The sequence below is a fragment of the Vibrio splendidus genome (assembly GCF_024347615.1).
GTDB classification, from domain to species: Bacteria; Pseudomonadota; Gammaproteobacteria; order Enterobacterales; family Vibrionaceae; genus Vibrio; species Vibrio splendidus.
Window position 1 is genome coordinate 3,569,443 of sequence record NZ_AP025508.1, and the last position, 115,343, is coordinate 3,684,785.

General features: G+C 45.5%; 94 protein-coding genes, 8 tRNA genes and 3 rRNA genes (1 of these 105 running past the window's edge). 56 read left to right on the forward strand and 49 right to left on the reverse strand.

Annotation, left to right across the window (positions count from 1 at the left end; all coding sequences use genetic code 11):
- Nucleotides 1-7 precede the first annotated feature (7 nt).
- Nucleotides 8-901, reverse strand: coding sequence for a DNA-binding transcriptional regulator OxyR (oxyR, locus tag OCU90_RS16060; RefSeq protein WP_017080198.1), 894 nt, complete (start codon nt 899-901; stop codon nt 8-10).
- Between oxyR and OCU90_RS16065 the strand changes: the two genes are divergently transcribed.
- The 3 genes from OCU90_RS16065 to OCU90_RS16075 all read left to right on the forward strand — a co-directional run bounded on the left by OCU90_RS16065 (nt 900) and on the right by OCU90_RS16075 (nt 3,642).
- Nucleotides 900-1,079 (forward strand): hypothetical protein, encoded by a 180-nt coding sequence (locus OCU90_RS16065; RefSeq protein ID WP_017077611.1) that lies wholly within the window; start codon nt 900-902, stop codon nt 1,077-1,079. The two genes, oxyR and OCU90_RS16065, sit on opposite strands and share 2 nt — an antisense overlap.
- Nucleotides 1,080-1,122: 43 nt before the next feature.
- On the forward strand, nt 1,123-1,851 hold the full coding sequence (locus tag OCU90_RS16070; protein WP_017073712.1) for a glutathione peroxidase: 729 nt from the start codon (nt 1,123-1,125) through the stop codon (nt 1,849-1,851).
- A gap of 324 nt (nt 1,852-2,175) precedes the next feature.
- Complete coding sequence (locus tag OCU90_RS16075) at nt 2,176-3,642, forward strand: dihydrolipoyl dehydrogenase (RefSeq protein ID WP_061023580.1); 1,467 nt, start codon at nt 2,176-2,178, stop codon at nt 3,640-3,642.
- 272 nt (nt 3,643-3,914) lie between these two features.
- On the opposite strand, the gene OCU90_RS16080 is transcribed toward OCU90_RS16075, so the two are convergent.
- Entirely contained in the window at nt 3,915-4,262 is a 348-nt protein-coding gene (locus OCU90_RS16080) for a RidA family protein (protein ID WP_004729674.1), read from the reverse strand.
- 87 nt (nt 4,263-4,349) lie between these two features.
- Here OCU90_RS16080 and OCU90_RS16085 point away from each other — a divergent pair, with 87 nt between their 5' ends.
- The gene (locus OCU90_RS16085) at nt 4,350-4,598 is read left to right on the forward strand and encodes a DUF3624 domain-containing protein (RefSeq protein WP_026012359.1); all 249 of its coding nucleotides are present in this window, start codon (nt 4,350-4,352) and stop codon (nt 4,596-4,598) included.
- Nucleotides 4,599-4,859: 261 nt separating this feature from the next.
- Here OCU90_RS16085 and argH read toward each other — a convergent pair whose 3' ends face one another.
- From argH to argC, 4 genes are all read right to left on the reverse strand, one after another.
- Nucleotides 4,860-6,734, reverse strand: a complete 1,875-nt coding sequence (argH, locus tag OCU90_RS16090) for an argininosuccinate lyase (protein ID WP_004729676.1) — start codon at nt 6,732-6,734, stop codon at nt 4,860-4,862.
- Nucleotides 6,735-7,081: 347 nt separating this feature from the next.
- Nucleotides 7,082-8,293 carry an argininosuccinate synthase gene (locus OCU90_RS16095; RefSeq protein ID WP_061023584.1) on the reverse strand — a complete coding sequence of 404 codons (1,212 nt, stop codon included), beginning with the start codon at nt 8,291-8,293 and terminating at the stop codon, nt 7,082-7,084.
- Nucleotides 8,294-8,406: 113 nt separating this feature from the next.
- A complete protein-coding gene (gene argB, locus OCU90_RS16100) occupies nt 8,407-9,195 on the reverse strand; it encodes an acetylglutamate kinase (RefSeq protein WP_017083802.1) in 789 nt (262 codons plus the stop codon).
- 12 nt (nt 9,196-9,207) lie between these two features.
- Nucleotides 9,208-10,212 carry an N-acetyl-gamma-glutamyl-phosphate reductase gene (gene argC / locus OCU90_RS16105; protein WP_004729679.1) on the reverse strand — a complete coding sequence of 335 codons (1,005 nt, stop codon included), beginning with the start codon at nt 10,210-10,212 and terminating at the stop codon, nt 9,208-9,210.
- A 153-nt stretch (nt 10,213-10,365) separates the two neighbouring features.
- Between argC and argE the strand changes: the two genes are divergently transcribed.
- From argE to OCU90_RS16120, 3 genes are all read left to right on the forward strand, one after another.
- The gene (gene argE / locus OCU90_RS16110) at nt 10,366-11,502 is read left to right on the forward strand and encodes an acetylornithine deacetylase (RefSeq protein WP_004729680.1); all 1,137 of its coding nucleotides are present in this window, start codon (nt 10,366-10,368) and stop codon (nt 11,500-11,502) included.
- Between the two features lie 251 nt (nt 11,503-11,753).
- Nucleotides 11,754-14,390 (forward strand): phosphoenolpyruvate carboxylase, encoded by a 2,637-nt coding sequence (ppc, locus tag OCU90_RS16115; RefSeq protein WP_017077604.1) that lies wholly within the window; start codon nt 11,754-11,756, stop codon nt 14,388-14,390.
- Nucleotides 14,391-14,763: 373 nt separating this feature from the next.
- A complete protein-coding gene (locus tag OCU90_RS16120; protein WP_004729682.1) occupies nt 14,764-15,303 on the forward strand; it encodes a PadR family transcriptional regulator in 540 nt (179 codons plus the stop codon).
- Nucleotides 15,304-15,418: 115 nt separating this feature from the next.
- Here OCU90_RS16120 and metF read toward each other — a convergent pair whose 3' ends face one another.
- The 3 genes from metF to OCU90_RS16135 all read right to left on the reverse strand — a co-directional run bounded on the left by metF (nt 15,419) and on the right by OCU90_RS16135 (nt 20,189).
- Nucleotides 15,419-16,318, reverse strand: a complete 900-nt coding sequence (gene metF, locus OCU90_RS16125; protein WP_004729683.1) for a methylenetetrahydrofolate reductase — start codon at nt 16,316-16,318, stop codon at nt 15,419-15,421.
- Between the two features lie 275 nt (nt 16,319-16,593).
- On the reverse strand, nt 16,594-19,005 hold the full coding sequence (locus OCU90_RS16130) for a bifunctional aspartate kinase/homoserine dehydrogenase II (RefSeq protein ID WP_061023586.1): 2,412 nt from the start codon (nt 19,003-19,005) through the stop codon (nt 16,594-16,596).
- A 2-nt stretch (nt 19,006-19,007) separates the two neighbouring features.
- Nucleotides 19,008-20,189 carry an O-succinylhomoserine (thiol)-lyase gene (locus OCU90_RS16135; RefSeq protein WP_029224093.1) on the reverse strand — a complete coding sequence of 394 codons (1,182 nt, stop codon included), beginning with the start codon at nt 20,187-20,189 and terminating at the stop codon, nt 19,008-19,010.
- A 208-nt stretch (nt 20,190-20,397) separates the two neighbouring features.
- Here OCU90_RS16135 and metJ point away from each other — a divergent pair, with 208 nt between their 5' ends.
- Nucleotides 20,398-20,718, forward strand: a complete 321-nt coding sequence (metJ, locus tag OCU90_RS16140; protein ID WP_004729686.1) for a met regulon transcriptional regulator MetJ — start codon at nt 20,398-20,400, stop codon at nt 20,716-20,718.
- Between the two features lie 247 nt (nt 20,719-20,965).
- On the opposite strand, the gene OCU90_RS16145 is transcribed toward metJ, so the two are convergent.
- Together OCU90_RS16145 and rpmE are read right to left on the reverse strand one after the other, a co-directional pair.
- Nucleotides 20,966-22,255, reverse strand: coding sequence for a malic enzyme-like NAD(P)-binding protein (locus OCU90_RS16145; protein WP_017077602.1), 1,290 nt, complete (start codon nt 22,253-22,255; stop codon nt 20,966-20,968).
- Nucleotides 22,256-22,587: 332 nt separating this feature from the next.
- Entirely contained in the window at nt 22,588-22,806 is a 219-nt protein-coding gene (gene rpmE, locus OCU90_RS16150) for a 50S ribosomal protein L31 (RefSeq protein ID WP_004729688.1), read from the reverse strand.
- A gap of 331 nt (nt 22,807-23,137) precedes the next feature.
- Between rpmE and priA the strand changes: the two genes are divergently transcribed.
- The 7 genes from priA to rraA all read left to right on the forward strand — a co-directional run bounded on the left by priA (nt 23,138) and on the right by rraA (nt 31,081).
- The gene (priA, locus tag OCU90_RS16155; RefSeq protein WP_061023587.1) at nt 23,138-25,339 is read left to right on the forward strand and encodes a primosomal protein N'; all 2,202 of its coding nucleotides are present in this window, start codon (nt 23,138-23,140) and stop codon (nt 25,337-25,339) included.
- Between the two features lie 240 nt (nt 25,340-25,579).
- Nucleotides 25,580-26,584 carry a DNA-binding transcriptional regulator CytR gene (gene cytR / locus OCU90_RS16160; protein ID WP_017083807.1) on the forward strand — a complete coding sequence of 335 codons (1,005 nt, stop codon included), beginning with the start codon at nt 25,580-25,582 and terminating at the stop codon, nt 26,582-26,584.
- A 122-nt stretch (nt 26,585-26,706) separates the two neighbouring features.
- Nucleotides 26,707-27,246, forward strand: coding sequence for a cell division protein FtsN (ftsN, locus tag OCU90_RS16165; RefSeq protein ID WP_029222060.1), 540 nt, complete (start codon nt 26,707-26,709; stop codon nt 27,244-27,246).
- 222 nt (nt 27,247-27,468) lie between these two features.
- The gene (gene hslV / locus OCU90_RS16170; RefSeq protein ID WP_004729692.1) at nt 27,469-28,017 is read left to right on the forward strand and encodes an ATP-dependent protease subunit HslV; all 549 of its coding nucleotides are present in this window, start codon (nt 27,469-27,471) and stop codon (nt 28,015-28,017) included.
- 58 nt (nt 28,018-28,075) lie between these two features.
- On the forward strand, nt 28,076-29,416 hold the full coding sequence (gene hslU, locus OCU90_RS16175; protein WP_017077598.1) for an HslU--HslV peptidase ATPase subunit: 1,341 nt from the start codon (nt 28,076-28,078) through the stop codon (nt 29,414-29,416).
- Between the two features lie 155 nt (nt 29,417-29,571).
- A complete protein-coding gene (locus OCU90_RS16180; protein ID WP_017080187.1) occupies nt 29,572-30,489 on the forward strand; it encodes a 1,4-dihydroxy-2-naphthoate polyprenyltransferase in 918 nt (305 codons plus the stop codon).
- A 73-nt stretch (nt 30,490-30,562) separates the two neighbouring features.
- On the forward strand, nt 30,563-31,081 hold the full coding sequence (gene rraA, locus OCU90_RS16185) for a ribonuclease E activity regulator RraA (RefSeq protein ID WP_061023589.1): 519 nt from the start codon (nt 30,563-30,565) through the stop codon (nt 31,079-31,081).
- 111 nt (nt 31,082-31,192) lie between these two features.
- Here the strand turns inward: rraA and zapB are convergent, their stop codons facing one another.
- The gene (gene zapB, locus OCU90_RS16190; RefSeq protein WP_004729696.1) at nt 31,193-31,435 is read right to left on the reverse strand and encodes a cell division protein ZapB; all 243 of its coding nucleotides are present in this window, start codon (nt 31,433-31,435) and stop codon (nt 31,193-31,195) included.
- Between the two features lie 324 nt (nt 31,436-31,759).
- Here zapB and glpX point away from each other — a divergent pair, with 324 nt between their 5' ends.
- The 3 genes from glpX to OCU90_RS16205 all read left to right on the forward strand — a co-directional run bounded on the left by glpX (nt 31,760) and on the right by OCU90_RS16205 (nt 34,000).
- Nucleotides 31,760-32,767 (forward strand): class II fructose-bisphosphatase, encoded by a 1,008-nt coding sequence (gene glpX, locus OCU90_RS16195; protein ID WP_004729697.1) that lies wholly within the window; start codon nt 31,760-31,762, stop codon nt 32,765-32,767.
- Nucleotides 32,768-32,929: 162 nt separating this feature from the next.
- Nucleotides 32,930-33,550 (forward strand): helix-turn-helix transcriptional regulator, encoded by a 621-nt coding sequence (locus OCU90_RS16200; RefSeq protein WP_061023590.1) that lies wholly within the window; start codon nt 32,930-32,932, stop codon nt 33,548-33,550.
- A gap of 102 nt (nt 33,551-33,652) precedes the next feature.
- Nucleotides 33,653-34,000, forward strand: a complete 348-nt coding sequence (locus OCU90_RS16205; RefSeq protein ID WP_017077594.1) for a DUF3135 domain-containing protein — start codon at nt 33,653-33,655, stop codon at nt 33,998-34,000.
- A 101-nt stretch (nt 34,001-34,101) separates the two neighbouring features.
- Here OCU90_RS16205 and OCU90_RS16210 read toward each other — a convergent pair whose 3' ends face one another.
- Both OCU90_RS16210 and OCU90_RS16215 read right to left on the reverse strand, forming a co-directional pair.
- On the reverse strand, nt 34,102-34,524 hold the full coding sequence (locus tag OCU90_RS16210) for a DUF805 domain-containing protein (RefSeq protein ID WP_061023592.1): 423 nt from the start codon (nt 34,522-34,524) through the stop codon (nt 34,102-34,104).
- An 86-nt stretch (nt 34,525-34,610) separates the two neighbouring features.
- Nucleotides 34,611-34,958, reverse strand: coding sequence for a 5-carboxymethyl-2-hydroxymuconate Delta-isomerase (locus tag OCU90_RS16215; protein WP_004729703.1), 348 nt, complete (start codon nt 34,956-34,958; stop codon nt 34,611-34,613).
- A gap of 249 nt (nt 34,959-35,207) precedes the next feature.
- Here OCU90_RS16215 and tpiA point away from each other — a divergent pair, with 249 nt between their 5' ends.
- Complete coding sequence (gene tpiA, locus OCU90_RS16220) at nt 35,208-35,978, forward strand: triose-phosphate isomerase (protein WP_004729704.1); 771 nt, start codon at nt 35,208-35,210, stop codon at nt 35,976-35,978.
- A gap of 160 nt (nt 35,979-36,138) precedes the next feature.
- On the opposite strand, the gene pfkA is transcribed toward tpiA, so the two are convergent.
- The 3 genes from pfkA to OCU90_RS16235 form a co-directional block, all read right to left on the reverse strand.
- Nucleotides 36,139-37,101, reverse strand: a complete 963-nt coding sequence (gene pfkA, locus OCU90_RS16225) for a 6-phosphofructokinase (protein WP_029223212.1) — start codon at nt 37,099-37,101, stop codon at nt 36,139-36,141.
- Between the two features lie 315 nt (nt 37,102-37,416).
- A complete protein-coding gene (gene fieF / locus OCU90_RS16230) occupies nt 37,417-38,325 on the reverse strand; it encodes a CDF family cation-efflux transporter FieF (protein WP_061023593.1) in 909 nt (302 codons plus the stop codon).
- Nucleotides 38,326-38,488: 163 nt separating this feature from the next.
- On the reverse strand, nt 38,489-38,998 hold the full coding sequence (locus OCU90_RS16235; RefSeq protein ID WP_017077588.1) for a CpxP family protein: 510 nt from the start codon (nt 38,996-38,998) through the stop codon (nt 38,489-38,491).
- Nucleotides 38,999-39,185: 187 nt separating this feature from the next.
- Here OCU90_RS16235 and OCU90_RS16240 point away from each other — a divergent pair, with 187 nt between their 5' ends.
- The 4 genes from OCU90_RS16240 (at nt 39,186) to OCU90_RS16255 (ending at nt 42,505) form a co-directional block, all read left to right on the forward strand.
- Nucleotides 39,186-39,875 (forward strand): response regulator, encoded by a 690-nt coding sequence (locus OCU90_RS16240; protein ID WP_017077587.1) that lies wholly within the window; start codon nt 39,186-39,188, stop codon nt 39,873-39,875.
- Entirely contained in the window at nt 39,875-41,254 is a 1,380-nt protein-coding gene (gene cpxA, locus OCU90_RS16245) for an envelope stress sensor histidine kinase CpxA (protein WP_017077586.1), read from the forward strand. Before OCU90_RS16240 ends, cpxA begins: the two co-directional genes overlap by 1 nt.
- 76 nt (nt 41,255-41,330) lie before the next feature.
- The gene (locus tag OCU90_RS16250) at nt 41,331-41,948 is read left to right on the forward strand and encodes a superoxide dismutase (RefSeq protein WP_017077585.1); all 618 of its coding nucleotides are present in this window, start codon (nt 41,331-41,333) and stop codon (nt 41,946-41,948) included.
- 77 nt (nt 41,949-42,025) lie between these two features.
- The gene (locus tag OCU90_RS16255) at nt 42,026-42,505 is read left to right on the forward strand and encodes a tRNA (cytidine(34)-2'-O)-methyltransferase (RefSeq protein ID WP_061023596.1); all 480 of its coding nucleotides are present in this window, start codon (nt 42,026-42,028) and stop codon (nt 42,503-42,505) included.
- A 203-nt stretch (nt 42,506-42,708) separates the two neighbouring features.
- Here OCU90_RS16255 and OCU90_RS16260 read toward each other — a convergent pair whose 3' ends face one another.
- Nucleotides 42,709-43,233 carry an FxsA family protein gene (locus OCU90_RS16260; protein ID WP_061023598.1) on the reverse strand — a complete coding sequence of 175 codons (525 nt, stop codon included), beginning with the start codon at nt 43,231-43,233 and terminating at the stop codon, nt 42,709-42,711.
- A gap of 284 nt (nt 43,234-43,517) precedes the next feature.
- Here OCU90_RS16260 and aspA point away from each other — a divergent pair, with 284 nt between their 5' ends.
- From aspA to OCU90_RS16315, 11 genes are all read left to right on the forward strand, one after another.
- Nucleotides 43,518-44,969, forward strand: a complete 1,452-nt coding sequence (aspA, locus tag OCU90_RS16265; protein ID WP_004729713.1) for an aspartate ammonia-lyase — start codon at nt 43,518-43,520, stop codon at nt 44,967-44,969.
- Between the two features lie 181 nt (nt 44,970-45,150).
- On the forward strand, nt 45,151-46,458 hold the full coding sequence (locus OCU90_RS16270; protein ID WP_061023600.1) for an anaerobic C4-dicarboxylate transporter: 1,308 nt from the start codon (nt 45,151-45,153) through the stop codon (nt 46,456-46,458).
- Between the two features lie 542 nt (nt 46,459-47,000).
- A complete protein-coding gene (locus OCU90_RS16275) occupies nt 47,001-48,449 on the forward strand; it encodes a YfcC family protein (protein WP_061023602.1) in 1,449 nt (482 codons plus the stop codon).
- 814 nt (nt 48,450-49,263) lie between these two features.
- A complete protein-coding gene (gene arcA, locus OCU90_RS16280) occupies nt 49,264-50,487 on the forward strand; it encodes an arginine deiminase (RefSeq protein WP_017077581.1) in 1,224 nt (407 codons plus the stop codon).
- Between the two features lie 73 nt (nt 50,488-50,560).
- Nucleotides 50,561-51,472 (forward strand): carbamate kinase, encoded by a 912-nt coding sequence (gene arcC / locus OCU90_RS16285; protein ID WP_004729718.1) that lies wholly within the window; start codon nt 50,561-50,563, stop codon nt 51,470-51,472.
- A 196-nt stretch (nt 51,473-51,668) separates the two neighbouring features.
- Nucleotides 51,669-52,679 carry an ornithine carbamoyltransferase gene (locus OCU90_RS16290; RefSeq protein ID WP_017094773.1) on the forward strand — a complete coding sequence of 337 codons (1,011 nt, stop codon included), beginning with the start codon at nt 51,669-51,671 and terminating at the stop codon, nt 52,677-52,679.
- Nucleotides 52,680-53,178: 499 nt separating this feature from the next.
- Entirely contained in the window at nt 53,179-54,108 is a 930-nt protein-coding gene (gene pyrB, locus OCU90_RS16295; protein ID WP_004729720.1) for an aspartate carbamoyltransferase, read from the forward strand.
- A gap of 15 nt (nt 54,109-54,123) precedes the next feature.
- On the forward strand, nt 54,124-54,588 hold the full coding sequence (gene pyrI, locus OCU90_RS16300) for an aspartate carbamoyltransferase regulatory subunit (RefSeq protein ID WP_004729721.1): 465 nt from the start codon (nt 54,124-54,126) through the stop codon (nt 54,586-54,588).
- A 326-nt stretch (nt 54,589-54,914) separates the two neighbouring features.
- Entirely contained in the window at nt 54,915-55,403 is a 489-nt protein-coding gene (locus OCU90_RS16305; protein WP_004729722.1) for an arginine repressor, read from the forward strand.
- A 175-nt stretch (nt 55,404-55,578) separates the two neighbouring features.
- Nucleotides 55,579-57,462, forward strand: coding sequence for a protein-disulfide reductase DsbD (locus OCU90_RS16310; RefSeq protein WP_061023604.1), 1,884 nt, complete (start codon nt 55,579-55,581; stop codon nt 57,460-57,462).
- A gap of 212 nt (nt 57,463-57,674) precedes the next feature.
- Nucleotides 57,675-58,304, forward strand: a complete 630-nt coding sequence (locus OCU90_RS16315; protein WP_004729724.1) for a response regulator transcription factor — start codon at nt 57,675-57,677, stop codon at nt 58,302-58,304.
- On the opposite strand, the gene OCU90_RS16320 is transcribed toward OCU90_RS16315, so the two are convergent.
- The gene (locus OCU90_RS16320) at nt 58,301-60,052 is read right to left on the reverse strand and encodes a potassium/proton antiporter (protein WP_061023606.1); all 1,752 of its coding nucleotides are present in this window, start codon (nt 60,050-60,052) and stop codon (nt 58,301-58,303) included. The two genes, OCU90_RS16315 and OCU90_RS16320, sit on opposite strands and share 4 nt — an antisense overlap.
- A gap of 448 nt (nt 60,053-60,500) precedes the next feature.
- Here OCU90_RS16320 and OCU90_RS16325 point away from each other — a divergent pair, with 448 nt between their 5' ends.
- From OCU90_RS16325 to OCU90_RS16340, 4 genes are all read left to right on the forward strand, one after another.
- Nucleotides 60,501-60,767 carry a DUF4212 domain-containing protein gene (locus OCU90_RS16325; protein ID WP_004729726.1) on the forward strand — a complete coding sequence of 89 codons (267 nt, stop codon included), beginning with the start codon at nt 60,501-60,503 and terminating at the stop codon, nt 60,765-60,767.
- Nucleotides 60,768-60,777: 10 nt separating this feature from the next.
- A complete protein-coding gene (locus tag OCU90_RS16330) occupies nt 60,778-62,481 on the forward strand; it encodes a sodium:solute symporter family protein (protein WP_004729727.1) in 1,704 nt (567 codons plus the stop codon).
- 211 nt (nt 62,482-62,692) lie between these two features.
- Complete coding sequence (locus OCU90_RS16335; protein ID WP_004729728.1) at nt 62,693-63,079, forward strand: hypothetical protein; 387 nt, start codon at nt 62,693-62,695, stop codon at nt 63,077-63,079.
- Between the two features lie 12 nt (nt 63,080-63,091).
- Nucleotides 63,092-64,477, forward strand: coding sequence for a class II fumarate hydratase (locus OCU90_RS16340; protein WP_061023608.1), 1,386 nt, complete (start codon nt 63,092-63,094; stop codon nt 64,475-64,477).
- 144 nt (nt 64,478-64,621) lie between these two features.
- Here OCU90_RS16340 and OCU90_RS16345 read toward each other — a convergent pair whose 3' ends face one another.
- Entirely contained in the window at nt 64,622-68,053 is a 3,432-nt protein-coding gene (locus OCU90_RS16345; protein ID WP_167409364.1) for a hybrid sensor histidine kinase/response regulator, read from the reverse strand.
- A 110-nt stretch (nt 68,054-68,163) separates the two neighbouring features.
- Entirely contained in the window at nt 68,164-69,354 is a 1,191-nt protein-coding gene (locus OCU90_RS16350) for a 3-phenylpropionate MFS transporter (protein ID WP_061023609.1), read from the reverse strand.
- A 230-nt stretch (nt 69,355-69,584) separates the two neighbouring features.
- Here OCU90_RS16350 and OCU90_RS16355 point away from each other — a divergent pair, with 230 nt between their 5' ends.
- From OCU90_RS16355 to fis, 9 genes are all read left to right on the forward strand, one after another.
- The gene (locus OCU90_RS16355; protein WP_061023611.1) at nt 69,585-71,417 is read left to right on the forward strand and encodes a DUF294 nucleotidyltransferase-like domain-containing protein; all 1,833 of its coding nucleotides are present in this window, start codon (nt 69,585-69,587) and stop codon (nt 71,415-71,417) included.
- An 11-nt stretch (nt 71,418-71,428) separates the two neighbouring features.
- Nucleotides 71,429-72,061 (forward strand): 3'-5' exonuclease, encoded by a 633-nt coding sequence (locus OCU90_RS16360; protein WP_004729733.1) that lies wholly within the window; start codon nt 71,429-71,431, stop codon nt 72,059-72,061.
- 218 nt (nt 72,062-72,279) lie between these two features.
- Nucleotides 72,280-74,229 (forward strand): acetate--CoA ligase, encoded by a 1,950-nt coding sequence (acs, locus tag OCU90_RS16365; RefSeq protein ID WP_017108601.1) that lies wholly within the window; start codon nt 72,280-72,282, stop codon nt 74,227-74,229.
- A 322-nt stretch (nt 74,230-74,551) separates the two neighbouring features.
- Nucleotides 74,552-75,001, forward strand: coding sequence for a type II 3-dehydroquinate dehydratase (aroQ, locus tag OCU90_RS16370; RefSeq protein ID WP_004729735.1), 450 nt, complete (start codon nt 74,552-74,554; stop codon nt 74,999-75,001).
- 74 nt (nt 75,002-75,075) lie between these two features.
- The gene (accB, locus tag OCU90_RS16375; RefSeq protein ID WP_004729736.1) at nt 75,076-75,528 is read left to right on the forward strand and encodes an acetyl-CoA carboxylase biotin carboxyl carrier protein; all 453 of its coding nucleotides are present in this window, start codon (nt 75,076-75,078) and stop codon (nt 75,526-75,528) included.
- Between the two features lie 15 nt (nt 75,529-75,543).
- Nucleotides 75,544-76,887 carry an acetyl-CoA carboxylase biotin carboxylase subunit gene (gene accC, locus OCU90_RS16380; RefSeq protein WP_004729738.1) on the forward strand — a complete coding sequence of 448 codons (1,344 nt, stop codon included), beginning with the start codon at nt 75,544-75,546 and terminating at the stop codon, nt 76,885-76,887.
- 188 nt (nt 76,888-77,075) lie between these two features.
- A complete protein-coding gene (gene prmA / locus OCU90_RS16385) occupies nt 77,076-77,963 on the forward strand; it encodes a 50S ribosomal protein L11 methyltransferase (protein WP_017083825.1) in 888 nt (295 codons plus the stop codon).
- A 141-nt stretch (nt 77,964-78,104) separates the two neighbouring features.
- On the forward strand, nt 78,105-79,073 hold the full coding sequence (gene dusB / locus OCU90_RS16390) for a tRNA dihydrouridine synthase DusB (RefSeq protein ID WP_004729742.1): 969 nt from the start codon (nt 78,105-78,107) through the stop codon (nt 79,071-79,073).
- 23 nt (nt 79,074-79,096) lie between these two features.
- Nucleotides 79,097-79,393 carry a DNA-binding transcriptional regulator Fis gene (gene fis / locus OCU90_RS16395; RefSeq protein WP_004729744.1) on the forward strand — a complete coding sequence of 99 codons (297 nt, stop codon included), beginning with the start codon at nt 79,097-79,099 and terminating at the stop codon, nt 79,391-79,393.
- A 90-nt stretch (nt 79,394-79,483) separates the two neighbouring features.
- Here fis and zntR read toward each other — a convergent pair whose 3' ends face one another.
- Entirely contained in the window at nt 79,484-79,924 is a 441-nt protein-coding gene (zntR, locus tag OCU90_RS16400) for a Zn(2+)-responsive transcriptional regulator (protein WP_029222059.1), read from the reverse strand.
- Between the two features lie 325 nt (nt 79,925-80,249).
- Between zntR and purH the strand changes: the two genes are divergently transcribed.
- A complete protein-coding gene (gene purH, locus OCU90_RS16405; protein WP_061023613.1) occupies nt 80,250-81,860 on the forward strand; it encodes a bifunctional phosphoribosylaminoimidazolecarboxamide formyltransferase/IMP cyclohydrolase in 1,611 nt (536 codons plus the stop codon).
- A 282-nt stretch (nt 81,861-82,142) separates the two neighbouring features.
- Complete coding sequence (purD, locus tag OCU90_RS16410; protein WP_061023615.1) at nt 82,143-83,432, forward strand: phosphoribosylamine--glycine ligase; 1,290 nt, start codon at nt 82,143-82,145, stop codon at nt 83,430-83,432.
- A 182-nt stretch (nt 83,433-83,614) separates the two neighbouring features.
- Here purD and OCU90_RS16415 read toward each other — a convergent pair whose 3' ends face one another.
- On the reverse strand, nt 83,615-84,313 hold the full coding sequence (locus OCU90_RS16415; RefSeq protein WP_061023617.1) for a DUF1481 domain-containing protein: 699 nt from the start codon (nt 84,311-84,313) through the stop codon (nt 83,615-83,617).
- Nucleotides 84,314-84,360: 47 nt separating this feature from the next.
- Complete coding sequence (gene hupA, locus OCU90_RS16420) at nt 84,361-84,633, reverse strand: nucleoid-associated protein HU-alpha (protein WP_004729753.1); 273 nt, start codon at nt 84,631-84,633, stop codon at nt 84,361-84,363.
- 270 nt (nt 84,634-84,903) lie between these two features.
- On the opposite strand from hupA, the gene OCU90_RS16425 reads away from it, so the two are divergent.
- Nucleotides 84,904-86,055 (forward strand): CNNM domain-containing protein, encoded by a 1,152-nt coding sequence (locus OCU90_RS16425; protein WP_004729755.1) that lies wholly within the window; start codon nt 84,904-84,906, stop codon nt 86,053-86,055.
- Nucleotides 86,056-86,135: 80 nt separating this feature from the next.
- On the opposite strand, the gene OCU90_RS16430 is transcribed toward OCU90_RS16425, so the two are convergent.
- Nucleotides 86,136-86,723, reverse strand: coding sequence for a YjaG family protein (locus tag OCU90_RS16430; RefSeq protein ID WP_004729756.1), 588 nt, complete (start codon nt 86,721-86,723; stop codon nt 86,136-86,138).
- A 71-nt stretch (nt 86,724-86,794) separates the two neighbouring features.
- Between OCU90_RS16430 and OCU90_RS16435 the strand changes: the two genes are divergently transcribed.
- Complete coding sequence (locus OCU90_RS16435; protein WP_061023619.1) at nt 86,795-87,721, forward strand: D-2-hydroxyacid dehydrogenase; 927 nt, start codon at nt 86,795-86,797, stop codon at nt 87,719-87,721.
- Nucleotides 87,721-88,314 carry a uracil-DNA glycosylase family protein gene (locus OCU90_RS16440; RefSeq protein WP_061023620.1) on the forward strand — a complete coding sequence of 198 codons (594 nt, stop codon included), beginning with the start codon at nt 87,721-87,723 and terminating at the stop codon, nt 88,312-88,314. The genes OCU90_RS16435 and OCU90_RS16440 overlap by 1 nt, the downstream gene beginning before the upstream one ends.
- Nucleotides 88,315-88,422: 108 nt before the next feature.
- Here the strand turns inward: OCU90_RS16440 and hemE are convergent, their stop codons facing one another.
- Nucleotides 88,423-89,490: a uroporphyrinogen decarboxylase gene (gene hemE / locus OCU90_RS16445; protein WP_061023622.1), complete on the reverse strand. Its 1,068-nt coding sequence runs from the start codon at nt 89,488-89,490 to the stop codon at nt 88,423-88,425.
- Nucleotides 89,491-89,789: 299 nt separating this feature from the next.
- Nucleotides 89,790-90,599: an NAD(+) diphosphatase gene (gene nudC / locus OCU90_RS16450; protein ID WP_061023624.1), complete on the reverse strand. Its 810-nt coding sequence runs from the start codon at nt 90,597-90,599 to the stop codon at nt 89,790-89,792.
- A 164-nt stretch (nt 90,600-90,763) separates the two neighbouring features.
- Here nudC and OCU90_RS16455 point away from each other — a divergent pair, with 164 nt between their 5' ends.
- Complete coding sequence (locus tag OCU90_RS16455; RefSeq protein WP_017083833.1) at nt 90,764-91,261, forward strand: Rsd/AlgQ family anti-sigma factor; 498 nt, start codon at nt 90,764-90,766, stop codon at nt 91,259-91,261.
- Between the two features lie 359 nt (nt 91,262-91,620).
- On the opposite strand, the gene rpoC is transcribed toward OCU90_RS16455, so the two are convergent.
- From rpoC to OCU90_RS16520, 13 genes are all read right to left on the reverse strand, one after another.
- A complete protein-coding gene (gene rpoC / locus OCU90_RS16460) occupies nt 91,621-95,823 on the reverse strand; it encodes a DNA-directed RNA polymerase subunit beta' (RefSeq protein WP_004729767.1) in 4,203 nt (1,400 codons plus the stop codon).
- A 90-nt stretch (nt 95,824-95,913) separates the two neighbouring features.
- A complete protein-coding gene (gene rpoB, locus OCU90_RS16465) occupies nt 95,914-99,942 on the reverse strand; it encodes a DNA-directed RNA polymerase subunit beta (protein ID WP_029222057.1) in 4,029 nt (1,342 codons plus the stop codon).
- A 235-nt stretch (nt 99,943-100,177) separates the two neighbouring features.
- On the reverse strand, nt 100,178-100,543 hold the full coding sequence (gene rplL / locus OCU90_RS16470) for a 50S ribosomal protein L7/L12 (RefSeq protein ID WP_004729770.1): 366 nt from the start codon (nt 100,541-100,543) through the stop codon (nt 100,178-100,180).
- Between the two features lie 57 nt (nt 100,544-100,600).
- Nucleotides 100,601-101,095, reverse strand: coding sequence for a 50S ribosomal protein L10 (rplJ, locus tag OCU90_RS16475; RefSeq protein WP_017077558.1), 495 nt, complete (start codon nt 101,093-101,095; stop codon nt 100,601-100,603).
- Nucleotides 101,096-101,339: 244 nt separating this feature from the next.
- Entirely contained in the window at nt 101,340-102,044 is a 705-nt protein-coding gene (gene rplA / locus OCU90_RS16480) for a 50S ribosomal protein L1 (RefSeq protein ID WP_017077557.1), read from the reverse strand.
- 4 nt (nt 102,045-102,048) lie between these two features.
- Nucleotides 102,049-102,477, reverse strand: a complete 429-nt coding sequence (gene rplK, locus OCU90_RS16485; RefSeq protein WP_010435555.1) for a 50S ribosomal protein L11 — start codon at nt 102,475-102,477, stop codon at nt 102,049-102,051.
- Nucleotides 102,478-102,689: 212 nt separating this feature from the next.
- Nucleotides 102,690-103,238 (reverse strand): transcription termination/antitermination protein NusG, encoded by a 549-nt coding sequence (nusG, locus tag OCU90_RS16490; RefSeq protein ID WP_012605006.1) that lies wholly within the window; start codon nt 103,236-103,238, stop codon nt 102,690-102,692.
- A gap of 13 nt (nt 103,239-103,251) precedes the next feature.
- Entirely contained in the window at nt 103,252-103,629 is a 378-nt protein-coding gene (gene secE / locus OCU90_RS16495; protein WP_017073785.1) for a preprotein translocase subunit SecE, read from the reverse strand.
- 223 nt (nt 103,630-103,852) lie between these two features.
- Entirely contained in the window at nt 103,853-105,037 is a 1,185-nt protein-coding gene (tuf, locus tag OCU90_RS16500; RefSeq protein WP_012604914.1) for an elongation factor Tu, read from the reverse strand.
- A 95-nt stretch (nt 105,038-105,132) separates the two neighbouring features.
- A tRNA-Thr gene (locus tag OCU90_RS16505) sits at nt 105,133-105,208 on the reverse strand.
- 14 nt (nt 105,209-105,222) lie between these two features.
- Nucleotides 105,223-105,297 (reverse strand) — tRNA-Gly (locus OCU90_RS16510).
- Between the two features lie 38 nt (nt 105,298-105,335).
- A tRNA-Tyr gene (locus OCU90_RS16515) sits at nt 105,336-105,420 on the reverse strand.
- Between the two features lie 45 nt (nt 105,421-105,465).
- Nucleotides 105,466-105,541: transfer RNA gene (locus OCU90_RS16520), tRNA-Thr, on the reverse strand.
- Between the two features lie 210 nt (nt 105,542-105,751).
- Between OCU90_RS16520 and coaA the strand changes: the two genes are divergently transcribed.
- Nucleotides 105,752-106,675 carry a type I pantothenate kinase gene (coaA, locus tag OCU90_RS16525; RefSeq protein ID WP_017078366.1) on the forward strand — a complete coding sequence of 308 codons (924 nt, stop codon included), beginning with the start codon at nt 105,752-105,754 and terminating at the stop codon, nt 106,673-106,675.
- Between the two features lie 7 nt (nt 106,676-106,682).
- On the opposite strand, the gene birA is transcribed toward coaA, so the two are convergent.
- Complete coding sequence (gene birA / locus OCU90_RS16530; RefSeq protein ID WP_061023628.1) at nt 106,683-107,648, reverse strand: bifunctional biotin--[acetyl-CoA-carboxylase] ligase/biotin operon repressor BirA; 966 nt, start codon at nt 107,646-107,648, stop codon at nt 106,683-106,685.
- Nucleotides 107,645-108,691: a UDP-N-acetylmuramate dehydrogenase gene (gene murB / locus OCU90_RS16535; RefSeq protein ID WP_061023630.1), complete on the reverse strand. Its 1,047-nt coding sequence runs from the start codon at nt 108,689-108,691 to the stop codon at nt 107,645-107,647. The genes birA and murB overlap by 4 nt, the downstream gene beginning before the upstream one ends.
- 66 nt (nt 108,692-108,757) lie before the next feature.
- Between murB and OCU90_RS16540 the strand changes: the two genes are divergently transcribed.
- Nucleotides 108,758-109,189: a GNAT family N-acetyltransferase gene (locus OCU90_RS16540; protein WP_004736117.1), complete on the forward strand. Its 432-nt coding sequence runs from the start codon at nt 108,758-108,760 to the stop codon at nt 109,187-109,189.
- A gap of 91 nt (nt 109,190-109,280) precedes the next feature.
- Entirely contained in the window at nt 109,281-110,621 is a 1,341-nt protein-coding gene (pssA, locus tag OCU90_RS16545) for a CDP-diacylglycerol--serine O-phosphatidyltransferase (RefSeq protein ID WP_061023633.1), read from the forward strand.
- Nucleotides 110,622-111,258: 637 nt separating this feature from the next.
- Here the strand turns inward: pssA and OCU90_RS16550 are convergent.
- The 7 genes from OCU90_RS16550 to OCU90_RS16580 all read right to left on the reverse strand — a co-directional run.
- Nucleotides 111,259-111,335, reverse strand: a tRNA-Asp gene (locus OCU90_RS16550).
- A 67-nt stretch (nt 111,336-111,402) separates the two neighbouring features.
- Nucleotides 111,403-111,518, reverse strand: a 5S ribosomal RNA gene (gene rrf / locus OCU90_RS16555).
- Between the two features lie 115 nt (nt 111,519-111,633).
- Nucleotides 111,634-114,527: ribosomal RNA gene (locus OCU90_RS16560) — 23S ribosomal RNA — on the reverse strand.
- Nucleotides 114,528-114,911: 384 nt separating this feature from the next.
- Nucleotides 114,912-114,987, reverse strand: a tRNA-Val gene (locus OCU90_RS16565).
- Between the two features lie 32 nt (nt 114,988-115,019).
- Nucleotides 115,020-115,095, reverse strand: a tRNA-Lys gene (locus OCU90_RS16570).
- 2 nt (nt 115,096-115,097) lie between these two features.
- Nucleotides 115,098-115,173: transfer RNA gene (locus tag OCU90_RS16575), tRNA-Glu, on the reverse strand.
- Nucleotides 115,174-115,295: 122 nt separating this feature from the next.
- Nucleotides 115,296-115,343, reverse strand: a 16S ribosomal RNA gene (locus OCU90_RS16580) (it continues 1,507 nt past the right edge of the window).
- Together the 16S, 23S and 5S rRNA genes with 4 tRNA genes alongside form the textbook arrangement of a ribosomal RNA operon.

Sequence of the window (115,343 nt, forward strand, 5' to 3'; positions counted from 1 at the left end):
TCGAGTGCTAAGCCGTTTTTTCCAATTGAGTTCGGATAGCCTCAGCCAGTTGCTCAAAACGCCCCTTTAGCGGAGAGCCCGGTCGGTAGGCAACAACAATGCGACGTGAAGGTGTTGGATTCACCGCTGGCACGTAACACACGCCATCTTTCTGTTTTTCCTTTGGAACCGATAACTGAGGTAACAAGGTAATACCCGCCCCTGCCGCTACCATGTTACGCAGCGTTTCTAAGCTAGTCGCTTTAAAGCGTTCATCATCTTTTGCACCCGCAGCAAAGCAGAAGCCCAAGGCTTGGTCTCGTAAGCAGTGACCATCGCCCAGTGCAAGTACGGTTTGTCCATTTAATTGCAGCATATCGACAGCGTCCTGCTGTGCCCATTCGTGATCACACGGTACGGCAACGCTTAATGGCTCGTCATAGACATCAATCTCTTTGAACGCCGCCGTTTCATCTACCGCAGCCAACACCAAGCAATCAAGCTTGCCATCTTCTAACTGGCTCACTAACTGATGTGTCTGCGCTTCGTGCAGGTAAAGCTCAAGGTCTGGGAAACTCTCTTTTAGATAAGGAATGATCTTAGGCAAAATGTACGGGCCAACGGTCGGGATAAAACCAATATGCATCGGCCCCGTCATCGCTTCACCGTGTCCACTTGCCATATCTTTAAACGTCTTTACCTCGTTGAGAATGCGCTTGGCTTGCTCAACAAGTTGTAAACCTGATTCTGTAAATATTACCTTCCTTGGGCTACGCTCGGTTAACTGAAGTCCAATTTCATCTTCCAGTTTGCGTATTTGACCGCTCAATGTCGGCTGACTAACAAAGCACGCTTCTGCTGCTTTTCGAAAATGTTTGTGCTCAGCGAGCGCCACCAAGTATTCAAAGTCACGAATGTTCATGCTCAGTCTCTTACCTCAGGTTTTAATAAGAACAAGGGGTTTAATAGAAACATTTAAAAGAAAAATGCTCTTGATAGAATTTACCTATCAAAACCATAACATCAAACGATTAGAGCTATCAAAGGATTTATCTAATAATGGGCTCAACGAAACGAAACAGAGCAAAGAAAAACGTTAAGCTCTGATAGAACAAAATTAAAATACTATTTAAGGAAATCAATATGTTTGCATCTAAAGAAGGTCAATCAATCCCTCAAGTAACATTCCCAACTCGCCAAGGCGATGCATGGGTTAACGTAACGACGGAAGAGCTATTCAAAGACAAGACAGTTATCGTATTCAGCCTACCAGGTGCGTTTACACCAACATGTTCTTCAAGCCACCTACCTCGTTACAACGAGCTGCACTCTGTATTCAAAGAAAACGGCGTTGATGACATCCTTTGTGTTTCTGTAAACGACACGTTCGTAATGAACGCATGGAAAGCAGACCAAGAAGCTGAGAAAATCACATTCATCCCAGATGGCAACGGCGACTTCACAGACGGCATGGGTATGCTAGTTGAGAAAAACGACATCGGCTTTGGCAAACGTTCATGGCGCTACAGCATGCTGGTTAAAAACGGCGTGGTAGAAAAAATGTTCATCGAAGAAGACGTACCAGGCGACCCGTTCAAGGTTTCTGATGCTGATACTATGCTTAACTACCTTGCTCCTGAACACAAAGAGCAAGAGTCAATCACAGTATTCACTAAGCCAGGCTGTCCTTTCTGTATGAAAGCGAAGCAGAACCTAATCGACAAAGGTTTGAACTACGAAGAAGTGGTTCTAGGTAAAGACGCAACAACAGTAAGCCTACGTGCAATCTCTGGTCGCACTACCGTTCCTCAAGTCTTCATCGGTGGTAAGCACATCGGTGGTAGCGAAGAACTAGAAGCTTTCCTAGGTTAATCACTTAGTCGCTAATAAACGCCTAGCAATTAAATAACCTAAGTAATACCAGCTAACCCACCCTCTTGTGGGTTAGCGATTCCAAACCACTCTTATCTGAGCTTTGGAAAAAGAGACAGCTTCTGACTCGCTAACTTTTAACTAACCTATAGTTAATTAAAAGAAGAGTTAGTAACAAGAAGCAGTGAGTAACAAAAAGCTGAATCACAAGCTAAACCTAATAAAACAGAATAACAAAACTGACCCACAATCCTGACTCTCAAAAAATCACCAGAGTTGGAGGGGTTCGTTCACACTAAATTTAGCCATTGCGAGAAAATTATTATGAAACAAGTCAATGTAGATGTAGCAGTTATCGGGGGCGGTACGGCAGGTCTAGGTTCTTACCGCGCTGCAAAAGCACACACTGACAGTGTCGTGATGATTGAAGGCGGCCCTTACGGTACAACCTGTGCTCGTGTTGGTTGTATGCCATCTAAACTGCTTATTGCAGCTGCAGAAAGTGTACATCACATCGAGAAAGCTCCGGCTTTTGGCGTTCACCCACAAGGTGATATCGTGATTAACGGCCGTGAAGTGATGGACCGAGTGAAATTTGAACGTGACCGTTTTGTTGGTTTTGTTTTAGAAGGTGTTGATGAAATCCCAGAGCAAGACAAGATCTCTGGCTACGCAAAGTTCTTAGACGACAACACGCTACAAATCGATGACCACACGGTTGTCACCGCTAAGCGTATTGTTATCGCGACCGGCTCTCGCCCTGCATACCCTGCAGTTTGGAATGAACTTGGTGACCGCCTAATCATTAACGATGACGTGTTCAGCTGGGATGATTTACCAGAGTCGGTTGCGGTATTTGGCCCGGGCGTTATTGGCCTAGAGCTTGGTCAGTCACTGCATCGCTTAGGTGTGAAGACCAAACTGTTCGGTTTGGGTGGTCAGGTTGGCCCAGTAACCGACCCAGAAATCATGGCGTATGCAGATAAAGCCTTCAATGAAGAGTTCTACCTAGATGCTGACGTAAAAATCGAAAGCATGAAGCGCATTACCACTGAATCAGGTGAAGATCGCGTCGAAATCCAGTTCATCAATAAGCAAGGTGAACTAGAAACTAACATCGTTGAGTATGTGCTGGCAGCAACAGGCCGTCGTCCTAACACTGATAAGCTTGGCCTAGAGAATACCTCTCTAGAACTTGATAAACGTGGTGTGCCAATCGCCGACCACTACACGCTACAAACATCGTTACCATCGGTATTTATTGCCGGAGATGCAAGCAACCAACTGCCTCTGCTACATGAAGCAGCAGACCAAGCACGTATTGCGGGGGATAATGCAGGTCGCTTCCCTGAAATTCGCGCAGGCTTACGCCGCTCTAAAATCTCTGCGGTATTCTCTGACCCACAAATCGCGATGGTAGGTGAAACATACAAAGAGATCATAACCCGCTTAGGCACATGTGGTTGTTTCGCAACGGGTGAAGTGTCTTTCGAGAACCAAGGTCGTTCACGAGTTATGCTACGCAATAAAGGTATTCTGCACGTTTACGGTGAGCAAGGTACAGGCCGTTTCCTTGGTGCTGAGATGATGGGACCAAACGCAGAACATTTGGCTCACTTACTCGCATGGGCACACCAGAAAAAGATGACGGTTTCTGAAATGTTAGATATGCCGTTTTACCACCCAGTAATTGAAGAAGGTGTACGAACAGCGCTACGTGACCTCAACGCGAAACTGCACCTTGGTCCAGAGATGGTGAAACACTGTCTAGATTGTGGCCCTGGTTGTTAATCTCAGGCTATCGTTAGCAATGAGCAAACGCTAGATACTAAAAAGGAAAGCCATTGGCTTTCCTTTTTGTTTTTGGCCACGAGCAAATTATAGATTCCTGATTACGCTCCTTCGTCGCTTTCGGGAATGACGGTGATTTTCAAAACCCACCTAAGCTGAAGCAGACCAAAGTGACGCATCAGTTAAACCAAAACTTAACCGTCATTCCAGAACCAAGGGACGAGGTATCTGGAATCTCTTGAAGCCATTGCTTGTCGCTAAAGGCTTAGCTATTACTTCTCAGCAGCAATCACAGAGATCTCAACAAGTAGTGCTTCACGAGCCATGTCGCCAGTCACACATGCGCGAGCTGGAGCGTGACCTTCTGGAACCCATGCATCCCAAACTGCATTCATTTCTTGGAAATCTTTCATGTCTTTCAAGTAAATCGTTGCTGACAGCATATGTTCTTTGTCGCTACCCGCTTGCTCAAGTAGGGCTTCCACTTTATCCAGCATCGTTTGTGTTTGCTCAGTGATGTCTTTTGTTGCATCAGCACACACTTGGCCACATAGGTAGATAGTGCCGTTGTGTTTAACAATACGGCTCATGCGTTGTTTGGTTTCTTGGCGCTCAATCATCGACTTTCTCTCTCTGTGTCACCGTGATCCAATATCTTGTGACGTGTTATTATCAAGGCAACAAGCATAACGCGAATCAAACCCAAGATGACATGCATTCATTGCAATAAAAGTGAAAAAATCCGTAACAAACTCGGCCGCTGCCAGCGCTGCATGAATCAGCTGATGGTGTTGTCGATTTTAAGTTGGGGAGCATGGTGGTTGTTTTTCAAAGAAGACCCAAAAACCATCAATGCCATCGCTTTGATGATGGCCGCTTTCGCATTCAGTGGCTTGCTGTCGTTACATGGGATAATGAAATTTGTCGTGCTGCCTTTAAGGAACAAAAAGCGCTAACAGAGAGACGTTGCTAGATAAGTGATAAAGGCTAGATAAGCGATAAAGACTAGATGCCCAATTAAATGACCCGACTTAGCAAGCCATCATCATTTCCCAAACAGCAGATAGAAAAAAGCCCCAGAACCAATCGATTCTAGGGCTTTCTTAGAAAATTCTAAGAAAAAGCAGTGGTACTTTAATAGACCGGACTTTTCTTAATTTGTTCCCAAAAAAGATCAATTTTTTGATCTTTTTTTTAGGGACTATAAAATCAATGCTTTATGCAACATTAACCTTAGCGATGATCTGCTCTACCAAGTTCACTTCCAAGGCCACTTCATCACACGCGTGTTGACGAGGACACTGGTCACAATCTTTCAGCACCTTCTCTGGCAGCAGAGATTTTGATGTCGGTAAGAAGTCATGCTTCATAAAGAACTCTGGAGTACGAGTCAGTACAAACACCTTCTTAATGGCCATTTGTCGTGCTTTATCAACCAAGTGCTGCACAATCGCTGTACCCTGCCCTTGACCTTGCCACCCAGCCTCAACACCGAGCGAGCGAATTTCCGCTAAACCAGAGTCATACACATAGAGTGATGCACAACCTGTCACCTCACCATGATGTTCTGCGACAGCAAACGAGCCAATATCACGCACCAGTTCATTACGAGAACGAGGTAGGTTTTCACCCATGTTCGCCCAGTAGGCCACCATGCCTTCCAACGCTTCAATATCCGTCAGACGAGCAGGACGAACCTTGACGATGGAAGTGTCACGCTGTGATAAACGCTTCTCAGCTTGGTCAACCGCGTAAGCCACTTGCTGTGGTGATACACCGCCTAGCGCGCTACGTTTTTCGAGACACGATTCAATAGTCAGGATGTCATACACATCCTCTTCAATCACCTCAGAGAACTCTTTCATCTCTGCGATGGTTAACTCTTCTAATGCGCAACCTTTAGCAATCGCCGCCACTACCGTCACACCAACAATATGGTGAGCTTCACGGAAAGGAATGCCTTTCGCTACTAGGTAATCAGCCAGTTCTGTTGAGTTTGCATAACCTTGTTTCGCCGCTTCAAGTGTACGTTCGCCGTTCACTTTAATGCCGTCAAAACAAAGAGCAGCCATTTCCATACAATCATTCCAAGTGTCTAAAGCGTCGAACAGACCTTCTTTATCTTCTTGCATGTCTTTGTTGTACGCCAAAGGCAGGGCTTTCACTGTCATCATCATTGCGGCTAATGAACCATAAACACGGCCAGTTTTGCCACGGATAAGTTCGAGCGCATCCGGGTTTTTCTTTTGTGGCATCAGAGATGAACCTGACGTCACGGTATCCGCTAACTCGATGAAGTTCGATTCACCTGAGTTGTAGAAAATCATATCTTCTGCAAGACGTGAAAGGTGAAGCATTGAAATAGAAGCGATCGACATCAGCTCCATCACATGATCACGGTCAGAAACTGAATCTAGAGAGTTGCGCGTTGCACGACGGAAACCTAAGTTGTGAGCTAACTCTTCACGGTCCATCGGGTAAGCAGTTCCTGCAAGGGCACCAGAACCCAGCGGACATGTATCTAGACGCTTAATAGCATCATTCAAACGTGAGTAATCACGCTCAAGCATTTCTACGTAAGCCAAACACCAGTGAGCAAAAGTTACCGGCTGAGCACGTTGCAAGTGAGTGTAGCCAGGAAGCACGGTTTCTTGATGCTGAGAAGCAACATTCACCATTTGGCTTTGCAGACGATCAAGCGCGAGTAGCAGTTGGTTACCTTGTTGACGACACCATAGTTTAAGGTCGGTCGCCACTTGGTCATTACGAGAACGGCCAGTGTGCAGTTTTTTGCCCAAATCACCGACTTTACCGATAAGTTGTTGCTCAACCCAGCTGTGAATATCTTCTGCATCAGAACGTAAGATCTGTTCAGGATCTTCCATCACTTCAAGTTTTAGCTCGTTCAGTGCAAGCTCTAGTCTTTGCTGTTCTTCTTCTGTTAGAACGTTGACCGATTGTAGAGCCTTTGACCAGGCAATAGAGCCCACAATGTCTTGCTCAGCCAATCGGTAATCAAAACGAAGAGAATCGTTAAAATCTTTGAACCGGGTGTCTGCTGCTTGGGTAAATCTACCGCCCCATAATGCCATTGTGTATCTCCTAATTGCACAGTGCTCACTGTTTTTGCAAATGATAATTCTGATTAAGATTCAGTATTTTTCTGATGGTTTAAACTTACGGCAATTCAAAATGAAAATAAAGTATTAATTCATTATTTTCACATATTTATTCACCATAAGTTCATTCCATTGATTATTTTCAGCGTGGAGCGCGAATTATATGCCATTCGACAGTAAAAACCGAAGCTGATTTATTAAACAAACAGAAAGCAAAAAGCCCACTCACTAATCAATAGTAAATGGGCTTTGCATAATGATGTCTGTTTACTGGCCTTCAACCTTTCGCTAAAGGCTAACTCACTAACTCATTGTTCGGATTACTTTTGGCTATTCAGAGCACGGATACGGCTTGATAGCGAGTAAAGACGGATGAAGCCTTCAGCGTGGCTTTGGTCGTAAACTTCATCTTCGCCAAAGGTTGCAAACTCTTCTGAGTACAGGCTGTTGTCAGAACGCTTCTGAGTCACCGTTGCATGGCCTTTGTAAAGTTTGATAACCACTTCACCATTCACGTCTTGTGCTAGCTCATCTGTTGCTGCAAGAATTGACTTACATAGCGGAGTGAACCAACGGCCATCGTACACAAGGTGAGAAGCTTTAACACCCAGCTCTTCACGGAATTCGAATGCCGCTTTATCAAGAACCAATTGCTCTACTGCACGTAGTGCTTCCATCATGATTGTGCCACCTGGAGTTTCGTAACAACCACGAGACTTCATACCAACAAGACGGTTCTCTACGATATCGATACGACCAACACCGTGTTTAGCACCCTTCTTGTTTAGGTAAACCAGCGCGTTGTATGGCGTCATTGTTTCGCCATCAACCGCTACCACTTCACCTTTTTCAACTTTAAGCGTCACTGTTTCAGATTCGTTTGGCGCTTGCTCTGGGTCTACAGTCCAAGCCCAGCAATCTTCATCAGGTGCGTTCCATGTGTTTTCTAGAACACCACCTTCTGTAGAGATATGCCATGCGTTTGCATCACGCGAGTAAATCTTGGTAAGAGAAGCCGTACAAGGGATGTTACGCTCAGCTAGGTAGTCTAGACACTCTTCACGGCTTACTAGATCCCATTCACGCCAAGGTGCAATTACGTGTAGGTCTGGTGCTAGTGCAGCAAATGCACCTTCAAAACGAACTTGGTCATTACCCTTACCTGTACAACCGTGACATAGAGCGTCTGCACCTACTTTACGTGCAACTTCAACCTGAGCTTTCGCAATGATTGGACGAGCCATTGAAGTACCTAGTAGGTATTTACCTTCGTAGTAAGCGCCTGTTTTTAGCGTTGGGTAGATGTAGTCAGCAACCATCTCTTCTTTAAGGTCAGCGATGTAACACTCAGAAGCACCAGATGCTTTGGCTTTCTCTTCAATGCCAATCAGCTCTTCATCGCCTTGGCCTACATCAGCAACAAATGCGATAACTTCGCAGTCATAGTTCTCTTTCAACCATGGGATGATTACTGATGTATCTAGACCGCCAGAGTAGGCTACTACAACTTTCTTTACGTTAACTTTGCTCATTTTCTTTCTCCTAGTTTCCATACTGCACATGGCGGTCAGCGTTGGAAATCACTTTAATAATTATATGTTTAATCTGTTTATCTAAATTCTTTAGTAGTCACTCGTAGTGAGGTCTACTGAGGTAAAAACTGTGTTCCTATGCTCTTACCTGCAAAAAGTTGTGTCAGCTTGTCTGGGTATCGCCAGGTTGCAACTTCAATTGGTCGTCCTAGGTCATTAGCCGCTTCTAGTGCAGCTTGTACTTTCACGATCATGCCATCGGTAATCACTTTACCTTTAATAAGGTCATCGGCTTGTTGCTGATTAAGGCTTGGAATCAGGTGGCCTTTACCATCCAATACACCACTGACATCAGAAAGCAGTACCAGTTCAGCATCAAGCGCGCCAGCTACAGCTACAGCAGCTTGGTCTGCATTGACGTTCATCAGTTGGCCTTGCTCAGTCAAACCAATCGAGCTAATGATTGGCAGTGCGCCAGCATTAAGAATCGCTTGCAGGACGGTTGAGTCGCCCGGCTCCGCTTTACCTACTGCACCTAATTCAGGGTTCAGCTCGCTGACTTTACATAGACCACCATCAGCTAGGCTCAAACCAACGGCGTTGATGCCGTCTTTAATCGCCTGACCTTGAAGCAATTTGTTGGCCGTGCCCGCTAGTGCACCAGCGATCACAGGAATCTGATCATAAGGAGTAACACGTAGCCCTTCTTTCTTAATGGTTTCAAGGTTCAACTTATTCATCAAATCATCAACAAGGTAACCACCGCCGTGAACAATCACGATTGGTCGTTGTGCCTGTTGTTGGTAAGCAGAGATAGCACCAAATAACTTGCTAAGTGTTTCACCACAAGATAGCGCAGCGCCACCTAACTTTATGATTAATGGTTGATTATTAAGGCTCATATCTAGATTTCCTTACACTAACGCAGTTAATGGCGCAAAACCATAACGTAAATTTAAACACTGCATCGCTTGACTAGATGCACCCTTTAATAAGTTATCAATCGCTGAAACAACGATGATGTGCTGACCTTGTACCTTCCAACCTAAATCGCAGAAAGGTGTTTGTTCTACATCTTGAATTCTTGGCAAGGTCTCTTCGAGTAATCTCACAGCTGGTTTACCTTGATAAGCTTGCTCGAAGGCCTCTTGTATCTGTTGTTCTGTCACACCGTCAGCCAGTTTCATGGTAATGGTCGCTAAAATGCCACGCTTAAAGTTGCCTAGGTGCGGGGTGAAAATCACATCACATCCTAGATGTGCAGCCATTTCAGGTTGATGACGGTGGTTGAATACACCATAAGCTTGCAGGCTTACTTCGCAGAAGCTGTTGACCATACTCGCCTTGCGGCCTGCTCCAGTGACACCACTGGTCGCGTTAATCACTGGCCATTGATTCTCATCCAGTAACTTCGCTTCAACTAAAGGCTTAATCGCCAGCTGTGATGCGGTTGGGTAACAACCCGCGACTGCAACAAGCTGAGCCTCTTTGATTTCTTGTTCGTTCCATTCAGCTAAACCGTAAGCCGCTTTGTCTAGCCATTGTTCGTGTTGATGTTCAAAACCGTAAAACTCTTGATAGAAGTTTTCGCCTTTAACTCTGAATGCACCCGATAGGTCGAACACTTGGCAATCGTTCTCAAGGAAGATTGGCGCTAGGTCGTGACTCACCTCGTGTGCAGTGGCTAAGAAAACCACATCAGACTGTTTAGCCACTTCTTCCGGATTTGTTAAAGGTTGCACTGGCATATCAATCAGGCCAGCTAACTTACCGTGCAGTGCAGCGATAGGTTTGCCTGCGTCTACACTATTGGCTGAGACATATAAACCTGATAGCGTGAGCTCAGGGTGTCTGTTTATCATTAGAGCCAGTTCTGCTCCTGTGTAGCCGCTTGCGCCAATGATCGTGGTTTTCAACATCTCAACACATCCATTCTTGAGGTAAGTTACATTTCAAATTTGACTATTCATACTTAATTTTTAGCTTTATTTGATTTCTTATGCATTAAATATGATTTAATATGTGTTTTACCGACTTATGGTTTTCCTGTCAATAGTAGAAGTGAAGTTATTATGCAATTACCGAGTTTTCTTGAGGTCTATAAAGGCCTAATTTCCACCGACTCCATTAGCTCCACCGATCCAAGCTGGGATCATGGCAACGAGAAAGTGATCGAAAAAATGGCTCAATGGTTTAAAGACGTAGGCTTTAGTGTTGAGGTGGTAGAGGTCGAACCCGGCAAGCATAATATGGTCGCAAAGATGGGTTCTGGCGAAGGGGGCTTATTGCTTGCAGGACACAGCGATACGGTGCCATTCGATGAAGGACGTTGGAATTTCGATCCTCACGCACTAACAGAACACAACAACCGCTTCTACGGATTAGGCACCGCCGATATGAAAGGCTTTTTCGCTTTCGTTTATGAAGCCGCGAAGAAGATGGATTGGAGCAAACAGACCAAGCCGCTCTATGTATTAGCAACCTGTGACGAAGAAACCACTATGTTGGGTGCACGTCATTTCACTGAGAATGCGCCATTTAAACCGGACTACTGCATCATTGGTGAGCCAACCAGCCTCGTGCCGATTCGTGGTCATAAAGGCCATGTCGCTAATGCTGTGCGAGTAACGGGTAAGTCAGGCCACTCTTCTGATCCGGCATTAGGCGTCAACGCCATCGAGATCATGCATGAAGTGCTGTTTGCTTTAATGCAGCTGCGTGACAAGCTAGTCAAGGAGTACCACCACCCGGGTTTTGCAATTCCAAGCCCGACCCTAAACCTTGGTCATATCCACGGTGGCGACAGCGCCAACCGTATCTGTGGGTGTTGTGAGCTGCACTATGATGTTCGTCCTTTACCGGGCATTAGCTTAGATGGCTTGGATAACATGCTGCGTAGCGCGCTTAAAGAAGTAGAAGCAAAATGGCCGGGCAGAATTGAGATTACTCCCCTGCATGAGCCAATCCCGGGTTATGAGTGCCAGCACGACCATCCATTTATTGGTGGCATGGAATCAGTTTGTGAAATTGAATCGCAAACCGTGAACTACTGTACTGAAGCACCTTTCCTTCAAGAGTTATGTCCAACCTTGGTGTTAGGTCCAGGCTCAATTGACCAAGCTCACCAACCGGATGAGTTCTTAAGCTTCGATTTTATTGACCCAACAATTGATGTTCTGAGTAAATCGATCCGTAAATATTGTTTCTAGTTATTACTTCCCTTCCAATATTTTCGTATATAAGCCACCCAAAAAGGTGGCTTTTATTCTGTTATCCCTGACACAGCCTGATCTTGTAATTAAATTTCACTTTTTCTCTAAGTTTTGAAAAATTTACTTCTCCCGCATTTTTAAACCTAATAATTGCAAACTTAGAATGCTTTATTTGACTAGATACAGCACTTTTCGCTAGATTGTGTACTTAACAAGGAACAATGGATGTAATTTTTTTACGAGGCAGGATGACAATGAACGAGAAATACGCCGCTCTCAAGAGTAACGTAAGCATGCTGGGACGCTTGCTAGGTAACACAATCCAAGATGCACATGGTGACGTTATCTTAGAGAAAGTGGAGACTATCCGTAAACTTTCCAAATCCGCCCGCGCAGGCAACAAAGCTGACCGTGACAGCCTAGTTGAAGAAATCAAAAACCTGCCGAACGAACAACTCACTCCTGTTGCTCGTGCATTTAACCAATTTCTCAACCTCACCAACATGGCAGAGCAATACCACACCATCTCTCGCCACTGTGAGGAGCATGTTTGCGAACCAGACGTGCTGCAATCTCTATTTTCTAAACTAAATCAAAATGACATCAGCAAGCTAGACGCGGCTCAAGCCGTTCGCGACCTGAACATTGAACTCGTTTTGACCGCTCACCCAACAGAAATCACTCGTCGAACCATGATCAACAAGCTGGTTAAGATCAACGAGTGTCTGTCTAAATTGGAATTAAGCGACCTATCACACAAAGAGCGCGTGAAAACAGAACGTCGCCTAGAGCAGCTTATCGCTCAAGGTTGGCACTCTGATGTGATTCGTCAGCAACGCCCGACACCACTTGATGAAGCTAAGTGGGGCTTTGCGGTTGTAGAAAACTCTCTATGGGAAGCCGTGCCTGATTTCCTACGTGATATGGATGGCCGACTAAAAGGTTACCTTGGTGAAGGCCTACCAATCGATGCACGCCCAGTTCACTTCTCATCTTGGATGGGTGGCGACCGCGATGGTAACCCATTCGTAACGCACACCATCACCAAAGAAGTACTGCGCCTATCTCGCTGGAAAGCCGCTGATCTGTACCTAGGTGACGTGAACGAGCTGATTACCGAACTGTCGATGACGAAGTGTAATGATGCCGTTCGTGAATTGGCTGGCGATGAGCACGAAGCTTACCGTGCAATCCTTAAGAGCCTACGCACTCTGCTGAACAACACGCTAGAAGTGCTTGACGCAAAACTGCATGATGCTGAAGTACCGAAGAAAGAAACACTGCAGAACATCGACCAACTTTGGACACCACTTTACGCGTGTTACCAATCGCTGCACGAATGTGGCATGGGCGTAATCGCGGATGGTTCTCTGCTTGATACCCTACGTCGCCTAAAAGCATTCGGTGTGCATTTAGTTCGTCTCGATGTTCGTCAAGAAAGTACACGTCACTCAGATGTCCTATCTGAACTGACTCGCTACCTAGGCATTGGCGATTACGACCAGTGGAGCGAGCAAGACAAGATTGCTTTCTTAACCAATGAATTAAGCTCAAAACGCCCACTGCTACCACGCGACTGGGAGCCATCTGAACAAGTCAAAGAGGTTTTAGACACCTGTAAGGTCGTTGCTGCTCAACCTCGCGAAGCCTTTGGTGCTTACGTAATTTCTATGGCTCGTACAGCATCGGATGTGCTGGCTGTTCACTTGCTGCTGCAAGAATGTGGTTGCCCGTACCGCATGGACGTATGTCCATTGTTCGAAACGCTGGACGACTTGAACAACTCAGAAGCAGTAATGAAACAGCTAATGAGCATCGATTTGTACCGTGGCTTTATCCAGAACCACCAAATGGTGATGATCGGATATTCTGACTCAGCAAAAGATGCTGGCGTAATGTCTGCAGGGTGGGCGCAATACGACGCAATGGACAAGCTGGTTAAGGTTTGTGAAGAAGAAGGCATTGAACTGACTCTATTCCACGGTCGTGGTGGTACGGTTGGTCGTGGTGGTGCTCCAGCGCACGCTGCACTTCTTTCTCAGCCACCTAAGAGCTTGAAAGGCGGCTTACGTGTAACAGAGCAAGGCGAAATGATCCGCTTTAAACTTGGCTTGCCAGATGTTGCCGTAAACAGTTTCAACCTATACGCAAGTGCGATTCTAGAAGCAAACCTTCTGCCGCCACCTGAGCCAAAGCAAGAGTGGCGCGATCTAATGGAAGTGCTTTCTCAAGTTTCTTGTGAGGCTTACCGCAACGTGGTTCGTGGCGAAGAGAAATTTGTACCTTACTTCCGTCAAGCGACACCAGAGCTAGAGCTCGGCAAACTGCCACTCGGTTCTCGCCCAGCAAAACGTAACCCGAACGGTGGCGTAGAAAGCCTACGTGCGATTCCATGGATCTTCTCTTGGAGCCAAAACCGTTTGGTACTTCCAGCATGGTTAGGTGCAGGTGAAGCAATCCAATACTCCGTAGATCAAGGCCATCAAGCGCTACTTGAAGAGATGTGTCGCGAATGGCCATTCTTTTCTACTCGTCTAGGTATGCTGGAAATGGTGTACTCGAAGTGCAACATGGAAATTGCGAAGTACTACGACCAACGCCTTGTTGATAAAGAACTGCTGCCGTTAGGTGAGTTACTGCGTGAACAGCTGCAAAAAGACATCAAAGCGGTACTAAATGTAGAGAACAACGAGAACCTGATGCAGAGTGACCCTTGGGGACTTGAGTCAATTCGTCTACGTAACATCTATGTTGAGCCACTAAACATGCTTCAAGCGGAACTGCTTTACCGTACTCGTAAGTGTGAAACACCACCAGCAGAGCTAGAAGAAGCACTAATGGTGACGATTGCAGGTATTGCAGCAGGTATGCGAAATACTGGTTAATTAGTAATTCCTACTATAACTTAATCAGCATTTACATCTAAAAAAAGAACAAAAGGTCGCCATGTGCGGCCTTTTTATTTCACCAGATAACCACTAGTAAGTATTTTGTCAGTTTTTTGGGTTATTTTGTCCATGTATTCTACTTTATGCTTATTATTTAGATATACTACTGCTCCGCTGCGGAAACACTCCAAAAAAATAATCTGCAGCAACTTGACCTATAAACTGGTCAACCTAGGTGATAAACGGCTTTGTAAGGTGACATAACCAACCGCCGAGTTGGTGCTACTTAGACATAACCAATATAACGTGCCATTAGAAGCACACTTGTTGTCTAAGTATTTGTTTACTGTTTACCATTTGGATTTCAGACATGTCATTACCACACGTAATTCTAACCGTTTTAAGTACACGCGATGCTACTGGTTACGATATCACAAAAGAATTCTCTTCAAGCATTGGTTACTTCTGGAAAGCTAGCCACCAACAAGTTTACCGCGAGCTAAATAAAATGGCTCAGAACGACCAGGTAACTTGCGTGCTTGAGCCTCAAGAAGGCAAACCTGATCGTAAAGTTTACTCTATCACTGACGCAGGCCGTGGCGCGCTAGGTGAATGGTTTGAACAACCAACTGCACACCCAACCGTTCGTGACGAGTTCTCAGCTAAGCTAATGGCTTGTGCTGTACAACCTGCTGACGCTTACCGTGTACAACTTGCTGAGCTAGTTGAAGAGTCTCGCAAACTGGTCTCTCACTACAAAGAAATCGAAGCGGCTTACTACGCAACGCCATCTACACTAGACAAGCAAGCACGCCTAGAGCGTTTAACGCTTCGTCGTAACCTACTTATCCGTGAAGCATGGATTGTTTGGGCGGACGAAGTACTGCTTGAACTTGGTGCTCTTGCTTAAGTTAAGTTAGACGCTAGAAAAGCAAAAGGCTTGAACTCTTAGAGTCCAAGCCTTTTTTGTATCTATCGGATTTGAGATTTACAGCAAATAGCGCTTTAACAAGGCTGAAGCTTAATTACAGCGCAGCAACTTGTGGGCGAACACCTAGAGTATGGCAAAGTGCGTAGGTCATTTCTGCACGGTTTAGCGTGTAGAAGTGGAAGTCTTTCACACCTTCACGGCTCAGCGTACGAACCATATCGATCGCTTGGCTCGCACCGACTAACTGGCGAGTCGTTGGATCATCATCCAAGCCTTCGAATTGCTTCGCCATCCAGCCCGGTACTTTTACGTTATTCATCGCAGCGAAACGAGACGCTTGTTTGAAGTTAGAAACAGGTAAGATGCCTGGAACAATCTCAACATCAACACCAGCCGCCACACAACGGTCACGAAAACGTAGGTAGCTTTCTACATCGAAGAAGAACTGAGTGATGGCACGGTTAGCACCGGCATCCACTTTACGCTTTAGGTTAATTAGGTCAGATTGAGCGCTTTTTGCTTCAGGGTGAACCTCAGGGAATGCCGCTACTGAGATATCAAAATCGTGGCGAGATTTAAGTAGCTCGACTAGATCAGATGCGTACATCTCTGGCGCACCGCCGCCTGCTGGGATGTCACCACGCAACGCAACAATACTTTCAATACCATTTGCCCAGTAGTCGTCGGCAATTTGAATCAACTCTTCGCGGCTCGCATCAATACATGTGAGGTGTGGTGCTGCCACTAGGCCCGTTTGGTTCTTAATTTCTTTAATGATTGAGTGGGTACGGTCACGTTCACCCGAGTTTGCACCGTAAGTTACCGATACAAATTTTGGTTGAAGTGTTTTAAGACGGTGAACAGAGTTCCACAAGGTCTCTTCCATCTTCTCACTGCTTGGTGGAAAAAACTCAAATGACACATTGATGTTGTCAGAAAGTTCAGCGATATTCTGATTTAAAGCGTCGATATGACTAGCGTGTGTGTATCCCATCTTACTCTCCCTGTGGCAAAAGCAACCACTAAAACTCAAATCCTTAAACGACGTTTAGACGTCTATATGTCTGTAGAATGTATTGAATACGATTTAATGTCAACAGATCCATTATGAATTTTTCTCAAGTAGATCGTGAGTAAAACTCAAGTCGTTAGATGGGTCGCAAAGCAGAAATAATGTAGAAAAAAGGCTGACAAACACATCGTGCTTTCAGCCTTATTTATCTTAGTGAATAGTATGCTATTTAGACACTAAACCAACCGATCTGAAAATCAAAACAGGCTAGACATTCTGTTTAAGTCAGATTGAATTGCACCAGCAGTGACTTCACGCCCTGCACCTGGGCCGCGAATAACCAATGGATTATCTTTGTACCATTTGCTCTCAATCGCAAAGATATTATCGCAGGGCAGTAAGTTCGCCAAAGCGTGCTCTTTAGACAGTGCTTCAACGCCTACGGTTGCCTTACCGTTCTTCTCCAAACGCGCTACGTAACGTAGAACTTTCTGTTGAGAGTGCGCTTTTTCCAAACGCTCAGCCAACTCTTCGCTTAGAACAGAAGCTTTATCGAAGAAGTCATCCACTGATAGCTCTTGTAGCTCTGCAGGTACGAGCGATTCCACTTTGACGTTTTCAGGTTCGATATCCAAACCCGATTCACGCGCCAGAATCACCAGCTTACGCATGACATCTGAGCCATCAAGGTCAGCACGCGGATCCGGTTCCGTCAGGCCTTGTTGCCACGCTAAGTCGACTAACTCGCTGAACGGCACCGTGCCATCAAACTGTTGGAACAACCAAGATAAAGTGCCAGAGAAGATGCCTGATAACGCAATGATATCGTCACCGCTCTCACGCAGGTCTCGCACAGTGTGGTTGATAGGTAAACCAGCACCCACTGTCGCGTTGTACAGCCAGTGGCGGCTGATCTTAGCGAAAGCATCTTGTACCTGATGGTAATACTCGCTCGATGCAGATCCTGCCACCTTGTTAGCCGAGATCAGGTGGATACCTTGTTGTGCAATTTGTAGGTATTTTGCAGCAAGCACAGGGCTTGCAGTTACATCGAGTATTACCGCTTCATCGTAACCCTGAATAGAACCTAAACGCTCTAGCCAGTCGTTACCATTGTTGGCAATCGCTTCATCATCAAAACGTTTACCAACTGAAGTCGCATCAATGCCTTGATCGTCGAACCAATAGGTTTGGCTATCAACCACCGCAACCAATTCAAAGTTCATCCCACGACGCTTTTCAAGTTCCGCTTTTTGCTCGGAAAACAGGCTTAACCAACTTGAGCCAATGTTGCCCTTACCACACAAGGCAATCGCCACACGCTTCTGAGCTTGGAACAGTTGAGAGTGAATGCCTTTCACTAGGCTTGATGTTTCACTCTTACGAATCACAGCCACCAAGCTTAAGCCTGAGTTCGCTTCTGAGATAAACTCCACTGGCGAGCTCTTGAGCTGCTGGTAGAAGCCGTAGCAATGGTTCGGGTTCTTAGTCACACCCGCCCCCACTGCAGCAATCAGAGAAAAACCTTCTTTCAGTTTAATCTCAGCTTCAATCGCGTGATCTTGTAGATATTCTAATGCACCACCAGCGATCTCTTCCGTGTAAGCAAGGCGCAAGCAGTGTTGATCGGGTTCTAATTCATAAGCAAGCGGCTCTAATTGAGCACGCTTAAGCCCTTCAAGGACTTCACTCTCCAGACGGTCGAAATCATGGCCGTGACCAAAGGTCAGTTGCACGATAAGAACTTCATCCAAAGAGGTAATAATTTTTGCACCGCGCCCCGATGCCAGTACTCGCTCTATCTGTGTAGAGCCCGCCTCCGGCTGGTAGCTGCAGCGCAAGCTGAGATCCATAGCACTTTGAGCGACAGGCTGTAGCGTTCGGCTGTGTAGCACTGGAGCCGCAAGACGAGCTAATTCACTGGCTTCATCAAGGCGAAGCAGAGGTAATAAACACGCATCCGAAACCAAACGAGGGTCTGCGCTGTATACGCCCGCCACATCACTCCAGATTGTCACGCGTTCAACTTCAGCCAGAGCACCAATCACGGTTGCTGAGTAATCCGAACCGTTACGACCAAGCAGTACCGTTTCGCCTTCGCAGTTCTGAGCCATAAAGCCAGTAATTACTACGCGGCAATGTGCATGCTGCGCCAAGGCTTCTTTAATCAGAGGATAAGAGCGTGCGCGGTCAACTTCAGGTTGAGCACCCGCTTCTGCACGTAAAAAGGCACGCGCATCTTGAGCAACCGCTTGTAAGTCATGCTGGCACAACAACGTCGCCAACAAACGTGAAGACCAAACCTCACCATGACCCAGTACTTGTGCTTTTTGTGCTTCACTCAAGGGAGCCGTTAGCTCACCCAAAGCGGTGAATTCTTGTTGAATGGTTGCCGTTAGTTGCGAGGCAGCTTCACCTTCAAGCAGAGCCTCAATCAGTTCAAGTTGAAACTGACGAAGAGTTTGCAGGCATTCATGAGCAATACGACCATCTTTGTCGAGCGCTTCAACAAACTCAATTAAGCGGTTGGTTGTTTTGCCTGCGGCCGATACCACCACCAAGTCCGTCGCTGATGAATATTCTCTAAGAATGTTGACCACGCGTTGGTAACATTCAGGGTTCGCTAAACTGCTGCCACCAAATTTATGTAGCTGGCGAAAGGTTGCCATTATTAAGCCTCCCCTTCAGCAATAAAACGTTGTGTTTTTTCAAACGCTTGCTTGAGATCGTCGATTAGGTCTTCCGCGTCTTCAAGGCCAACAGAAAGGCGCAGTAATTGTTGAGAAACACCCGCTTCTGCCAATGCTTCTTCGCCCATCGCACGGTGAGTCATCGACGCAGGGTGACAAATCAGGCTTTCAACCCCACCCAGTGATTCAGCCAAAGAAAATAGCTCTAACTTATCTACAAAATATTTAAGTGCTTCAAAAGAGCCCGCAAACTCAAAGCTCAACATGGAACCAAAGCCCAACTGCTGTTTCTTCGCGATCTCGTGACCCGGGTGTTCAGGAAGGCTTGGGTGGTAAATAGTGCCCACCAGATCTTGTTGTTGCAGAGCCGTCAGAATTTCACGTGAACTCTCTTCGTGAACACGCATACGCGCACCTAGCGTACGAATACCACGTAGAGTCATGTAACTATCAAATGGTGTGCCGGTCGCACCAATACAGTTGCCCCACCATGCAAGCTCTTCAGCGTGCTCTTCAGTTTTCGTCACGACAACGCCACCAATAACATCTGAGTGTCCGTTGATGTATTTGGTGGTTGAGTGGATAACAAAATCAGCACCCAACTCTAAAGGCTTTTGGAACACAGGCGTCAAAAATGTGTTATCGACAGCAACCAGAGCACCAACCTCTTTCGCTTTACGGCAAGTCTCTGCAATATCAACCACACGAACCAACGGGTTCGATGGCGTTTCTATTAAGATCAACTTTGGCTTGAGCGCGATCGCCGCATCCAACGCTGCTTGATCCGATTGATCAACGAACAAAACTTTAAAGTCACCTTTTAATGAGCGGGTATTAAACAGGCGGTAAGTGCCGCCGTAGCAGTCGTGTGGTGCGATAATAAGATCATCACCGCCTAAGAAAGCGGATACCCACAAGTTAAGTGCCGAAGTGCCACAGTTAGTCACCACTGCACCTTTGCCAGACTCAAGCTCAAACAATGCCGTTTCTAATAAACCACGATTTGGGTTACCAGAACGGGTGTAATCGTACTTTGGCACTTCACCAAAAGCGGGAAACCCATAGTTAGTCGAAAGATAAATAGGTGGGACAACGGCATGGTGTTGCGTGTCTGACTCGATACCAGTACGTACTGCGATTGTTGCTGGCTTCCGGCTGCTCATAGGTGCTTCCTTACAAGTTTTGCGTCTGAGAATCACAGCGGCTTGTCGGCATTCTGCGGCTGTGTTAGATATATGTTATTCACTTTACTTTCATAAATGTGAGACGTCAACACTTCTGGACGTCTATATGTCTTTGCTTATGGCAGTAAATCCCGCTAAAATCACCACTATTAATTTATTCTAACAACTAAAGTGATGAAGGTACGCAATGGCCGACTGGAATGGTGAATACATAAGCCCATATGCTGAGCATGGAAAGAAAAGCGAACAAGTAAAAAAAATTACAGTTTCTATCCCTCTAAAAGTGTTAAAGGTTCTTACTGACGAGCGCACTCGCCGCCAGATTAATAACCTACGCCATGCAACAAACAGTGAGCTACTGTGCGAAGCCTTTCTACATGCGTACACAGGCCAACCACTGCCAACGGATGAAGATCTCCGTAAAGACCGTCCAGACGACATCCCGACTGAAGTGAAAAAGCTGATGACAGAGATGGGTATCGAATTCGAAGCGTTTGACGAAGAATAAAAACAACTCAGTCACTGCCTTCAATATTGATTCGCTATAACTGAACCTTATTTGTCACATCACCCACTACGTTATCGGTAGCTGCTCTGTGAATGATAGACATAAAAAAACCGACTCCTATGAGTCGGTTTTTTATTATTCTTTTTCGCTCAATAGAGCAACAGCTTTTAAGCTATTGAGCTATTGAGCTATTAAATTATTAAATTATTAAATTATTAAATTATTAAATTATTAAATTATTAAAGCATTAAGCCATATAGTTAGCAGGCATCTCAATACGAGCTACGCCAGATTCAACGGCCGCTACTGCAACCGCTTTTGCTACGCGAGGAAGTAGACGTGGATCCATTGGCTTAGGAATGATGTAGCCTTTACCAAACTCCAGTGCAGTCTCACCTGCAGCAGCGAGTACTTCAGCCGGAACTTCTTCTTTCGCTAGTTCACGAATCGCTTTAACCGCAGCCAGCTTCATCTCATCATTGATTTCGCTCGCACGCACATCAAGCGCACCACGGAAAATGAATGGGAAACAAAGTACGTTGTTTACTTGGTTCGGGTAATCGCTACGGCCTGTACCCATGATAAGGTCAGAACGAACTTCATGAGCAAGCTCTGGCTTGATCTCTGGATCTGGGTTTGAACATGCAAACACAACAGGCTTATCAGCCATCAGCGTGAGTGCTTTAGCTGGTAGCAGGTTAGGACCCGATACGCCCAAGAACAGGTCAGCGCCTTCAATAACATCTTCAAGCGTGCGCTTGTCCGTGTTATTTGCGAATAGCGCTTTGTATTCATTCAAGTCTTCACGACGAGTGTGGATTACACCTTTACGGTCAAGCATGTAGATCTTCTCACGCTGAGCGCCACACTTAATCAGCAGTTCCATACAAGCAACCGCCGCTGCGCCAGCACCCAAGCAAACGATCTTACACTCTTCAAGCTTCTTACCTTGAAGCTCAATCGCGTTCAGCATACCTGCAGCCGTTACAATCGCTGTACCGTGTTGGTCATCGTGGAAAACAGGGACATCACAACGCTCAATCAGGCGACGCTCAATCTCAAAACAGTCAGGTGCTTTGATGTCTTCTAGGTTAATACCACCGAATGTATCTGCGATATTCGCAACCGTATCAATGAACTCATCGATTGTGCGGTGTTTTACTTCAATATCGATAGAATCTAAACCAGCAAAACGCTTAAACAGTAGCGCTTTACCTTCCATAACAGGTTTAGAAGCAATAGGGCCAAGGTTACCTAGGCCAAGAATCGCTGTACCGTTAGAGATAACTGCAACCATGTTGCCTTTACCTGTGTACTTATAAACGTTATCAACGTTCTGTGCGATCTCGCGAACAGGCTCAGCCACGCCTGGGCTGTATGCAAGTGCTAGGTCTTCTGCAGAGTTTGCAGGCTTCGTCAGTTCTACGGCAATTTTGCCTGGAATTGGGAACTCATGGTAATCAAGAGCTTGCTGACGGAATTGTTCTTGAGGCGATAACGCTTGAGAGGATTGATCTTGGCGGCTGTCTTCAGACATAGGTGTAGGTTCCTAGGATATTATTATTTGGGGGATCTTGTTCATGTTAATAGATGTACTTCAAAGTTCCTAGGTGGTTAAAGCCTCTGTCTCATTAAAAAACGAGATTTCACTACTAATAAGACCAGTGAGCAGTTGAAATTACTGTCGCTTGTTGAACTTTCGAGCGGATTTCGAGAATGGAGTGTGGGGTGTAAGTTATGAAACAAAACTCAAGCGGGTTGCCTGTCGTTTTCGAGAAGTTGATGGCTGAATAAGATTCAGCGTTTTCTTAAATTTCAGGCAACAAAAAAGGACACCGAAGTGTCCTTTTTATGTCTAAATAGCGAGAATTACTTCTTGCTAGAAAGAGCACCGAAACGCTTGTTGAAGCGATCAACACGGCCGCCAGTATCTACGATACGTTGCTTACCAGTGTAGAATGGGTGACATTTGTCACATACGTCTAGGTGGATAGATTCTTTTGCAAGCGTTGAGTTGAACTCAAATGTGTTGCCGCAAGAACAAGTTGCAGAAACTGCTTTGTATTCTGGGTGGATACCAGTTTTCATGGGATAACCTCAAGTAGGCCGTGTCGCTATACGATTCTAAGCCGTACACCACACGTAGTTAAAAAATAAAATAAAGACACCGCTGCATCACTAAACTGCGATAAAGCCATACCTTTAAGGCGCAGTATAGTAATGAATCTATAAGGCAGGATCAACTGATTTGATACATTTTTCACCAATAGCCTCTTTATTTCCTTTGTCGGCCTGAGATTTCGGGCTCTCGTTATCTTCCTGCGTTAACTCGATACTCTCATCCAAACTGCTCCTCGAATTTAACGCCCTTATCCATTAGACTGTTCGCTCTCGTCAACTCAGATAAAGCTGTCCCTTTATGCGTCCAATGATTGCCCGCGTGGCACTGCCTGTTCCACTAGACAAGCAGTTCGATTACAAGATTCCTAACCACCTATTCCCGATTATTGGTGGACGAGTCTCTGTGCCTTTTGGACGACAAACCTTAACTGGTATTGTTACAGCTCTGGTTAACGAATCTGAATTCGATCTAGACAAGCTCAAGCCCATTAAAGCCTTATTAGACAACCAACCCGTTTGGCCAGAATCGGTCTACTCACTCTTGGTATGGTGCAGCCAGTTCTATCAGTATCCACTGGGTGAAACCTTGGCTAATGCTCTACCAAGCGCTTTACGAAAAGGCAAAGCTGCCGACTTCGCAACGCTTGTCGAGTGGCAATTGACCCCATCAGGCAGAGATCAACTGATGCAAGGCTTTGGTCGTGCGGTTAAGCAAGCCAAAGTGATGCACATGCTTGAGCACGGCCCTGTTCCTCATCAAGAATTCATTAATGAAGAAGTCGGGAGCGCGGTGCTTAAGACTTTGGAAGAGAAAGGTTGGATTGAGTCGGTAGAAAAAAAACCGAAGCGCAAGCCATGGCCAGTTGAACTTGAAAACGAACAAGACAAGCCGAAGCTCAATGCTGAACAAGCGATCGCGATTGCGACAGTAAATAGCCAAACCGATTTTAGTTGCTTCTTGCTCGAGGGGGTTACCGGCTCAGGTAAGACCGAAGTCTACCTGAATATGATCAAGCCGATTCTCGAGCAAGGTAAACAAGCGTTAGTCTTGGTACCGGAAATAGGCCTCACTCCACAAACGATTAATCGCTTTAAGCGTCGTTTTAATGTGCCTGTTGAGGTGATTCACTCTGGATTAAACGATTCTGAACGACTGAATGCTTGGTTATCAGCGCGAGACAAAATAGCGGGCATTGTGATTGGTACGCGCTCGGCTCTGTTCACCCCCTTCGCTGATCTGGGAATTATCATTGTCGATGAAGAGCACGACGCCTCTTATAAGCAGCAAGATAGCCTACGCTACCACGCTCGTGATGTAGCCATCATGCGTGCTCATAAAGCGCAGATCCCGGTTGTGTTAGGCTCGGCGACTCCGGCCTTTGAAACGCTGCACAACGCTCAGATCGGTAAATACAGTTATCTCACCCTTACTTCACGTGCGGGTGTCGCGCTGCCGACCACCAATAAAGTGTTGGATGTGAAAGGTGAATATCTAGAAAGTGGCTTGTCTGCTTCTTTGATTGCTGAAATGCAAAGACACCTCAAAGCAGGCAACCAAGTGATGTTGTTTCTCAACCGTCGTGGGTTCTCTCCCGCACTGATGTGTCACGATTGTGGTTGGACTGCAGAATGTAAGCGTTGTGATGCCTACTACACCTATCACCAGTACAGTAATGAAATGCGCTGCCACCACTGTGGTTCTCAGCAGCATATCGTACACAATTGCCAAGGTTGTGGTTCAGCGAACTTAGTGACGGTGGGTGTTGGTACCGAACAGCTAGAGGCTCAACTTGGTCAGCTATTCCCTGAATACAAAACCATTCGTATTGACCGAGACAGCACCCGCCGCAAAGGCAGCTTAGAAAGCGCGCTCGAGTCGATTCGTAAAGGTGAATACCAAATTCTTATCGGCACACAGATGCTTGCTAAGGGTCACCACTTTCCTGACGTGACACTTGTGGCGTTATTGGATGTTGACGCCTCTTTATATAGTAGTGACTTCCGCGCCTCTGAACGGTTGGCTCAACTGTTTACTCAAGTCGCCGGTCGAGCAGGCCGTGCCAGTAAGCCGGGTGAGGTTATCTTACAAACTCACCATCCAGAACATGGCTTGTTACAAGCGTTGCTGCACAAAGACTATAACCACTTTGCCCAAACCGCATTGGCCGAGCGTAAACAAGCGATGCTGCCACCTTATACCTTTATGACTCTGTTTAGAGCGGAAGCCAATGACACACGTTTGGTGGAAGAGTTCTTGCGTCAAGTTCGTCATACATTAGAATCGCACCCCTTGTTTGACCAATATTGCATGGTTCTAGGCCCCACCCCAGCGCCACTGGCCAAGCGAGCGGGTAAATCACGCTGGCAGTTGATTCTACAAACTCAGACTCGTTCGTTAATGCAGAAGTTATTAATGAGTGCGAAGCCGGCAATTAATATGTTACCTGCTGCGAAAAAAGTCCGTTGGTCACTCGATATTGAGCCGCAAGATTTGAGCTAAACCTACTTGGGTTAAAACTAATGATAAGTTTGTTCACAAATATTTCATATTTCTCGTGAGCAACCTCACACTAGTCATGTGATTTTTGTTAATCTAGCCGTAACTTTACACGGATGAAACGAATAAAATATTGCAATAAAAAAAGTGTTAGCAACACTTTCATAATATCTATCCGATTGTATTAATTATTCACGCCTTAAATACTTAGGCGACAAAGGAACTTAAAAGAGGGTTTAATTTATGGCGACAATGAAGGATGTTGCCCAGCTAGCAGGCGTCTCAACGGCAACGGTATCACGTGCATTGATGAACCCTGAAAAAGTCTCGGTTTCGACTCGTAAACGAGTTGAGACAGCAGTACTTGAAGCTGGATACTCACCCAATACATTAGCTAGAAATTTACGTCGCAACGAATCAAAAACCATCATCACTATCGTTCCTGATATCTGTGACCCTTACTTCGCCGAAATCATTCGTGGTATCGAAGATGCCGCTGTAGAGAATGACTACCTCGTTCTACTGGGTGACAGTGGTCAACAAAAGAAGCGTGAGTCTTCATTTGTTAACTTGGTCTTCACAAAACAAGCAGACGGTATGCTACTGCTTGGCACTGATCATCCGTTTGATGTCAGTAAGCCTGAGCAAAAGAATTTACCGCCAATGGTTATGGCGTGTGAATTCGCACCTGAGCTTGAACTGCCAACGGTTCACATCGACAACCTAACCTCTGCATTTGAAGCCGTGAATTACCTCGCTCAGTTAGGTCATAAGCGCATCGCTCAGATCTCTGGACCAACGACTGCAACCCTGTGTAAGTTCCGTCAACAAGGCTACCAACAAGCATTGCGCCGCGCTGGAGTATCAATGAACCCAGCTTACAGCACTGTGGGCGATTTCACCTTTGAAGCGGGTGCGCAAGCGGTTCGTCAATTACTAGCACTTCCTGAACAACCTACAGCGATCTTCTGTCATAACGATGCGATGGCGATTGGTGCGATTCAAGAAACGAAGAAGCTAGGTTTACGCGTTCCTCAAGACCTATCGATTGTTGGCTTCGATGACATCCAATTCGCTCAATACTGCGATCCACCGCTAACCACTATTTCTCAGCCTCGCTATGAGATTGGACGCCAAGCGATGTTGATGATGCTTGATCTATTGAAGGGCAACGATGTGCAAGCAGGTTCGCGTCTGCTTGAAGCTAAATTAGTCGTTAGAGGCAGCACCGCACCACCTCGAATGTAACCCTCAGAAATACCCTTATAAATCTGCGGCACATTTTGATGTGCCGCTTCCATTTCTGCACTATTATCCTCGCGCAATCTGGATTACCATGAGGACAGAATCAGCAACTATTGAATTGTCTTGTGGCTAATAGAGATTATGTAAAGCGCGGTCGTGGCACGAAAAAACCGACCAAGAAACAAGCCCCTCGCCGTAAACCTTGGCGCAGTGGTCTTTTGGCGATCCTCCTTGCCGGTGGTTTTGGTTATGGACTTTACTTATTGAGTAATGATCCTGAGCCGCCAGCACCAACACCTGTGGCTACCAAACCAAAACCTAAGCCAAAACCAGCGAAAGTGATTCCACCGCCTCCTGAAGAGAAGTGGGACTACGTTGAAACGCTGCCAAGCCGCGAGATTGAAGTTAAAGCCAAAGAGCAAGAGATCTCTAAGATCCCTTACGTGATGCAGTGTGGCGCTTACAAAACGTCAGCACAGGCAGAAACGCGCAAGTTAGATATTGCGTTCCAAGGTATCTCGAGTGAAATCCGTAAAAAAGACGGCAGTAGCTGGTACCGTGTGGTTTTAGGGCCATACAAGTTGAAGCGTGACGCCGAGCGCGATCGTCATAAGCTGCAACGGGCGAAAATCGAACCTTGCGCTATTTGGAAAGACACCGATTAGATTTAGCGATAGTCGCAGTCTTAATCTTAGCAAAAGCCGAAAACCAAACTCCGAAAGCCTCCCATTGTGGAGGTTTTCTTTTATTTACTCCCTTTAGTCCGTTTTCCTTACAACTTCCGCCGATAAGTTGCGCGACATCACTCGCCCTTCCTTGAATTATCCGAGCACCATCCTCATATACTTTTTATACCCAAAGATAAGAAATATTAAGAGGCCCTACTCGTGACTACCATTGTATCTGTACGTCGTAATAATAAAGTCGTCATCGCGGGTGATGGACAAGTATCTCTAGGCAATACTGTAATGAAGGGCAATGCCCGTAAAGTACGTCGCCTATACAACAACAAAGTACTGGCTGGTTTTGCTGGCGGTACGGCAGATGCTTTCACGCTATTCGAAAAATTTGAAAGCAAGCTGCAAATGCACCAAGGCCACCTAACCAAAGCTGCCGTTGAGCTGGCGAAGGATTGGCGTAGCGATCGTGCTCTACGTAAATTAGAAGCACTGCTAGCAGTCGCGGATGAAACCGCTTCGCTGATCATTACTGGTAACGGCGACGTCGTTCAACCAGAGAACGACCTGATTGCGATCGGTTCGGGCGGCAACTTCGCTCAAGCAGCAGCGACTGCACTATTAGAAAATACTGATTTAGATGCGCGTGAAATCGCAGAAAAGTCGCTGAACATTGCTGGCGATATCTGTGTATTCACCAACCATCACCACACTATTGAAGAACTAGAAAGCACCGTTGAGCTGCCAAAGCCAGAGTAACGACCGCTTCCATCAATAACGTTGTATTCAACAGTGATTAAAGAATTAAGGAAAAACCATGTCTGAGATGACTCCTCGCGAAATTGTTCACGAACTCAATCGCCACATTATCGGCCAAGACAACGCTAAGCGTTCAGTGGCTATCGCTCTACGTAACCGCTGGCGTCGTATGCAGCTTGAAGAAAGCCTGCGTGTTGAAGTTTCGCCAAAAAACATCCTAATGATTGGCCCAACGGGTGTGGGTAAAACTGAAATTGCTCGCCGTCTAGCGAAACTCGCTAATGCGCCGTTCATCAAGGTAGAAGCGACTAAGTTCACCGAAGTTGGCTACGTTGGTAAAGAAGTTGAGACCATCATCCGTGATCTAACGGACGTTGCGATCAAGATGACGCATCAACAAGCGATGGAAAAAGTACAATACCGCGCTGAAGAGCAAGCTGAAGAACGCATTCTTGATGCCCTTCTACCACCAGCACGTGATGCTTGGGGTCAGAACGAGCAATCAACTGAAGACACCACCTCTTCAAACACTCGCCAGATTTTCCGCAAGAAACTGCGCGAAGGTAAGCTAGACGACAAAGAGATCGAAGTCGATGTGGCCGCACCGCAAATGGGCGTAGAAATCATGTCACCTCCTGGTATGGAAGAGATGACCAACCAGCTGCAAGGCATGTTCCAAAACCTAGCTGGCGACACCAAGAAAAAGCGTAAGATGAAAATCAAAGACGCATTCAAAGCACTGACAGAAGAAGAAGCTGCGAAGCTTGTGAACCAAGAAGAGCTAAAAGAGAGCGCGATCTTCAACGCTGAAAACAACGGCATCGTATTCATCGATGAGATCGACAAAATCTGTAAGCGTGGCGACAGCTCAGGCCCAGACGTATCTCGTGAAGGTGTTCAACGTGACCTACTGCCTCTAATCGAAGGCAGCACAGTATCAACGAAGCACGGCATGGTTAAAACTGACCACATCTTGTTTATCACATCAGGTGCTTTCCAAGTGGCTAAGCCATCTGACCTGATCCCTGAACTGCAAGGTCGTCTACCAATCCGCGTAGAACTTGAAGCGCTTTCTGCACATGACTTCAAACGTATTCTTACTGAACCAAAGGCGTCACTGACCGAGCAGTACATTGCCCTGATGAAAACAGAAGATGTCGGCATTGAGTTCACTGAAGATGGCATCAACCAGATTGCAGACGCAGCATGGCGTGTGAACGAAACCACTGAAAACATCGGTGCGCGTCGTTTACACACCGTCATGGAGCGCCTAATGGATGAAATTTCATTTGACGCAACAGACCGAGCAGGCAGTAAATTGCTGATTGATGAAGCTTATGTAATATCTAAGCTTGGCGAGCTCGTAGAAGACGAAGACCTAAGTCGCTTCATCCTGTAGCACACAAAACTCCAACTTATTGCTCTATCTCAAAGAAATAGCAGCTAATAAGCGAATTCAAGGCCCACTTTCGAGTGGGCTTTTTATTACCCGAAAAATGGGCGTATACTCAAATCACAGTTTGAAACGAAGACTTACAAAGAAATAGACCTACGATGAAACAATCTCTACTGATTTGGCTTGATGCCGCACGACCAAAAACTCTGCCTCTCGCACTCGTCTCTATTCTTACAGGAAGTAGTTTAGCGTTCGCCGGCGGTCAGTTTTCTCTATCAATAGCCCTACTGGCTTTTTTAACTGCCACCTTATTACAAATTTTATCGAACCTAGCCAATGACTATGGTGACGCAGTAAAAGGCACAGACAACGAAAACCGTCTGGGGCCAACACGCGCAATGCAATCCGGCGCGGTGACCGCGAAAACCATGAAGCAAGCCATCATCCTCAACATCGTGTTTACCATGCTCGCTGGGCTGATTCTTATTTTTCATGCCTTAACCTCGATTGAAAGCATCTTATCTTTCATCGCGTTAGGCGTATTAGCCATAATGGCTGCCATCGCTTACACAGTGGGCAATAAACCTTATGGTTATATTGGCCTTGGCGACTTATCGGTATTTATCTTCTTCGGTTTGTTAGGCGTTTCAGGCACATACTTCCTACACACTGGTCATGTTGAGCCAAGCCTATTTCTTCCGGCCTTAGGCTGTGGATTAATGGCGGTTGCGGTACTCAACATCAACAACATGCGTGATATAGAGAACGACAGTGAATGTGGTAAGCGCACCATGGCGGTTCGCCTAGGGCAACGCAAAGCCAAGCACTATCATTTTGCACTGCTTGGGCTCGCCCTTGCTTCTTTCGCTATCTACCTACTGATTCAAGAAAAACCGGTCTGGATCAGCCTGCCGTTTTTATTGAGCATTGTTATTGTTTACAAACATGGCAAGGCCGTTTGGGAAACCGAAAAACCAGCGCAGATTGCACCAATGATGCCAGTGATTGTGAAATGCTCACTGGTCACTAACCTATTGTTTGCAGGGGTTGTCGTAGCTCAAACTCTATTGAGTTAAATGAGACTAATCATTGCAAAGGGATCAAGCACCGATATACTCAAAGTAAGCTCATTGTTCAAAAGGTATACTAATGGAATACAACACTTCAGCACTGTGCGACATATATTTGGATCAAGTTGATGTCGTGGAGCCCATGTTCAGCAACTTCGGTGGACGTGCATCCTTCGCAGGACAGATCACGACATTAAAGTGTTTTGAAGACAATGCTTTGATTCGCTCCGTATTAGAGCAAGATGGTCTGGGACGTGTGTTGTTAATCGATGGTGGCGGCTCACTACGCAAAGCGCTGATCGATGCTGAGATTGCCCTACTTGTCGAAGACAATGAGTGGGAAGGTATTGTGGTTTACGGCTGTGTTCGTGAAGTCGATGAGCTAGAAGACATGAACATTGGTATTCAGGCTTTGGCTTCAATCCCTGTTGGTGCGAGCCAAGCAGGTGTCGGCGAATTGGACGTACCGGTCAACTTTGGCAGCGTAACCTTCTTACCGGAAGATTACCTCTACGCTGACAACACCGGTATTATTCTTTCGGCAGAGCCTTTAGATGTAGAACTTGATCTGGATGTTGAAGAAGAAGAGATCGAGTAACTCTCACTCAGCTTCAAATAATAAAACAACCATAAGAACACGAAGCATAAGAATACAAACAAAAACGCCCGCTACTCAGTAGCGGGCGTTTTTTTAAATCTGAAGAGTCAATTACTCTACGTCATCCATTTTACCAAGAAGGTTACGGATGCGATCTTGCCACGCTGAATGCTCTTCCTGCATTTGCTGAGTTTTTTGCTCTAGCTCGTGACGGCTTTCTTTAAGCTCACCAGCTTCTGTTGCTAGTGCTTGTTTCTCTTCTTTAAGCTCTTCCACTTCCATTTGAAGAAGTGCAATTGTATCTACTGCTGTTTGAATTTTTGCTTCTAGCTGCTCTAGTACTTCAAAAGACATTCTGGCCTACCTTTAAGTTATCCGTTTGATGGTGAAGGTCTACTCCACTTATTTCCCCATTCTACTCAGCAGAGCAAGGATAAACACTCAATATATTCGATATTTTGCGCCATTCGATGAAAAAAACAGCGCTTTTTACCGAATATTGACGTGAATTATTACTACCGCGACAACAGACTGATTATTTTGATGAATATTACCTGTTTTCACCCGCAAATTGATCAAGAGCAATCCCCAAAAAACAAAAAGGCAAACGTTTCCTTTGGGATATGGTAAAATTCGCCGCGAAATTTCTATTCCCCTTTTGAAAATTTTGGAGTCCGCATGAAACGCGATTTAGCAATGTCATTCTCTCGTGTCACTGAAGGTGCAGCACTAGCTGGTTACAAGTGGCTTGGCCGCGGCGATAAAAACGCTGCAGATGGCGCTGCTGTAGAAGTAATGCGTAGCCTACTGAACAAAACCGAAATTAGCGGCGAGATCGTTATCGGCGAAGGTGAAATCGATGATGCACCTATGCTATACATCGGCGAAAACGTCGGTATTGGCGGTGATGCGGTAGATATCGCCGTTGACCCAATTGAGGGGACACGCATGACAGCAATGGGCCAATCAAATGCATTGGCTGTATTGGCTGCAGGCGAAAAAGGTAGCTTCCTAAAAGCACCTGACATGTACATGGAAAAATTGGTTGTTGGTCCTGGCGCAAAAGGCGTGATTGACCTAGAACTGCCACTGACAGAAAACCTAGAAAACATTGCGAAAGCACTAGGTAAAACACTCGATACACTGGTAGTAACCACACTGGCTAAGCCACGTCATGATCAAGTGATTGCCGATATGCAAGCAATGGGCGTTCGTGTATTCGCAGTGCCAGATGGTGATGTTGCTGCTTCTATCCTCACGTGTATGCCAGACAGTGAAGTCGACGTAATGTACTGCATCGGCGGCGCGCCTGAAGGCGTGGTTTCGGCTGCGGTTATTCGCGCACTCGACGGCGACATGCACGCACGTCTGCTTCCTCGTCATGAAGTAAAAGGCGATACAGAAGAGAACCGCAAACACGGTGAGCTTGAACTAGAGCGTTGTGCAGAAATGGGCGTAACGGCGGGCATCGTATTGAAGATGGAAGACATGGCTCGTAGCGACAACGTTGTATTCTCAGCAACCGGCATTACTAAGGGTGACCTTCTAGAGGGCATCACACGTACAGGCAATATCGCAACTACAGAAACACTGCTTATCCGTGGTCGCTGCCGTACTATTCGTCGCATCAAGTCTATTCACTATCTAGAACGTAAAGACCCAGAAGTGATTGGTCACATCCTGTAAACCTAAACTAGGTTCAACAGAACACGCGAAGGCTGATACCAAGTATCAGCCTTTTGTTTTATTGGCCATCAATAACCTGTGCATTTCACCTACGCCATAGTAAATGGTTTGCTTTATAAACACCTTGCCTCATAATAGTAAGGTTCATTAGGTAGAGATAGTATGAAAACAAGCGACAAAATCTTACAGACCATTAAGCGTCAAGGCGCGGTAACCGCGAAACAACTGTCAGAAGAATTTGGCATGACGACAATGGGTGCCAGACAGCACCTACAAAGTTTGGAAGATGACGGTATTCTTGCGTTTCATGATGTTAAAGTAAAAGTGGGTCGCCCGACTCGCCACTGGTCCCTGACTCAACAAGGCCATGGTCAATTTTCAGATCGACATGGTGAGCTCACCATTCAAGTGATCGATGCTGTCGAGAATCTGTTTGGTAAAGAGGGGTTAGCTAAGGTTGCGGCCGAGCGTGAACAACACACCCTTAAGCAATATCAAACCGCGCTGTCTGATTGTGACTCGCTGATCAGCAAGCTTAAAAAACTCACCCAGCTGCGTGAAGACGAAGGCTACATGGCTGAACTTCAAGAGCATGACGATCACTACATCTTGATCGAGAACCACTGCCCTATCTGCAAGGCTGCGACTCGCTGCCCTAGCCTGTGCCAATCTGAGCTCAATGTTTTCAAAGAATTACTCAAAGATGAATGTCATGTGATCCGCACTGAACACATCATTACTGGCGAGCGTCGTTGTACTTATACCCTAACGCCAAGTTACTGATCCTGTCTCAATATTGAGAAAACACCAATAGATTAAAATTTGTACAAATTTCTTTCTTAAGCTTAAAGCATATGAAACATGCTTAATGCTAAGGAAGGAATCATGGCACATCCACAGCCCAATCAAAAACTGCCCCCTTTTGATGAACTGGTCCAACTCGCGAAAAGCGATCCGAAAGCATTCGATCAATTCAAACACGAGATGTGCGAACAGATGATTTGCTCAGCCTCAGAGACCATGCAAAACAGGCTTCGCGCTCAACAAAGTCATATCGATTTAGTCGTCAGCCGCTGCAAGAATCCACATCACGCTAATGTTGTTCTGATGCAAGAGCTGCGCTGTCAGGTCTGTAAATTCCAAGATGCACTCAAAGGCCGCTGCGATTTTGAAGAATCTCTGCCTGAAAATGTCGTGCCTTTCAGGCCAAATACAGAGCCAAAAATGTACTGAAAGCTAAAATGTATTAGTGAAAAAAACGCATTAAAAACAAAATGCCTTAGAACAAAAAAGGGAGCGCAATGCTCCCTTTTTACTGATGAATCATCCAATCTTTAAACGGGATCTTCACCGTAATCATTGCGACCTTCAGTGCCTTTCATCAAACCGCATTCTACCAAGATCCACAAACCACACACTAGTGCAGCAACCGTTGCCACCATGTGAATAGGCAATACTGGCTCTGTCGTAGTCGCAGCCATAGGTGATGCAAGTCGCCCGAGTACGAGCGGTACATTCAGCAATAGCCAGTAGTTAGACTTGTTGCGGTCATGCCAGCGCTTAGCGGTAACAGCAAGATCTGGAATAACAAGTAATAGAAGGAAGATTGGTAACAGGAGATAGGAGTATGCTGGGAACAAAACCGAGATACCGGTGGCAAAACCAGTAATCGCGATATAGTAGAAAATATTCCAAACCCAGTAAGTCTTACGACCAATTCTCCCTTTGAAAGAGAGCAGTAAATCTTTCATCGACATCTTAAATACTCAAAAAATTAATACGCTACCAAAAAGTTAGCAGCAAATAGTCAGTTAATCACTTTTAGTTCGTTGATTATTTTTAGCTAGTTAATCACTTTCTGAAAGCAACTTTTATCCATATCCCTTATGTTGACCGTTAGGCTGCGGATATGGCTTGCCTGTTCTTGTAAGGTTTGCATCAACAAACGCGACAATTCTCTTTTCTGTTCTTCGGTACGCCCTGAAAGTAACTCGAAGCTAATATGAACAAAATCCACATTGTCCTCTTCATCACCGACCAACCAGTTATGACAGCGCAGTGAACGAGACTTCACAGAAGGTACATCAAACAAACCACAGTTTAATGTAACTTGATGAAGATCTTCTAGTAAACCTTGGATATTCACTCGCTCATCCACTGAATTTGAGTACTCTAGAACTAGATTCGGCATTATTACTTCCTATTGTTAACGCAATCGTTTGTCCCTTAATAGCAACTAACGATGAAAAATCCGAGAAGTTAGCTATTATTCTGTCTGCCGGATCACTGATATATGCTCAAAATCTACTCTGACCATTGAGTAAGATCCAAGAAAGTCATGACCACAGTCATGATCTGTTGATATTATTCTGTTATATTATTTCGTAATAAAGTTTACTTTTTTACATTCGATTTATTTAAATACTTTGGAGATATCCCTATGCGTCATCCTGTAGTTATGGGTAACTGGAAACTAAACGGCAGCAAAGAAATGGTTGTTGATCTACTAAACGGTCTTAACGCTGAACTTGAAGGCGTAACAGGCGTAGACGTAGCAGTTGCTCCACCAGCACTTTTCGTTGATCTTGCTGAGCGTACGCTTACTGAAGCGGGCAGCGCGATCATCCTAGGTGCTCAAAACTCTGACCTAAACAACAGCGGTGCATTCACTGGCGACATGTCTCCAGCAATGCTTAAAGAGTTCGGCGCATCTCACATCATCATCGGTCACTCTGAGCGTCGTGAATACCACGCTGAGTCTGACGAATTCGTTGCTAAGAAATTCGCATTCCTAAAAGAGAACGGCCTAACTCCAGTTCTTTGTATCGGTGAGTCTGATGCACAAAACGAAGCAGGCGAAACTGTTGCTGTATGTGCTCGTCAACTTGACGCTGTTATCAACACTCAAGGTGTTGAAGCTCTTGAAGGCGCTATCATCGCTTACGAACCAATCTGGGCTATCGGTACTGGTAAAGCAGCTACAGCTGAAGATGCACAACGCATCCACGCTCAAATCCGTGCTCACATCGCAGAGAAATCTGAAGACGTTGCTAAGAAAGTTGTTATCCAATACGGCGGTTCTGTTAAGCCAGAAAACGCAGCAGCTTACTTCGCACAACCAGACATCGACGGTGCTCTAGTTGGCGGCGCAGCTCTAGACGCGAAAAGCTTCGCAGCTATCGCTAAAGCAGCAGCTGAAGCAAAAGCTTAATTTAAACTTCACCGTTTAGATTAGATGAAAGGTCAACTTAGGTTGGCCTTTTTTATTGCCTATCGTTTGAGATTCAAGCTTTAAAGCCAAACAACAGGCACAAAAAAACCGCTGATAAATCAGCGGTTCTTAATACTTTTAAGCGAACGCTAAACGTGGCTTAGAACAACTCTTCTGCAACGCGGAACAGCTCAGAACGGTCTGGGTTCTGCATGTTCTCGATACAGTCGATGATGTCGTGGTGAACAAGTTCTTCTTTCTCGATACCAACACAACGACCACCGTGGCCTTCTTGAAGAAGGTGAACAGCGTAGTTACCCATGCGTGAAGCCAGTACACGGTCAAATGCAGTAGGACGACCACCACGTTGGATGTGACCAAGAACCGTTGCACGAGTTTCACGACCTGTTGAAGATTCGATCTCTTTAGCCAGTTCGTTCGCGTCCATCATTAGCTCAGTTAGAGCGATGATTGCGTGCTTCTTACCTTTCGCAATTCCATCTTGGATATTGCTGATTAGCTGCTCTTTATCTAGACCAGTTTCAGGAGTAATGATGTACTCACAACCACCCGCGATTGCTGACATAAGCGTAAGGTCACCACAGTGACGGCCCATGATTTCAACAATAGAAATACGTTGGTGAGAAGAAGACGTGTCACGTAGACGGTCGATTGAATCAATAACTGTGTTAAGTGCAGTTAGGTAACCGATTGTGTAGTCAGTACCTGCGATATCGTTATCGATAGTGCCTGGAAGACCGATACATGGGTAACCCATTTCTGTCAGTTTCTTAGCACCCATGTAAGAACCGTCGCCACCGATAACAACAAGTGCTTCGATACCGTGCTTCTTAAGGTTCTCGATGCCTTTCTCGCGAACTTTAACATCTTTGAATTCAGGGAAACGTGCAGAACCTAAAAAAGTACCGCCGCGGTTGATGACGTCAGATACGCTTGAACGGTCAAGCTTTTCAATACGGTCTTCAACAAGGCCTTGGTAGCCATCGTAAATGCCGTAAACTTCAATGCCAACTGATAGTGCGGTACGAACTACGCCACGTACTGCTGCGTTCATGCCTGGAGCGTCACCACCACTGGTCAAAACACCGATCTTCTTAATCATGCTCACCCTCGATTTTTGGGAATCTATTATTCAATTCTTTTGCTTGCCGATTGTATATCAACAAGATTTTAAATCTATATATGTGCTTTATGTTACATTTCCTCAATGGGAATAGCACTTAAATCGCGTAAATTTATGTAACATTTCTACTTCTGTAAGAGTATTACAGTTTTACTCAGTAACTTTGTTGATTCACATCAGAATCAACATTAATTGTTATGCGGTGGTTTTTGTATCACCAAAGAATTCGCAATTTTTACTCACTTTAGTTCAAAAGCCACCCACTTACCATTTGCGGGCTGCTTTTCCCACCTATTACCAAGAATGGAATTTCTGCTGCTTCTCCGGGCCAAACACCACCGAATACGGGTCTTGATGAATTAATACATCAGCATCAGGGAACACAGAGATAAGCTTGGCCTCCACTTCATCAGAAATGCGATGCGCTTCAATAAGTGGGATATTATCTTCCAATTCTAAATGCAGTTGGATAAAGCGAATCGGCCCCGAACGACGAGTTCGTAATTGATGCACACCCAACACACCTTCAATGCTCAATGATGTCTCTTTAATCTGTTTCAGCTCTTCATCTGGCAGCTTATGATCAAGCAAAGATTGCACGGCTTCCATCGCCATTTGGTAAGCGCTGTACAGGATGTAGATACCAATACCAATCGCGAACACCGAATCCGCCTGACCAATGCCAAACCAACTCAACGCCAGTGCCAACATAATAGCGGCGTTCATATAAAGATCGGTCTGATAGTGCAGTGAATCAGCCGCAATGGCTTGGCTACCGGTTTTGTTTACGACATGTTTTTGGAATCGAACCAAACCAAAGGTCATTACGATCGCGAACAAGCTGACATAAATACCAATTTCAGGAGAGTTCAGCTCATGCGGTCGGAAGAAACGCTCAATACCATTAAGAATAAGGAAACAAGCGGAACCGGAAATAAACATTGCCTGCGCTAATGCAGCAAGAGACTCAGCCTTACCATGACCAAAGGTATGTTCTTTATCGGCAGGCTGAAGAGAGTAGCGAACCACCACTAGGTTGACGACAGAAGCGGCGATATCCAACAGCGAATCAACCACAGAAGCTAATAAACTGACTGAACCTGTCACCCACCACGCAGCAACCTTCACAACCAATAATATGGAGGCAATGATGGTGGCAGCCCAAGCGGCGAGCGTAACTAAACGTGCGTATTCTTGTTTCATAAATTGGCTATAAAGTGACTAATAGCACAAAGTATAACCCGCAAACAACCGATTGAATATGACAGCCATGATGTAATACATTCATTTTTAAAGATCAAAAAAGCGGCACTAGGCCGCTTCTTTCTAAACGCTTTCAATCAATTCAGCTTTCTCAAGCCATGAATTACTTGTCTTTGTTCATGCGTTTTTCCATTTTGTCAGCACACTTCGCCATGCGCTCTTGTTGGATTTCTTTCAGCTGAGTCTTTTGCTCAGGCGTTAGTACGCTCATCATTTGGTGTTGCTTCTTAAGCATTGCTACGCGACGCTCTGTTTGCTTCTCAACCATTTGGCTTGCTAGGTCGTTTGCTGCAGCTTCATCAAAAGTATCAGCTAGAACTAGATCTTGAACTTTCTCGTGATGCGCTTTCATTTGCGCCATTTTATCTGCTTTGTTGCCTGAGTGTTTTGCTTTCATCTCAGCGCGGTTCGCTTCGCGCATCTCTTTTAGTTCTGTTTTTTGAGCATCCGTCAGGTCTAGTTGGCGCATCACTTTCTTATCGAAGCCACCACACTTACCGTGCATACCTTTGTGATCACCTTTATCACCACCGCCGTATGCAAACGCACTCGCTGTACCTAACATAAGTGGAAGTGCCGCTGCTACTAGTACAAGTTTCTTAGTCATTTTCATAATTGTTGCCTCGATTCGGTATAATAAGTCATGTATTGCGTCTGTTTCTCAGCGCTTAGATATAGATTAGTCTTTCCCTCGTAAAGTGACGTTTAGAAAGCGTAAAGAATCGTAAAGAGTGAAAGTTGACGAATAATTAGCAGTATTATTAACGTGTAAATAGTAGATAACCGATTAAGGCTTCCCAATGGCGAACATTCTTCTTATTGATGACGACACAGAACTAACCAGCTTACTTAAAGACATCCTGAGCTTTGAGGGCTTCACTGTTTCCGAAGCCAATGATGGCTATGCGGGGCTTGACGCTATCAATGATGAGATTGATCTGATTCTTTTGGATGTGATGATGCCGCGCCTTAACGGTATGGAAACGCTAAAGAAGCTGAGAGAAAACTGGGAAACACCAGTATTGATGCTGACTGCCAAAGGCGAAGAGATCGACCGTGTTATTGGCCTTGAACTTGGCGCAGATGATTATTTGCCAAAGCCGTTCAGTGACCGAGAACTGCTCGCTCGTATTCGTGCCATCTTGCGTAGAACACAGACTAACACCGCGCCTAAATCAGCCAGCGACATCATTCAATACCAAGACATCGAAGTCTTCCCTGGCAAGCAAGAGGCTTACTGTAATGGACAGATTATCGATCTCACCACCACAGAATTCGCTTTACTGAGCCATCTCATCCAAAACCCAGGACAAGTGATCACCAAAGAAGCACTGAGCTTGGATGTTTTAGGCAAAAGGCTGGCGGCGTTTGACCGCGCGATAGACATGCACATATCCAATCTGCGCAAGAAGATTCCAGAACGTACTGACGGTAAGTCTCGCATCAAAACCTTACGAGGCCGCGGATACTTATTGGTAGAGGAAGATTAATGCGCATCCCTAAAATCACCAGCTTATATGGACGTATCTTTGCTATCTTTTGGTTCACCATGTTACTGGTGCTTTTGTCGGTGCTGTCACTTCCCCATTTAGACCCTCGAGTGGCGCGAGATGTGCCCGCAGATCACCTCGATAAACTCGAGCGTATCGCTAAAATCACAGAGAAACGCTACGCCAAAGAACCTAATCTAGGCAAAATTGTGTTCCAACTTGAGGCACCACGTAGCCGCAAGGATTCTCGTGCTCGCATCTATTTAACCGACCTAGAAGGCGCTGTCCTTACGTCAAAAAGACATTCGGACTATAAGCTTAAGGCGATTCGCAACTTTGTTACCTCGATTGATAACCCTGAAGTACCAAAACAGAAACTATACGGACACTACATGGTGGCAGGGCCAGTACCTATCACACTCGCTGGTGAAGAATTACTGATGTATGCCGGAGTAAAATGGAACCAACCACCGCCATTTTTGCTGCGACTGTTTGATAGACCTTTACAACTGTTGCTTGCGGTAATGCTAGCAAGTACCCCGCTATTGCTATGGTTGGCTTGGGCATTAAGCCAACCCGCACGTAGGCTAGAGCGCGCAGCGCAACGCGTAGCAAAAGGGCAATTTGAGGTCGACCCTCAACTTGAAAAAGGCACATCAGAATTCAGACAAGCGGGTGAAAGCTTTAACCAAATGGTGGAAGCGGTAAACCAGATGATTTCGGGGCAACAGCGCCTACTTTCTGATATCTCACACGAACTGCGCTCGCCATTGACTCGTCTACGCATGGCCAATGCACTGGCAATTCGTAAGCAAGGTGAGAGCCAAGAATTAGAACGTATTGATACCGAAGCGCAGCGTTTGGAACAAATGATCAGTGAGCTACTGACGCTATCTCGTATGCAGGTCGACAGCCACATTACTCGTGAGGTTCAACCTATCTCGAGCTTATGGGAGGAGATCTTAAAAGATGCAGAGTTTGAAGCTGAACAGATGGGTAAATTACTGACGTTTTCAGAGATCCCAGAGCGTTCTATTTCGGGTAATCCTAAGCTGCTGATGAGTGCCTTAGACAATATTACGCGCAATGCTATCTACTACGGCAAAGACCAAGTGGATGTGCAATTCCATGTTGTCCAAGATCAGCTGACGATTTGCGTCAATGACAACGGTGATGGTGTCCCGGAGGATGAACTGGATTCTATCTTCAGACCGTTCTACCGAGTTTCAACGGCACGCGATCGTAATTCAGGTGGCACCGGGCTTGGCCTCACCATTACAGAAAGTGCGATTCGCCAACACAGCGGAACCATCACTGCAAGCCGTAGCCAGCTCGGTGGATTACAACTCGAAATCACCCTGCCAATCTTGCCGGCATAATACCCCCACAAAGATCGCAGTTGATAATGATTGTTATTATCATTATGGTAAATCCTCTAATTAAGGAGGATTTACCATGTCACACACTTTCCCTGCTTTACCCTACGCTTACGACGCCCTAGAACCTTACATTGATGCTAAGACGATGGAAGTGCATTACAGTAAGCACCATAGAACCTACTACGATAAGTTTGTTGCGGCTATTTCTGGCAACGAGCTAGAGCAACAGTCTCTGACCGAGATCTTCGCTAACATTTCTCAGCACAGCCCAGCGGTTCGTAACAATGGTGGCGGTTACTACAATCACATCTTGTATTGGAACTGCATGTCGCAAGACGGTGGGGGTGAACCCACGGGCGAGCTTGGCGAAGCTATCAAAAGTACTTTCGGAGATTTCGAGACATTCCAAGATCAGTTCGCTCAGGCGGCAATCAATACCTTTGGTTCAGGCTTCGCTTGGCTAGTGGTTGAAGAAGGACAACTGAAGATCATCTCGACCTCAAATCAAGATAATCCGTGGATGGATACGGTTGCCAGTAACGGCGAGCCCATTCTTGCACTCGATGTTTGGGAACACGCCTATTACATCAGCTACCAAAACCGTCGTCCTGATTACATCAATGCATGGTGGAACGTAGTGAATTGGAATGCGGTATCTGAAAACTACGCGCAGGCACTAGCGAACCAAGCGTAAGCTGAGGGTGGCGAACTGTACTCACTCAGCTTGCCACCGTATACTCTGGCTATCTTTGATTATTCTTGTGAACCAACATGTTTGATATCGCTCTATACGAACCAGAAATCGCGCCCAATACGGGTAACATCATCCGCCTATCAGCTAACTGCGGCGCAAACCTGCACCTTATCGAGCCGCTTGGTTTTGATTTCGAAGAGAAAAAAGTTCGTCGTGCGGGCTTAGATTATCACGACCTTGCACGAGTTAAGCGTCACAAGAATCTAGAAGCCTTCCTTGAGTATCTAGAGAATGAACGCGAGGGTGATTTCCGCATCTTTGCTTGCACCACTAAAACGACAGGTCACCACGTTGATGCAAAATTCCAACAAGGTGATGTGTTGATGTTTGGCCCTGAGACTCGTGGCCTGCCTGCTGAGTTCATCGAAAGCATGCCAATGGAACAACGCATTCGTATACCAATGATGCCAGACGCGCGTAGCCTAAACCTATCTAACGCGGTTGCTATTATTGCATTCGAAGCATGGCGACAAATGGGCTTTGAAGGCGCGGTATAACCCAATCTCAGTAAATCAATCTCAGTAAATAGCCGCTCACTCGGCCTATTACCTGTTCCTGCTAGCAATCGTAAATAGCAGGTAACATGCAATAAAAAAGGCTCTTACCATTATCACTTGCTTGCGAAGGATAAAGGTAAGAGCCTTTTCTGTTTTTCCCTCTATATAAAGAAGAGAGAAAAACAAAGAATAGAAAAAACGGATTAATTTAAGCGGTTACGATCGTTGTCGTCGTCTTTCTTCTCAAACTCACCCTCAAAGGTGTTGCCGTCTTTTGATTGGTCAGATGGACCTGGATTGAATGGGTCTTGTCCAAATGGGCTCTGGCCAAAACCAGCTTGTCCACCCGCATGGAAACCACCAGACATATTGGTCACCACCATTTTTTCCATCATTTTCTTGGCAATCATCGCTCTTGGTGCTGGTAACAATACCAACATACCGAGTGCGTCCGTCATAAAGCCCGGAGTCAGCAGCAATACGCCTGCAACCGCAAGCATCACGCCTTCAAGAATCTGTTGTGCTGGCATTTCGCCTTGTTGCAACCGACCTTGAACAGACATAAGTGTCTGAATGCCTTGGCTACGAACAAGCGATGCACCCACAAATGCAGTGATCAAAACCAACGCGATAGTTGGCCACAATCCTAAGAAGCCACCAACTTGAATAAATAGCCCAATCTCAATGATGGGTACGAAGATAAAGAGTAATAATAAGATAGGAAACACACGCCCTCCTTTGTTACGTCCAGTTTACGCTGAAAGCCCTACCAATCTCAAATTTATCCTGTAAATAAGCGTGTTTATTGACCCGGAATAAGTTTGCTAAATATTGACGAAACAAAAACGAAAAAGGTGATCAACTTAATATTTTTATGCGCTAAGTACAGTATCATGTGCCACATAAGTCAGGACGGATTTATCAGCCCAATATTCTAGCGAACGGAGTATTTGCACACAGAATAGGCTAATAACTAACTATATAATCAGAATAATTCTCTAAGGATCCTGTTATGGCTACTCAATCAGAAGCTCAAGTTGAAGCTCCTCAAGCTACTCGTCTCGAAGAAGATCTATTAGGTCAACGTCATGTTCCGGCTGATGCTTACTACGGCATCCACACTCTACGCGCAGTTGAAAACTTCAACATCTCAAATGTAACGATCTCAGATGTACCTGAATTCGTTCGCGGTATGGTGATGACAAAGAAAGCAGCGGCTTTAGCAAACAAAGAGTTAGGTGTAATCCCAAGCGAAGTGGCTAAGTACATCATCGAAGCTTGTGACCTAATTCTAGACACGGGTAAGTGCATGGATCAGTTCCCATCGGATGTATTCCAAGGTGGTGCTGGTACTTCTGTAAACATGAATGCTAACGAAGTTGTGGCAAACGTGGCACTTGAACTTATGGGCAAAGAAAAAGGCCAATATGAGTTCATCAACCCGAATGACCATGTTAACCGCAGCCAATCTACAAACTGTGCTTACCCAACAGGCTTCCGCATCTCTGTTTACAACAGCGTTCGTAAACTGATCGATGCTATCGAATACCTAAAAGGTGCATTTGAGCTTAAGAGCCAAGAATTCAACACAATTTTGAAGATGGGTCGTACTCAACTTCAAGATGCTGTACCTATGACGGTTGGCCAAGAGTTCCACGCTTGGGCTGTAACCATCAACGAAGAAATCAAAAACCTAGAATACACTTCAAAACTACTGCTTGAAGTTAACCTAGGCGCAACGGCTATCGGTACTGGTCTGAACGCAGCTCCGGGTTACCAAGGCCTAGCAGTTAAGCACCTAGCAGAAGTAACTGGCCTAGAATGTGTAGCGGCTGAAGATCTTATCGAAGCAACGTCTGACTGTGGCGCATACGTAATGACGCACGGTGCACTTAAACGTCTAGCGGTTAAACTGTCTAAGATCTGTAACGACTTACGTCTTCTTTCTTCAGGTCCACGTACTGGCTTCAACGAGCTAAACCTACCTGAACTGCAAGCGGGTTCTTCAATCATGCCTGCTAAAGTAAACCCAGTTGTACCTGAAGTAGTAAACCAAGTTTGCTTTAAAGTTCTAGGTAACGACAACACGGTTTCTTTCGCAGCAGAAGGCGGTCAGCTTCAATTGAACGTAATGGAACCTGTTATCGCACAAAGCATGTTTGAGTCTTTAGACATCCTAACAAACGCATGTGTGAACCTACGCGACAAGTGTGTAGACGGCATTACTGTGAACAAAGAAGTCTGTGAATCTCACGTATTTAACTCTATCGGTATCGTAACTTACCTAAACCCATACATTGGCCACCACGAAGGTGACATCGTTGGTAAGATTTGTGCGGAAACAGGTAAGAGTGTTCGTGATGTAGTTCTAGAGCGCGGTTTATTGAGCGAAGAAGAACTTGATGACATTTTCTCTGTTGAAAATCTGATGCATCCTCAGTATAAAGCTAAACGCTACGAATAACGGTAGCGAGAAAGGGCTCCAAACGGAGCCCTTTTTTAGGCTCCAATACGGTTAACCTTGCTGATCTTGTGGATTTCCGTTAGTTGCATTTTTGCTTAATTAAACCTAAACCATAGAACTATTATGTGAACATTCCAGTGGCGAATGTTCACATAATAAAATCTAAAATGAGGTGTTACTTATGATTGCAGTAGAACTATTTGTCGTCCTGCTCTTTATCTTTTTGGGGGCCAGAATTGGCGGTATCGGTATTGGTTTTGCCGGTGGTGCTGGTGTTATTGCCCTTTCATTAATTCTTGGTGTTCCAACAAGCCAATCTTTTATCCCGGTCGATGTAATTTTGATCATCATGTCGGTTATCACCGCAATTGCAGCAATGCAGGTTGCTGGCGGTATGGACTGGTTGGTACAAATTGCAGAAAACTTTTTGCGTAAACACCCTGAACGTATCACCTTTTACGCGCCGATTGTGACCTTTGTAATGACACTGATGGCGGGTACTGGTCACACAGCATTCTCTACGTTGCCTGTTATTGCAGAAGTAGCAAAAGGCCAAGGTGTTCGTCCTTCTCGTCCACTGTCTATCGCAGTTGTAGCCTCTCAAATTGCGATCACAGCTTCGCCTATTTCGGCAGCAGTTGTGGCTTTCGCAGCGATGCTGGCACCCTTTGGTGTCGATTACCTAACGCTATTGATGGTTTGTATTCCAACAACCTTCATCGCTTGTATGGTTGGTGCGGTTGTCGCGAACTACATGGGCAGCGAACTGAAAGACGATCCTATTTACCAAGAACGTCTAGAGAAAGGTCTAATCAAGCTAGCAACAGAAGAGAAACGCGAAATTCTACCAACAGCGAAGAAGGCGACTTACATCTTCCTTGCAGCGATTGGTTTTGTTGTTTGCTACGCAGCCGCTATCTCTAGCTCTGTTGGCCTAATTGAAAACCCAGCACTAGGCCGTAACGAAGCGATCATGTCTGTGATGCTGGCAGCAGCAGCGGCAATCGTGATGTTCACTAAGATTGATGCAGCGAAGATTTCTTCGGCTCCAACATTCCGCTCTGGTATGACTGCGTGTGTATGTGTACTGGGTGTGGCTTGGTTAGGTTCAACGTTTGTGAATGCACACGTTGCTGAAATCAAAGACGTTGCTGGTGCTCTACTGGCTGACTACCCTTGGATGCTGGCTCTTGTTCTGTTCTTCGCTTCTATGCTGCTTTACTCTCAAGGCGCAACAACGGTTGCACTGATGCCTGCAGCTCTAGCGATTGGCGTAGCACCACTAACAGCCGTGGCTTCTTTTGCTGCGGTAAGTGCACTGTTCGTACTTCCAACTTACCCTACGCTACTGGTAGCGGTTGAGATGGATGACACAGGTTCAACGCGTATTGGTAAGTACGTATTTAACCACCCATTCTTCATTCCTGGTGTGGCAACAATCAGTACAGCGGTAGCACTCGGCTTCGCATTCGGCGGTCTGTTTATCTAACACTCGCTGAAAAACCAAACCTAAAAGGAAGCTTCGGCTTCCTTTTTTCTTTTCTGCACAATGTGTTTATTTGATACGTATCAAATAAACATTATAAACCTAAAAATCCGAACAAAAATAAAGTTTGAATAAAATTCCAATAATATTCACGCCATTCATTAATAATGCCTGCCAACGCAACCACCCCTTGTTTTCCTATAATTCACATCGAATATTAATCCAAGCTAACTAACCAAAAAACCTTGCTCTTTTTCTAACGTTTTTCAGCCTATTCATTGGTCACTATTTTTGTGAACAATACCAAACTTAAATTCCGACGTAAGGAATAAAATAACCGCAGTTAAATTAAATCTTAATTCATTTGGATATATAAATATAAAGATACTTATATTTAAAGTCGGCAACGTCATATAGATGCTCGCTCTATAAGGGCAAGAATTTTATATCGTTGAATGCTTTATAAATGTCACTGTATTTACAATCTATAAACATTAGTCGCTAATTCACGTCAATTCTATTTAGGATGATGTAAGGAGATAGCCATGACGACTCAGACGATACCAAGCGAGAAAAAAAAGGGCGGCTTCTTTGCCAACTTTAAATTCCCTTCTGCCTACACCATTCTATTTATTCTAATTGCATTCGTAGCCCTGCTTACCTGGGTTGTTCCAGCAGGCCAATACGACCGAGCAATGAATGAAGAGTTAGGTCGAGAAGTACCGGTAACCGGCACCTATCAAGCAGTAGAAGGTAACCCTCAAGGTGTGATTGACGTACTACTCGCACCTATTGACGGTTTCTACGACCACAATAGCTATGAAGCTGCAGCAATCGATGTTTCGCTGTTCATCTTAATCATTGGTGGCTTCTTAGGGCTAGTAACCAAAACTGGCGCCATCGATGCCGGTATCGAACGCGTCACCGCCCGCCTAGAAGGGCGAGAAGAGTTGATGATACCGATACTGATGGCATTGTTTGCTGCTGGCGGTACCGTCTACGGCATGGCGGAAGAATCACTGCCATTCTATACGCTGCTAGTACCAGTAATGATGGCCGCTCGCTTTGACCCTCTGGTTGCCGCTGCGACCGTACTGCTTGGCGCAGGGATTGGGGTGCTAGGGTCAACGATTAACCCATTCGCAACCGTGATCGCTGCCAACGCCTCTGGTATCCCATTTACTGACGGTATCATGCTGCGTATTGCCATGCTCGTTATTGGTTGGATAATTTGTGTTGCCTACGTCATGCGTTACGCAAGAATGGTTCAAGCTGACCCAACAACATCGATTGTCTACGACAAATACGAAGAGAACAAAGCGCACTTCCTTGGTAACGCGAGCGACGAAAAACTTGATTTCACCACAACGCGTAAATTAATCCTCACTATTTTCGGTGGCTCTTTCGCTGTGATGATTTACGGTGTATCGGTTGCTGGCTGGTGGATGGCAGAGATCTCAGCGATGTTCTTAGCCGCGACAATCATTGTCGGTATTGTGGCTCGCATGAGCGAAGAAGAGTTTACGACTAGCTTCATTGATGGTGCCCGCGACCTACTTGGTGTAGCGCTTATCATCGGTATCGCGCGTGGTATCGTGGTCGTGATGGACCGCGGTATGATCACCGATACGATTCTGTTCTCTGCAGAACAAATGGTGACGGGGCTTTCTTCAGTTATCTTTATTAACGTAATGTTCTTCTTAGAGATTTTGTTGTCCTTCTTAGTGCCGTCAACGTCTGGTTTAGCCGTACTCACCATGCCAATCATGGCACCACTGGCCGACTTTGCTGGCGTAGGTCGTGACCTCGTTATCACCGCTTACCAATCAGCATCTGGCTTGGTGAACCTAATCACCCCGACCTCTGCGGTTGTGATGGGTGGCTTGGCGATTGCCCGCGTCCCTTATGTTCGCTGGGTTAAATGGGTAATGCCATTAGTCGGTATCTTAATGGTGTTCTGCATCGTTGTACTAAGTATTGGTGCGCTTATCTAACTTAAAGCATTTCACTCCGTTCTCATCCAAAGCCGCTTCCATAGCGGCTTTTTTTATTGCTATCTAATCCAACTCCAACCCAATCACCAAAACAACCTGCCGAGCTGCACACGCTTCATTTAACGCCTCTCTATGACCTATCTCAGTAGCAAAGCTTAAACAAGCAAAAACCACTTGCGACAAAGAGTAAGCCAACGTTTAAACATCAAGGTTAAAGCTAATAAATCGCCAACTATTCTTCGCTCTTATATTTATACAAATATTTAGTCATTTATTAGCGTTAATTATATTTAAAGTAATTTAAACAGTAATAACCAAAGAGGAAATAGTAGTGATTTTTATAGGAAACCGGCTTAAAAAACCCAATTATAAAGTGTGACCACAATAGCTTTATTCGCATTTATTTTGTTAACAACTAATTAATTCCACATCCAAAATTAAATATCTAAATAAAAACATTGCATACTTCCAATCTAAGCTCATTCTTATCAATAAAACCATTTTGCATATAATCCCTCACAAATTGGATTCTAGCTAGGTGAATGAAAAAAGCATGCATAATATTCCCAAGGAGTTAACTATTTAGAAAAGACTGACAATAGTTGAAAGTGCATAAAGTTTGTTAAAACCCTTGATTTTAAAGGGCTACGGGATAAAAAACGATTTGTGATAGATCTCTAAGAATACCTGACTAGCAGGCGTAATATTAATTCCAGACAAGAGATATGAATAAAATAATTCATTCTTCTCAACTGAAAATAAATAATTACTCTTAGCAATAAAAGTAATTCAAATATATAAGAGAGAGACGATCATGAGTAAGTTCTATGTAGGTTCTGAAATAGGTCAATTACGCCGCGTTCTAGTTCACCGCCCAAGACGCGCACTGACTCACCTAACACCCTCTAACTGTCACGATTTGCTATTTGATGACGTACTGGCTGTTGAGCGTGCAGGTAAAGAGCATGACGCATTTACTCAAACGCTACGTGATCAAGGTGTTGAAGTTCTTCTTCTTACTGACTTGCTAGCCGACACACTAGCGGTGTCAGAAGCGAAAGATTGGCTACTAACCTGCCAAGTATCTGATTACCGTTTGGGTAAAACATTCGCCAATGATGTGCGCTGCTACTTGGGCGATTTACCAAACCTAGAGTTAGCAAAAATCCTAACGGGCGGTTTGTCTTACGCTGAGATGCCAATGAAATCATCTTCAATGATGCAAGGCATGCACGCACCAACCGACTTCATTATCGAGCCACTACCAAACCACCTATTTACTCGCGACACATCTTGCTGGGTATACGGCGGTGTATCTATCAACCCAATGGCGAAACCAGCTCGTCAACGTGAAACAAACCACGTTCGTGCTATTTACCGCTGGCACCCAACATTCGCAGGCCAAGACTTCATTAAATACTTCGGCGATGAAGAAAAAATCAATTACGACAACTCTACGATTGAAGGTGGTGACGTTCTTGTACTTGGTCGTGGCGCGGTGCTTATCGGTATGTCTGAACGCACAACAGCACAAGGTGTTGAACACTTAGCATCTAGCCTATTCAAACACGGTCAAGCGACACAAGTTATCGCAATGCAGCTACCAAAACACCGCTCTTGCATGCACTTAGACACCGTAATGACTCACATGAACGAAGATACGTTCTCTGTTTACCCTGAAGTGGTAAGTAAAGACGTGCAGTGCTGGAACCTAACTGGCGATGAGTCTGGCGCTGTAAAAGTGAAAGAAGAAGGCTACTTCGTAACGGCTATCGAAAAAGCACTTGGCGTAGACAAGCTAAACCTAATCACAACCGGTGGCGACAACTTCCATGCAGAACGTGAACAGTGGAACGATGCAAACAACGTTCTAACGGTTAAACCTGGCGTCGTTATTGGCTACGAAGGCAACACCTACACCAATGAAAAATACGACAAAGCAGGCATCACGGTTCTTCCGATTCCAGGAGACGAACTTGGTCGCGGTCGCGGTGGCGCACGCTGCATGAGCTGCCCAATTGAGCGTGATGGTATCTAATCACTAAGACGAAAACGGCCAAGTTGAACGATCTTAAATAATCTCAGCTTGGCCAGAATGAGAGAACACAATTATGACTAAGCAAACTGTTGTTGTTGCACTCGGCGGTAACGCCCTACTTCGTCGCGGTGAGCCGTTAGAAGCCGATGTTCAACGCCGTAATATTGAAACCGCGGTTAAAACCATCTCTGAAATCGCGAAAGTGTACAACGTGGTTCTAGTACACGGTAATGGCCCACAAGTTGGCCTACTTGCTCTGCAAGGTTTGGAATACAAAAAAGTAAACCCGTATCCGCTGGATGTATTGGGCAGTGAAACTCAAGGCATGATCGGCTACATGCTGATGCAAGAGTTCAAGAACTACCTGCCTGACCGCAACATCTCGTGCATGTTGACTCAAATGACGGTTGATCCAAACGATCCAGCATTTGCGGATCCAACAAAGCCGATTGGTCCGATCTACGAAGAAGCAGAAGCGCGTGAATTAGCGGAGAAATTCCACTGGATAGTAAAACCTGACGGCCAACATTTCCGTCGCGTGGTACCAAGCCCACGCCCTACCGGCATTGTTGAGCACGAAGCGATCACACAGCTTATCGATGCGGGTCACCTAGTAATTTGTACTGGCGGTGGTGGCATCCCAGTGAAAAAAGAGAATGGCAAATTAGTGGGTGTTGAAGCGGTTATCGACAAAGACATGTCAGCGGCTTTCTTGGCGAAACAACTGGATGCGGATGCGCTGCTTATTTTGACCGATGCTGAGGCTGTGTACCTTGATTGGGGCAAGCCAACTCAACACGCACTGCGCAGCACCACACCAAGCGAATTGGCGAAGTTCACATTTGATGCAGGCTCGATGGGGCCAAAAATTGAAGCATCGTGCGAATTCATTCAGCAAGGCGGAAAAGTAGTGGGTATCGGCGCACTCGAAGATGGTTTGCAAATCCTGCAAGGCCAAGCGGGCACCAATATCACCAAAGGTTAACGCACTAGCGAGCTTTATCATCTTGAAAAACTTAAAGCTTGAGAAGCTGAAACCTTGAGAGCTTTTAAAGCTTGCGAAAACAGAATTAAACGAAACAAACAGAACCGAACAAATTTAACTAAAAAATTGAATCGCGCTTTCTTGAATTTTCTTTCCCTGTAACAAGAAAGCGCCTAAATCTAAGAAGGAATACATCATGGCTTTTAACCTACGCAATCGTAACTTCCTAAAACTACTAGATTTCACTCCACGCGAAATTCAACACTTGTTAGATCTTTCTATGGAGCTAAAAAAAGCGAAGTACAACGGTTACGAACAGCCAACACTGACTGGCAAAAACATTGCGCTTATCTTTGAGAAAACATCAACTCGTACTCGCTGTGCATTTGAAGTTGCCGCATTCGACCAAGGTGCTCGAGTGTCTTACTTAGGCCCATCTGGCTCTCAAATTGGCCACAAAGAATCAATGAAAGATACCGCTCGCGTTCTTGGCCGTATGTACGATGGCATTGAATACCGCGGCTTCGGTCAAGAAATCGTTGAAGAGCTAGGCGCTTACGCGGGTGTACCGGTATGGAATGGTCTGACTGACGAATTCCACCCAACACAGATCCTTGCTGACTTCCTAACCATGACGGAATACGGTCGTGGTAAACAACTGCATGAAATCAGCTTTGCTTACCTAGGTGATGCTCGCAACAACATGGGTAACTCTCTGATGGTTGGCGCTGCGAAAATGGGCATGGACATTCGCCTTGTTGCTCCAAAACAATTCTGGCCACAAGAAGAGCTATTGGCTCAATGTCGTGAAATCGCAGAACACACGGGCGGCAAAATCACGCTAACAGAAGATGTTCAAGAAGGCGTGCAAGGTTGTGACTTCCTATACACCGATGTTTGGGTATCAATGGGCGAAGCAAAAGAAGCATGGGCTGAGCGTATTAACCTAATGATGCCTTACCAAGTCAACATGGACATGATCAAGGCAACAGGCAACCCACATGTGAAATTCATGCACTGCCTACCGGCTTTCCACGGCGAAGATACCACAGTAGGCAAACAGCTTGCTGCTGAATATCCGCAGCTTAAAGATGGCGTAGAAGTGACAGATGAAGTGGTCGAGTCTGAATTCTCTATCGTGTTCGATGAAGCAGAAAACCGCATGCACACCATCAAAGCAGTCATGGTTGCGACATTAGGCAGCTAATTACCTAAGAAACTAACCAGTTAAGACGTTAAAAATTAAGAAGCTAAGCACTCACTTGTTCGCAAGACGTTAATAAGTTAGGTGCAATGACAGGGAAATGCGGGTGGCGTTCTTGGGATTTTGACCTTGGATAAAGCTCGCATTTTTTTTCATGTAGTTGAATAGATTATTACCTTAAAAATCCTGAGAACCTCAGTTCCAACAAAGGCTTAAATGGAAGCTTAAAACGGACGTTATTTCGCATAAAAATCTATTAAATGAATACTTTACAGAAAGTATTGCATGGCCTTTTTATCTGAGTATAATCCTCCGCAATTTGTCTTAAGAGAGCAAAAAATGAACCGCAATTTTGTCGCACATGATTGTCAACCAATACGCCTTAGAATGGCGTTGGTGTCATTTTTATTTTGCTCTATTGATCGTTTCGAAGCCTCCTATTTTTAGGAGGCTTTTTTTTGTCCGCAATTTGACTGTATGCATAGAAAAAGGAAGACCCGTTATGGCGCATTCGTTATTTAACAAGCACATCATCTCCATTCCAGAGCTCTCTCGTGATGAACTGGAGCTTATCGTCGATACTGCTGCAAGACTCAAAGCAGAGCCAAATCCAGAGCTGCTGAAAAATAAGGTTGTCGCGAGCTGCTTCTTTGAACCTTCAACTCGAACTCGCCTTTCATTTGAAACCGCGGTTCAGCGTCTTGGCGGCACCGTCATCGGTTTTGATAATGGCGGAAACACATCGCTGGCTAAGAAAGGCGAAACACTTGCCGATTCGGTGCAGGTCATTTCTTCTTACGTTGATGCCTTTGTAATGCGTCACCCACAAGAAGGCGCAGCACGTTTAGCCTCTGAATTCTCTAACGGTGTGCCAATTGTGAATGGTGGCGACGGTGCGAACCAACACCCAACGCAGACCTTGTTGGATCTATTCTCTATTTACGAAACGCAAGGCACGCTCGATAACCTCAATGTGGCATTCGTTGGTGACCTAAAATATGGCCGCACCGTGCACTCATTGACGCAAGCACTATCAAAATTCAATAACGTGCGTTTCTTCTTTATCGCGCCAGAAGTGTTAGCGATGCCAGATTATATCTGTGAAGAACTGGAAGAGATGGGTATCCAATACAGCACCCACAGCAGCATTGAAGAAGTGGTGCCTGAACTGGATGTGCTGTACATGACTCGCGTACAGAAAGAGCGCTTTGATGCGTCAGAATACGCGCACATGAAATCGGCTTACATTCTGACGGCCGATACGCTGAAAGACGCTCGCCAAAACATGAAGGTGCTTCACCCACTGCCACGTGTCGACGAAATCACAACTGACGTCGATAAAACGCCACACGCTTACTACTTCGAACAAGCTGAAAACGGTGTGTATGCACGTGAAGCTTTATTAGCCCTAGTTCTAAACGACACTTTATAAGCAGGAGATACAGTCATGGTTAAACAAACTCAGCTACAAGTAGAAGCGATCCGTAATGGCAGCGTGATTGACCACATCCCTGCTCATCTTGGGATTAAAATTCTCAAACTGTTCAAACTGCATAAAACAGAACAACGCATCACGATGGGGTTAAACCTGCCATCATCAGCGCTCGGCAACAAAGACCTAATCAAGATTGAGAACATCTTTCTGACCAAGGAACAAGCCAACCAATTGGCTCTATACGCTCCACAAGCGACAGTGAATCAAATTGAAGAGTACAAAGTGGTCAACAAGCTAACACTTGTGCTGCCAGAACAAATCAACAGTGTGTTCGCTTGCCCAAATAGCAACTGTATTTCGCACGGTGAACCTGTCGAAAGTAGCTTTAAAGTGCAGTTAAAACACGAAAACGTACAGCTAAAATGTCACTACTGTGAAAAAGTATTCTCTCGCGAGATCATGAGTGAAATTCGCTAACCCTTAGCGCTATTACCTCCGCAACAAAAACCCTTAATAATTCATGGATATTTATTCCCAACACGGAATAAATATCCATTTAACCAAAGAATAAAACTCCGTAATAAAAGCAATTAGCCAGAATTTTGTTTGGTGATCGCCTTCAAAAAGATAACTATCCTTTAGTGTTAGACTCAATGAATAGATGATCATACATCTCGCATACCCTCCCTCTTATTTCGGGGTTCATCGGTAAGCTCTAATTAACAATCGTACTCTACGGCTTTGGGAGTGCGTTCTGCGCTATGGACAAGCGATATCAACACGTTGACCTTAAGGAGTTGTTCATGAACCAAATCACTGAGCACGGTTGCTTGTATTCAGCTGAAGATAAAACACTGACTGCCGCGTGCAAACGCTTACTACAACAACAAAGCTTCTCGACCCAGAATCAACTGCGCGAGAAACTGGTCGACATTGGCTATACAGGTATCAGCCAATCGACCGTCTCTCGCATTTTGTCACAGCTTGGCGTTGTCAAAATTCAGAATGCCTGTGGTAAAAAGGTTTACTGCATCACGGTTGAAAGCGCGCCTGTGCGTGTCGATGCCTCTATCTCATCACAAATCGAATTAATTACTCACAACCAAGCGATGGTGATCGTAAAAACAAACCCTGGTTGCGCACAGTTGGTCGCAAGATTAGTCGATATCGACCCACATACCGAGATTATCGGTACGGTTGGCGGCAATGACACCGTGCTAATTATCCCGAAAGACACGATGAACATTGATGCTTGCGAACAAGTAGTAAGAGCACGCTTGGGTGTTGCCTAAATGTCTTATTGGCAAGGGCAGTTCACTGCAGTTGCGCTGCTAACCCTCTCTCGATTGCCTAAGAAAGTGGCTCACCCGCCCTAGCGGATATTTGCTGGTCGATGAAACTAATCACAAACTATTACGGTCTGATTGAGTTAAGATACCTTCAACTCCATTTTGATGACTAAATAGTATGCGACGACTTGCCACATTACTTTTTGTTTGTGTTTCCCTGTTCACCCAGCCTGCGTGGGCGCTTTTTGGAAACGACAACGCCGAGCCAAGCTTCGGAGGCAATAACAACGGTTTTGTCCCTGTAGACCAAGCTTTCCCTTTCAATTACTACCAGCAAGACGGCAAGGTCCTTCTCGACTGGCAAGTAAAAGAGGGCTACTACCTCTATCAACATAGCCTCTCGTTCACTGGCCAAAATCTCGCTATCGGCAATGTTGAAATGGAAGGTGGCCAACCACACCAAGATGAATTCTTCGGTGAGGTGAGCATTTATACTCAGCCGTTATTCGTGCAAGTTCCACTACAGAGTTACCAAGATGGCTCACAGCTGATCGTTAAGTATCAAGGTTGTGCAGATGCTGGTTTCTGCTACCCACCAGAAACTCGAGTAATCGACATTGAACCGTTTACTTCGACGAATCCTGGGGATATAAAAAGCAGTGATGTGCAAAACAGTGGTGATGCCCAAAATAGCAGTGTCTCACAAGGTTCATCTGCTGCAGCTGGTGAAGCAGACAATTCAGTACAACCCTCTTCTCCTACAGCTGACACAGCAAGCAATGCCACTCAACAAACCAATGCTCCCGTTTCAAAAGAAGCAGGCTTAGCCGATAAGCTGGGTGACAGTTGGTGGACTCCATTATTATTCTTAGCACTCGGTGTTGGCTTAGCCTTTACGCCGTGTGTTCTGCCAATGTACCCAATTCTGACGGGTATCGTCTTGGGTGGCGGCAAGCTCAGCCAAGGCCGCGCGTTAATGTTGTCGTTCATTTATGTGCAAGGCATGGCGCTGACCTACACCTTATTAGGTTTAGTGGTTGCTTCAGCAGGCATGCAGTTCCAAGCGGCCATGCAACACCCTTACGTATTAATCGCGCTGAGTGTTCTGTTCGTGACGTTGGCGATGTCGATGTTCGGCGTTTATAACCTACAACTACCAAGCAGTATCCAAACCTGGCTCAACAATCAAAGCAACAAACAACAAGGTGGCAATACCTTGGGCGTGTTCGCGATGGGCGCTATCTCGGGCTTGGTGTGTTCACCTTGTACCACAGCGCCACTGTCCGGTGCGCTGCTGTATGTCGCTCAAAGTGGTGACCTATTAACGGGTGCGATTGCTCTGTATGCGTTAGCGATGGGTATGGGTATCCCGCTGATCTTGGTTGCGGTATTTGGTAATAAGCTACTGCCAAAAGCAGGCAGCTGGATGGATAAGGTGAAGATCGTATTCGGCTTTATCTTGCTGGCAGCGCCTATCTTCCTGCTAGAGCGAATTATTCCTGAATTGTGGGCAACTGTGCTTTGGTCTGGATTAGGCTTCATCGCCTTTGGTTGGCTTTACCATAGCAAGAATGCACTGCCATTTGGCGGCTGGAAACAGAGCGCAGTGGGTATCATCGCAATGCTCGGCCTATTCGCTTCTGCGCAACCTGCGTTGAATTACTGGTTTGCAGAAAAGAGCGTGGTGGTTGAACAGCAAATCCAATTTGCACGCATCAACACGGTTGAAGAGTTAGAAATCCAGCTCATCGAAGCGAAGAAACTCGGTAAGCCAGTGATGCTCGACTTCTACGCCGATTGGTGTGTGGCCTGTAAAGAGTTTGAGAAGTACACCTTCCACCAAGCTGATGTTGAGAACAAGCTTTCTGATTTCGTCCTACTTCAGGCTGACGTAACGAGAAACATGCCTCAAGACATTGAACTGCTTAAACAATTACAGGTGCTGGGCTTACCAACAATTGAGTTCTGGGATGGCGAGGGTAACCATGTTCCAAATGCTCGTGTTACTGGTTTTATGCCTGCCGATGTATTCTTAAAACACATGCAAGACCACCAGCTATAACGGCAATATTCACCGGAATATCTGCCTAAACGAAAGCCGCACTGCCCCTCCGTAACGAGATGACAGTGCGGCTTTTTTGCTATTCCGAGTAACGCTTTCTTATTCCGGGGATAAAAGTCGATATGGTTCAGACTTTTAATGCATAGATATTGTCCACATACTCAATCAGGATGATAATAAATATTAACTAAATTGTTAAAAGTATGAACGTCATGGACTCGACCTATACCATCATCATTGCTGATGACCATCCTCTTTTTCGCAACGCCCTGTTTCAGTCAGTTCATATGGCGATCAGTGGTGCGAACCTGCTTGAGGCTGATTCCCTCGATGCCTTACTGACTCTGCTAAAGAAAGAAGATGAACCAGACCTGTTGCTTCTCGACCTTAAAATGCCAGGAGCAAACGGGATGTCTGGCCTAATTCAACTGCGTGCTGAATACCCAGATTTACCGATTGTGGTGATCTCTGCCAGCGAGGATGCCAGCGTTGTCACTCAAGTGAAGAGCCACGGTGCCTTTGGCTTTATTCCTAAATCGAGTGATATGCGTGAATTGGTCAGCGCACTCAATCAAGTGCTGAATGGCGACCCATTCTTCCCTGAAGGGCTGATCACCAACAATGCAGCCTGTAGCGACCTTGCAGAAAAGCTTTCCACATTGACGCCTCAACAATACAAGGTGTTAGGAATGCTCTCGGATGGCTTACTGAACAAGCAAATCGCGTATGAATTGAATGTTTCGGAAGCGACCATCAAAGCACATATGACAGCCATCTTCCGTAAACTGGATGTGAAAAACCGAACTCAAGCCGTTATCTTGCTACAAGAAATCCACAATTAAGCTTCGTTTACATCCTCTTCTAAAGTCGTCTTAGGCAAACATAAACCCAGCTTGACGACTTTATGATCATCTATATCTGCAACCACCCAAGTGATGTCATGCCACTCAAAGCTATCGCCTAATACCGGGTGTGCCCCAAGCTCTTGATCAGCCAATTGTTTTAGCGTCATTTCTCGCTCTTCTTCCGAGCCAAGTTCAATACCATAACAATCGCTTACCGCAGCGACCGATAACCCAACATCTAAGAAGAAGTCACCAAAGAATCGAGCGGCTTCTTCTGCCAAAGGTGCCTCACTGAACAGCTCACTTAGGCTATCTAGATCTTTATCTTGACCAAGCACACAGAGAATATCGTTCGCCTCTAATATGGTACTGCCCGATGGGTGAAGCAAGGCATCTTGTCGAAACAGTGCGGTGATGCGCGTCCCTTCAGGCATCGATAAACGCTTGAGCGGTTCACCGACACACCACTTCTCCTCTTTCAGCTTGTAGACAAACATCTCCCATTCACTGGTCGGATAAATCTCGATACCGGTGCGAGAAATCGGTGTTGGCGTTGGCGGTAGAGTCACTTTAGCGAGTCTTGCGACTTTCATTAAGCTGCCGCCTTGAACAATTAGCGAAACCATAACTACGAAGAAGGCGATATTGAAATACAGCTGAGCATTTGGCAGGCCAGCCATCATCGGGAAAACCGCCAAAATGATCGGAACTGCACCACGTAAACCGACCCAAGAGACAAACCAGCGCTCCTTGGTGGTAAAGCTTCTGAACGGCAGCAAACCCAACCAAACCGACACTGGACGAGCAAACAAAATCATACCGAAAGCCAGTGCTAACGCAGGAAGTGCTATGTCCATTAAAGTCGATGGTGTCACCAATAAACCCAACACCAAGAACATCACGATCTGACTTAGCCACGTCATACCGTCTAGGACATTAAGAATAGAGTGTCGAGAACGCGTTGGACGATTACCAATGAACAGACCCACAAGGTAAATCGATAATATGCCACTACCGCCAAGCATGTTAGAGAACGCAAACAGAGCCACGCCCCCACTGAGTACCAGAATGGAGTAAAGGCCATCAGCCAGTTGTACTCGATTGATTAAGCTCCATAGAACCCAGCCGCCGCCGATACCAACAAGAGTACCGATACCAAACTGCATCGCAAAACTTTGCAGTAGGAAGTTCATTCCCATCTCAGCGTCAGGGTTACCTAACAGCGCAATTAAGGTCACCGTCAGGAAGACCGCCATTGGGTCGTTAGTGCCCGATTCGATCTCTAGAGTTGAACCCACACGCTCATTGAGACTCTGTCCTTTCAGCAAAGAGAATACCGCTGCCGCATCGGTTGAACCAACAATCGCCCCAACCAAGATGCCCTGCATTAATGACAAGTCAAACAGCCAAGCCGCCATTAATCCGGTTAAGGTTGCTGTACATGCGACACCTATCGTCGCCAGCGAGAGCGAAGGCCAGAAAGCAACCTTGAAGCTCGCCACCTTGGTTCGCATACCGCCATCCAACAGAATCACAGCCAGCGCAAGGTTACTCACCAAGTAGGTCAGTGAGTAATCATCGAAATGAATATTACCGGGTCCATCTTCACCCGCTAACATACCAACGAACAAAAAGATCAAAAGAATAGGAACGCCCAATCGAGAGGACACTTGTGAGAAAAGCACGCTGATGGCGATGAGTACGGCACCAGTCAAGAATAAGTGGTTAATGGTTATTGCGTCCAATTCGTTCCCCCAAAGAATAAAATCCGAGCTTTAAGCCTGTTGTTCTTTTGCCACTAGCTTGTTGATCTTCTGCCGTTTAGCAAGGCACGGTCGGTGAAAGTGCCGTAGTTACTATAACAAACTTATGTTTCGCTTCGTGTCATAAGCAGGGCTAAATACCGTTTCTCGGTCATTTAGTTGTTAAATTTTATGACTCGCAGTCTAATTCATCCCTTTTTGTTAGACCTTTGGCTAATTTAACAACACTGTAACATCACATTTTTCTATGGTTATGTCTCCTAGCTCCCATATTTCAGTACATTAGCGCTAATACCATCCCGACTAAAGTTGCACAGATCCCTTGACTTATCCTTGCTACATTCTAAATCGTAACATTACGTTAACACGCTATTTTACAAAACGGTTTCACAAAAACGGTTTCTACGAAAACGGAATAAAGGAGAAGGCAATGGCGTTCGAATCTACGGAACATGCTCAAGCCTACTGGAAGGAAAACTTGGGAATAATGGGAACACTACTCGCAATATGGTTTGTGGTGTCTTACGGCGCAGGCATCTTATTTGTGGATGTCCTCAATACCATTCAATTTGGCGGATTTAAGCTAGGTTTTTGGTTCGCTCAACAAGGTTCAATTTATACCTTCGTGGCGTTGATATTTATTTACGTTGTTCGCATGAATAAGCTGGACAAAAAATACAACGTACAGGAAGACTAGAGGCTAGAACATGGATATTCAAACTTGGACGTTTATTCTCGTCGGTATTACTTTCGCAGTTTATATCGGCATCGCAATCTGGGCTCGCGCTGGAACAACCAGTGAATTCTACGTTGCTGGCGGCGGCGTACACCCAGTAGCAAACGGCATGGCAACCGCCGCTGACTGGATGTCGGCAGCATCATTCATCTCAATGGCAGGTATCATCTCATTCGTTGGTTACGACGGTGCGGTTTACCTAATGGGTTGGACAGGTGGTTACGTACTACTTGCGCTATGTTTAGCACCTTACCTACGTAAGTTCGGTCAGTTTACGGTTCCTGATTTCATCGGTGAACGTTACTACTCGAAAACAGCACGTATGGTAGCGGTATTCTGTGCAATCTTCGTATCATTTACGTACGTTGCAGGCCAGATGCGTGGTGTTGGCGTTGTATTCTCTCGTTTCCTAGAAGTTGATATTAACCTAGGCATCATCATTGGTATGGGTATTGTGTTCTTCTACGCAGTGCTTGGTGGCATGAAAGGCATCACTTATACGCAGGTAGCTCAATTCTGTGTCCTCATTTTCGCCTTTCTTGTTCCAGCAATCTTTACCTCAATCATGATGACGGGTAACCCACTTCCACAAGTTGGTATGGGTTCAACGCTATCTGGCACGGATGTTTACCTTCTTGATAAACTGGATGGCCTAACCGAAGAGCTCGGATTTACCGCCTATACCGAAGGTAACAAGAGCATGGTGGATGTATTCTTCATCTGTGCAGCTCTAATGGTCGGTACTGCGGGTCTTCCACACGTAATCATTCGCTTCTTCACAGTACCAAAAGTACGTGATGCTCGTATCTCAGCGGGTTGGGCACTACTGTTCATCTCATTGCTATACACAACAGCACCCGGCGTTGCAGCGTTCGCTCGTGTAAACATGATTGAAACGATTAACGGTCCTGACATGCAAGGTGTCGCAGCAGTAGACGCACCAAGCTGGTATAAAAACTGGGAAAGCACTGGCCTAGTAGGTTGGGAAGATAAAAACGGCGATGGCAAAATGTTCTACTCGGGCGATGAACGCAACGAGATGAAGATTAACCGTGACATCATCGTACTGGCTTCTCCAGAGCTAGCAAAACTACCTAACTGGGTTGTAGCACTACTTGCAGCCGGTGGCCTAGCAGCCGCACTATCAACAGCCGCAGGTCTACTATTGGTAATCTCAACGTCGATTTCACATGACTTGTTGAAGAAAGGCTTCAGACCAAACATGACCGACAAGCAGGAGCTATTAGCCGCTCGTTTGGCAGCGATGGTCGCGATTGTCGGTGCTGGTTACTTAGGTATTAATCCACCAGGTTTCGTAGCTCAGGTAGTAGCGTTTGCCTTCGGCTTAGCCGCAGCATCCTTCTTCCCTGCCATCATCCTAGGTATCTTCTACAAGAAGATGAACAAGGAAGGCGCAATTGCAGGTATGTTGTCAGGTATTGCCTTCACAGCAAGCTACATCATCTACTTCAAGTTCATTAACCCAGCAGCAAGCACACCGGAAAATTGGTGGTTTGGTATCAGCCCAGAAGGCATCGGTACGCTAGGTATGTGTCTAAACTTTGTAGTATCAATTGCAGTGAACAAAGTGACCGCTGAAGTTCCAGAAGATGTACAAGAGATGGTTGAGTCTATCCGTTATCCTAAAGGTGCTGGTGAAGCTCACGACCACTAAGAAGCTCGCGACTTAGTGACTAGGATAATAAGCACTTAGAAAATGAATCAGTACTTACATTGTAGGGATTAGGTACTGATTCAAGAAAGCCGATACTTTATGTATCGGCTTTTTCTTTTTCCCTGCCATTTTATAAAAAGACTAAAGAAAGGGTTGTTTTTAAACTCTCATTTGATAATAATTATCATTAACATCCATTAAAGAGATGCAAATGATGATGAAAGAGCAGCAGGTTCTCTATTCAAGATTTTACAAAGCACAAGATCGCTTTGCTTCATTAGAGCAAGTTCAAGGTAACGAACCGTTTGTGATTCGAGACTATATCGAATGCGCACTCACGCTGTCGGCTTACTATGAAAAGCATGCCGCTCAAGAAAATATCTTGTTGTGTGAACTGTACCTGCGCCAAGTTTTCTTTCATTTAATTGAAGCGATTGAGTCTCCTGACCACAGTTTCGCCTTTCGTCATATCTGCCTAGACTCTATTCACTCGCCACTATTTTATTTAAAACGCCACTACCGCCAGCAACCGCACGGCCAAGCGCGTTTTTTGAATATCAGCCAGACACTACAACAAGTCCAAGCCCCACTTGGCTAACAAGGATAGAACATGACCCAAGAATTTCGGATTGAGAAAGACAGCATGGGCGAAGTTAAAGTCCCTGCCGATGCGCTATACCAGGCACAAACTCAACGTGCCGCGGATAACTTCGCGTTTAGCTCGCACAAGATGCCAACCAGCTTTATTCAAGCACTGGCGTTAATTAAGCAAGCCGCCGCCGATACCAACGCTCAATTAGGCTTATTAGAAGGTGATATTGCCAACGCGATAGCCGAAGCCAGCCAAGAGATCATTGAGGGTAAACACCTCGAGCAATTCCCTATTGATGTCTATCAGACGGGCTCTGGCACCAGCTCTAACATGAATGCTAACGAAGTGATTGCGACACTCGCTTCAAGAAGCCTGCAAGGCGACGTGACCCCCAATGATCACGTCAACATGGGTCAAAGCAGTAACGATGTAGTGCCAACGGCGATCCAAGTAAGCGTTGCTTTGATGACAGAAAACAAATTGTTGCCTGCATTAACTCACCTTTCCGCAGCACTTACCGTTAAACAGCAAGAGCTTGCTGAGGTAGTAAAAACAGGTCGTACTCACCTAATGGATGCGATGCCGATTACCTTTGCTCAAGAGCTTGGTGGTTGGAAGTTCCAGATTGAACACGCTAAGCAAGCCATTGAAAGCAGCTTGCCAGCAATCAAGGCGCTTGCTCAAGGTGGCACAGCGGTAGGTACGGAGATCAATGCCGACCCACGCTTTGCCGATAAATTTGCAAGTAACCTGTCTCAATCAACAAAGATCAGTTTTACCTCGAGTGAAAACTTCTTTTTTAACCTCAGCAGCCAAGACGCGATCGTTGCGTTTTCTGGTCAGCTTAAAACTGCAGCAGTTGCGATCCTCAAGATCTCAAACGATCTTCGCTGGATGAACTCAGGGCCGTTGGCTGGCTTAGGGGAAATTGAGTTACAAGCGCTGCAACCGGGCTCGTCTATCATGCCAGGAAAGGTCAACCCTGTGATTCCAGAGGCTGCAGCCATGGCAGCAGCGCAAGTGATTGGTAATGACACCACGATCACGATTGCTGGCCAATCGGGTAACTTCCAATTGAATGTGATGCTGCCGGTTATTGCTCATAACGTTCTAGAAAGCATAGAACTATTAGCCAACAGCTCAGTCGCACTGGCTGATAAAGCGATAGCTACCTTCACCGTGCGCCAAGACAATCTCGATTTGGCACTGTCAAAGAACCCAATTCTGGTGACAGCGCTCAACCCTGTGATTGGCTATCTAAAGGCAGCAGATATTGCCAAGAAAGCTTATAAAGAGGGCTTACCGATTCTTGATGTTGCAGAAAGAGAAACTGATCTCAGCCGAGAAGAACTTAGCAAGCTACTTGATCCAACCACACTGACGCAGGGTGGTATTGCCGGTTAGCTGGTTAGCTAGTTATTTATCTAGTTATCTAGTTAGTTAAAAAGCGAATAGGCATTAACGATCCTTACTGAAACAACAAAGGCCTCATCCGAGGCCTTTTCTACATCCGTTCATTAATTGGAAATTCGAGCTGATTACTCCTAATTAGCTCACCCGATTTAAGACCGCTCTGAGTTTTAGCGGCTTGACGGGTTTAGCGATAAAACTAAAACTATTGGCCTTTATCGCTGCCAACATGTCATCGGTTCTATCAGCACTGATAATGACACCCTCAAAAGAGTCCCCAAGACGTAAACGACACTGCTGCAGGACTTCGAGTCCGGTTCGGCCATTATCCAAACGGTAATCAGAGAAAATCACATCCGGCTGCCAACCATCATCTAGGCACTTCAAGCTTTCAACTAGATCAACGGCTGTCTTAACCTCACAACCCCAACGACCAATCAAGTTCTCCATACCGACTAAAATCTCTCGTTCATTATCGACACACAATATTTTCAAGTGCTCGATATCACTGGTCGCCATTGGCGTCGAAGCTTGCACAACCGGAGCCACTTTTTCCGCCCGAGCCAAGGTGATAGAAAAGACGCTACCTTGCCCCGGCCATGAGCGCATCGATATTTGATGACCAAGCACATGGGCAATACCTTTGGAGATGGCTAATCCTAGCCCTAACCCCTGATCAGCACGCACTTGGCTACCACGAGTAAATTCTTCGAAGATCTCTTGTTGCTTGTCTTCATCGATACCGGTTCCGTTATCCCACACATCAATTCTAACCTGACCATTCACTCGTCTCGCACCCAGTACCACTTTCCCCTCTGGGTTGTAACGAAACGCATTGGTCAAAAAGTTCTGAATCACGCGTCTTAATAATTTAGGGTCAGAATGAATGAACAATGACGATGGGATCATTTGAAACTGGATTTTTTGTTGTATCGCTAAAGCGCTAAATTCCGCATTCAAATTGGTTAGTACATCATGCACGGCAATCGCATGAATGTTGGTTTCTAACTTGCCGGATTCCAAGCGCGAGATATCCAACAAATCACCAATCAGATCTTCAGCCGCACCAAGGGCACTCTCGATGTGGGATGAAAGCTGTTTGACCTCTTGTTCTTTTGCCACCTCAGATAGCGAAGAAGCAAACAAGCGAGCAGCATTTAATGGCTGCATCAAATCGTGACTCACAGCCGCAAGAAAACGACTCTTGGATTGTGATTCTTGATCAGAGATTTGCGTCGCCTTTACCAAGCGATGGTTAAGCTTCTCGAGTTCTTGAGTTCGCTCATGCACTCTCGATTCCAAGCTTTCGTTAGCATCTTTTAGCGCTTGCTCTGCTTGTCTGAATACCGTGATGTCGGTAAAGCTCATTACGAATCCACCGCTTGGCATCGGGTTACCTTGCACTTCAATGACTCGACCATCAGGACGAATACGAGAAGAAGTATGTCGGGTGCCTTGTTCAAGGTGATAAACACGGCGGCGAACGTGATCTTCCGGGTCGCCAGGACCACACAAACCTTGCTCAGCATTATGGCGAATAACATCTGAGATGGGTCGACCAACCTGAATCAAGCCAGCAGGGAACTCAAACAGTTCTAAGTAACGTTGATTCCACGCCACCAGCCTCATTTGTTTGTCGATTACTGCAATACCTTGGCCAATATGTTCAATCGCACCTTGCAGTAAACCACGGCTGAAGTCGTACAATTCCGAGGCTTCATCAACGATCGTTGCAACCTCTTCAAGCTGCATGTTTCTGCCTTGTAAAGCAGAAGTGAGTACTAACTTAGCAGACGAAGCACCGAACACCCCAGCAAGCACGCGCTCTGCATGTCTAATCAGGCTTGCGGGCGCTTGTTGATTAGGAAGTAACGGCTGACCGTGCTGCTGCCAATAGCTATGTAAGGCGCTTTTCGCTCGCTTTCGACCCACAAAACGCGATGCCAACATCTCTAATTCAGCGACTGTCACACGGTTTTGATAGAGGCTGATATTCTCATTTTCAGGCAGTGGTGTACCAACAAATGCTGCCGATTGTAAGCGCTCACTTAGGCTTGGTCTGGTCGTCATTGAGACCACTGCATAGCACAAGGTATTGAGTAAAATACTCAGCACTATGCCCCAGTTTGAGCTGCTAACATCCCAACTTCTCAGCAGTTCTGGCGGCGTGATAATCCACAGCAGTAAGTTACTTTCGCTATCGCCCGCTAGCATGCTGGTTTGACTCATCAGGGTAATCAGCCAGATCACCGAACCGACAAGCAAACCGACATAGACACCCTTTCGGTTTCCGGGACGCCAGTACAATCCACCAATTAATGCAGGAGCGAACTGAGCAATCGCAGCAAAAGAAAGAAAGCCAATAGCCGACAATGAATGGATAGTATCGAGGGCCTGATAAAACAACCAAGCACCAAGTAACAGCAGCAAAATTAACCCACGTCGAATCACCAGTAACAGGCCAGAAAAATGTCGATGTGTTCTTTGGGTTAGACGCATACGACGCAGCAGCAATGGCATCACTAAATCATTCGATACCATGATCGCTAATGCTATGGTCGATACAATCACCATGCCACTCGCCGCCGAAGTACCTCCGAGGAAAGCTAACAAAGCAATGTGATTCGCACCTTCTGCCATTGGCACACTGATAACGTAAGTATCAGCCGGCATGTCAGTGAGCAACCCTTGTCCTGCCCAAGCAATTGGCAGCACGAACAGTCCCATCAAAATCAGGTAAAGTGGAAACAGCCAGCGAGCAGTATGCAAATCTTGAGGGCGTTCGTTCTCAACCACCATGGTATGGAATTGGCGCGGAAGACAGACAATCGCCAACATGGTTAAAACGGTATGAATAATTAAGGTCGGAATATTCGGCGATTCGTAGGTGGAAGCCGCCACATCAAGCAAGTCAATTTTGTCACTGCTCACCGCCAGGTACATGATGAACAAGCCAACAATCAAAAATGCCGCGAGCTTAACGATAGATTCAAACGCTACAGCCATCATCATGCCGCGGTGGTGTTCAGTGTTATCGATGTGTCGCGTGCCAAACAACATCGTAAAAATGGCCAATGCACCGACCACAAACCAAGAGACGTGATAGTCCTGATAACCAAAATCAGTGGCTAGGTTTGGCGCAACAATATCCAACCCCATGGTAATACCGCGCAATTGCAGCGCGATATAGGGAAGAATACCAACCACAGCGATAATGGTCACCGCCACCGCTAAGCCTTGAGATTTTCCATAACGAGCCGCGATAAAGTCAGCAATAGAGGTGATGTGTTCACGCTTCGCGATGAGGATCAGCCGAGCTAAGATCCGCCATCCCAACGTGAAAACCAAAATAGGCGCGAGGTAGATGGGCAAGAAGGACCATGGGTTATTGCTCGCCTGCCCGACCGTTCCATAAAAGGTCCAAGAGGTACAATACACCGCAATAGAAAGGCTATAGATCCATGGACGCCAGCGTGATAGCCAACGAACTTGCCTGTCTCCATACCAAGCGATCAAAAACAACACGCCCAAATAGGCTAAAGAGACTGGAATTACTATCCATCCTTGCATTAAAAACCCTTTTTCATCCATAAAAAAACCTCTCCATAAGGGAGAGGTTTCATTTAACTAGGGAAGTGCGTTTAACTCAATCGCATCGCTTAAATTCTGTGCTTTAGGCTTTAATTCTGAGCATCAGATTGAGCTGAGGCTGTTTGATTAACCTCAACCACTGAGCTTCTTTCATCGACCTTAATAAACAAGGCAAGTGCTCCCATTGCGGCCATACCCCAGAAGATATTGGCACCCCAAAGCTCATATCCCCAACCACTTAAGGTGGTCATTAGTGCGATAAATGCACCCAATGGAATCGCATTATAGAGAGCTTGTAGCGCAACCATCTTGTTCTGTTCTTCAGATTGGATGTATTGAATCGCTGCGATGTGTGCCATAGCAAACGTCACACCATGCAGCAGTTGCACCATAACCAGTGCGAAAATCGCTGTGGTAGAAGCGGTAATACCCCAACGAGCCATCACCCCAATTGCCGCTACCACGAACAGAGTACGCAGTGACCAACCAGAGAATAAGCGCTTACTTAACGCAAATACGGCCACCTCAGCGACAACACCAAGGCTCCACAAATAACCGATGATCGCTTCTGAGTGACCGGCTTCTTTCCAATAAATTGCACTAAAGCTGTAGTAAGCCGCATGGCTACCTTGCAACAGTGCCATCAAGGCTAAAAATTTCACCACTGATGACTCGCGCAGTAACTCACCTAGTTTTGGTCGCACCGCTTGTTGCTCAGATTGTGTTACTGGCATCACATTGGGATTTCTCATCGCAAGAATCAACGACAGCAACACACCGGCAAGCGCAGTATACAAAATCATGTCAGTGCCGAATTCAGCCACTAGATAACCAACCACGGTTGAACCCGCGATAAAAGCAACCGAACCCCAAAGGCGAGTTCGGCCGTAGTCGAGCATCTTAAGACGGCTGTAATGGTTCGCCATTGCATCAGAAAGCGGAATAATCGGTCCATAGCAGAGGTTGAACATTACCGTTGCTAGCAACATCAATAAAAAGCTACCACCAGTAAAGAAATGGAAACCAACAAATAATAGCGCGACAAAACTGAGGCAACGCAATGCTGGTATTAAATGCTCAACTTTATGGATACGCGGTGTTATCACAAAGTTGGCAACACAACGCGTAGCCAAACCCACACCAATCAATACGCCAATGTCCCCTGCAGAAACGCCTTGGTCTTCAAACCACAGCGCCCAAAATGGCAGATAAACGCCATAGGCAAAAAAGAAACCAAGAAAATACTGGGATATCCAGCCATAAGGGGAAGGATTAAACATAGGCGACCTATAAAAATGTGTGGAACAAGGAAGCGCCAATTATGCCTAGGTCACAAAAGATGAAAAAGGGAATTATTGAGGAGATAGTATTCCTGTATTCAATGAATATCGATATCCCATTTGACTGAGGTATCCGGCGCTCACCCGCACCCACGATCGCATTTAGACTAAAGTCGTCTGGAGCTTCGCTGGTAATTTGTCAGACTGAAAAGAGACTCCTACTTCTTTCGATGCTTATGCCTGATAAATTTAATATGCAGCACCCGCCTTTCGATAGCCTATCCGACACGGAGCAGTTAACGCTGCGCTCCTCATTGGATGTGGTTTATTACCGAGCACACGAGGTGATATTGGAGGCAGACCGCCCTAGTCGCCATCTGCATATTCTGATTAAAGGAGCCGTGGAGGAACGAGCGAGCAGCGATGGGGAAATCTACGCTCATTATGCCAATGACGATATTTTTGATGTACGCAGCCAGTTTGAACCTCACACCAAACACCAATATATCGCGCTCGAAGATACATTAAGTTATCTGCTGCCCACCGATATTTTTCTCGAGCTTTACCACGCCAATGGCCAATTCGCCGCCTACTTTGATAGCAACCTTTCGACACGAAAAGCGCTAATTGAAGCTGCCCAACAGCAACAAAATCTAGCCGAGTTCATATTGACCAAAGTGGATGACTCTATCTATCACCCACCACTGATACTTGAACCGAACCAACCTATCAACCAAGTCACTCAAACCCTTAAAGAACGAGGGTTGGACTCAGCTCTCGTTCATTTGGAACATGATGATCCAAAAGCTTTTGGATCATCATGTTCCTTACCGTATGGAATCGTCACTCGAACCAATTTATTGCATGCTGTGATGCTCGATAATTTCCCACTGGATGCGCCCGTCGGCAAGATCGCGACGTTTCCGGTGATGCACGTAAATCAAGGCGACTTCTTGTTTAACGCCATGATCACCATGACCCGAAATCGCGTAAAAAGGTTGATGGTTTGTGATGGTCCAAATGCTGTTGGTATGGTGGACATGACGCAGATTCTGAGTGCATTCTCTACTCATTCTCACGTTCTTACTTTGCGTATTGCACGAGCCACCAGCATTGAAGAGCTCGCATTAGCCTCCAACAAGCAACGTCAACTGGTTGAAAGCCTACTCAGTAACGGTATTCGCACGCGCTTCATCATGGAGTTAATTTCAGCCGTTAATGAACAGATCATAGAGAAGGCTTTTGAGTTGGTTATCCCACCCGCACTGCATAATCATTGCTGCCTGATCGTATTGGGATCTGAAGGTCGCGGAGAGCAAATCCTTAAAACCGACCAAGATAATGCGCTGATTATTCAGGATGGTTTGGAGTGGCACCAATGCCAAAGTGCCATGAACGACCTAACGCATACATTGCAGCAATTGGGCTACCCACTCTGTCCGGGCAACGTGATGGTCAACAACCCGAAATGGGTTCATTCACAACAAGAGTGGAAACAAACGCTCACCCGTTGGGTAAAAAAGGCAACGCCCGATACCGTGATGGATATTGCCATCATGGCAGATGCACATGCCGTTGCGGGTAATAGAGAACTTTTAAAACCGGTCAAGCAACACCTGAGTGATTTGATGCTAGGACAGGAATTGATTCTGACTGAATTCTGCCGCCCAGCTCTGAACTTTTCAGTTCCCCTCACCCTATTTGGTAACGTGAAAAAATCCAAGTCAGGGCTCGATATCAAGCAAGGTGGTATTTTCCCGATAGTCCACGGTGTGAGAGCACTTTGCCTTGAGCATGGTGTGACGGTAAACAACACCTTCGAACGCATTGAGCAGCTGGTCAGCAAGAAGGTATTAGAGCAAAGCACCGCAGACAATCTCAGTGAAGCGCTCAAACAATTCTTTAAGTGGCGCTTAGCCCAAAGGCTTTCTCAGCAGCACAGCAGCAACAAGATCAACGTCAAACTGATGGAGCGAGCAGACAGAGATCTGCTTCGTCATAGCTTACATGTGGTGAAGAAATTCAAGCAATGGCTAGGTTACCACTATCAAATAAGAGATTAGGCGGCTGAACGATGAATAGATTGGTTCGTTATTACTGGCATCACAAGCTCAAAGGCTCTCCTTATCAGCCTCTGTTTGCTACGCCTACGCATAATGAATATGTATCGCTCGATTGTGAAACCACCAGCCTCGACCCTAATCAGGCGGAATTAGTCACTATTGCCGCGACAAAGATCATCGGTAACCGAATCATTACCAGCCAACCTTTTGAAGTTCGACTCAGAGCACCTCAATCACTCGATTGCAATTCCATCAAAATCCACCGCATTCGCCATCAAGATCTAAAGCACGGTATAGAAGAGAAACAAGCCCTAATTGAGCTACTGAACTTCATCGGAAATCGTCCTTTAGTCGGCTATCACATCCGCTATGATAAAAAGATTCTCGACCGTGCCTGTTTAAAACAGCTTGGATTTCCACTGCCTAACCGATTAGTCGAAGTGAGCCAGCTCTACCAAGATAAACTCGAAAGGCAGCTGCCGAATGCCTATTTTGACCTCAGTATCGATGCCATCTGTCGTCAGCTCGATTTACCTATCCCGGTCAATAAACATGATGCATTACAAGACGCTATCTCCGCGGCGCTGATTTTTGTTCGCCTAAAGCACGGCGACTTACCACGCTTCAACTCTTCGTATACCTAATTCAACTACTGCCTTTCCACATAGAGAGCAATCTCTCAAAAATGAACTTAACTCGCTATTTTTTAAGTGAAAAGCGGCGTCTCATCCTAAAGTCTAATTGTGGAAATCGCCGTCCTAGCCGAGAGTGATAGCACAACGACGGTTCTGTAATAGACCTAGAAACTGAACACAAAGGAAGTTGCCAGTTCATTAGGAATGTAGGCACAAGGAGAGATGCAATGAGTGAAGCCCACGTTTATCCGGTAAAAGAAAATATTAAATCAACCACACACGCGGATAATGACACTTACCTAGCCATGTACCAGCAATCTGTTTCTGATCCTGAAGGCTTTTGGGGTGAACACGGAAAAATCGTTGATTGGATTAAGCCTTTCACACAGGTAAAAAACACCTCTTTCGACCCTGGCCACATTGATATTCGCTGGTTTGAAGATGGCACGCTTAACGTTTCGGCTAACTGTATCGACCGCCACCTTGCTGAGCGTGGTGATGAAGTCGCTATCATCTGGGAAGGCGATGACCCTGCGGATGATAAAACCCTAACCTTTAACGAACTACACAAAGAAGTGTGCCTGTTTTCTAATGCTCTGAAAGAGCAAGGCGTACGTAAAGGCGATGTGGTTTGTTTATACATGCCAATGGTTCCAGAAGCTGCGGTTGCGATGCTGGCATGTACCCGTATCGGCGCGGTTCACACTGTGGTATTTGGCGGTTTCTCTCCAGAAGCACTGTCTGGTCGTATTATCGATTCAAATTCTAAAGTCGTTATCACTGCCGATGAAGGCGTGCGTGGCGGCCGTGCTGTTCCACTGAAGAAGAATGTCGATGAAGCACTGACTAACCCTGAAGTGAAGAACATCGAGAAGGTTGTGGTATTCAAACGTACTGGCGGTGATGTTGCATGGCACGAACACCGTGATGTGTGGTGGCATGATGCTATCGCAAACGTATCGGCAGATTGCCCACCAGAAGAGATGAATGCAGAAGATCCACTATTCATTCTTTATACATCAGGCTCAACAGGCAAACCTAAGGGTGTTATGCACACCACAGGTGGTTACCTTGTTTATGCAGCCATGACCTTCAAATACGTATTCGATTACCAAGAAGGCGAAACTTTCTGGTGTACTGCGGATGTGGGCTGGATTACCGGTCACACTTACCTTGTTTACGGACCGCTTGCCAATGGTGCGAAAACCATTCTGTTTGAAGGCGTGCCGAATTACCCGAACACAAGCCGCATGAGTGAAGTAGTCGATAAGCATCAAGTTAATATTCTTTATACTGCGCCAACCGCGATTCGCGCCCTAATGGCGAAAGGTAATGAAGCGGTTGAAGGGACTTCTCGTGACAGCCTAAGAGTCATGGGCTCGGTAGGTGAACCTATCAACCCAGAAGCGTGGGAGTGGTACTACAAAACAATTGGTAACGAGCAGTCTCCAATTGTCGATACATGGTGGCAAACAGAAACGGGCGGCATCTTAATCGCTCCACTACCGGGCGCAACAGACCTAAAACCGGGTTCAGCGACTCGTCCATTCTTCGGTGTGCAACCAGCGCTTGTCGACAACATGGGCAACATCATTGAAGGCGCGACTGACGGCAACCTTGTGATTCTTGACTCTTGGCCAGGCCAGATGCGTACCGTTCATGGTGATCATGACCGTTTTGAGCAGACTTACTTCTCTACCTTTAAAGGTATGTACTTTACCAGTGATGGTGCTCGTCGTGATGAAGACGGTTACTACTGGATTACTGGTCGTGTCGATGACGTGCTTAACGTATCAGGTCACCGTATGGGTACCGCTGAAATTGAATCTGCGCTAGTGGCGTTCGATAAGATTGCAGAAGCAGCGATTGTCGGTATTCCTCACGATATTAAAGGCCAAGCAATTTACGCTTACATCACGCTTAATGATGGTGAGTTCCCAACCGCAGAGCTTCATAAAGAAGTCAAAGACTGGGTACGTAAAGAGATTGGCCCAATCGCAACACCAGACGTACTGCATTGGACAGATTCTTTGCCAAAAACTCGTTCAGGTAAAATCATGCGTCGTATCCTGCGTAAAATTGCCACTGGCGATACTGGCAACCTAGGCGATACGTCGACACTGGCAGACCCAAGCGTGGTCGATAAACTGATTGCAGAGAAAGCAGAACTGGCATAAGCAACCCGTCACATTAGCTTATCACTGTTTAAAACAGCCATTAATAAACCGTCACCTATGTGGCGGTTTTTTTATGGCTGATCTTGATCTCAAATATCTTCGATAAAATTAAGGCAATCGCGGTTTTTTGTTAAGTTGATAACAATTCCATGCCGTACTTATAGGAGATTAGACCAGTAAATTGCTGCGATTTGCGCTGAATTAGCTATAATCTGGTTCTAATTTTTAAATTTGGGTTTTTCTTACTGGAAATTAACCCCAAATTTTCAATAAAATGGCAACATTCACATTCGTAAACACGATAAAGGAAGATAGCCCCACAATGTCTACAAAGTTTCGCATTCTAGTTTTAAATGGCCCAAACCTTAACCTGTTAGGCCTTAGAGAGCCTGCACACTACGGTTCTCAAACACTTGACCAGATTATTAGCTCTTTGACCGAGCAAGCGAAAACACAAGATGTTGAGCTGTCTCACTTACAGTCAAATCGTGAGTATGAACTGATTGAAGCTATCCATAGTGCTTATCAAAATGTTGATTTTATTATTATCAACCCAGCGGCCTTTACACATACCAGTGTGGCGTTGCGTGATGCACTACTTGGTGTTGCTATCCCATTTATTGAGGTTCATCTATCGAATGTTCACGCACGTGAACCATTCCGTCACCACTCTTACCTATCTGATAAAGCAGAAGGTGTGATTTGTGGCTTAGGTGCCCAAGGTTATCAATTTGCTTTGACGGCTGCGCTCAACAAGCTCAACGCAAAGTAAATAAAAACAACGAACTATTACTAACCTACTCAGTCAAAGAGTAAGTTCAATCAACAGATAAAGAGAAAGAAACAATGGATATTCGCAAAATCAAAAAGCTAATCGAATTGGTTGAAGAGTCTGGCATTTCTGAGCTAGAGATCTCTGAAGGTGAAGAGTCAGTACGAATCAGTCGTAACAGCCCTGTATCTGCAGCGCCTATTCAATATGCAGCGGCTCCAGCTCCTGTAGCGGCAGCAGCACCTGCGGCGGCACCTGTAGCAGCAGAAGCAGCAGCTCCTGCAGTTCCAGCTGGTCACCAAGTTCTTTCTCCAATGGTTGGTACTTTCTACGGCGCTCCAAGCCCAGATGCAAAACCATTCGTTAAAGTTGGTCAATCTGTAACTGCTGGCGAAACTCTATGTATCGTTGAAGCAATGAAAATGATGAACCAAATCGAAGCTGATAAGTCTGGTGTTGTAACAGCAATCCTAGTTGAAGACGGTCAACCAGTAGAATTCGACCAAGCTCTAGTAATTATCGAATAATAGAGAGCACTTATTATGTTAGATAAATTAGTAATCGCGAACCGTGGTGAAATTGCACTGCGTATTCTGCGAGCATGTAAAGAGCTTGGCATCAAAACGGTAGCGGTTCACTCAACAGCTGACCGCGATCTTAAGCACGTACTGCTTGCTGACGAAACCATTTGTATCGGTCCAGCTCGTGGTATCGATAGCTACCTAAACATCCCTCGTATCATCAGCGCAGCTGAAGTTACAGGTGCAGTAGCTGTTCACCCTGGCTACGGCTTCCTATCTGAAAATGCAGATTTTGCAGAACAGGTAGAGCGCAGTGGTTTTATCTTCGTTGGCCCTAAAGCTGAAACCATTCGCATGATGGGTGACAAAGTGTCAGCTATCACGTCAATGAAGAAAGCTGGCGTACCTTGTGTACCGGGTTCTGACGGCCCTCTTGATGATGATGAAGTGAAAAACAAAGCGCACGCTAAGCGCATTGGTTTCCCTGTAATCATCAAGGCATCTGGCGGCGGCGGCGGTCGTGGTATGCGTGTTGTTCGTACTGAAAAAGAACTAACAGAAGCTATCGCAATGACTCGTGCTGAAGCAAAAGCATGTTTCAATAACGACATGGTTTACATGGAAAAATTCCTAGAAAATCCACGTCACATTGAAGTACAAGTGCTTGCAGATGGTCAAGGCAATGCTATCCACCTAGGTGAGCGTGACTGTTCAATGCAGCGTCGTCACCAGAAAGTTGTGGAAGAAGCGCCAGCACCAGGTATCACTGAAGAGATGCGTAAGTACATCGGTGACCGTTGTACTCGTGCATGTCTTGAGATTGGTTACCGCGGCGCAGGTACATTTGAATTCCTATACGAGAACGGTGAGTTCTACTTCATCGAAATGAACACTCGTATCCAGGTTGAGCACACGATCACTGAAATGGTAACGGGTATCGACTTAGTGAAAGAGCAACTTCGCATTGCTGCTGGTCAGCCTCTATCATTCACACAGGATGATATTAAGCTGCGCGGCCACTCAATCGAATGTCGTATCAACGCGGAAGATCCAGTTCGTTTCTTACCATCTCCAGGTAAGATCACGCGCTTCCATGCTCCAGGTGGTATGGGTGTTCGTTGGGAATCTCACATCTATACTGGCTACACAGTACCACCACACTACGATTCAATGATCGGCAAGCTGATCACTTACGGTGAGAACCGTGACGTAGCGATTGCACGTATGAAGAACGCACTAGCAGAAATGATTGTTGAAGGTATCAACGTCAATACTGAGCTGCAATTAGCGATTATGAACGACGAAAACTTCCAACACGGTGGGGCAAACATCCACTACCTTGAGAAGAAGCTTGGTCTGCAATAGAAGCTAGTCTTCCGTAATACGTTCTCTGTAGAACAGTAATAAATGCTCACTTCGGTGGGCATTTTTGTTTTTAAACACTCGCAAAAATCAATCAATAATCCCTCTTATAATCCGCGGTGTTTTGATGAATTTGCTCATATTTTCTGCTAGACTCCCCATCCAATTTTTCTCATATAGAAGATGCAGCCATGCCTTGGATTCAAATCAAGCTTAATGCGACCAATGAAAATGCCGAACAAATCGGCGACATGTTAATGGAAGAGACTGGTGCTCTTTCCGTAACTTTCCTGGATGCACAAGATACTCCTGTATTTGAGCCTCTGCCGGGTGAAACTCGCCTTTGGGGTGATACTGACATTCTCGCGCTTTACGACGCTGAGACTGATACTGGTGTCGTTCTAGCGCAGATTAAAGCAAGCAACATGTTCCCTGCAGACTTTGCTCATAAAGTAGAGCAAATTGAAGACAAGGATTGGGAACGTGAATGGATGGACAACTTCCACCCAATGAAGTTTGGTGAGCGTTTATGGATCTGCCCTAGCTGGCGCGATATCCCTGAACCTGACGCTGTAAACGTAATGCTGGATCCCGGTCTTGCATTTGGTACAGGTACTCACCCGACAACGGCATTGTGTCTTGAGTGGCTTGAAGGCTTAGACCTTACAGGCAAAACCGTGATCGATTTCGGTTGTGGTTCAGGCATCCTAGCGATCGCTGCGATCAAACTTGGCGCGGCAAAAGTTATCGGGATCGACATTGATCCTCAAGCCCTGCTTGCATCAAAAGACAACGCACAACGCAATGGCGTGGCAGAGCAACTAGAAGTCTTCTTACCACAAGATCAACCGGAAGGTTTACTTGCTGACGTTGTTGTTGCCAACATCCTTGCAGGCCCATTACGCGACCTTTCTGGCATCATTAAAGGCCTAGTTAAGCCAAATGGTGTACTTGCGATGTCGGGTGTTTTAGATACACAAGCGGAAGATGTTGCGACTTATTATCGTGATGAGCTTCACATTGATCCGATCATTGAACAACAAGAATGGTGTCGAATCTCAGGTCAGAAGCAAGGCTAGGTAAGACTTTGAGCGCTAATTGATTGAAATTTAAACAAATTACAAAAACAAATTGTAAATGCTCAAATATTAGTCTTTTCACGCAGCGAAAAAATGCGTAAAATGCGCGCCCTTGCTGGTACAGAACTGTGATGACATTTTTTGAAAATCGGAAATTATCAACTTAAGAACAATCTAATCGTCGCTCCTATGGCTGGCGTAACGGATAGACCATTCCGTGAGTTGTGTCTTCGTTACGGTGCGGGGATGGCAGTCAGTGAAATGATGTCCTCCAATCCTAAAGTTTGGAAAACGTCAAAGTCTCAGCAGCGTATGGTACATGAAGGCGAATCGGGCATTCGTTCAGTACAAATCGCTGGTGCAGATCCACAGCTTATGGCCGAGGCTGCTCAATTTAATGTCGATAACGGTGCGCAAATCATCGATATCAACATGGGGTGTCCAGCCAAAAAAGTGAATAAGAAGCTTGCGGGCTCAGCCCTACTGCAGCATCCAGAACTCATTGAAGATATTCTGAAAGCGGTGGTAAATGCTGTCGACGTTCCAGTAACGTTGAAAACGCGCACAGGCTGGGACACAGACAACAGAAACTGTGTTCAAATCGCGAAAATAGCCGAAGACTGCGGCATACAAGCTCTTGCCCTTCATGGGAGAACTCGCGCTTGTATGTACAAAGGTGAGGCAGAATACAAACACATTAAAGCAGCGAAACAAGCAGTATCTATTCCGGTTATCGCTAACGGTGATATCGATAGCCCGGAAAAAGCGAAGTTTGTGCTGGAGTACACCGGTGCTGATGCTTTAATGATAGGTCGACCTGCCCAAGGACGTCCTTGGATTTTTAACGAAATCCTACACTATTTGGAAAACGGCACCACGATGGACCCGCTCCCTATTTCGGAAGTGAAAGACATCATGCTTGGTCATGTGAACGCTCTACATGAGTTTTATGGCGAGTTTTTAGGCCCCCGAATTGCTCGTAAGCATGTGGGTTGGTACCTAAAAGAACATGAACAAGCGAGTGAGTTTCGCCGTACCTTCAACGCATTCGAAGCAGGTGATCTGCAGCTTGAAGCGCTAGAAGGTTTTTTTGATAACGTTGCACCATAATTACGAGAAGAGCTAGACCGAATATGTTCGAACAAAATCTGACTTCAGAAGCATTGACAGTAACTACAGTTACATCACAAGACCAAATCACGCAGAAACCACTACGTGACTCAGTTAAAGCATCATTGAAAAATTACCTTGCTCAATTAAACGGTCAAGAAGTCAGCGAGTTATACGAATTAGTATTAGCTGAAGTTGAACAGCCACTACTAGACACTATCATGCAGTACACTCGCGGTAACCAAACTCGCGCAGCAACCATGATGGGTATTAACCGCGGTACTCTTCGCAAGAAACTTAAAAAATACGGCATGAACTAATCGTTCTTTCGTAATTTATTGAATGGAAAGCCAAGCTCATTTTTTGAGTTTGGCTTTTTTTTGGCTTGTCGATCCGTGACAGGCGGCTAATTACTCTCCAGTGCGACAGCAGCGCTCTTTATCAACGTTTGCTGAATCCAAGGCTGCCAGAATAGAACAATGGCTTGCATCGTCGTCTACGTGGCCACAACACGCATCATTGATCTTTTTAAGTGCAGTGCGAATCTTGGTTAACTCGGTAATCTTCTCATCGATCATCTCTAGTTTTGCTGAGGTAATTGATTTCACTTCAGCGCAACTGTGCTGTGTGGCTTCGAGACGAATCTCAAGCAATTCTTTAATCTCGTCCAGACTCAGTCCCAACGCTTTAGATTTGAGAATAAACGTTACCTGTTTCTGGTTATTTTCATCATATAGGCGATAACCCGACTCACTGCGACTGGCTGGCGCGATCAGGTTATTCTTCTCATAAAATCGTAAGGTATCGGCTGTCACACCGCATCGTTTCGCTAATTCACCGATCTGAAACATGTTTTTTCCTACTGTTCCGTCCATTCCACAATTAACCTTATCGTTACTTTTCAGGCTGAAATGGCACTTTTCATAATTAATTTTGAGATGCCAAACGATTGCGCGAGCTTTTTTGTAATAAATTAGTTAGAATCTGCGCCATCAAATTTGGAGTTGGTTATCTTATAGCTTAATCATAAGACTAACCCAAAAGGTCTTTACCAAAACTGGCCAATATTTTATCTCTTACTGGTATCTAAGATAATCCACGCTAAGAAGATAGAAACAAGTTCTTTTTTGGCAAATATCTTTATTTTAACCCCATGAATTTGAGGAAGATGGAAGCATGAATAACGCTCGTCCAATTCGCCGCGCTCTCATCAGCGTATCAGACAAAACTGGTATCGTTGAATTTGCACAAGCTCTTGCTAACCGTGGTGTAGATATCCTATCTACCGGTGGCACTGCTCGCCTGCTTGCTGAAAAAGGCATCTCTGTTACAGAAGTATCTGACTACACTGGTTTCCCAGAAATGATGGATGGCCGTGTTAAGACTCTGCACCCAAAAGTTCATGGTGGTGTTCTAGGCCGTCGTGGCCAAGATGATGACGTGATGGAAACTCACGGTATCAACCCTATCGATATGGTTGTTGTAAACCTATACCCATTCGCAGAAACCGTTGCTAAAGAAGGTTGTACCCTTGCTGACGCTGTTGAGAACATCGACATCGGTGGCCCTACAATGGTTCGCTCTGCGGCTAAAAACCACAAAGACGTAACGATCGTTGTAAACGCACACGACTACGAGCGTGTTGTGGCTGAAATGGACGCGAACGAGAAATCTCTAACCCTAGAGACTCGCTTCGACCTAGCTATCGCAGCATTCGAACACACGGCTTCTTACGACGGTATGATCGCAAACTACTTCGGCACTATGGTTCCATCATACGGTGCCTCTCTACTTGATGAAGAAGGAAAGAAGGCTGACGAAGAGTCTAAATTCCCTCGCACGTTCAACCAACAGTTCGAGAAGAAGCAAGACATGCGCTACGGTGAGAACAGCCACCAAGCAGCAGCATTCTACGTTGAAGCGAACCCTGAAGAAGCATCTGTATCTACTGCTCGCCAAATTCAAGGTAAAGCCCTTTCTTACAACAACATCGCTGACACTGACGCAGCACTTGAGTGTGTGAAAGAGTTCAACCAGCCAGCATGTGTGATCGTTAAGCACGCTAACCCATGTGGTGTAGCACTAGGTGAAGACATCCTAGAAGCTTACGACCGTGCATTCAAAACAGACCCAACGTCTGCATTTGGCGGCATCATCGCTTTCAACCGTGAGCTAGACGCTGCAACAGCAACGGCTATCACTGAGCGTCAATTCGTTGAAGTTATCATTGCACCATCAGTTTCTGCTGAAGCAGTAGCAATCGTAGCAGCTAAGAAAAACCTTCGCCTACTTGAGTGTGGCGAGTGGACAACGAAGACAACTGGTTTTGACGTGAAACGCGTTAACGGCGGCCTGCTAGTTCAAGACCGCGACCAAGGCATGGTTTCTGAAGACGATCTAAAAGTAGTTTCTAAGCGTCAACCAACGGCTGAAGAGCTAAAAGATGCTCTATTCTGCTGGAAAGTAGCGAAGTACGTTAAATCTAACGCTATCGTTTACTCGAAAGGTGACATGACGGTTGGTGTTGGCGCAGGCCAAATGAGCCGCGTTTACTCAGCGAAGATCGCAGGCATCAAAGCGGCAGACGAAGGTCTACAGGTTGAAGGTTGTGTGATGGCATCAGATGCATTCTTCCCATTCCGTGACGGTATCGACGCGGCAGCAGAAGCTGGCATCAAGTGTGTTATCCAACCGGGTGGCTCTATGCGTGATGACGAAGTTATCGCTGCAGCAGACGAACACGGCATGGCGATGATCTTTACGGGCATGCGTCACTTCCGCCACTAATTTCCTCTTCGTATTTGGCACTGTGGCATCGTTAGCTGCTTTCGCCCACCCCGGTCACATAGCGGACTATGCTCCCGGGGATGGGCTCAATTGCTGCCTAGCCACATCACCAACTACTTTGAGCAAAACTTATAATTTTGTTTTTTAAATATTCCGATATTTGAAATACGTAGAGCAAGTCAGTGACTTTAGTTCAAGGAAAACACGCGGAGCTTATGACCATAAGTGAGCATGTTTGACACAGAAATAAAGGCTCTGAAGCAGCTATAAGGATTTTAAAACATGAATGTATTGATTATCGGTGCTGGCGGTCGTGAGCATGCACTTGGTTGGAAAGCGGCACAAAACCCAAACGTTGAAACAGTATTCATTGCTCCAGGCAACGCAGGTACTGCACTTGAGCCGAAACTAGAGAACGTAAACATCGGCGTTGAAGACATCGCTGGTTTAGTCGCGTTTGCTCAAGATAAAAAAATCGAACTGACTATCGTGGGCCCTGAAGCACCATTGGTTATCGGTGTGGTTGATGCATTCCGCGAAGTTGGCCTACCAATCTTTGGCCCAACTCAAGCGGCAGCACAGCTTGAAGGCTCTAAAGCATTCACTAAAGACTTCCTAGCTCGTCATGATATCCCAACAGGTTACTACTCAAACTTCACTGAGATTGAGCCAGCTATCGCTTACGTTCGCGAGCAAGGTGCTCCAATCGTAGTGAAAGCTGACGGTCTTGCCGCGGGTAAAGGCGTTATCGTTGCGATGACCCTTGAAGAAGCAGAAGACGCAATCAAAGACATGCTAGCAGGCAACGCATTTGGCGAAGCAGGCAGCCGCGTGGTGATTGAAGAATTCCTTGAAGGCGAAGAAGCAAGCTTCATCGTAATGGTTGATGGTTCAAGCGTGCTTCCTATGGCCACCAGCCAAGATCACAAACGTGTGGGCGACAAAGACACTGGGCCGAACACGGGCGGCATGGGTGCTTACTCTCCTGCGCCGGTTGTAACTCCAGAAATCCACAACCGTATCCTTGAAGAAGTTATCTACCCAACGGTACGTGGCATGGACGCGGAAGGCGCACCTTACACAGGTTTCCTTTACGCTGGCCTAATGATCGATGCTGACGGCACACCTAAAGTTATCGAATACAACTGCCGCTTTGGCGACCCTGAAACGCAACCTATCATGATGCGTATGGAGTCAGACCTTGTTGAACTTTGCCTAATGGCTATCGACGAGAAGCTCGACGAAGCAGAATCGAAGTGGGATCCACGCGCTTCAATCGGTGTTGTTCTTGCGGCTGGCGGTTACCCTGCTGACTACACAAAAGGTGACGTTATTTCACTACCAACAAGCGAAGTTGAAGGCCAAAAGGTTTTCCACGCGGGTACGACAAATAATAAAGCTGGCGACGTTGTGACAAACGGCGGTCGTGTACTTTGTGCAACAGCACTGGGCAATACAGTTTCTGAGGCTCAAGAGCGCGCTTACGCGTTGACGAAGCAAGTTAGCTGGAATGGTATGTTCCACCGCAATGACATTGGTTACCGTGCGATTGCGCGCGAACAAGAGCAGTAAACAATCTTGTTGCTCGCTTACTTTCCAATAACAGTAAGCAAATGACAGCAAGTGAATAACAGAAAAAGGCGCCTCAATAGGCGCCTTTTTATTATCTCATCTATACAAGAAACTGTATTTTTACAGGCAAATAAGCACTTAGCCTACAGTAGGCCAAATACTCTTAATTCTTTAATTGCTTTCTATTCTTTCAGCAACGATGGCCTTACGACACAATCATGACTGTCTTCAGCCAGCATCAGTAACTCTTCTACGCTCATCTTACCGAGTAAGTCACTGCCAAGAAACGCCGCATAGCTTTCCACAGACGCCAATCGGTCAATCACGAAGCCTGGTAAGGTCTGGTTAAATTCAATGCGATCAAACTCACCACCAGCGCACGTTTTAAAAGAGCTGCCATTCCAGTAACCCTGAATCAGCCTAAGCCCTTCATCATGCTGCTTTGTTGTGGTCTCTATAACCGACGTCGCTTCTTTCTGATAGTTTTCAAGCTGCTTGGCTTGGATAGGTAAGATTTTGCTGTCAATACGATACTGCTGATACACAGCCTCGCCTGACTTGTTGAAACGCACATGAACACGATAAGGCACCAACTTATTCGATGAATTACGCTGTTCGCCTTCACGAACGAATTCACGAAGTATACCTTCCGACCAAGCATAGTCAGTTTGGTACCAGCCGTAATCGCCGACAGTGACATAGTCAGCTGAAGAATGAGGTTGTGTTAGTTTATTAGTAACCCAGTAAAAACTTGTCGCGTCGCCCATGACTTGGCCGCCGGTGTGAGTTTCAAATTGCTCTAGGTTTTTGCTGGGGCTGGTCGATGAACAGCCAATGAGGAATGTAGATAATAGTGAAACGAGAAGAAATGCTTTTTTCATAAAAACCTGTACCGAGGTGAAATACGACTACCTCGGTACAGTTTAGATTATTTCACTGAATCTTTCAGCGCTTTACCTGCAACAAATGCTGGAACATTTGCAGCAGCGATTTGGATCTCATCACCAGTTTTTGGGTTACGACCAGTGCGAGCTGCACGGTGGTTTACTTTAAAAGTACCAAAACCAATTAGCTGAACTTGATCGCCATCTTTAAGAGCATCTGTAACACCACCAAGAGTCGCTTCTAGAGCAGCTTTAGCTTGTGCTTTAGAAAGGTCCGCTTTTTCAGCAATAAAGTCGATTAATTGAGTCTTGTTCATTTTAGGTTTCCCTTCTTTGTATTTTTGAATTCAATTTACTCTAAAACATAAATGCCCCATCTGGCAAAGGTTTGTCGTCGATCTTTAGCTCTAATGCCGTAGTTTTAGCCATAATATGAGTAATAACTCACAATTTGTTACTGATTTTATTGAGCAAGCCCTTGTTTAAAAGGGGCTGAGAGGCAAATTAATGATGACCTAGCCACTACTTTATCTCTATAATCCACGCTGAATCGCTGCTAAAGCGTACAATTTAATTTAAGGGCAAACATGCTGCTGCTAACTATTTACGTCTCCATTGCTATTGGAGTTTCTTTCATTTGTTCTGTTTTAGAAGCTGTACTTTTGAGTATTAGTCCGAGCTACATCGCTCAACTAAAACAAAATGGGCACCCTGCAGCAGAGTCTTTAGACAAACTGAAAACAGACATTGACCGCCCGCTCGCGTCAATTTTAACGCTCAACACCATCGCGCACACAATCGGTGCTGCGACGGCAGGTGCACAAGCGGCTGTGGTTTTTGGTAGCCAATGGTTAGGTGTATTCTCTGCCGTACTGACTTTGGGTATTTTGGTTTTGTCTGAGATTGTTCCAAAAACCATTGGTGCAACCTACTGGCGTCAACTGGCTCCAGCATCATCAAACGTACTTCGCTGGATGGTTTTCTTTCTAACACCGTTTGTCTGGTTCTCAGAACAGATCACCAAACGTCTTGCTCGTGGCCACCAAGCACCAAAAATGCGTGATGAGCTGTCTGCAATGGCTATTTTGGCAAAAGAGAGTGGTGAGTTTGCTGAAGGCGAATCAAAAATTCTGAGCAACCTATTAGGCATTCAAGATGTGCCCGTGACGCAGGTAATGACACCGCGCCCTGTTGTATTCCGCGTCGATGCCGAAATGAGCGTGAATACGTTCCTAGAGCAGCACAAAGACACACCATTCTCGCGCCCATTAGTTTACAGCGAGCAAACTGACAACATCATTGGTTTTGTACACCGTCTGGAGCTGTTTAGATTGCAACAAGCGGGTTGTGGCGAGAAAGCTCTGGGTGAAGTAATGCGCCCTATCCACGTGTTGCTGAACAACATGGGCTTGGCTAAAGCCTTTGACCAAATGATGGCAAACCGCCTGCAGCTTTCCTTAGTAGTTGACGAGTACGGTACGATTCAAGGCATCATCACCCTAGAAGATATCTTTGAGCACCTAGTGGGCGAAGAGATTGTCGACGAGGCAGATAAGACGACTGACATGCAAGAACTGGCATTTCAGCGTTGGGAACAGTGGAAAGAAACACACGGTGTTATCGAAAACCGCGATGAAGAGGACGAGCTAGAGGAAAAAACTCTAACAGACAACGACACCTCAGACTCAAAGTCAGTGGATGAAGACAAGGTTCAAAAAGAAGACAAAAAAGACGCTTAATCTCAATTTGATACCGCCAGATACAACAAAGGCTCCCTAGGGAGCCTTTGTTTTTATTCGTACTTTGATGCGATAGCGAATTATAACGCTACACCAATGTTACTTACTGGGTCTTCACGCAGTTCGTGGCGTAGATCTTTGATCAGCTCTAGGTCACGCTCAGTCGTTTCACGTAGAGGTCGGAAGATCGCCCACTGAACGTCCCACTCTTCACACACCGCTTCGTTTTCTTTCTGGTTTTCGTTTGTCACTTCTTCTGCGCCTTGAGCAAACTCAAGCTCAGCAACCGTCTTCACCGATTGTTGACTCACTTTAATGACAGTTTCAAGCAGATGCTCACGGTCAAGTAAGCCATGGATTAACGTTGCTAAGCCTTGGCACGCGTCCATCGCAGGGTAAACACCGTAGAAATCAAAATCATCTCCACTTGGGAATAGCTCTTCGACTTTCTCAAGCTGACGCTCAAAATTCACCTTTGCCGTTTTAACGGTTAAGATTTCCCAAATGCTATCCAAAACATCACGATAGATTCGAGCTTCCGCAAATTCTGTATTCTCACAAAACATGGCATAGTTAGGGTACATACGCTCACATAGACACGCCATAAAGGTAATTTGTTGCCAAGGTTCTAACTTTTCTAGACGAACCTGCAGTGGATTCTGAAGCATAGTCACTCAATAATTGCAGAAAAAGACAGCGAAAGTGTACTTGATAAACCTAGGATGGAAAAGGTAGGCCGATGAACAATTTTACGAATAAGCTCTATATTCTTACTGAGCATGACGATACTTATACGCAACTGATTCTAAACCAAGGGTTACCTGACCTCGAAATCACTCAAAACCCCGAATTAGCTGAGATCGTGCTGGCTTCTCCTCCTTTAATCGCGGAGCGACTTAATGAGTTTAAACATCTAGACTGGGTGCAAAGTACCTACGCAGGAATCAATAAACTCACTCAGCCGGATCTTCGTCAAGATTATACGCTGACCAACGTCAAAGGCATCTTCGGCCCTGCGATTGCTGAATACGTGTTAGGTTACACGATCAGCCACAGTAGACACTTCCCTCACTACCACCAGCAACAAGCACAACGAAGCTGGCAGCCACAGCTATATACTAGCCTAACTGACAAAACCATGGTGATTTTAGGAACAGGTTCAATCGGAAGTCATTTAGCGAAAACCGCAGCGGCCTTTGGTATTCATACCATTGGAGTCAACCGTACCGGAATCCCATCAAAGCAAGAGACCTTTAAAGACACTTTCCACATCAATGAGATAGAGGCTGCCCTTAAGCAAGCGGATATTGTGGTCAACACCTTGCCATCAACAGCTGAAACCTATCAATTACTCAATCAAACGACCTTAAGTTACTGCTCGAATGTACTGCTGTTTAATGTTGGCAGAGGAGAGAGCTTAGATAAAAAAGCCTTGCTGCTTGCGATTAAGAATAAGTGGGTTGAGCATGCTTTCTTGGATGTGTTTGAAAGTGAGCCCCTCTCGCAGGAGCACCCTTTCTGGACACTGCCGCAAGTGACCATCACCCCGCACATTGCAGCGCTAAGTGAACCAAGGCAGGTGGTAGAGATCTTCGCCGAGAATTACCAACAATGGCGAGATGGCTTTAAACTGAACCATGTCATCGATTTTGATAAAGGCTACTGATGTCCTCATCGTTACTCAAAGAGATTCGACAATGCCGAGCTTGTGAGCCTCACCTATCACACGGTGCTAACCCGGTGATTCAAGCGCACCCAAACGCGCGCTTGCTTATTATTGGGCAGGCACCCGGCATCAAGGTTCATGAGTCATCGATCCCTTGGAACGACGCCAGTGGCGAACGATTAAGAGAATGGTTAGGGATAGATAGCGATACGTTTTATGACGAACAAAAAGTCGCGATTGTTCCTATGGGGTTTTGTTATCCGGGAAAGGGAAAGAGTGGCGATCTCCCACCACGTAAAAAGTGTGCGGAGCTTTGGCATAACAAAGTGCTGCAATCGCTACCAAACATTCAAATGACACTGCTGATTGGCCAATACGCGCAAAACTATTACCTAACACATAAAACCACCAGCACACTAACCGAAACCGTGCGTAATTGGCAAAGATGGGCGCCTGAGTTTTTGCCGCTACCTCACCCTTCGCCACGCAATAATATCTGGCTCAAGAAGAACCCTTGGTTTGAAAGTGACGTTATTCCTTACATCCAAAAGCACATCTCGGAGCATTTGGCCTACCATGATCCAAATACCTAATTAGCTGCACATCCACGATGATGAAGCCGATGTTGGATGCGGATAAAAAGGTAATAAAAAAGCGCTGCCGATTTCTCGACAGCGCTTTTTCTAAAAACACATACTTAATTACTTATGGTATGGCTTAGATAGGTCATGAACTGCGTCCACAAATACACCAGCATTCTCTGGTGGCACATCTAGGTGAATACCATGGCCAAGGTTAAATACGTGACCAGTACCGCCGTCACCAAAACCTTCAAGGATAGTGCCGACTTCTTCACGAATACGCTCAGGTTGTGCGTAAAGCACTGATGGGTCCATGTTGCCTTGTAGAGCCACTTTATCGCCAATACGCGCTTTTGCATCCGCAATATTGATTGCCCAGTCTAGGCCCACCGCATCACAGCCAGTCGCTGCGATAGATTCTAGCCACATGCCACCGTTCTTAGTGAACAGAGTAACCGGTACACGGCGACCTTCGTTTTCACGGATTAGGCCATCTACAATTTTGTGCATGTACTGTAGTGAGAACAGGTTGTAGTCACGCGGAGTAAGTACACCACCCCATGTGTCGAATACCATTACCGATTGTGCACCCGCTTTAATTTGCGCGTTCAGGTATTCAATAACGGTGTCAGCCAGCTTATCTAGAAGTAAATGCAGTGTTTGTGGCTCTGCGTACATCATCTTCTTGATCTTAGTAAACGCCTTCGAGCTGCTGCCTTCAACCATATAAGTTGCCAGTGTCCAAGGGCTACCAGAGAAACCAATCAATGGCACTTCGCCTTTCAGATCTTTACGGATCTGACGAACAGCATTCATTACGTATTGAAGCTCGCCTTCTGGATCAGGTAGGCCAATCTTCTCTACGTCAGCTTTACATGTGATAGGACGTTCAAACTTAGGACCTTCACCAGTTTCAAAGTACAAGCCTAAGCCCATTGCATCAGGGATAGTTAGGATGTCAGAGAACAAGATTGCCGCATCAAGCGGGAAACGACGTAAAGGTTGAAGTGTTACTTCTGATGCCAGTTCAGCGTTTTTGCACAAAGACATGAAATCGCCCGCTTCAGCGCGCGTTGCTTTGTACTCTGGAAGATAGCGGCCAGCTTGGCGCATCATCCATACTGGTGTGTAATCAACAGGCTGTTTTAAAAGTGCGCGTAAATAGCGATCGTTTTTTAATTCGGTCATTCCGTTAAATTCCAATTCAATCTTGTCTAGTTTTGATGGCAAGTATTCTAACACTGATTGAAGGGTAAAAGCTGTGTGCTTTGCAACCTAGATCAAGTTATTAACTTTTAAATCAATGCTTAGTTTGCACCCAATTACGGGAGCATGTTAAAAATTTGTTCGCTAGCGAAAATTACAATTATAACATCTGAGTAGTCACTACTCAGCATCTCATAACGACATCTTACTTACCCCCTCCACTTGTGGAGGGTTTTTTTTAGCTTTTGACCACCTATAGGCCAAATACTATCATAGGTAAATTAGTACTCTATCGTCTGCTCCGTCACACCATCATTCATCACGTCACCCACAGTTTTATCAATCAATTGTCTCGCAATCGTTCCAACAGGAGCAACATCAGGCAGGCTTGTTACATCAAACCATTGGGCATCCGACAGTTCACTGTAATCTGGTTTAAGCGTTCCACCAGCATAGTCAGCCAGAAAGGCCACCATCATACTCGACGGAAACGCCCATGGCTGGCTGCCAAAGTAACGAATATTACTGACATCGATGCCTGTCTCTTCTTTGACTTCTCTTGCCACGCACTGCTCTAAGGTCTCTCCAACCTCTAGGAAGCCCGCTATCACGGTATACATACCTGTTTTATGTCTTGGATGCTGTGCAAGCAATATCTTGTTGTCGTTTCGTACAGCGACAATGATGCACGGGAAGATGCGAGGATAATGAAGTGTTCGACAGTCTCCGCATTGCATCGCCACCTGATTATGGTTGAGGTGATTACGACCGCCACACTGAGGACAAAAACGCATACTTTGCGTCATGTGCCCATACTGGATGGCTTTGCTTGCTGTCAGAAAACTCGATTCAGGCCAGTGCAATAACTCACGTAGGTTCATCATGGTCAGCTCACTCTCAACATCACAGTCGTTGAGCCAATACACCTTACGACCTTGATGCTGACCAATACAGATTGCATGCTCGACGCTCAGCCCTAGCTCTTCAGCTGAGCCATAAGGAAACTGATCATTATTAACCCAAATATCACTACCTGAAACGACGCACCAATAAGCTTGCTCTGTCATTTTGTTATCACTTTTTTTTAACATCCCTATGCCTCATTGCTTGCAGTTCGTTCATTTTACTGGCAATCTAATTTCATACTAGAGTTGTAGCAGAGAATAATTCAAACTATTACTTTTAGTAGATACCAATAAATGGACCTTACTTAGGCAATTACTTGATCACAAGGTTGTGATCAGATCATGAGGACATGGTCATGCTAAATAAATTCAAACAAATACAAGAACAATGGGGTGGCTCTAATGAGGTCATCGATCATTGGCTCGAAACTCGACAGTCTCTAATCGTTGAGTATTGTAAGCTTGCCGCTCTACAGCCTTCATCGTCGAAAGCAACTGCAATCACCGAACTGCCTTCTCCAGAAGAACTCCAAAAATTCAGCCAACATCTTGTTGATTACATCTCCGAAGGTCATTTCAAAATCTATGACATGGTGATGGACAAATGGCAGTCTACTGGCTTCAAAGCAACAGACGAAATCAACCAGTCTTATGGTCATATCGTCCTTACCACGGACCCTCTGCTCAACTTCACCGACAAGTATGCCGCCATTGAAGCTAGTGATACATTAGAAAGCTTTGATAGTGAACTGTCACTCGTAGGTGAGATTCTTGAGGCTAGGTTTGCGGTTGAAGACCAGCTGATCCAACAAATTGCCGACAGCCTAGCGGTTCCACCAGGAGCTTAATGGCTTAACATCTTCTAAGCTTGCCTCTGTGCAAGCTTTTTGTTTTGTCTGTAGCGTTACCTAACACACCCAATTCTTCTACCAGAGCCTATTGGTTCGTCCCTACCCTGATGTTTTGCGATAACCCGACGTAACACTTCTCACTGGTTTCATCCTCAGCGCCTCCCTCTGCCTCCCTATTAACGCGCAAGCTGCCTTCGAGAAAGTACTATCGACTAAGTCCACCAGCCAAGCAATCTGTAAACAAGCATACCTATCAACTTCTAATCTATAAACCTCTCATTAAACACCTATACGCCAGATACAAAAAAGGCACCCGAAGGTGCCTTTTCTTATCTCTTAGAGACTACTCGTAGAGCTTACTCTTCTGAAGAGAAACCAGCGTTTAGAAGTGCTGCTAGATTGTCAGTAGCTTGTTCAGCTGAAGGACCTTCTTGCTCTTCTTCACGTTGCTTTTGACGCTCTTGGTGGTATGCGAAACCAGTACCAGCTGGGATCAGACGACCAACAATTACGTTCTCTTTCAGACCGCGAAGGTCATCACGCTTACCAGAAACCGCAGCTTCTGTTAGTACGCGAGTCGTTTCTTGGAACGATGCAGCTGAGATGAATGACTCAGTTGCAAGAGATGCTTTAGTAATACCTAGTAGATCACGTTCGAAACGTACTAGTTCTTTACCTTCAGCTTCTAGTTTACGGTTAGCAATCTTAACATTGTGGTACTCAACTTGTTCGCCAGGTAGGAACGGAGAGTCACCAGAATGAGTGATTGTACACTTACGTAGCATTTGACGAACGATAGTCTCAATGTGCTTATCGTTAATCTTTACGCCTTGTAAGCGGTAAACTTCTTGAACTTCGTTCGCGATGTACTGAGTTACTGCGTGGATACCACGTAGACGCAGGATATCGTGTGGAGTTTCAGGACCGTCGGCGATTACATCACCACGTTCAATCTTCTCACCTTCGAACACGTTCAATTGACGATGCTTAGGAATCATCTCTTCGTAAGCGTCACCGCCTTCACGAGTGATTACTAGACGACGCTTACCTTTCGTTTCTTTACCGAAAGACACAGTACCTGTGTGCTCAGCAAGGATCGCAGGCTCTTTAGGCTTACGAGCTTCGAATAGGTCAGCTACGCGTGGTAGACCACCGGTGATATCTTTGTTTCCGCTCGATTTTTGAGGGATACGAGATAGTGTGTCACCAATGCCAACTTCAGCGCCATCTTCGATGTTTACAATCGCTTTGCCAGGTAGGAAGTAGTGAGCTGGCATATCAGTACCAGGGATCATTACGTCGTTACCTTGCTCATCAACAAGTTTGATAGCTGGACGCATATCTTTACCTGCTGCTGGGCGAGCTGCTGCGTCTGTAACTTCACTTGAAGAAAGACCCGTTAGATCGTCAGTGTTACGAGAAACTGTAATACCATCGATCATATCTACGAATTGGATACGACCTGCCACTTCAGTGATGATTGGCATGGTATGCGCTTCCCAGTTAGCTACAACTTCACCAGCAGTAACTGCTGCGTTGTCGCCTTTGGTTAGCATCGAACCGTAAGGAAGTTTGTGCTTCTCTTTAGTACGGCCGAACTCATCAATAATCGTCATCTCAGATGCACGAGAAGTGATAACCAGTTTCTTATCTTTGTTAGTTACGAACTTAGCATTGTGAAGCTTCACAGTACCAGTTGTCTTAGCTTGGATGCTGTTCTCTGCTGCTGCAGTAGATGCCGCACCACCGATGTGGAACGTACGCATCGTTAGCTGTGTACCTGGTTCACCGATAGATTGTGCAGCGATAACACCAACTGCTTCACCTTGGTTCACTAGGTGACCACGTGCTAGGTCACGACCGTAACACTGTGCACAACAACCGAAGTCTGCATCACAGGTAACAACAGAGCGCACTTTCATGCTATCTACTGAGTTGTCTTCCATGATTTGACACCACTTCTCATCAATCAGAGTATTACGTGGAATCAGTACATCTTCAGTACCAGGCTTAAGAACATCTTCAGCAACAACACGACCAAGAGCAAGCTCAGAAAGTGCAACTTTAACGTCACCACCTTCGATGTGAGGCATCATGTCGATACCTTCATGCGTGCCACAGTCATGTTCGTGTACTACAACGTCTTGAGCAACGTCTACTAGACGACGAGTTAGGTAACCCGAGTTTGCTGTTTTCAGTGCTGTATCCGCAAGACCCTTACGAGCACCGTGCGTTGAGATAAAGTACTGAAGGACGTTTAGACCTTCTTTAAAGTTCGCAGTGATCGGCGTTTCGATGATTGAACCATCTGGACGCGCCATCAGACCACGCATACCTGCTAGCTGACGAATCTGAGCTGCAGAACCACGTGCGCCCGAGTCGGCCATCATGTAGATGCTGTTGAACGATTCTTGCTGTTCTTCTTCGCCGTCACGGTTAATAACTGTTTCAGAAGATAGGTTATCCATCATTGCTTTCGCAACGCGGTCATTCGTAGATGCCCAGATATCGATAACTTTGTTGTAACGCTCACCCGCAGTAACAAGACCAGATTGGAATTGCTCTTGGATTTCACGAACTTCTTCTTCAGCAGATTCAATCTCGTCGTATTTCGCTTGAGGAACAACCATATCGTTGATACCTACAGAAACACCAGAAAGAGCCGCGTATGCGAAACCTGCGTACATGATTTGGTCAGCAAATACTACTGTATCTTTTAGACCAAGCTTACGGTAACACTCGTTAAGAAGAGTAGAGATCTGCTTCTTACCTAACTTTTGGTTAACGATGCTGTACGGAAGGCCTTTAGGAACGATCTGCCATAGCATTGCACGACCTACAGTCGTATCTACTAGGCCAGTATTCGTTGTGCTATTGCCGTCTTCGTCTACTACTGTTTCAGTGATACGTACTTTAACGCGAGCATGTAGCTCAGCAGTCTTAGTACGGTATGCCTTTTCAGCCTCAGCAGGGCCAGCAAGGTACATACCTTCACCTTTCACGTTGATCTTGTCACGTGTCATGTAGTAAAGACCCAATACAACGTCCTGAGAAGGTACGATGATCGGATCACCTGATGCTGGCGACAGAATGTTATTCGTCGACATCATTAGGGTACGAGCTTCAAGCTGTGCTTCTAGAGTTAGAGGCACGTGTACAGCCATTTGGTCACCATCGAAGTCGGCGTTGTATGCCGCACACACTAGTGGGTGAAGCTGAATCGCTTTACCTTCGATTAGTACTGGTTCAAACGCTTGGATACCTAGACGGTGAAGTGTAGGAGCACGGTTAAGCAGTACTGGGTGTTCACGGATAACTTCGTCTAGGATATCCCAAACGATCGCTTCTTCGCGCTCTACCATTTTCTTAGCAGCTTTGATTGTCGTAGCCATGCCACGAGTCTCTAGCTTGCTGTAGATGAACGGCTTAAATAGCTCAAGTGCCATCTTCTTAGGAAGACCACACTGATGTAGACGAAGGTATGGACCTACTGTGATTACAGAACGGCCAGAGTAGTCTACACGTTTACCTAGAAGGTTCTGACGGAAACGACCTTGTTTACCCTTGATCATATCAGCAAGAGATTTCAGAGGACGCTTGTTAGAACCCGTGATCGCACGACCGCGACGACCGTTATCTAGAAGGGCATCAACAGACTCTTGCAACATACGCTTTTCGTTACGTACGATGATGTCTGGAGCCGCTAGCTCTAGAAGACGCTTCAAACGGTTGTTACGGTTGATCACACGACGGTAAAGGTCGTTCAGATCTGAAGTCGCAAAACGACCGCCATCTAGAGGTACTAGAGGACGAAGATCTGGCGGTAGCACTGGAAGTACAGTTAGGATCATCCACTCAGGCTTGTTGCCTGAAGAGATGAACGCTTCAACTAGCTTCAAACGCTTAGTAACTTTCTTACGCTTAGTTTCAGAGTTAGTTGTTTCCAACTCTTCGCGCATTTCTTCCACTTCTTGATGAAGGTCCATTGTTGAAAGCAGATCTTTGATCGCTTCAGCACCCATCTTAGCAGTGAATTCGTCACCCCACTCTTCTAGACGATCCAGATACTCTTCTTCAGTAAGCATCTGAGATTTTTCTAGATCAGTCATACCCGGTTCAGTTACTACGTACATTTCGAAGTAAAGAACACGTTCGATATCACGCAGAGGGATATCCATTAGTAGACCGATACGAGACGGCAGTGATTTTAGGAACCAGATGTGAGCAACTGGTGAAGCAAGCTCGATGTGGCCCATACGGTCACGACGAACTTTAGTTTGTGTAACTTCAACGCCACACTTCTCACAGATAACACCACGGTGCTTCAGGCGCTTGTATTTGCCACAAAGACATTCGTAGTCTTTAACTGGACCAAAAATACGTGCACAGAACAGACCATCACGTTCAGGTTTGAACGTACGATAGTTAATTGTTTCTGGCTTTTTAACTTCACCAAAAGACCACGAACGGATCGTGTCTGGTGAAGATAGACCGATTTTGATTGCATCAAATTCTTCGGTCTTATGCTGTGCTTTTAGAAAGTTTAATAAGTCTTTCACGTTCAGCTCCTGTAAGGAGTTAAAGGAGCTCACCGACTAAAGTGAGCCCCCTTTACCAAGTAATCCAATCTTCTTTATAAAAAAGAGGGATTACTCTTCGTCTTCTAGCTCGATGTTGATACCTAGCGAGCGAATCTCTTTCAACAGTACGTTGAACGACTCTGGCATGCCAGGTTCCATGCTATGGTTGCCATCTACGATGTTCTTATACATCTTAGTACGGCCGTTAACGTCATCCGACTTAACTGTTAGCATTTCTTGTAGAGTATATGCAGCACCGTATGCTTCTAGTGCCCATACTTCCATCTCACCGAAACGCTGACCACCGAACTGAGCTTTACCACCAAGTGGTTGCTGAGTTACTAGGCTGTAAGAACCAGTTGAACGAGCATGCATCTTGTCATCAACCAAGTGGTTCAGTTTCAGCATGTACATGTAACCAACAGTTACAGGACGCTCAAACGAATCACCAGTACGACCATCAAACAGTTTAAGCTGACCAGATTCTGGCAGATCACCCAGTTTAAGTAGTTCTTTGATTAGAGACTCAGAAGCACCGTCGAACACAGGAGTAGCAATCGGTAGACCGCCACGTAGGTTCTTAATCAGTGTACGAACTTGATCATCAGACAGTTCAGCAATATCAACTTTCTGACGAGTATCACCAAGATCATAAACCTTCTGTAGGAACTCACGGAACTTATGCAGTTCTTGTTGTTCCTTAACCATTTGGTTGATCTTGTCACCGATACCTTTCGCAGCCAAACCTAAGTGAACTTCTAGGATCTGACCGATGTTCATACGCGATGGTACACCCAGCGGGTTAAGTACGATGTCTACAGGCTGACCTTTCTCATCGTATGGCATGTCTTCAACAGGGTTAATCTTAGAGATTACACCTTTGTTACCGTGACGACCGGCCATCTTATCACCAGGCTGGATACGACGTTTAACCGCTAGGTAAACTTTAACAATCTTAAGAACGCCAGGCGCTAGATCATCACCTTGAGTGATTTTACGACGCTTAGTTTCAAACTTCTTATCGAAGTCTGCTTTTAGCTCATCCCACTGCTCAGCAAGTTGCTCAAGCTGTGTTTGTAGCGCATCGTCTTCTAGAACTTGCTCTAGCCATTGCTTACGACCGATAGTATCAAGCTTAGCTTCAGAGTAACCACCAGACAGAAGTACAGCTTTAACACGGTTAAGAAGGCCACCCTCAAGAATTTGGAACTCTTCAGTTAGATCTTTCTTAGCTTCTTTAAGCTGCATCTGTTCGATTTCAAGTGCACGTTTGTCTTTCTCTACGCCATCGCGAGTGAAGACTTGTACATCGATGATAGTACCCGAAACAGAGTTTGGTACACGTAGAGAAGTATCTTTAACATCAGATGCTTTCTCACCGAAGATAGCACGTAGTAGCTTCTCTTCAGGAGTCAGTTGAGTTTCACCTTTAGGGGTTACTTTACCAACTAGGATGTCGCCACCCTTAACTTCAGCACCAATGTAAACGATACCTGACTCGTCTAGTTTAGACAGAGCAGACTCACCTACGTTTGGAATATCAGCTGTGATCTCTTCAGAACCCAGCTTAGTATCACGAGCCACACAAGATAGTTCTTGAATGTGGATTGTCGTGAAACGGTCTTCTTGAACTACGCGCTCAGATACTAAGATCGAGTCTTCGAAGTTGTAACCGTTCCAAGGCATGAATGCGATACGCATGTTTTGGCCAAGAGCAAGTTCACCAAGGTCAGTTGAAGGACCATCAGCAAGAACATCACCGCGTGCAACTGGTTCACCAGGAAGTACAGTTGGACGTTGGTTAATACATGTGTTTTGGTTCGAACGCGTGTACTTAGTTAGGTTGTAGATATCGATACCAGCTTCGCCAGGTACCAATTCATCTTCGTTAACCTTAACTACGATACGAGAAGCGTCTACAGACTGAACTTGACCACCACGTTTAGCAACCGCTGTAACACCAGAGTCAACTGCGATGTTACGTTCAATACCAGTACCTACTAGAGGCTTATCAGCTCTAAGTGTTGGTACCGCTTGACGTTGCATGTTGGCACCCATCAATGCACGGTTCGCATCATCGTGTTCTAGGAACGGGATAAGCGAAGCAGCGATAGATACTACTTGGTTTGTCGCAACGTCCATGTAGTCAACGTGCTCGCGTGGGTGAAGACCAGATTCACCTTTTTGACGAGCTGTGATTAGCTCATCTGCAAACGTACCTTCTTCTGTAAGAATAGTGTTTGCTTGCGCGATTACGAATTGACCTTCCTGGATTGCAGACAGGTAATCAACTTCTTCTGTTACTACACCATCTACTACACGACGGTACGGAGTTTCTAGGAAACCGTAATCGTTACAACGTGCAAACGCAGATAGCGAGTTAATTAGACCGATGTTTGGACCTTCAGGCGTTTCGATCGGACATAGACGACCGTAGTGAGTTACGTGAACGTCACGTACTTCGAAGCCTGCGCGCTCACGAGTAAGACCACCAGGACCTAAAGCAGAGATACGACGTTTGTGCGTAACTTCTGACAATGGGTTGTTTTGGTCCATAAACTGTGAAAGCTGTGAAGAGCCAAAGAATTCTTTAACTGCAGCAGAGATCGGCTTAGCGTTGATAAGATCTTGAGGCATGATTGCATCAAGGTCACCAAGGCTTAGGCGCTCTTTAACGGCACGTTCTACACGAACTAGACCAACACGGAATTGGTTTTCTGCCATTTCACCTACAGAACGGATACGACGGTTGCCAAGGTGGTCGATATCGTCCACCTCACCAATACCGTTACGGATGCCGATCAGTTTCTTCATCACTTCGATGATGTCTGATTCATCCAGAGTACCGCGCTCTTCTTCTTCTTCACGCTCGATAGAGCTGTTGAATTTCATACGGCCTACAGTTGATAGGTCGTAACGATCTTCAGAGAAGAATAGGCTTTCGAACAATGATTCTGCAGCTTCTTTCGTTGGTGGCTCGCCAGGGCGCATCATGCGGTAGATTTCTACCAATGCAGAGATGCGATCTACTGTGCTATCCGCACGTAGAGTGTCTGACATGAATGGACCATGGTCTAGGTCATTCGTGAACAGCACTTCTAGAGTCTTGTGACCTGCTTGAGACAGGTTAGCAAGTGCTTCTAGGCTAATCTCTTGGTTTGCGCCAACGATGATCTCGCCAGTTGCTTCGTTGATGTAATCTTTCGCAGCAATCTTTTCAACGATGTACTCTACTGGTACTTCGATGTGCTCAACGCCATCTTTTTCAAGTTGACGGATATGGCGAGCAGTAACACGACGACCAGTCTCAACGTAAGTTTTACCGTTTGATTCGATGTCGAATGACGCAGTTTCACCACGTAGACGATCAGGAACCAACTCCATAAGTAGAGTTTGGTCTTTAACTTCGAAGTTCACCTTGTCGAAGAACAGATCTAGGATCTCTTCAGTCGATTTACCAAGTGCACGAAGAATAATCGATGCTGGTAGCTTACGACGACGGTCGATACGTACGAATAAGTTATCCTTAGGATCGAACTCAAAGTCTAACCATGAGCCACGGTAAGGAATTACACGTGCGTTATAAAGAACTTTACCTGATGAGTGGGTCTTACCCTTATCACTGTCGAAGAACACGCCTGGGCTTCGGTGCAGCTGGGATACGATAACCCTCTCGGTACCATTAATTACGAAAGTACCATTGTCTGTCATAAGCGGAATTTCGCCCATGTAGACTTCTTGTTCTTTAATGTCTTTTACAGTGCCTGCTGGTGCGTCTCGATCAAAGATAACTAGACGTAGTTTTACGCGTAGTGGCTTTGAGTAAGTTACACCGCGGATTTGACATTCTTTAACGTCAAAAACTGGCTCACCAAGACGGTAGCTAACGTATTGCAGCTCAGAATTGCCGTTGTAGCTCTGAATTGGAAATACAGAACGGAAAGCAGCTTCAAGACCGTATTGACCTTCTGGATCCTGTTCGATGAATTTATCGAAAGAATCAAGCTGGATCGATAACAGGTATGGAATGTCCAAAACTTGTGGACGAGTACCAAAATCCTTACGGATGCGCTTTTTCTCGGTATAAGAGTAAACCATGGGGTTCCTCAGCTCGCTGATAAGTGACCCAAACCACCCAAAACACTCTTCAGAGGGGGCGGTGACAAACAGCTGTTTACTGTAGTTGAACAATCATTTCGAAAAAATGACTGTTTTTTTGCTCGGATTATGACGGTTAAACAGCGGGAAATTCGTCATAGCCCTACAGCGCAAAAAGGCCGGTGGTTAATAAACCACCAGCCAATAGCCTTGCGGCTAGGAAATTAAGTAATAATTACTTGATTTCAACAGAAGCGCCAACTTCTTCTAGCTGTGCTTTAAGAGCTTCAGCTTCAGCTTTGTCAACGCCTTCTTTAAGCGCTGCAGGAGCTGAGTCTACAAGACCCTTAGCTTCTTTAAGACCTAGGCCAGTTGCGCCACGTACAGCTTTGATAACTTGTACTTTGTTTGCGCCAGCGCCAGTAAGGATAACGTCGAATTCAGTTTGCTCAGCAGCAGCTTCAGCAGAAGCACCACCAGCTACAACTGCAGCAGCAGCAGTAACACCGAATTTTTCTTCCATAGCTTCGATAAGCTCAACAACTTGCATTACAGACATTTCTGCAACTGCGTCTAGGATTTGCTCGTTAGTAATAGACATAACAATTCTCTTTTAAGTCAACAATAAGTTTAAATAGCAACCAGTGAAAAGCAAGGCTTATGCCGCAGCTTCTTCTTTTTGGTCGCGAACAGCAGCGATAGTACGAACCAGCTTGCCAGCAGAAGCTTCTTTCATGCACATCATTAGGCGTGCGATAGCTTCGTCGTAAGTTGGTAGTGTCGCTAGTACATCAGCATCAGTAACTGCGCCTTCAAATGCAGCAGCTTTGATCTCGAATGTTTTGTTCTCTTTAGCGAAGTCTTTGAAAAGACGCGCTGCAGCACCAGGGTGCTCGTTAGAGAACGCAAGTAGGCTAGGACCAGTAAATGTGTCTTGTAGACACTCATACTCAGTACCTTCTACTGCACGGCGTGCTAGTGTGTTACGAACAACTCTCATGTAAACACCCGCTTCGCGAGCTTGTTTACGTAGAGAAGTCATCGCGCCAACAGTAACGCCACGAGAGTCAGCTACAACTGCAGAAAGTGCACCACTGGCTGCTTCGTTGACTTCAGCAACAATTGCTTTTTTGTCTTGAAGATTTAAAGCCATTTGGATTAACCTCTGGTTGTGATTACAGCACTCAATATAAAATACATTGAGCGTTTACGATGTTATTCAAAAATGAATAAATTCATTTCAAACGACAACATCGCCTACGTAGGTTTTATTAAGCTTCACCTTAAAAAGGTTCAGCGCCTACGGTCTTGGGATAGACAGTTATGAATTGCTTCAAAAACCACCCAACCACAAATATTAGGCGCAGAAGTATATACTAAATCTGCGCCAAAGCAAATTAGTTTGCTTGAGTGTCAAGACTAGCCTGATCAACAGTAACACCAGCACCCATCGTAGTAGAGATGCTTACTTTCTTCAGGAAAGTACCTTTCGCTGAAGAAGGCTTAGCTTTCTTAAGAGCAACTAGAAGTGCTTCTAGGTTCTCTTGAAGCTGGTTAGCTTCGAAAGATGCTTTGCCGATAGTAGTGTGGATGATACCGTTCTTGTCGTTACGGTAACGAACCTGACCAGCTTTAGCGTTCTTAACCGCTTCAGCAACGTTAGGAGTTACAGTACCAACTTTAGGGTTTGGCATTAGACCGCGTGGACCTAGGATTGTACCTAGTTGACCAACAACGCGCATTGCATCAGGAGAAGCAACAACAACGTCAAAGTCCATTACGCCTTTTTTCACTTGCTCAGCAAGATCTTCCATACCAACGATATCTGCGCCAGCTGCTTTAGCTGCTTCTGCGTTTGCACCTTGAGTGAACACAGCAACGCGGATTTCACGGCCAGTACCGTGAGGTAGCACAGTTGCGCCACGTACGTTTTGGTCAGATTTACGAGCATCGATGCCTAGGTTAACAGCAACATCTACAGACTCAACGAATTTAGCAGTCGCTAGTTCTTTAAGAAGAGCAACAGCTTCGTTGATTTCGTATTCTTTAGTTACTTCAACTTTGTCGCGGATTACGCGCATACGCTTAGTAAGTTTTGCCATGATCTTATCCCTCTACCACTAGGCCCATTGAACGAGCAGTACCAGCAATAGAACGCTTCATTGCTTCGATGTCAGCACCAGTCATATCAGCAGCTTTAGTTTCTGCGATTTCCTGAACTTGAGCGTCAGTTACAGTACCAACTTTCTCAGTGTTTGGACGACCTGAACCAGACTTAACGCCAGCAGCTTTCTTAAGAAGAACAGCAGCAGGTGGAGTCTTAGTTACGAACGTGAAAGAACGGTCGTTGTAAACAGTAATTACTACTGGAGTAGGTAGACCTTTCTCAACAGATTCTGTTTTTGCGTTGAACGCTTTACAGAATTCCATGATGTTCACGCCGTGTTGACCTAGAGCAGGACCAACCGGTGGACTTGGGTTTGCCATACCAGCTGCAACTTGCAGTTTGATATAAGCTTCAACTTTCTTAGCCATGATATTTCCTAATTTTTGGGTACATGCGCTAGCCCTAAGGCAAGCTCCCCTTAATTTCAATTAACTCTTTCTTACTTCGATAGAAGCAAAAAGGCGCGAAATTATAATCATAATTCGCGCCTTTAACAACCCTAAAAAGGTGGTTTTTTATACTCTTTTATTTTGAACAACTTATGAAGCATTTATCCACAGCTTGTTCAAAAATTAGAGTTTTAGTCTAGCTTCTCAACTTGACCAAATTCAAGCTCAACCGGTGTTGCACGACCAAAGATCGATACAGATACCTTAATGCGGCTTTTCTCGTAATCTACTTCTTCAACTGTACCGTTGAAATCAGCAAACGGACCATCGTTCACACGAACCACTTCACCCGCTTCGAACATTGTCTTAGGACGTGGAGACTCGCTCGCTTTCTCTAGACGGTTCAAGATAGCATCAGCTTCTTTGTCAGTGATTGGTGCAGGACGATCAGAGGTACCACCAATGAAGCCCATAACACGAGGGATACTGCGCACTAAGTGCCATGATTCATCATTCATGATCATTTGCACTAATACGTAGCCAGGGAAGAACTTACGTTCGCTTTTACGGCGTTGACCTGCACGCATTTCCACTACTTCTTCAGTAGGTACTAAAACGTCACCAAAGAACTCTTCCATGTCGTGCATTTTAATATGTTCGCGTAGCGATTGAGATACACGACCTTCATAGCCAGAAAAGGCTTGAACTACATACCAACGTTTTTTTGGAGCTTCACTCATGAATCAGAACCCTCTACACCCCAGTCGCTAGAGAAACTAAACGGACCATAATGCCGTCAATTCCCCAAAGCACTAGAGACATAACAATACATACAGCTAAAACGATCAATGTAGTTTGCATAGTTTCTTGGCGAGTAGGCCAAACAACTTTACGAATCTCCATACGAGATTCTTTTGCAAAATCGATCGCAGCTTTACCTTTAACTGTTGTTGCTGCAACGCCTAGTGCGGCAGCAATCAGCACAACTACACCTGCAGCGCGAATTACAACAGACAATTCACCATACAGGTAATTACCCACAACAGCAGCAGCCAACAGTACAAAAGCGACTACCCACTTCATTGTATCTGCTGCACCTGAGCTATCAGGAGTTTCAGCGTTTGCTTTCATAAAACCAACCTGTGATAAGTCTTAAATATAGACGACAATAACCCCGCTGTTGCAGGGCACATTCCTTTGCGTTGCAAAACAACACATCTAACAGTCATTTTAGTCAAAAAGACCGTTTAATTCTTTGCTAAGAGCTAAAATTGATGCCAAAACATCCAACTCTTTTTTCAGCGAAGAAAAAGGGCATCAAATGATGCCCTTTTTACTAGTGGTTCGTCAAATCTTATGCAAAGATTTTAGCTACAACACCAGCACCAACTGTACGGCCACCTTCGCGGATTGCGAAACGTAGACCTTCGTCCATTGCGATTGGAGCGATTAGCTCAACAGTCATTTGAACGTTGTCACCTGGCATTACCATTTCTACGCCTTCTGGTAGAGTGATATCGCCTGTTACGTCAGTTGTACGGAAGTAGAACTGTGGACGGTAACCCTTGAAGAAAGGAGTGTGACGGCCGCCTTCGTCTTTAGAAAGTACGTATACTTCAGACTCAAACTTAGTGTGTGGGTTGATTGAACCTTTAGCAGAAAGTACTTGGCCACGTTCAACGTCATCACGCTTAGTACCACGTAGAAGTGCACCAACGTTCTCACCTGCACGACCTTCGTCAAGCAGTTTACGGAACATTTCAACACCAGTACAAGTAGTAAGAGTAGTTTCTTTGATACCAACGATTTCTACTTCGTCACCTACACGTAGGATACCGCGCTCGATACGACCAGTAACTACTGTACCACGACCTTGGATTGAGAATACATCTTCAATAGGAAGTAGGAACGGTAGATCAACAGCACGCTCTGGAAGTGGAATGTAAGAATCTAGTGCTTCTGCAAGCTCAACGATCTTGTCTTCCCACTGCTTTTCGCCGTTTAGAGCGCCAAGTGCAGAACCTTGAATTACTGGAAGGTCGTCTCCTGGGTACTCGTACTCAGAAAGAAGTTCACGTACTTCCATTTCTACTAGCTCAAGTAGCTCTTCGTCATCAACCATGTCACATTTGTTCATGAATACGATGATGTAAGGGATACCAACTTGACGACCAAGTAGGATGTGCTCACGTGTTTGTGGCATAGGGCCATCTGTAGCAGCAACAACTAGGATACCGCCGTCCATTTGAGCAGCACCAGTGATCATGTTTTTAACATAATCGGCGTGTCCAGGACAGTCTACGTGTGCGTAGTGACGTTCAGGAGTATCGTACTCAACGTGAGAAGTTGCGATTGTGATACCGCGCTCGCGCTCTTCTGGAGCGTTATCGATAGATGCGAAATCTTTAGCAACACCGCCGTACACTTTTGCAAGTGTAGTACAGATAGCAGCAGTTAGAGTTGTTTTACCGTGGTCAACGTGGCCGATAGTACCAACGTTTACGTGCGGTTTCGTACGTTCAAATTTTTCTTTAGACATGGGGTGTCCCTCTAGGTACGGATTAGGTGGCTTAAAATAAGACCACGCAACCAAAAAAAATGGTTTTCTTTATTAAAGGAGAAGAAGCTTTAGACTGGTGCTAATACCCAGAGTCGAACTGGGGGCCTCACCCTTACCAAGGGTGCGCTCTACCGACTGAGCTATATCAGCACACAAAAATGAGTTGGAGCGTGCAGCGGGAATCGAACCCGCATCATCAGCTTGGAAGGCTGAGGTAATAGCCATTATACGATGCACGCAACACGTAACTCTTTTGAGCTATTTAACCTTTAGAATATGGTGGAGGGAGACGGATTCGAACCATCGAAGGCAGTGCCGGCAGATTTACAGTCTGCTCCCTTTGGCCACTCGGGAACCCCTCCAAATTTTGATCTTTCTCTCGCTCTCTATAAATAGAAGGGAGAAAGTGGTGCCGACTACCGGAGTCGAACTGGTGACCTACTGATTACAAGTCAGTTGCTCTACCTACTGAGCTAAGTCGGCACAAGTGGGGCGCATTTTATTGAATGATTTTCCACCTTGCAATAGTAAATTGCAAAAAAGTGCAAAATTCTCTTATCAAATTCCTATATACGGTTATTTAGCTCAAGGTTTCTGCCTTTAATCCACATCTAGTAAAGGAAGATATTTAATTTATCTATCGCTTGATGTATTTTCCATGCACTTGTTTTGTTATCCACTATAGAGTTTTGTATGAGCCCATTTATGTCATTTGACCGCGCGCAGTGGTCTGAACTAAGGAATTTAGTTCCAATGACACTTTCTGAGAGCGATTTGAAAGAGCTTCAAGGCATCAATGAAAAGCTGACAATGGAAGAAGCAGTAGAGATTTATCTACCGTTATCGCGCCTGTTAAACCTCTATGTGGCCGCTCGACAAAATAGAAACTCAGTGCTTCATCAATTTCTGGATAAGAAAGAAACTGCGCCACCATTCATCATTGGCATTGCTGGCAGTGTAGCAGTAGGGAAAAGTACAACAGCTCGTCTATTGAAAGCTTTGCTATCTCGTTGGGAAAACCACCCTAAAGTTGAGCTAGTTACGACAGATGGCTTCTTATATCCAAATGAAATATTGGAAGAAAAAGGATTAATGAGTAAGAAAGGGTTCCCTGAGTCCTATGATATCAAAGCGCTAGTCAATTTTGTTTCAGACGTAAAGGCATGTAAGCGTAATGTGACTGCACCTGTGTACTCTCATCTCACCTACAACATTACCAAGGAAGTAAAAGAGGTCGACTTACCCGATGTGCTCATTATTGAAGGGCTCAACGTTTTACAAAGCGGTATGAATTACCCACATGAGCCTCATAGAGTCTTCATTTCAGACTTCCTCGACTTCTCATTGTATGTCGATGCTGAAAGCGCTCAAATTCAACAATGGTATGTAAATCGTTTTATGAAGTTTCGTGAAGGTGCCTTCGCTAAACCTGGTTCATATTTCGGGCACTACACTAAATTATCAGATCTTGCCGCTAAGGAAAAAGCAGAAGGTATTTGGCAATCAATCAATGGTTTAAACCTAGAGCAGAATATCCTTCCGACCAGAGAAAGGGCTCACCTGATTTTACGCAAAGGCGCAGATCATATGGTTGAGGAAGTGTTACTAAGAAAATAATAACCTCTTAGTCCCCTTTTCTTAGGGATATCTCTCCACCGATATAGCTCTCAACACCGTTCTCAGTTTTGATCAGCACGGCACCTTGTTCATCGATACCCTGTACAACACCTTCTATTTCTCTAGGTCCAATGATCAGTCTAACGTTGCGACCTAAGAAGTTATCTAAACGATTCCAGCGTTCGACAAAATTCGACATCCCTTTCAACTCATAGTCGGCAAGTGACTTGTCCCAAGCATTGATCAGAGCCTGTGCTAACTGGTTACGGTCGGGCACTTTTCCATCACAGACCTCTTTGAGAGACGTCCACGGCTGACCAATACCTGATGTTGTCGGGTCCATGGACAGGTTTAGTCCCAAACCAATAACAATATGAGCAGCGCCACCAGACTGTCCTGACAACTCGACTAAAATACCCGCGAGTTTCTTGTCATTATGGTAAAGATCATTCGGCCATTTCAGTTTAACGCCTTCAACACCCATCTCTTCCAAGGCTTCAACAACAGCAACGCCAACGACAAGGCTTAACCCCATAGCGGCAGCCATGCCTGCATCAAGCCTCCAATACATTGAAAGGTAAAGATTTGCACCAAATGGCGATACCCACTCTCTTCCACGACGTCCACGACCTGCAGCTTGATATTCAGCAATACAGACCGACCCCGATTCGAGGGTATTAGTACGCTCTAACAGGTGTTGGTTTGTTGAACCTATGATTGGAATGAGTTCAAGAGAAGCATCACGACTCACAGCAGACAATTTTTCTTGGTCAAGCATATCTAAACGACTGGCTAGCTTATAACCTTTGCCTTGTACTCGATAGATATCTAACCCCCACTCTTGGATACCTTTAATGTGCTTACTGATAGCCGCTCGTGATACACCGATCATTTCACCTAAGTCTTCACCAGAATGAAACTCACCATCGGCAAGACATCTCAATAGTGCAAGCTTGGTACTGTGCTCTCTCATGCCAATGACTCCAAAGCTTTATCTAGGTTTGTCTCACAGTCTCGTCCCATAAAACGCACTTCATGTTCCAATCGAATATCGAATTTATTCAAGACTGATTGACGCACTCGCTCTGCAAGCTTAAGGATATCCACAGCAGAAGCCTCATCATAATTGATGATAACTAATGCTTGGTTTGGGTGAACTTGAGCCCCACCTTCTGTCACGCCTTTGAACTGGCATTGATCAATCAGCCAACCTGCAGCTACTTTGATCATGCCATTACTCTCATAGCCGACAATGTTGGGATATAGAGCTAACAAGCGATCAAAATGATCTTTGGTGATCACAGGGTTTTTGAAGAAGCTACCCGCATTGCCTTGGACTCTAGGATCTGGCAACTTACTTGAACGGATAGCGCATACTTCATCAAATATAGTACGAGGAGAGAGAGTCTCAGCTGGTAGGCTTTTTAACGGACCATAGTGATTACATGGATTCCACTCTTTAGGTAGGGTCAAACCAATCGCAACAACAATCGCTTTGCCATAGAGAGCATGTTTAAAAATAGAATCTCGGTAGCCAAAGAGACATTCCTCTTTGCTTAACCGCTTAACTGTATAAGTATCCAGATAAAGAATATCAACATATTCGCATACGTCTTGCAGTTCAACACCATACGCACCAATATTCTGAATCGGAGCAGAACCTGAACAACCTGGTATCATTGCGAGGTTTTCTAGACCACCCAGACCTTTATCAACACTCCACTCAACCAAGCTTGGCCAATCCTCACCACCACTCACATGCAAAAGGTGATGACGGTCCGTCTCGGTCAGCTCAATCCCAGCTAATTTATTCACAATGATCAAACCAGCGAAATGCTTGGTAAAAAGCATATTGCTGCCCTTACCCAGAATTAACTTAGGTGAAGTTGACCATTTAGGATTCCTATAAACCGAAATCAGTTCGTCGATCGTGGTTACTTCAACCAACGCATCACAGGTCTGATCGATAGAAAAAGTATGAACATTTTTTAAACTAGCATTGAGATGGAATTGCATGGCGATATTCAATTAACTTACACTGCCATCATTCTACAGCAGATAAACCAATGGCGCAGTGACTGAATGAACAATGTCATCATTACTCAATTAGACCCAGTAAAGGTTCCCCTAGTTAAACGTTTCTATAAGGAACATTATCCAACGGGAAAAGCGAACAAGAGTGAACTGATCTATTCGTTATTACTAGATAACGAGCTTTGTGGTGTCGTGCGTTTTCGCACCATTGAAGATAATCGCTTACTTACTGGTATGGCGATATCAAAACAACATCGTGGTAAGCAATTAGGCTCTCTGCTTATGGACTATTGTGCGAAACATACGCTAACAGAAAGCGATTATTGCTTTGCTTATGCTCATCTCACCAACTTTTACTCTCGACACAAGTTCATGCAAGTAGACCCAACAGATCTTCCTAATGGCCTAAGAGTTTTGTACGAGCGCTATTCGAATAGCGGAAAAGATCTCATTCCTATGCATTATCAGCAAAATTGTTAGAGAATGCCTCGATTATCTAGTATTTCATGCTATCCCTTTGGTAAAATTGAAGGTTCGCAATTTTGCATATTTTTAAGGTAAAACAGTCAATATGATTGCCAGTAGGAATCCATTCATACAGTTGCCAACCATAGCGCAGAATCCTGACAAGTTTGAAGTACTACTATCAGCGCAAGAGTTTAGAGCTCGCTTACTTGATGAGATATCTCGCGCAACAACTCGTATTAGTTTAGTCGCTTTATATCTTGAAGATGATGAGGCTGGCCGTGAGATCCTAACTGCCTTATATGAAGCAAAGCAAAAGAATCCAGAATTAGATGTGAGTGTGTGTGTCGATTGGCACAGAGCTCAACGTGGATTGATTGGCGCGGAGTCTTCTGAAGGCAATGCAGCCATGTATAAAGAGTTTGCGGAAAAATATCAGCACTCTGTACCCGTCTATGGCATTCCAGTTCGCGGCAAAGAAGTCTTTGGCGTATTGCACTTAAAAGGCTTTATCGTCGATGACAGCGTGATATACAGCGGTGCAAGCCTTAACAATATCTACCTGAACTACCATGACCGCTATCGCTTTGATCGTTACCACGTTTTAAACAACGCAACGCTTGCTGATACAATGTTTACATACGTACACGAACAGATGGTCTCAGACATTGCTGTTTATGATTTGGCTGATAAGAACAAACCAGCTACCAAAGAACTGAAACCTGCAATTCGTCAGTTCCGAGCATCGTTAGCAAGATCTCAATATCAATTCGATGGTCAAGATGTTTCTCCCGAACAAGTCGCTGTGACACCATTGGTAGGTATCGGCAAGAGACGTAACCGTCTGAATCAGGGAATCAATCAACTTGTCGCTCAGGCTAAAGACGAGATCTTCATTTGTACGCCTTACTTCAATTTCCCACCGAGTCTAGCAAAAGAAGTAAAGAGAGCGCTTAAACGTGGCGTAAAGGTCAGTATTGTTGTTGGTGATAAGACAGCCAATGACTTCTTTATCTCCCCAGAGGAAGAGTTTAAAACGATTGGTGGTTTACCATACCTTTACGAGTTGAACCTGCGTCGTTTTGCTAAAGCCAACGAAGCTCATATTGCTAGTCGTAACCTTTCGATTCGACTTTGGCAACACGATTCAAATAGCTTCCATCTAAAGGGTATTTGGGTCGATAAGCGCTACATGCTTCTAACAGGTAATAACCTAAATCCTCGAGCATGGAAACTGGATCTAGAAAACGGTATCTTTATCCAAGATAACTACCATCATCTAACAGACAAGTTCCAGGCTGAAGTAGATAATATTCTTCAACACACTCAGCTAATCTGCACTTATAAGCAATTGGACAAGGTTGAGAGCTATCCGATGGAGGTTCAGAAGTTGATTCGTAAGATCACTCGTGTCAAAGCCGATAGAGTCCTTAAACAAATATTGTAGTCGATGTATTAGAAACATTATTTATCAACGCCTAGTAAACGCTAGGCGTTTTTGTATCTGCGAGATAAGTTTGTTTGATGTAATTTCTCTATTTACTCAAGACTAGTGCCAACGCTTAAATCTCCAAGTATCTACCTTTCTTAGTCAGCCTAATAATTAAGATTCAGCTATCAGATACAAATAACAACCAAGTAAGATACCAACTCAATCGACAATTACTTTCTATATCCTACGCCACTCACTACAGCGAGGAACTGCGTGATAGATCCCCCCTTAAGCTCAGTTGTGCTTAGATTAGTCTAATTTGAGACTCAGTTATCTTTAGAGGCTGTAGCAAAAAGAGTTAGAAGTAACCATCTCAATTCGTCAGGTTTAAATGTAAAACAGCACGAGCCTCCCACTATCTAGAGAGACACCTCAATATGTAGCGATAAGGTCTGTAACCAAAGTCCAAAAGCTAGTACGTCAGAAACGACGAAAGCCTAGTCGTCAGACTAGGCTTTCTAATAAGTAGTGGAATGGACGGGGTTGCGGACTTCAGGCAAACCCTTTGTGGGACTCATTCGGCCGAAGGGCAAAACACTTTTATTGAGATGTAAAAAAGCCCTGCTATTTCTAGCAGGGCTTTTCTAATAAGTGGCGGAGTGGACGGGACTCGAACCCGCGACCCCCGGCGTGACAGGCCGGTATTCTAACCAACTGAACTACCACTCCGCAGTGGTCAACTCACTAAGTGAGCGTCCATATCCCCAGGTCGGTCAACCTAAAGATTTAATTTAAAGCCTGGCGATGTCCTACTCTCACATGGGGAAACCCCACACTACCATCGGCGCTATTGTGTTTCACTTCTGAGTTCGGCATGGAATCAGGTGGGTCCACAATGCTATGGTCGCCAAGCAAATTTTAAAATTCGGAAAGCTGCTTCTCTATTTAATAGAGCTATAAAAGTATTTCTCTTCAAACGCATTCAAGGTCTGGTACATCTGAGTCCACAAAACCCCTTGGGTGTTGTATGGTTAAGCCTCACGGGCAATTAGTACAGGTTAGCTCAATGCCTCGCAGCACTTACACACCCTGCCTATCAACGTCGTAGTCTACGACAACCCTTTAGGACGCTTATAGCGTCAGGGAAAACTCATCTCAAGGCTCGCTTCCCGCTTAGATGCTTTCAGCGGTTATCGATTCCGAACTTAGCTACCGGGCAATGCCATTGGCATGACAACCCGAACACCAGAGGTTCGTCCACTCCGGTCCTCTCGTACTAGGAGCAGCCCCTTTCAATTTTCCAACGCCCACGGCAGATAGGGACCGAACTGTCTCACGACGTTCTAAACCCAGCTCGCGTACCACTTTAAATGGCGAACAGCCATACCCTTGGGACCGACTTCAGCCCCAGGATGTGATGAGCCGACATCGAGGTGCCAAACACCGCCGTCGATATGAACTCTTGGGCGGTATCAGCCTGTTATCCCCGGAGTACCTTTTATCCGTTGAGCGATGGCCCTTCCATTCAGAACCACCGGATCACTATGACCTGCTTTCGCACCTGCTCGAATTGTCATTCTCGCAGTCAAGCGGGCTTATGCCATTGCACTAACCACACGATGTCCAACCGTGTTTAGCCCACCTTCGTGCTCCTCCGTTACTCTTTGGGAGGAGACCGCCCCAGTCAAACTACCCACCAGGCACTGTCCGTAATCCCGATTCAGGGACCAACGTTAGAACATCAAAACTACAAGGGTGGTATTTCAAGGACGACTCCATCACATCTAGCGACGCAATTTCATAGTCTCCCACCTATCCTACACATGTAGGTTCAATGTTCAGTGCCAAGCTGTAGTAAAGGTTCACGGGGTCTTTCCGTCTAGCCGCGGGTACACTGCATCTTCACAGCGATTTCAATTTCACTGAGTCTCGGGTGGAGACAGCGTGGCCATCATTACGCCATTCGTGCAGGTCGGAACTTACCCGACAAGGAATTTCGCTACCTTAGGACCGTTATAGTTACGGCCGCCGTTTACCGGGGCTTCGATCAAGAGCTTCGACCGAAGTCTAACCCCATCAATTAACCTTCCGGCACCGGGCAGGCGTCACACCGTATACGTCATCTTACGATTTTGCACAGTGCTGTGTTTTTAATAAACAGTTGCAGCCACCTGGTATCTGCGACTCTCGTCTGCTCCATCCGCAAGGGACTTCACTGATAAGAGCGTACCTTCTCCCGAAGTTACGGTACCATTTTGCCTAGTTCCTTCACCCGAGTTCTCTCAAGCGCCTTGGTATTCTCTACCCGACCACCTGTGTCGGTTTGGGGTACGATTCCTTACAATCTGAAGCTTAGAGGCTTTTCCTGGAAGCATGGCATCAATGACTTCACTACCGTAGTAGCTCGACATCGTATCTCAGCGTTAATGAAAGTCCGGATTTACCTAAACTTTCCGCCTACATACTTGAACCTGGACAACCGTCGCCAGGCCCACCTAGCCTTCTCCGTCCCCCCATCGCAATTGTAAGAAGTACGGGAATATTAACCCGTTTCCCATCGACTACGCCTTTCGGCCTCGCCTTAGGAGTCGACTTACCCTGCCCCGATTAACGTTGGACAGGAACCCTTGGTCTTCCGGCGAGGGAGTTTTTCACTCCCTTTATCGTTACTCATGTCAGCATTCGCACTTCTGATACCTCCAGCAGCCCTTACAGACCACCTTCAACGGCTTACAGAACGCTCCCCTACCCCACATACCCTAAGGTACGTAGCCGCAGCTTCGGTGTATAGCTTAGCCCCGTTACATCTTCCGCGCAGGCCGACTCGACCAGTGAGCTATTACGCTTTCTTTAAATGATGGCTGCTTCTAAGCCAACATCCTGGCTGTCTGAGCCTTCCCACATCGTTTCCCACTTAGCTATACTTTGGGACCTTAGCTGGCGGTCTGGGTTGTTTCCCTCTCCACGACGGACGTTAGCACCCGCCGTGTGTCTCCCGGATAGTACTTACTGGTATTCGGAGTTTGCAAAGGGTTGGTAAGTCGGGATGACCCCCTAGCCTTAACAGTGCTCTACCCCCAGTAGTATTCGTCCGAGGCGCTACCTAAATAGCTTTCGGGGAGAACCAGCTATCTCCAGGTTTGATTGGCCTTTCACCCCTAGCCACAAGTCATCCGCTAATTTTTCAACATTAGTCGGTTCGGTCCTCCAGTTGATGTTACTCAACCTTCAACCTGCCCATGGCTAGATCACCTGGTTTCGGGTCTAATCCTAGCAACTGTACGCCCAGTTAAGACTCGGTTTCCCTACGGCTCCCCTAAACGGTTAACCTTGCTACTAAAATTAAGTCGCTGACCCATTATACAAAAGGTACGCAGTCACACCACGAAGGTGCTCCTACTGCTTGTACGTACACGGTTTCAGGTTCTATTTCACTCCCCTCACAGGGGTTCTTTTCGCCTTTCCCTCACGGTACTGGTTCACTATCGGTCAGTCAGTAGTATTTAGCCTTGGAGGATGGTCCCCCCATATTCAGACAGGATATCACGTGTCCCGCCCTACTCGTTTTCACTGATTATGATGTGTCGGTTACGGGGCTATCACCCTTTATTGCGAGACTTTCCAGACTCTTCACCTGCATCATTAAAAGCTTAAGGGCTAATCCAATTTCGCTCGCCGCTACTTTCGGAATCTCGGTTGATTTCTCTTCCTCGGGGTACTTAGATGTTTCAGTTCCCCCGGTTTGCCTCCTGTTGCTATGTATTCACAACAGGATACTTACTTATGTAAGTGGGTTTCCCCATTCAGGAATCCCAGACTCAAAAGGTTATTACTACCTAATCTGGGCTTATCGCAAGTTATTACGCCTTTCATCGCCTCTGACTGCCAAGGCATCCACCGTGTACGCTTAGTCACTTAACCATACAACCCGAAAGGGTCTTAGCGTATGGCAACTAACCAAGGTTTTTGGTTGTCATCAAGAAGGGTTAATTCCTGATGACTGTTTGCCGGACTCAATTGTGAATCAATGTAAACATTGATTCGAATACAAGACACTTGAATGTGTTTGTTGTGTTTATACCGTTCTTATTAAATAAGAGCAGATAAACATTGAGAACTTTTAAATTTGATTGAATTACTCGTAAGTAAATCAATCAGTCAGCTTTCCAAATTGTTAAAGAGCATGAGACTTTAAGAACCAGTGTTCTAAAATTCACATTTTCTAAAGACTCTCAGGGTCAAACATACCAACCAACGACAAAAGAAGTGGTTTGGATATGAATATAACCAAGAATTTTTAGAGAATGGTGGGCGATACCGGGCTCGAACCAGTGACCCCCTGCTTGTAAGGCAGGTGCTCTCCCAACTGAGCTAATCGCCCACGATAGTTTTAATTCCTTCGCGGAGAAAGAATGGTGGGTCGTGCAGGATTCGAACCTGCGACCAATTGATTAAAAGTCAACTGCTCTACCAACTGAGCTAACGACCCAATGGTATCCCGTAGGGGAGTCGAACCCCTGTTACCGCCGTGAAAGGGCGGTGTCCTAGGCCTCTAGACGAACGGGACACTGCAATTTATCTCTACTTTAAAAAGTAGAAACAAACTTCGAAGAACTTGGGAGTTCTTCATCTCTTTGCTTTTCTAAACCTAATCAATCTGTGTGGACACTCATCGTGACTATCTTCGTATAAGGAGGTGATCCAGCCCCAGGTTCCCCTAGGGCTACCTTGTTACGA

Bases quoted from the DNA above. Each gene is read 5' to 3' on its own strand.
- OCU90_RS16415 (WP_061023617.1), bottom strand. From the start codon at position 84,313: ATGAAAAAAGCATTTCTTCTCGTTTCACTATTATCTACATTCCTCATT.
- OCU90_RS16130 (WP_061023586.1), bottom strand. From the start codon at position 19,005: ATGGCAACCTTTCGCCAGCTACATAAATTTGGTGGCAGCAGTTTAGCG.
- zapB (WP_004729696.1), bottom strand. From the start codon at position 31,435: ATGTCTTTTGAAGTACTAGAGCAGCTAGAAGCAAAAATTCAAACAGCA.
- fieF (WP_061023593.1), bottom strand. From the start codon at position 38,325: ATGAAACAAGAATACGCACGTTTAGTTACGCTCGCCGCTTGGGCTGCC.
- birA (WP_061023628.1), bottom strand. From the start codon at position 107,648: ATGAGAGAGCACAGTACCAAGCTTGCACTATTGAGATGTCTTGCCGAT.
- glpX (WP_004729697.1), top strand. From the start codon at position 31,760: ATGAAACGCGATTTAGCAATGTCATTCTCTCGTGTCACTGAAGGTGCA.
- argE (WP_004729680.1), top strand. From the start codon at position 10,366: ATGCAATTACCGAGTTTTCTTGAGGTCTATAAAGGCCTAATTTCCACC.
- prmA (WP_017083825.1), top strand. From the start codon at position 77,076: ATGCCTTGGATTCAAATCAAGCTTAATGCGACCAATGAAAATGCCGAA.
- OCU90_RS16345 (WP_167409364.1), bottom strand. From the start codon at position 68,053: ATGCAAGGATGGATAGTAATTCCAGTCTCTTTAGCCTATTTGGGCGTG.
- OCU90_RS16070 (WP_017073712.1), top strand. From the start codon at position 1,123: ATGTTTGCATCTAAAGAAGGTCAATCAATCCCTCAAGTAACATTCCCA.
- OCU90_RS16275 (WP_061023602.1), top strand. From the start codon at position 47,001: ATGACGACTCAGACGATACCAAGCGAGAAAAAAAAGGGCGGCTTCTTT.
- secE (WP_017073785.1), bottom strand. From the start codon at position 103,629: ATGAAAGCAAACGCTGAAACTCCTGATAGCTCAGGTGCAGCAGATACA.
- rpmE (WP_004729688.1), bottom strand. From the start codon at position 22,806: ATGAAAACTGGTATCCACCCAGAATACAAAGCAGTTTCTGCAACTTGT.
- OCU90_RS16210 (WP_061023592.1), bottom strand. From the start codon at position 34,524: ATGTCGATGAAAGATTTACTGCTCTCTTTCAAAGGGAGAATTGGTCGT.
- aroQ (WP_004729735.1), top strand. From the start codon at position 74,552: ATGTCTACAAAGTTTCGCATTCTAGTTTTAAATGGCCCAAACCTTAAC.
- accB (WP_004729736.1), top strand. From the start codon at position 75,076: ATGGATATTCGCAAAATCAAAAAGCTAATCGAATTGGTTGAAGAGTCT.
- rpoB (WP_029222057.1), bottom strand. From the start codon at position 99,942: ATGGTTTACTCTTATACCGAGAAAAAGCGCATCCGTAAGGATTTTGGT.
- cpxA (WP_017077586.1), top strand. From the start codon at position 39,875: ATGCGCATCCCTAAAATCACCAGCTTATATGGACGTATCTTTGCTATC.
- OCU90_RS16540 (WP_004736117.1), top strand. From the start codon at position 108,758: ATGAACAATGTCATCATTACTCAATTAGACCCAGTAAAGGTTCCCCTA.
- OCU90_RS16240 (WP_017077587.1), top strand. From the start codon at position 39,186: ATGGCGAACATTCTTCTTATTGATGACGACACAGAACTAACCAGCTTA.
- oxyR (WP_017080198.1), bottom strand. From the start codon at position 901: ATGAACATTCGTGACTTTGAATACTTGGTGGCGCTCGCTGAGCACAAA.
- rplL (WP_004729770.1), bottom strand. From the start codon at position 100,543: ATGTCTATTACTAACGAGCAAATCCTAGACGCAGTTGCAGAAATGTCT.
- accC (WP_004729738.1), top strand. From the start codon at position 75,544: ATGTTAGATAAATTAGTAATCGCGAACCGTGGTGAAATTGCACTGCGT.
- acs (WP_017108601.1), top strand. From the start codon at position 72,280: ATGAGTGAAGCCCACGTTTATCCGGTAAAAGAAAATATTAAATCAACC.
- OCU90_RS16095 (WP_061023584.1), bottom strand. From the start codon at position 8,293: ATGAGCAAAGTTAACGTAAAGAAAGTTGTAGTAGCCTACTCTGGCGGT.
- pfkA (WP_029223212.1), bottom strand. From the start codon at position 37,101: ATGATTAAGAAGATCGGTGTTTTGACCAGTGGTGGTGACGCTCCAGGC.
- OCU90_RS16075 (WP_061023580.1), top strand. From the start codon at position 2,176: ATGAAACAAGTCAATGTAGATGTAGCAGTTATCGGGGGCGGTACGGCA.
- arcC (WP_004729718.1), top strand. From the start codon at position 50,561: ATGACTAAGCAAACTGTTGTTGTTGCACTCGGCGGTAACGCCCTACTT.
- cytR (WP_017083807.1), top strand. From the start codon at position 25,580: ATGGCGACAATGAAGGATGTTGCCCAGCTAGCAGGCGTCTCAACGGCA.
- argB (WP_017083802.1), bottom strand. From the start codon at position 9,195: ATGAGCCTTAATAATCAACCATTAATCATAAAGTTAGGTGGCGCTGCG.
- zntR (WP_029222059.1), bottom strand. From the start codon at position 79,924: ATGTTTCAGATCGGTGAATTAGCGAAACGATGCGGTGTGACAGCCGAT.
- OCU90_RS16430 (WP_004729756.1), bottom strand. From the start codon at position 86,723: ATGCTTCAGAATCCACTGCAGGTTCGTCTAGAAAAGTTAGAACCTTGG.
- OCU90_RS16315 (WP_004729724.1), top strand. From the start codon at position 57,675: ATGGACTCGACCTATACCATCATCATTGCTGATGACCATCCTCTTTTT.
- OCU90_RS16325 (WP_004729726.1), top strand. From the start codon at position 60,501: ATGGCGTTCGAATCTACGGAACATGCTCAAGCCTACTGGAAGGAAAAC.
- OCU90_RS16340 (WP_061023608.1), top strand. From the start codon at position 63,092: ATGACCCAAGAATTTCGGATTGAGAAAGACAGCATGGGCGAAGTTAAA.
- tuf (WP_012604914.1), bottom strand. From the start codon at position 105,037: ATGTCTAAAGAAAAATTTGAACGTACGAAACCGCACGTAAACGTTGGT.
- OCU90_RS16355 (WP_061023611.1), top strand. From the start codon at position 69,585: ATGCTTATGCCTGATAAATTTAATATGCAGCACCCGCCTTTCGATAGC.
- OCU90_RS16120 (WP_004729682.1), top strand. From the start codon at position 14,764: ATGTCATTACCACACGTAATTCTAACCGTTTTAAGTACACGCGATGCT.
- OCU90_RS16250 (WP_017077585.1), top strand. From the start codon at position 41,331: ATGTCACACACTTTCCCTGCTTTACCCTACGCTTACGACGCCCTAGAA.
- OCU90_RS16065 (WP_017077611.1), top strand. From the start codon at position 900: ATGCTCAGTCTCTTACCTCAGGTTTTAATAAGAACAAGGGGTTTAATA.
- murB (WP_061023630.1), bottom strand. From the start codon at position 108,691: ATGCAATTCCATCTCAATGCTAGTTTAAAAAATGTTCATACTTTTTCT.
- rplJ (WP_017077558.1), bottom strand. From the start codon at position 101,095: ATGGCTTTAAATCTTCAAGACAAAAAAGCAATTGTTGCTGAAGTCAAC.
- OCU90_RS16330 (WP_004729727.1), top strand. From the start codon at position 60,778: ATGGATATTCAAACTTGGACGTTTATTCTCGTCGGTATTACTTTCGCA.
- OCU90_RS16085 (WP_026012359.1), top strand. From the start codon at position 4,350: ATGACATGCATTCATTGCAATAAAAGTGAAAAAATCCGTAACAAACTC.
- rplA (WP_017077557.1), bottom strand. From the start codon at position 102,044: ATGGCAAAACTTACTAAGCGTATGCGCGTAATCCGCGACAAAGTTGAA.
- OCU90_RS16200 (WP_061023590.1), top strand. From the start codon at position 32,930: ATGAAAACAAGCGACAAAATCTTACAGACCATTAAGCGTCAAGGCGCG.
- OCU90_RS16435 (WP_061023619.1), top strand. From the start codon at position 86,795: ATGAACAATTTTACGAATAAGCTCTATATTCTTACTGAGCATGACGAT.
- OCU90_RS16310 (WP_061023604.1), top strand. From the start codon at position 55,579: ATGCGACGACTTGCCACATTACTTTTTGTTTGTGTTTCCCTGTTCACC.
- metJ (WP_004729686.1), top strand. From the start codon at position 20,398: ATGGCCGACTGGAATGGTGAATACATAAGCCCATATGCTGAGCATGGA.
- priA (WP_061023587.1), top strand. From the start codon at position 23,138: ATGCGTCCAATGATTGCCCGCGTGGCACTGCCTGTTCCACTAGACAAG.
- OCU90_RS16135 (WP_029224093.1), bottom strand. From the start codon at position 20,189: ATGAGCAGCCGGAAGCCAGCAACAATCGCAGTACGTACTGGTATCGAG.
- argH (WP_004729676.1), bottom strand. From the start codon at position 6,734: ATGGCATTATGGGGCGGTAGATTTACCCAAGCAGCAGACACCCGGTTC.
- OCU90_RS16235 (WP_017077588.1), bottom strand. From the start codon at position 38,998: ATGAAAATGACTAAGAAACTTGTACTAGTAGCAGCGGCACTTCCACTT.
- fis (WP_004729744.1), top strand. From the start codon at position 79,097: ATGTTCGAACAAAATCTGACTTCAGAAGCATTGACAGTAACTACAGTT.
- aspA (WP_004729713.1), top strand. From the start codon at position 43,518: ATGGCTACTCAATCAGAAGCTCAAGTTGAAGCTCCTCAAGCTACTCGT.
- OCU90_RS16145 (WP_017077602.1), bottom strand. From the start codon at position 22,255: ATGTCTGAAGACAGCCGCCAAGATCAATCCTCTCAAGCGTTATCGCCT.
- OCU90_RS16425 (WP_004729755.1), top strand. From the start codon at position 84,904: ATGCTGCTGCTAACTATTTACGTCTCCATTGCTATTGGAGTTTCTTTC.
- ppc (WP_017077604.1), top strand. From the start codon at position 11,754: ATGACAATGAACGAGAAATACGCCGCTCTCAAGAGTAACGTAAGCATG.
- hemE (WP_061023622.1), bottom strand. From the start codon at position 89,490: ATGACCGAATTAAAAAACGATCGCTATTTACGCGCACTTTTAAAACAG.
- OCU90_RS16360 (WP_004729733.1), top strand. From the start codon at position 71,429: ATGAATAGATTGGTTCGTTATTACTGGCATCACAAGCTCAAAGGCTCT.
- hupA (WP_004729753.1), bottom strand. From the start codon at position 84,633: ATGAACAAGACTCAATTAATCGACTTTATTGCTGAAAAAGCGGACCTT.
- OCU90_RS16350 (WP_061023609.1), bottom strand. From the start codon at position 69,354: ATGTTTAATCCTTCCCCTTATGGCTGGATATCCCAGTATTTTCTTGGT.
- nudC (WP_061023624.1), bottom strand. From the start codon at position 90,599: ATGTTAAAAAAAAGTGATAACAAAATGACAGAGCAAGCTTATTGGTGC.
- argC (WP_004729679.1), bottom strand. From the start codon at position 10,212: ATGTTGAAAACCACGATCATTGGCGCAAGCGGCTACACAGGAGCAGAA.
- OCU90_RS16305 (WP_004729722.1), top strand. From the start codon at position 54,915: ATGAACCAAATCACTGAGCACGGTTGCTTGTATTCAGCTGAAGATAAA.
- OCU90_RS16205 (WP_017077594.1), top strand. From the start codon at position 33,653: ATGGCACATCCACAGCCCAATCAAAAACTGCCCCCTTTTGATGAACTG.
- OCU90_RS16455 (WP_017083833.1), top strand. From the start codon at position 90,764: ATGGTCATGCTAAATAAATTCAAACAAATACAAGAACAATGGGGTGGC.
- pssA (WP_061023633.1), top strand. From the start codon at position 109,281: ATGATTGCCAGTAGGAATCCATTCATACAGTTGCCAACCATAGCGCAG.
- OCU90_RS16180 (WP_017080187.1), top strand. From the start codon at position 29,572: ATGAAACAATCTCTACTGATTTGGCTTGATGCCGCACGACCAAAAACT.
- OCU90_RS16335 (WP_004729728.1), top strand. From the start codon at position 62,693: ATGATGATGAAAGAGCAGCAGGTTCTCTATTCAAGATTTTACAAAGCA.
- OCU90_RS16080 (WP_004729674.1), bottom strand. From the start codon at position 4,262: ATGATTGAGCGCCAAGAAACCAAACAACGCATGAGCCGTATTGTTAAA.
- OCU90_RS16440 (WP_061023620.1), top strand. From the start codon at position 87,721: ATGTCCTCATCGTTACTCAAAGAGATTCGACAATGCCGAGCTTGTGAG.
- rraA (WP_061023589.1), top strand. From the start codon at position 30,563: ATGGAATACAACACTTCAGCACTGTGCGACATATATTTGGATCAAGTT.
- rplK (WP_010435555.1), bottom strand. From the start codon at position 102,477: ATGGCTAAGAAAGTTGAAGCTTATATCAAACTGCAAGTTGCAGCTGGT.
- pyrI (WP_004729721.1), top strand. From the start codon at position 54,124: ATGGTTAAACAAACTCAGCTACAAGTAGAAGCGATCCGTAATGGCAGC.
- OCU90_RS16255 (WP_061023596.1), top strand. From the start codon at position 42,026: ATGTTTGATATCGCTCTATACGAACCAGAAATCGCGCCCAATACGGGT.
- purH (WP_061023613.1), top strand. From the start codon at position 80,250: ATGAATAACGCTCGTCCAATTCGCCGCGCTCTCATCAGCGTATCAGAC.
- nusG (WP_012605006.1), bottom strand. From the start codon at position 103,238: ATGAGTGAAGCTCCAAAAAAACGTTGGTATGTAGTTCAAGCCTTTTCT.
- OCU90_RS16290 (WP_017094773.1), top strand. From the start codon at position 51,669: ATGGCTTTTAACCTACGCAATCGTAACTTCCTAAAACTACTAGATTTC.
- arcA (WP_017077581.1), top strand. From the start codon at position 49,264: ATGAGTAAGTTCTATGTAGGTTCTGAAATAGGTCAATTACGCCGCGTT.
- coaA (WP_017078366.1), top strand. From the start codon at position 105,752: ATGAGCCCATTTATGTCATTTGACCGCGCGCAGTGGTCTGAACTAAGG.
- pyrB (WP_004729720.1), top strand. From the start codon at position 53,179: ATGGCGCATTCGTTATTTAACAAGCACATCATCTCCATTCCAGAGCTC.
- OCU90_RS16270 (WP_061023600.1), top strand. From the start codon at position 45,151: ATGATTGCAGTAGAACTATTTGTCGTCCTGCTCTTTATCTTTTTGGGG.
- purD (WP_061023615.1), top strand. From the start codon at position 82,143: ATGAATGTATTGATTATCGGTGCTGGCGGTCGTGAGCATGCACTTGGT.
- hslU (WP_017077598.1), top strand. From the start codon at position 28,076: ATGTCTGAGATGACTCCTCGCGAAATTGTTCACGAACTCAATCGCCAC.
- metF (WP_004729683.1), bottom strand. From the start codon at position 16,318: ATGGGATACACACACGCTAGTCATATCGACGCTTTAAATCAGAATATC.
- OCU90_RS16215 (WP_004729703.1), bottom strand. From the start codon at position 34,958: ATGCCGAATCTAGTTCTAGAGTACTCAAATTCAGTGGATGAGCGAGTG.
- tpiA (WP_004729704.1), top strand. From the start codon at position 35,208: ATGCGTCATCCTGTAGTTATGGGTAACTGGAAACTAAACGGCAGCAAA.